Source organism: Kaistella carnis (assembly GCF_003860585.1).
Taxonomy (GTDB): domain Bacteria; phylum Bacteroidota; class Bacteroidia; order Flavobacteriales; family Weeksellaceae; genus Kaistella; species Kaistella carnis.
The window spans coordinates 57,672-173,014 of the sequence record NZ_CP034159.1 but is presented as its reverse complement, the minus strand read 5'-3'; the positions used below and the strand labels follow the sequence as shown (position 1 = coordinate 173,014).

The 115,343-nt window shown below is 35.8% G+C and carries 92 protein-coding genes, 3 tRNA genes and 3 pseudogenes (2 of these 98 cut by a window edge); 35 read left to right on the top strand and 63 right to left on the bottom strand.

Annotation, left to right across the window (positions count from 1 at the left end; all coding sequences use genetic code 11):
* Positions 1–1,225, top strand: partial view of a lipopolysaccharide biosynthesis protein gene (locus EIB73_RS00705; protein ID WP_125021671.1) — the 3' portion only. 254 nt of this gene lie to the left of the window's left edge; only the last 1,225 of its 1,479 coding nucleotides appear in the window; its start codon lies off the left edge, out of view; the stop codon is at positions 1,223–1,225.
* Positions 1,226–1,230: 5 nt separating this feature from the next.
* Here EIB73_RS00705 and EIB73_RS00700 read toward each other — a convergent pair whose 3' ends face one another.
* The 8 genes from EIB73_RS00700 to secD all read right to left on the bottom strand — a co-directional run bounded on the left by EIB73_RS00700 (position 1,231) and on the right by secD (position 13,360).
* Positions 1,231–2,274, bottom strand: coding sequence for a hypothetical protein (locus tag EIB73_RS00700; protein WP_125021669.1), 1,044 nt, complete (start codon positions 2,272–2,274; stop codon positions 1,231–1,233).
* Positions 2,275–2,292: 18 nt separating this feature from the next.
* Positions 2,293–3,915 (bottom strand): amidohydrolase, encoded by a 1,623-nt coding sequence (locus EIB73_RS00695; protein ID WP_125021667.1) that lies wholly within the window; start codon positions 3,913–3,915, stop codon positions 2,293–2,295.
* Between the two features lie 8 nt (positions 3,916–3,923).
* Positions 3,924–4,802, bottom strand: coding sequence for a glycosyltransferase family 2 protein (locus EIB73_RS00690; protein ID WP_125021665.1), 879 nt, complete (start codon positions 4,800–4,802; stop codon positions 3,924–3,926).
* A gap of 86 nt (positions 4,803–4,888) precedes the next feature.
* On the bottom strand, positions 4,889–7,720 hold the full coding sequence (gene polA / locus EIB73_RS00685) for a DNA polymerase I (protein WP_125021663.1): 2,832 nt from the start codon (positions 7,718–7,720) through the stop codon (positions 4,889–4,891).
* A gap of 94 nt (positions 7,721–7,814) precedes the next feature.
* On the bottom strand, positions 7,815–8,396 hold the full coding sequence (locus tag EIB73_RS00680; RefSeq protein ID WP_125021661.1) for a phosphatase PAP2 family protein: 582 nt from the start codon (positions 8,394–8,396) through the stop codon (positions 7,815–7,817).
* A gap of 1 nt (position 8,397) precedes the next feature.
* Positions 8,398–8,721 (bottom strand): Sec-independent protein translocase subunit TatA/TatB, encoded by a 324-nt coding sequence (locus EIB73_RS00675; protein WP_125021659.1) that lies wholly within the window; start codon positions 8,719–8,721, stop codon positions 8,398–8,400.
* Positions 8,722–8,860: 139 nt separating this feature from the next.
* A complete protein-coding gene (locus EIB73_RS00670) occupies positions 8,861–10,096 on the bottom strand; it encodes a TCR/Tet family MFS transporter (protein WP_125021657.1) in 1,236 nt (411 codons plus the stop codon).
* Between the two features lie 342 nt (positions 10,097–10,438).
* The gene (gene secD / locus EIB73_RS00665; RefSeq protein ID WP_125021655.1) at positions 10,439–13,360 is read right to left on the bottom strand and encodes a protein translocase subunit SecD; all 2,922 of its coding nucleotides are present in this window, start codon (positions 13,358–13,360) and stop codon (positions 10,439–10,441) included.
* A 603-nt stretch (positions 13,361–13,963) separates the two neighbouring features.
* On the opposite strand from secD, the gene EIB73_RS00660 reads away from it, so the two are divergent.
* A complete protein-coding gene (locus EIB73_RS00660) occupies positions 13,964–14,962 on the top strand; it encodes an SDR family oxidoreductase (RefSeq protein WP_125021653.1) in 999 nt (332 codons plus the stop codon).
* 153 nt (positions 14,963–15,115) lie between these two features.
* Here the strand turns inward: EIB73_RS00660 and EIB73_RS00655 are convergent, their stop codons facing one another.
* From EIB73_RS00655 to EIB73_RS00645, 3 genes are all read right to left on the bottom strand, one after another.
* The gene (locus EIB73_RS00655; protein WP_125021651.1) at positions 15,116–15,547 is read right to left on the bottom strand and encodes an META domain-containing protein; all 432 of its coding nucleotides are present in this window, start codon (positions 15,545–15,547) and stop codon (positions 15,116–15,118) included.
* 289 nt (positions 15,548–15,836) lie between these two features.
* Positions 15,837–16,283, bottom strand: coding sequence for a hypothetical protein (locus EIB73_RS00650; protein ID WP_125021649.1), 447 nt, complete (start codon positions 16,281–16,283; stop codon positions 15,837–15,839).
* 80 nt (positions 16,284–16,363) lie between these two features.
* Entirely contained in the window at positions 16,364–18,400 is a 2,037-nt protein-coding gene (locus EIB73_RS00645; protein WP_125021647.1) for a heavy metal translocating P-type ATPase, read from the bottom strand.
* 462 nt (positions 18,401–18,862) lie between these two features.
* Between EIB73_RS00645 and EIB73_RS00640 the strand changes: the two genes are divergently transcribed.
* Positions 18,863–19,306 carry a ferritin-like domain-containing protein gene (locus EIB73_RS00640; protein ID WP_125021645.1) on the top strand — a complete coding sequence of 148 codons (444 nt, stop codon included), beginning with the start codon at positions 18,863–18,865 and terminating at the stop codon, positions 19,304–19,306.
* A gap of 75 nt (positions 19,307–19,381) precedes the next feature.
* Here EIB73_RS00640 and EIB73_RS00635 read toward each other — a convergent pair whose 3' ends face one another.
* Positions 19,382–19,582: a hypothetical protein gene (locus EIB73_RS00635; RefSeq protein ID WP_125021643.1), complete on the bottom strand. Its 201-nt coding sequence runs from the start codon at positions 19,580–19,582 to the stop codon at positions 19,382–19,384.
* Between the two features lie 247 nt (positions 19,583–19,829).
* Between EIB73_RS00635 and EIB73_RS00630 the strand changes: the two genes are divergently transcribed.
* From EIB73_RS00630 to EIB73_RS00615, 4 genes are read left to right on the top strand one after another with little or no spacing between them, the layout of a single operon-like run.
* Positions 19,830–20,741: a metal ABC transporter solute-binding protein, Zn/Mn family gene (locus tag EIB73_RS00630; RefSeq protein ID WP_125021641.1), complete on the top strand. Its 912-nt coding sequence runs from the start codon at positions 19,830–19,832 to the stop codon at positions 20,739–20,741.
* Positions 20,741–21,475 (top strand): metal ABC transporter ATP-binding protein, encoded by a 735-nt coding sequence (locus EIB73_RS00625; protein WP_125021639.1) that lies wholly within the window; start codon positions 20,741–20,743, stop codon positions 21,473–21,475. The genes EIB73_RS00630 and EIB73_RS00625 overlap by 1 nt, the downstream gene beginning before the upstream one ends.
* Position 21,476: 1 nt before the next feature.
* Positions 21,477–22,601 (top strand): metal ABC transporter permease, encoded by a 1,125-nt coding sequence (locus tag EIB73_RS00620; RefSeq protein WP_125021637.1) that lies wholly within the window; start codon positions 21,477–21,479, stop codon positions 22,599–22,601.
* Positions 22,594–23,754 (top strand): metal ABC transporter permease, encoded by a 1,161-nt coding sequence (locus EIB73_RS00615; RefSeq protein WP_125021635.1) that lies wholly within the window; start codon positions 22,594–22,596, stop codon positions 23,752–23,754. Before EIB73_RS00620 ends, EIB73_RS00615 begins: the two co-directional genes overlap by 8 nt.
* A 50-nt stretch (positions 23,755–23,804) precedes the next feature.
* Here the strand turns inward: EIB73_RS00615 and EIB73_RS00610 are convergent, their stop codons facing one another.
* The gene (locus EIB73_RS00610; RefSeq protein ID WP_125021633.1) at positions 23,805–25,361 is read right to left on the bottom strand and encodes a bifunctional metallophosphatase/5'-nucleotidase; all 1,557 of its coding nucleotides are present in this window, start codon (positions 25,359–25,361) and stop codon (positions 23,805–23,807) included.
* 133 nt (positions 25,362–25,494) lie between these two features.
* Positions 25,495–26,244: a helix-turn-helix transcriptional regulator gene (locus EIB73_RS00605; protein WP_125021631.1), complete on the bottom strand. Its 750-nt coding sequence runs from the start codon at positions 26,242–26,244 to the stop codon at positions 25,495–25,497.
* Positions 26,245–26,429: 185 nt separating this feature from the next.
* Here EIB73_RS00605 and EIB73_RS00600 point away from each other — a divergent pair, with 185 nt between their 5' ends.
* From EIB73_RS00600 to EIB73_RS00580, 5 genes are all read left to right on the top strand, one after another.
* The gene (locus tag EIB73_RS00600; RefSeq protein ID WP_125021629.1) at positions 26,430–26,828 is read left to right on the top strand and encodes a type III secretion system chaperone family protein; all 399 of its coding nucleotides are present in this window, start codon (positions 26,430–26,432) and stop codon (positions 26,826–26,828) included.
* Between the two features lie 2 nt (positions 26,829–26,830).
* Positions 26,831–27,544, top strand: a complete 714-nt coding sequence (locus EIB73_RS00595) for a PspA/IM30 family protein (RefSeq protein WP_125021627.1) — start codon at positions 26,831–26,833, stop codon at positions 27,542–27,544.
* Positions 27,545–27,554: 10 nt separating this feature from the next.
* On the top strand, positions 27,555–28,217 hold the full coding sequence (locus EIB73_RS00590) for an OB-fold-containig protein (RefSeq protein ID WP_125021625.1): 663 nt from the start codon (positions 27,555–27,557) through the stop codon (positions 28,215–28,217).
* 104 nt (positions 28,218–28,321) lie between these two features.
* A complete protein-coding gene (locus EIB73_RS00585; RefSeq protein ID WP_228411255.1) occupies positions 28,322–30,355 on the top strand; it encodes a flotillin family protein in 2,034 nt (677 codons plus the stop codon).
* A 110-nt stretch (positions 30,356–30,465) separates the two neighbouring features.
* On the top strand, positions 30,466–34,188 hold the full coding sequence (locus EIB73_RS00580) for a DNA repair ATPase (protein WP_125021621.1): 3,723 nt from the start codon (positions 30,466–30,468) through the stop codon (positions 34,186–34,188).
* Here the strand turns inward: EIB73_RS00580 and EIB73_RS00575 are convergent.
* Positions 34,168–35,046 (bottom strand): IS982 family transposase, encoded by an 879-nt coding sequence (locus EIB73_RS00575; RefSeq protein WP_125021619.1) that lies wholly within the window; start codon positions 35,044–35,046, stop codon positions 34,168–34,170. The two genes, EIB73_RS00580 and EIB73_RS00575, sit on opposite strands and share 21 nt — an antisense overlap.
* A 94-nt stretch (positions 35,047–35,140) precedes the next feature.
* Between EIB73_RS00575 and EIB73_RS00570 the strand changes: the two are divergent.
* Positions 35,141–36,307, top strand: a pseudogene (locus tag EIB73_RS00570) (ATP-binding protein); the annotation flags it as partial.
* Here EIB73_RS00570 and EIB73_RS00565 read toward each other — a convergent pair.
* From EIB73_RS00565 to EIB73_RS00520, 11 genes and pseudogenes are all read right to left on the bottom strand, one after another.
* Positions 36,284–36,478 carry a hypothetical protein gene (locus EIB73_RS00565; RefSeq protein WP_125021615.1) on the bottom strand — a complete coding sequence of 65 codons (195 nt, stop codon included), beginning with the start codon at positions 36,476–36,478 and terminating at the stop codon, positions 36,284–36,286. The pseudogene EIB73_RS00570 and the gene EIB73_RS00565 overlap by 24 nt on opposite strands.
* A 90-nt stretch (positions 36,479–36,568) precedes the next feature.
* Positions 36,569–37,471: a histone deacetylase family protein gene (locus EIB73_RS00560; protein ID WP_125021613.1), complete on the bottom strand. Its 903-nt coding sequence runs from the start codon at positions 37,469–37,471 to the stop codon at positions 36,569–36,571.
* 285 nt (positions 37,472–37,756) lie between these two features.
* Positions 37,757–38,143, bottom strand: coding sequence for a hypothetical protein (locus tag EIB73_RS00555; protein ID WP_125021611.1), 387 nt, complete (start codon positions 38,141–38,143; stop codon positions 37,757–37,759).
* A 266-nt stretch (positions 38,144–38,409) separates the two neighbouring features.
* Positions 38,410–38,928: pseudogene (locus EIB73_RS00550) on the bottom strand (chromate transporter); the annotation flags it as partial.
* 60 nt (positions 38,929–38,988) lie between these two features.
* Positions 38,989–39,120 carry a hypothetical protein gene (locus tag EIB73_RS15260; RefSeq protein ID WP_262706706.1) on the bottom strand — a complete coding sequence of 44 codons (132 nt, stop codon included), beginning with the start codon at positions 39,118–39,120 and terminating at the stop codon, positions 38,989–38,991.
* A gap of 9 nt (positions 39,121–39,129) precedes the next feature.
* A complete protein-coding gene (locus tag EIB73_RS00545) occupies positions 39,130–39,627 on the bottom strand; it encodes a hypothetical protein (protein ID WP_125021606.1) in 498 nt (165 codons plus the stop codon).
* Between the two features lie 129 nt (positions 39,628–39,756).
* Positions 39,757–40,458 (bottom strand): annotated as a pseudogene (locus EIB73_RS00540) (VIT1/CCC1 transporter family protein).
* An 88-nt stretch (positions 40,459–40,546) separates the two neighbouring features.
* Positions 40,547–41,059: a GNAT family N-acetyltransferase gene (locus EIB73_RS00535; RefSeq protein WP_125021604.1), complete on the bottom strand. Its 513-nt coding sequence runs from the start codon at positions 41,057–41,059 to the stop codon at positions 40,547–40,549.
* Positions 41,060–41,223: 164 nt separating this feature from the next.
* On the bottom strand, positions 41,224–42,582 hold the full coding sequence (gene hemN / locus EIB73_RS00530; protein ID WP_125021602.1) for an oxygen-independent coproporphyrinogen III oxidase: 1,359 nt from the start codon (positions 42,580–42,582) through the stop codon (positions 41,224–41,226).
* Between the two features lie 157 nt (positions 42,583–42,739).
* Positions 42,740–43,768 carry a WD40/YVTN/BNR-like repeat-containing protein gene (locus EIB73_RS00525; RefSeq protein WP_125021600.1) on the bottom strand — a complete coding sequence of 343 codons (1,029 nt, stop codon included), beginning with the start codon at positions 43,766–43,768 and terminating at the stop codon, positions 42,740–42,742.
* A gap of 127 nt (positions 43,769–43,895) precedes the next feature.
* A complete protein-coding gene (locus tag EIB73_RS00520) occupies positions 43,896–45,581 on the bottom strand; it encodes an amino acid permease (protein WP_125021598.1) in 1,686 nt (561 codons plus the stop codon).
* A 232-nt stretch (positions 45,582–45,813) separates the two neighbouring features.
* On the opposite strand from EIB73_RS00520, the gene EIB73_RS00515 reads away from it, so the two are divergent.
* The 7 genes from EIB73_RS00515 to EIB73_RS00485 all read left to right on the top strand — a co-directional run bounded on the left by EIB73_RS00515 (position 45,814) and on the right by EIB73_RS00485 (position 53,500).
* Positions 45,814–46,422: a Crp/Fnr family transcriptional regulator gene (locus EIB73_RS00515; protein ID WP_125021596.1), complete on the top strand. Its 609-nt coding sequence runs from the start codon at positions 45,814–45,816 to the stop codon at positions 46,420–46,422.
* Positions 46,423–46,492: 70 nt separating this feature from the next.
* Positions 46,493–46,804, top strand: a complete 312-nt coding sequence (locus tag EIB73_RS00510) for a rhodanese-like domain-containing protein (RefSeq protein ID WP_125021594.1) — start codon at positions 46,493–46,495, stop codon at positions 46,802–46,804.
* A 281-nt stretch (positions 46,805–47,085) separates the two neighbouring features.
* A complete protein-coding gene (locus tag EIB73_RS00505; RefSeq protein ID WP_125021592.1) occupies positions 47,086–48,381 on the top strand; it encodes a TolC family protein in 1,296 nt (431 codons plus the stop codon).
* Positions 48,382–48,490: 109 nt separating this feature from the next.
* Positions 48,491–49,567: an efflux RND transporter periplasmic adaptor subunit gene (locus EIB73_RS00500; RefSeq protein ID WP_125021590.1), complete on the top strand. Its 1,077-nt coding sequence runs from the start codon at positions 48,491–48,493 to the stop codon at positions 49,565–49,567.
* A gap of 94 nt (positions 49,568–49,661) precedes the next feature.
* The gene (locus EIB73_RS00495) at positions 49,662–52,907 is read left to right on the top strand and encodes an efflux RND transporter permease subunit (RefSeq protein ID WP_125021588.1); all 3,246 of its coding nucleotides are present in this window, start codon (positions 49,662–49,664) and stop codon (positions 52,905–52,907) included.
* Between the two features lie 55 nt (positions 52,908–52,962).
* Positions 52,963–53,268, top strand: coding sequence for a hypothetical protein (locus EIB73_RS00490; RefSeq protein ID WP_125021586.1), 306 nt, complete (start codon positions 52,963–52,965; stop codon positions 53,266–53,268).
* 25 nt (positions 53,269–53,293) lie between these two features.
* Positions 53,294–53,500, top strand: a complete 207-nt coding sequence (locus EIB73_RS00485; RefSeq protein ID WP_125021584.1) for a YgaP family membrane protein — start codon at positions 53,294–53,296, stop codon at positions 53,498–53,500.
* Between the two features lie 210 nt (positions 53,501–53,710).
* On the opposite strand, the gene EIB73_RS00480 is transcribed toward EIB73_RS00485, so the two are convergent.
* Positions 53,711–54,034 carry a GIY-YIG nuclease family protein gene (locus EIB73_RS00480; protein ID WP_125021582.1) on the bottom strand — a complete coding sequence of 108 codons (324 nt, stop codon included), beginning with the start codon at positions 54,032–54,034 and terminating at the stop codon, positions 53,711–53,713.
* Positions 54,035–54,349: 315 nt separating this feature from the next.
* Positions 54,350–54,916, bottom strand: a complete 567-nt coding sequence (locus EIB73_RS00475; RefSeq protein ID WP_125021580.1) for a Tll0287-like domain-containing protein — start codon at positions 54,914–54,916, stop codon at positions 54,350–54,352.
* 98 nt (positions 54,917–55,014) lie between these two features.
* Between EIB73_RS00475 and pnuC the strand changes: the two genes are divergently transcribed.
* From pnuC to EIB73_RS00450, 5 genes are all read left to right on the top strand, one after another.
* Positions 55,015–55,695: a nicotinamide riboside transporter PnuC gene (gene pnuC / locus EIB73_RS00470; protein WP_125021578.1), complete on the top strand. Its 681-nt coding sequence runs from the start codon at positions 55,015–55,017 to the stop codon at positions 55,693–55,695.
* Positions 55,696–55,730: 35 nt separating this feature from the next.
* Positions 55,731–56,324: a hypothetical protein gene (locus EIB73_RS00465; RefSeq protein ID WP_125021576.1), complete on the top strand. Its 594-nt coding sequence runs from the start codon at positions 55,731–55,733 to the stop codon at positions 56,322–56,324.
* Positions 56,325–56,522: 198 nt separating this feature from the next.
* On the top strand, positions 56,523–57,299 hold the full coding sequence (dapF, locus tag EIB73_RS00460) for a diaminopimelate epimerase (RefSeq protein ID WP_125021574.1): 777 nt from the start codon (positions 56,523–56,525) through the stop codon (positions 57,297–57,299).
* A gap of 17 nt (positions 57,300–57,316) precedes the next feature.
* Positions 57,317–58,354 (top strand): endolytic transglycosylase MltG, encoded by a 1,038-nt coding sequence (gene mltG / locus EIB73_RS00455; protein WP_125021572.1) that lies wholly within the window; start codon positions 57,317–57,319, stop codon positions 58,352–58,354.
* 115 nt (positions 58,355–58,469) lie between these two features.
* The gene (locus EIB73_RS00450) at positions 58,470–60,992 is read left to right on the top strand and encodes a TonB-dependent receptor (protein WP_125021570.1); all 2,523 of its coding nucleotides are present in this window, start codon (positions 58,470–58,472) and stop codon (positions 60,990–60,992) included.
* Positions 60,993–61,081: 89 nt separating this feature from the next.
* Here the strand turns inward: EIB73_RS00450 and galE are convergent, their stop codons facing one another.
* Complete coding sequence (gene galE / locus EIB73_RS00445) at positions 61,082–62,098, bottom strand: UDP-glucose 4-epimerase GalE (protein WP_125021568.1); 1,017 nt, start codon at positions 62,096–62,098, stop codon at positions 61,082–61,084.
* Positions 62,099–62,467: 369 nt separating this feature from the next.
* Positions 62,468–63,628 (bottom strand): DegT/DnrJ/EryC1/StrS family aminotransferase, encoded by a 1,161-nt coding sequence (locus EIB73_RS00440; RefSeq protein WP_125021566.1) that lies wholly within the window; start codon positions 63,626–63,628, stop codon positions 62,468–62,470.
* Between the two features lie 270 nt (positions 63,629–63,898).
* Here EIB73_RS00440 and EIB73_RS00435 point away from each other — a divergent pair, with 270 nt between their 5' ends.
* The gene (locus EIB73_RS00435; RefSeq protein ID WP_125021564.1) at positions 63,899–65,506 is read left to right on the top strand and encodes a S8 family peptidase; all 1,608 of its coding nucleotides are present in this window, start codon (positions 63,899–63,901) and stop codon (positions 65,504–65,506) included.
* Positions 65,507–65,560: 54 nt separating this feature from the next.
* Here the strand turns inward: EIB73_RS00435 and EIB73_RS00430 are convergent, their stop codons facing one another.
* Positions 65,561–68,104 carry a phosphoenolpyruvate carboxylase gene (locus EIB73_RS00430; RefSeq protein WP_125021562.1) on the bottom strand — a complete coding sequence of 848 codons (2,544 nt, stop codon included), beginning with the start codon at positions 68,102–68,104 and terminating at the stop codon, positions 65,561–65,563.
* Between the two features lie 90 nt (positions 68,105–68,194).
* Between EIB73_RS00430 and EIB73_RS00425 the strand changes: the two genes are divergently transcribed.
* Positions 68,195–69,529, top strand: coding sequence for an aspartyl protease family protein (locus tag EIB73_RS00425; RefSeq protein WP_125021560.1), 1,335 nt, complete (start codon positions 68,195–68,197; stop codon positions 69,527–69,529).
* Positions 69,519–70,058: a hypothetical protein gene (locus EIB73_RS00420; protein WP_125021558.1), complete on the top strand. Its 540-nt coding sequence runs from the start codon at positions 69,519–69,521 to the stop codon at positions 70,056–70,058. Before EIB73_RS00425 ends, EIB73_RS00420 begins: the two co-directional genes overlap by 11 nt.
* Here EIB73_RS00420 and EIB73_RS00415 read toward each other — a convergent pair.
* Entirely contained in the window at positions 70,043–71,008 is a 966-nt protein-coding gene (locus tag EIB73_RS00415) for a L,D-transpeptidase (RefSeq protein ID WP_125021556.1), read from the bottom strand. The two genes, EIB73_RS00420 and EIB73_RS00415, sit on opposite strands and share 16 nt — an antisense overlap.
* Positions 71,009–71,203: 195 nt before the next feature.
* Here EIB73_RS00415 and EIB73_RS00410 point away from each other — a divergent pair, with 195 nt between their 5' ends.
* Positions 71,204–72,289, top strand: a complete 1,086-nt coding sequence (locus EIB73_RS00410; protein WP_125021554.1) for an endonuclease/exonuclease/phosphatase family protein — start codon at positions 71,204–71,206, stop codon at positions 72,287–72,289.
* 30 nt (positions 72,290–72,319) lie between these two features.
* Here the strand turns inward: EIB73_RS00410 and EIB73_RS00405 are convergent, their stop codons facing one another.
* From EIB73_RS00405 to glgB, 3 genes are all read right to left on the bottom strand, one after another.
* Positions 72,320–73,312, bottom strand: coding sequence for an EamA family transporter (locus tag EIB73_RS00405; RefSeq protein ID WP_125021553.1), 993 nt, complete (start codon positions 73,310–73,312; stop codon positions 72,320–72,322).
* Positions 73,313–73,396: 84 nt separating this feature from the next.
* The gene (locus EIB73_RS00400) at positions 73,397–74,803 is read right to left on the bottom strand and encodes a glycogen synthase (protein WP_125021551.1); all 1,407 of its coding nucleotides are present in this window, start codon (positions 74,801–74,803) and stop codon (positions 73,397–73,399) included.
* 108 nt (positions 74,804–74,911) lie between these two features.
* On the bottom strand, positions 74,912–76,909 hold the full coding sequence (gene glgB, locus EIB73_RS00395; RefSeq protein WP_125021549.1) for a 1,4-alpha-glucan branching protein GlgB: 1,998 nt from the start codon (positions 76,907–76,909) through the stop codon (positions 74,912–74,914).
* Between the two features lie 253 nt (positions 76,910–77,162).
* Between glgB and EIB73_RS00390 the strand changes: the two genes are divergently transcribed.
* Positions 77,163–78,299 carry an alpha/beta hydrolase gene (locus EIB73_RS00390; RefSeq protein WP_125021547.1) on the top strand — a complete coding sequence of 379 codons (1,137 nt, stop codon included), beginning with the start codon at positions 77,163–77,165 and terminating at the stop codon, positions 78,297–78,299.
* A gap of 7 nt (positions 78,300–78,306) precedes the next feature.
* On the opposite strand, the gene EIB73_RS00385 is transcribed toward EIB73_RS00390, so the two are convergent.
* Positions 78,307–78,726 (bottom strand): hypothetical protein, encoded by a 420-nt coding sequence (locus EIB73_RS00385; RefSeq protein WP_125021545.1) that lies wholly within the window; start codon positions 78,724–78,726, stop codon positions 78,307–78,309.
* Positions 78,727–78,945: 219 nt separating this feature from the next.
* On the opposite strand from EIB73_RS00385, the gene EIB73_RS00380 reads away from it, so the two are divergent.
* Positions 78,946–81,087, top strand: coding sequence for a S46 family peptidase (locus tag EIB73_RS00380; protein ID WP_125021543.1), 2,142 nt, complete (start codon positions 78,946–78,948; stop codon positions 81,085–81,087).
* 423 nt (positions 81,088–81,510) lie between these two features.
* On the opposite strand, the gene EIB73_RS00375 is transcribed toward EIB73_RS00380, so the two are convergent.
* The 3 genes from EIB73_RS00375 to EIB73_RS00365 all read right to left on the bottom strand — a co-directional run bounded on the left by EIB73_RS00375 (position 81,511) and on the right by EIB73_RS00365 (position 87,084).
* Positions 81,511–84,426, bottom strand: a complete 2,916-nt coding sequence (locus EIB73_RS00375) for a M16 family metallopeptidase (RefSeq protein WP_125021541.1) — start codon at positions 84,424–84,426, stop codon at positions 81,511–81,513.
* A gap of 132 nt (positions 84,427–84,558) precedes the next feature.
* The gene (gene aspA / locus EIB73_RS00370; protein ID WP_125021539.1) at positions 84,559–85,962 is read right to left on the bottom strand and encodes an aspartate ammonia-lyase; all 1,404 of its coding nucleotides are present in this window, start codon (positions 85,960–85,962) and stop codon (positions 84,559–84,561) included.
* Between the two features lie 105 nt (positions 85,963–86,067).
* Complete coding sequence (locus EIB73_RS00365) at positions 86,068–87,084, bottom strand: N-acetylmuramoyl-L-alanine amidase (protein WP_125021537.1); 1,017 nt, start codon at positions 87,082–87,084, stop codon at positions 86,068–86,070.
* A gap of 132 nt (positions 87,085–87,216) precedes the next feature.
* Here EIB73_RS00365 and EIB73_RS00360 point away from each other — a divergent pair.
* From EIB73_RS00360 to EIB73_RS00350, 3 genes are all read left to right on the top strand, one after another.
* Positions 87,217–87,303: transfer RNA gene (locus EIB73_RS00360), tRNA-Ser, on the top strand.
* A 22-nt stretch (positions 87,304–87,325) separates the two neighbouring features.
* Positions 87,326–87,400: transfer RNA gene (locus tag EIB73_RS00355), tRNA-Pro, on the top strand.
* Positions 87,401–87,484: 84 nt separating this feature from the next.
* Positions 87,485–87,558: transfer RNA gene (locus tag EIB73_RS00350), tRNA-Arg, on the top strand.
* 1,611 nt (positions 87,559–89,169) lie between these two features.
* Here the strand turns inward: EIB73_RS00350 and EIB73_RS00345 are convergent.
* A complete protein-coding gene (locus EIB73_RS00345) occupies positions 89,170–89,415 on the bottom strand; it encodes a hypothetical protein (protein ID WP_125021535.1) in 246 nt (81 codons plus the stop codon).
* Positions 89,416–89,684: 269 nt separating this feature from the next.
* On the opposite strand from EIB73_RS00345, the gene EIB73_RS00340 reads away from it, so the two are divergent.
* A complete protein-coding gene (locus EIB73_RS00340) occupies positions 89,685–90,887 on the top strand; it encodes an IS256 family transposase (RefSeq protein WP_125021533.1) in 1,203 nt (400 codons plus the stop codon).
* A 26-nt stretch (positions 90,888–90,913) separates the two neighbouring features.
* Here the strand turns inward: EIB73_RS00340 and EIB73_RS00335 are convergent, their stop codons facing one another.
* From EIB73_RS00335 to EIB73_RS00225, 23 genes are all read right to left on the bottom strand, one after another.
* On the bottom strand, positions 90,914–91,480 hold the full coding sequence (locus EIB73_RS00335) for a hypothetical protein (RefSeq protein ID WP_125021531.1): 567 nt from the start codon (positions 91,478–91,480) through the stop codon (positions 90,914–90,916).
* A 69-nt stretch (positions 91,481–91,549) separates the two neighbouring features.
* Positions 91,550–92,464 (bottom strand): XAC2610-related protein, encoded by a 915-nt coding sequence (locus tag EIB73_RS00330; RefSeq protein WP_125021529.1) that lies wholly within the window; start codon positions 92,462–92,464, stop codon positions 91,550–91,552.
* A 579-nt stretch (positions 92,465–93,043) separates the two neighbouring features.
* Positions 93,044–93,619 carry a hypothetical protein gene (locus EIB73_RS00325; protein ID WP_125021528.1) on the bottom strand — a complete coding sequence of 192 codons (576 nt, stop codon included), beginning with the start codon at positions 93,617–93,619 and terminating at the stop codon, positions 93,044–93,046.
* On the bottom strand, positions 93,616–96,306 hold the full coding sequence (locus tag EIB73_RS00320) for a M23 family metallopeptidase (RefSeq protein WP_125021527.1): 2,691 nt from the start codon (positions 96,304–96,306) through the stop codon (positions 93,616–93,618). The genes EIB73_RS00325 and EIB73_RS00320 overlap by 4 nt, the downstream gene beginning before the upstream one ends.
* 111 nt (positions 96,307–96,417) lie before the next feature.
* Complete coding sequence (locus EIB73_RS00315; RefSeq protein ID WP_125021526.1) at positions 96,418–97,806, bottom strand: DUF4280 domain-containing protein; 1,389 nt, start codon at positions 97,804–97,806, stop codon at positions 96,418–96,420.
* Positions 97,807–97,810: 4 nt separating this feature from the next.
* Complete coding sequence (locus EIB73_RS00310; protein WP_125021524.1) at positions 97,811–98,572, bottom strand: hypothetical protein; 762 nt, start codon at positions 98,570–98,572, stop codon at positions 97,811–97,813.
* Between the two features lie 213 nt (positions 98,573–98,785).
* On the bottom strand, positions 98,786–99,235 hold the full coding sequence (locus EIB73_RS00305) for a hypothetical protein (protein WP_125021522.1): 450 nt from the start codon (positions 99,233–99,235) through the stop codon (positions 98,786–98,788).
* Between the two features lie 69 nt (positions 99,236–99,304).
* Complete coding sequence (locus EIB73_RS00300) at positions 99,305–99,730, bottom strand: hypothetical protein (protein WP_125021520.1); 426 nt, start codon at positions 99,728–99,730, stop codon at positions 99,305–99,307.
* Positions 99,705–100,880: a hypothetical protein gene (locus EIB73_RS00295; RefSeq protein ID WP_125021518.1), complete on the bottom strand. Its 1,176-nt coding sequence runs from the start codon at positions 100,878–100,880 to the stop codon at positions 99,705–99,707. Before EIB73_RS00295 ends, EIB73_RS00300 begins: the two co-directional genes overlap by 26 nt.
* 26 nt (positions 100,881–100,906) lie before the next feature.
* The gene (locus EIB73_RS00290) at positions 100,907–101,503 is read right to left on the bottom strand and encodes a hypothetical protein (protein WP_125021516.1); all 597 of its coding nucleotides are present in this window, start codon (positions 101,501–101,503) and stop codon (positions 100,907–100,909) included.
* Between the two features lie 74 nt (positions 101,504–101,577).
* Positions 101,578–102,564, bottom strand: coding sequence for a hypothetical protein (locus tag EIB73_RS00285; protein WP_125021515.1), 987 nt, complete (start codon positions 102,562–102,564; stop codon positions 101,578–101,580).
* An 11-nt stretch (positions 102,565–102,575) separates the two neighbouring features.
* On the bottom strand, positions 102,576–103,289 hold the full coding sequence (locus tag EIB73_RS00280) for a phage baseplate assembly protein V (protein WP_185144624.1): 714 nt from the start codon (positions 103,287–103,289) through the stop codon (positions 102,576–102,578).
* Between the two features lie 334 nt (positions 103,290–103,623).
* On the bottom strand, positions 103,624–104,448 hold the full coding sequence (locus EIB73_RS00275) for a hypothetical protein (RefSeq protein ID WP_125021513.1): 825 nt from the start codon (positions 104,446–104,448) through the stop codon (positions 103,624–103,626).
* Complete coding sequence (locus EIB73_RS00270; RefSeq protein WP_125021511.1) at positions 104,449–105,033, bottom strand: hypothetical protein; 585 nt, start codon at positions 105,031–105,033, stop codon at positions 104,449–104,451. It abuts the gene before it with no gap.
* 10 nt (positions 105,034–105,043) lie between these two features.
* Positions 105,044–107,596 (bottom strand): hypothetical protein, encoded by a 2,553-nt coding sequence (locus EIB73_RS00265; protein ID WP_125021509.1) that lies wholly within the window; start codon positions 107,594–107,596, stop codon positions 105,044–105,046.
* 62 nt (positions 107,597–107,658) lie between these two features.
* Entirely contained in the window at positions 107,659–108,240 is a 582-nt protein-coding gene (locus tag EIB73_RS00260; protein ID WP_228411254.1) for a hypothetical protein, read from the bottom strand.
* A gap of 231 nt (positions 108,241–108,471) precedes the next feature.
* Positions 108,472–108,930, bottom strand: a complete 459-nt coding sequence (locus EIB73_RS00255; RefSeq protein ID WP_125021507.1) for a hypothetical protein — start codon at positions 108,928–108,930, stop codon at positions 108,472–108,474.
* A gap of 3 nt (positions 108,931–108,933) precedes the next feature.
* Positions 108,934–110,415 carry a zinc metalloprotease gene (locus tag EIB73_RS00250; protein WP_125021505.1) on the bottom strand — a complete coding sequence of 494 codons (1,482 nt, stop codon included), beginning with the start codon at positions 110,413–110,415 and terminating at the stop codon, positions 108,934–108,936.
* Positions 110,416–110,418: 3 nt separating this feature from the next.
* Positions 110,419–111,264: a phage baseplate assembly protein V gene (locus EIB73_RS00245; protein ID WP_228411253.1), complete on the bottom strand. Its 846-nt coding sequence runs from the start codon at positions 111,262–111,264 to the stop codon at positions 110,419–110,421.
* Between the two features lie 177 nt (positions 111,265–111,441).
* On the bottom strand, positions 111,442–111,975 hold the full coding sequence (locus tag EIB73_RS00240) for a hypothetical protein (RefSeq protein WP_125021503.1): 534 nt from the start codon (positions 111,973–111,975) through the stop codon (positions 111,442–111,444).
* A gap of 133 nt (positions 111,976–112,108) precedes the next feature.
* Positions 112,109–112,564, bottom strand: coding sequence for a hypothetical protein (locus EIB73_RS00235; protein WP_125021501.1), 456 nt, complete (start codon positions 112,562–112,564; stop codon positions 112,109–112,111).
* Between the two features lie 77 nt (positions 112,565–112,641).
* Positions 112,642–113,769, bottom strand: a complete 1,128-nt coding sequence (locus EIB73_RS00230; protein ID WP_125021499.1) for a C1 family peptidase — start codon at positions 113,767–113,769, stop codon at positions 112,642–112,644.
* 3 nt (positions 113,770–113,772) lie between these two features.
* On the bottom strand, positions 113,773–115,343 hold the 3' portion of the coding sequence (locus EIB73_RS00225) for a type VI secretion system Vgr family protein (RefSeq protein ID WP_125021497.1). The gene runs 391 nt beyond the window's last position; the window shows 1,571 of its 1,962 coding nt (coding positions 392–1,962); its start codon lies beyond the right edge, outside the window — the gene reads right to left on this strand; the stop codon is at positions 113,773–113,775.

The window sequence follows — 115,343 nt, the reverse complement described above, 5'->3', positions numbered from 1 at the left end:
AATCTTACTGAATTTTGTCATTTTTTCTATTTTATTTTTCGGTTTTTTCCTCTTATTTCCGCAATTCCAAAGTTTACAGTTGTGGAAAATGAAACTTTTAATTCTTCCTCTTATTCTGGTTATGGCGCTGGCTGCTGTATTCAATAAGTATATTACCAATTACAAGCGGATCGTTGTTCCTAATATTTTTGAAAATCTGTTCCCAAAAATCGCAAATTTAGGGGCTTTTACTTTATTTTTCTTTTTGGGAGTTTCTGAAAAAGGATCATACGGCTTTTTCTTAGGTATGTTTCTCCTGTCGCTGATCGGATATTTTTTCTATGCCAATAAACTGGAAAAAATTACACCCGATTTCAGTACCGATTATATAAAGAAAGATAATCTTTGGAAGGAGATTCTAAACTATAGCTTTTACGGCTTTCTAGGAAATATTGGGAATTATATCGCTTTCAGAGTTGATAATTTTATGATCGGAGAATTCCTGAATTTTGAGGATAATGGGGTTTACAGTATCATCTTGTCGATTCTTTCTTTTATTTTAATTCCGCAAATGGGATTATTTAATATTTCTGCACCAATCATTAATAAAACCATTGCTGAAGGTGACTTTGAGGAATTAGACCGTTTTCACAAGAAAACATCGCTTACTTTATTTTTCCTGGGTGCTGTTTTATTTTCGTGCGTTTTGGTTGGATTTCCTTATCTCACCAATTTTATTAAAAACGGAGATCAGCTTCGACAGGCGGAACCTGTTGTATGGATTTTAGGAATTGCGATGCTTTTTGATCTGGCTACTGGATTTAATGGACATATTATTTCGCTCTCTAAATATTACCGCTTCAACATTGTGGTCATGCTCTTTTTGGCGATAACCACAATTTCCCTCAATTACTTATTTTTAACAAAAACACAGTTTGGAATTATTGGTATCGCAATGGCGACGGCAATTTCTCTTACCTTATTTAACTTAATTAAAATTTATTTTAATTACTGGAAGTTTAAAGTATTCCCGCTCACCATAGAAATGATGTATGTCCTGATCATCTGTACGTTGGCGATTAATTTAGCCATTATGTTTCCGGCAGCAAAAAGTAGCTGGATTAATCTACTTTACAAACCTGCGTTTGTATTGATCGTTATTTTTGGAGCAAATCAAGTGATGAAAATATTTCCACTGGAAGATTATCTGAACAAAAAATTCTTTAAAAGTTTATTTAAATTTTAAAGAATTTAGAAAAGGGATTTCAAAGTTTTCTCAAGTTCCGCTGCAATTTTTTGTCGATTAAATTTCGCTGTAAAATCATAATCCACACCCTTGCAATTTTCTAGGATTTGCTGTTCAACATCATCAGCTTCTGGAATTAAAAAAGGATAATCTGAAGTAAAACCTTTCGGAAAGATGGCCTTTTTTCCATATTTAATGGCATCACCAATATTGCCGGACATCTTTGTTTTACCATAAATTTCCTTATTGCTGAAAAAAGAGGTTTCTCGCTGAATCGGACACCACAACAAATCGGCGGTATGCATGATTTCATCGAACTTTTTTTGCGGAACTTTTTGTGTAAAATAATGAAGTTTAAGATTTGATGGTTTTCTTTTCTCAAACTTTTTCAACCATTGAAGTTCTTTGCCCTCCGCTTTTCCTAGAAAATAAATAACAAATTTGTATGTGCTTTTAAATAATTTTAACTTTTTCAAAACCCCTTTATAATCCCGACGCTTTTGATCTACAGCTCCGGGAATTATAATATTTACCTGCGCTTTCTGTGAAGTTTCAAATTCTTCAAAATAAAAAAGAGGAAGATATTTTATGGGCTTTTTTGCTAAAGATTCATCAAGAATTAGAAGGTTTTTTGCCCTTTCAAAAACTTCAGGAGCAGAAAGTAAATCTTCTTTTAACCATAATTTCAATCGGTATTTAAAATCTTTTTTAAAGATATTTTTAAAGAGTTGAAACCTTGAAATCTTGGTAAAATTTAAATTATGAACAATGACAGATGTATTAAATTTCTCAGCAATTTCATTAAATAAATTAAAATACCGATGCACCGTTCCTATGATAATCAAATCATATTTCTTCTCATTTAATTGGTTTAACAGCTCCGTACTTTCACTTAAATGAATGTTAGGATGATGTTGGCCGATTTGCTTAATAATCCGTTCTGAAAAATAATAGTCGACCTCAAACGCTTTGGAACCGCGCATTAACTCCATGAAATTTCCTGCAATTTCTGCATGAGTATCAAGTTCTATGTAAGCGATTTTTTTCAAGGTGAGTTTAAGGTTTGGTTAGAAAACTTTCTTTCCGTTGCTATAGGTTTCTAAAACTTTGGTATTTAAAATTTTAACTTCAGGAACAGTCATTAAATCCTGATCAACGATAATGAAATCCGCCGATTTCCCCGGTTCTAAACTTCCGATTTCATTTTCCTGGAAAGCGGCTTTTGCTGCCCAAATCGTCATTCCACGGATTGCCTGTTCTCTCGTTAACGCGTTTTCTTTTTGAAAGCCGTTTTCCGGATAATGCTTAGAATCTTTTCTTGCAACCGCAGAATAAAATGTTTTTAAAGTACTAATTTCTTCCACCGGGAAATCAGTTCCCAAAGGAAGCCAACCATTTTGTTTCAATAAATCTTCGTAAGCATAAGAATATTTCAAACGGTCTTTTCCTAAACGATCTTCCGCCCAATACATATCGGACGTGGCGTGAGTTGGTTGTATTGAAGGAATAATTGAATATTTTCCGAACAAATCAAAATCATTTTTATCAACAATTTGCGCGTGTTCCATTCTCCATCTTCTGTCATTTTTAGTGCCCAAAACATCACCATAAATTTGAAGAATAGTTCTGTTTGCCGAATCTCCGATGGCGTGCGTACACATTTGCAAATCACTGTTTTTTAATTTCTTTGCCAAGTTTTCAAAATGCGTTCTTTCGCTCAATAAAAAACCTCTCCAGCCTTTCTTATCAGAATAATCATGTCTTAAACTGGCTCCTCTGGAACCTAAGGCTCCATCAGAATAGACTTTAAATCCGCCAACTGTAATATTTTTATTGGTATATCTTCCTTTTTCGATCCAGCGGTCATAATAGTCAGGATTGTCTTCCATCAAAGCGAAAATCTTCATTTGTAATTGACCTTCCGACTGCGCTTTTTCTAAACGGTCCAAAGTTTTTTCGGTAATTCCGCAATCATGAAGTGAGGTTAAACCATAAGAAAAACATTCTTTCTGCAATTCCGAAAAATACTGAATCGCCATTTTATCTTCAATTTCAGGAATATGCTTTTCGACTAAAGTCATTGCGTTATCGACTAAAATCCCGGTCAGTTTTCCATTCTTAACTTCGATTTCTCCACCCAGAATTTTTGAATCTTTTGTAACTCCTGCAATATCAAGGGCTTTTTGATTCGCAACCGCAGCATGTCCGTCAATTCTTTTTAAATAAACCGGACGGTTCGGAAACAACTGATCCAATTTTTCTTTGGTTGGAAATTCTTTAATTACCCAATCATTCTGATCCCAACTTCTTCCGTACAACCATTCTTTTGGAGCGGTCTTCGCATACTCTGAAATCCGGGCCACAACTTCATCCCAGGATTTTGTACCCCACAATTCACATTTCCATTTGTCGGTAGCATAACCAGTGAAATGACAATGTGCATCGATCAATCCTGGAAAAACAGTTTTTCCATGTAAATCCTGAACCTTTGAAGATTTATAATTTTTCAGAATATCGGCAGATTTTCCAACCGCAACAATTTTTCCGTTTGAAATCGCCATCGATTCTGCCGTATCAAAATTTTGATTGACGGTATATATTTTAGCATTTGTGATAATAAGATCTGCATTTTTCTGCGCAAGCAAAACGATTGAGGAGAAAACGCTTAAAATGGAAATTATTTTTTTCATGTTGCTTTTTATTTTCTGTTGAACATCTGTTGCCAGCGTAAATTTCTGATATATTTTATTTCTTCCTTTGACAATTCCTTTTTTCCTTTTTGTTTTAAAAAAGATTTCATGGTCGTAAAAAATTCCGAAACCGATTTATTTTTTACTGATGATTTCCCGGAAGAAATTATTGCTAAAGGTAGATTCAAACCGATATTATAAAAATATTCCCCAAGTTTTTCGGCTTTCTGATTTTTATATTGATAAGCTGTAGGGCGTAAATGCTTCACCCATAAATCTTTAATGGTAACAGTTTCCCACCCATTTTTCTTGGCCAACATTACATCGATATTATCCCAACCTAAAACCGAGCGCAATCCCTTCATATCCTGAAAACATTCTTTACGATAGGATTTTATAGGTCCCCGAATATGGTTTTTAGAAGATATATTTTCATAGATCCATTGGCGTTTTTCATCTTGAAAATCAAAGACCAAAGATTTTTCAAAAATGGATTTCTTTATTTTAACAATCCCGGAAACCATTCCGGCTTTTGGTTGCGTTTCATAAACCTGATTGACTTTCTTTAAATAATCTGAAGGAAAAATAATATCTGCATCGAATTTACAAATGATATCAAATTTGTTTAAATCTACAGACTCCAAACCTTTATTAAATGTACGAACTACTTTGGCGCCAGGTTCATGCTTTGATAATTCTAAATTCTTCAGTTTAAATTTTGAATTATCTTTAACAAAATCCTCAACAGTTTCTCTGGTTTTATCTGTAGAACCATCATTAACTATTACGCAGAAATAATCCTGAAAAGTCTGCTGTTGCAAAGATTTCAAAGTGAAAAGAATATTCTTCTCTTCGTTGTGCGTGGGAATGATGATGAGGAATTTCAACTTTTATATTTTTTCCTTATTGTCTCCACTGGTTTCACCACTGGTTATTAACATTGAACCCTTCGGGTTCGCAATTTTTAAAATTACTAATGCGCTTCCAACCAGTTATCTCCTACTCCAACTTCGACTAATAAAGGAACGGTGGTTTCATAAGCAGATTCCATTTCCTTTTTAATTAAAGCGGTTACGATTTCTAATTCTTCTTCCGGCGCTTCAAACACCAATTCATCATGAACCTGCAAAAGCATTTTCGTTTTTAAATTCTGTTTGGTGAGTTGCTCATCAATCTTGATCATCGCAAGTTTAATAACATCGGCTGCACTTCCCTGAATTGGTGCATTTACAGCATTTCTTTCGGCGTGTGCTTTAACGACAAAGTTGGCTGAATTGATATCTTTTAAATGTCTTTTTCTATTTAAAATCGTTTCAACATAACCCATTTCCTGCGCTTTCACGACCTGATTGGCCATGTACTTTTTCAAATTCGGATAGGTTTCGAAATAAGATTCGATCATTTCCTTGGCTTCTTTTCTGGAAAGTCCGGTTTGTTCGGCTAAAGCAAAAGCACCTTGACCATACAAAATTCCGAAATTTACTGTCTTTGCTTGTGAACGTTGGGTTTTCGTAACTTCTTCTAAAGGAATATTAAATAATTTCGAGGCCGTAGAAGCGTGAATATCTTCACCGTTTTGAAAGGCTTTGATCATATTCTCTTCTTCTGAAATTGCTGCAATTAAACGCAATTCAATTTGAGAATAATCCGCTGCAATTAATTTATTTCCCGGATTAGCGACAAAAGCGCCACGAATCTGTTGTCCACGTAAAGTCCGGATTGGGATATTCTGTAAATTCGGATTTACACTTGCTAAACGTCCGGTTGCTGCAGTCGTCTGTGAAAAATTGGTATGAACACGGTGATCGTTTTTATCAATCTGCAGAGGCAAAGCATCAACGTAAGTGGATTTTAGTTTCTGATAAGTTCGGTATTCTAAAATATGTTTAATGATTTCGTGCTTGGAAGATAATTTTTGTAAAATATCTTCGGAAGTTGCGTATTGGCCAGATTTTGTTTTCTTCGCTTTTGGATCCAACTGCATTTTTTCAAATAAAACTTCACCCAATTGTTTCGGAGAATTCATATTAAATTCTTCGCCCGAAAGTTCAAAAATCGTTTTCTCCAATTGGCGCAAATCGTTTTCTAAATCGATACTTTCCTGCTTCAACCATTTTTTATCAAGCGCAATTCCTTCCAATTCCATTTTGGCAAGAACTTTCATTAAAGGCATTTCAACTTTAAAAAATAAATCTTCCAGATTTTCCTTTTTTAATTGTGGTGCAAAAACCTGATAAAGACGGAAAGCCAAGTCAGCATCTTCGCTCGCATATTCTGTTTGCTCTGCTAAAGAAACTGAACGCAAATTCCCTTGATTTTTTCCTTTCTTACCAACCAAAGATTCCAGAGAAATTGGTTTGTAATTCAAATACATTTCAGAAAGATATTCCATCACGTGCCGACCATCCGGATTAAGTAAATAATGCGCAATCATCGTGTCGAAAAGCAATCCTTCAACGGTAATGCCGTATTGTTTTAAAACTTTGAAATCAAATTTTATATTGTGACCAATTTTTAAAACATCCTCTTTCTCAAAGAAGGGACGGAAAATTTCTAAGGTTTCTAAAACTTCCTCGCGCTTTTCTGATAACGGAATATAATAGGCTAAGCCATTTTTATAGGAGAAACTCAGTCCGATTAATTCGGCTTCCATTTCATCTAAAGACGTGGTTTCGGTATCGAAAGACACTGCCTTTTGAGTCATTAAATTCTGAACAAAAATATATTGCGCTTTGGGCGAATCGATGTACTGGTACAAATGATCATTATCAAAAGCAGTTTCTTTGGTCGTGGTGGCCTGATCTAATTCTTCAAAGTTGGCAAACAAATCGAGTTGCATGGATTGATTCCCACCTTTTGCAGGCTGAGGGTTTGAAAGTGATGGTTTTACATTAGAATTTACACTTTCATTTGCTGGAGCGAACGCACGATATAAGTTTTCGTATAAACGTCGGAATTCAATTTCATCGAAAACCTCTTTTACTTTCTCGAAATCAGGCGTATCTAGATCATATTGTTCCTGATGAAACTCAATCGGTGCATCGCAAATAATCGTCGCTAATTTTTTGGAAAGGATTCCACGTTCTGCAGAGTTTTCTACTTTTTCTTTCAACTTTCCTTTTAAATCTGCTGTGTTTGCCAAAAGATTTTCAATGCTCCCGTATTCCTTCAGAAACTTCTTGGCTGTTTTTTCTCCCACGCCTTCCAAGCCTGGAATATTATCAACGGCGTCGCCCATCATTGCAAGGAAATCAATAACCTGTTTTGGATCTTCAATTTCATATTTCGCTTTGACTTCTTCAACGCCTAAAATTTCAAATTCGGCCCCTTTCAAACCAGGTTTATAAATTTTTACACGATCGGTAACCAATTGCGCAAAATCTTTATCTGGTGTCACCATAAAAACTTCGTACCCTTCTTTTTCTGCTTTTACAGAAAGGGTTCCTATCAAGTCATCGGCTTCATAGCCTTCTAAGCCTAAAATAGGAACGTGCATGGCTTCTAAAATTCGATGAATATAAGGAATGGCTAATTTAATCGCTTCGGGAGTTTCGCTTCGGTTCGCTTTATAATCAGCGAAATCTTCGGTACGGACACTAGCCTGACCAACATCAAAAACGACAGCAAGATGCGTCGGTTTTTCACGACGGATTAATTCAATTAAAGAGTTGGTGAAACCAAAAATTGCGGAGGTATCAATTCCGGTGCTTGTAACACGCGGACTTCTAATTAAAGCATAATATCCACGGAAAATCATCGCATACGCATCGATGAGGAAAAGACGTTTATCGTTGTTTTCTGACATAGAAGCAAAGATATAAAAAAGATAGGAGGCATTTGATGGTCAATATAAGTTTTGACCAAAGTAAAGTTTGAAATTTTATGTAAGAAAAAGAAATTTATAAGCCAGCAGTGGGAGCAGAATTATTCTGCTTATAAATGACTTTTAAAGATAAAGAGCCAAATAAACCACCAAGAAAGAAGCCCATTGCAGCACCCATTAAAATGTCAAAAGGAAAATGAACTCCCAAATAAATACGGCTATAAGACACGATCATTGCCCACAAAAATAGAAAGTAAGGCAGCCATTTATATTTCTTATAAAGCAATAAGCTCATAAAATTGGCAATGAAAAAAGTATTGGACGCATGACTGGAATAAAACCCAAACTGGCCTCCACATTTTACAGCACGCATTAATCCGGTAAGACTTTCATCGTGACAGGGCCGAAAACGTGCAATACCCGTTTTAAAAATTCCCGCCAGCTGATCAGAAACGGTTACTCCTAAAGCGATAAAGATTAGAATAAATACCAGATTACGGACTTTGTAATTTTTAAAAAGCAGATAGAGAAAGATGATATAGAGCGGAACCCAGATCCAAGTTGAAGAAATCATAATCCAAAACTGATCAAAGGTCTGACTCCCCAAATTGTTGAGATAAAGAAATAACGATTTGTCTTCCTGAATGATTTCGTACATATTATCTGCTTACGGGACCCTCGTGAGCTTCGTTTTCTGAAAGGTCCATTCTTGGTTCTTCTCTTCGGGCAAGGGCTTCTTTTTCTAAATCTGCCATTGGATTAAAATCTTGCGCCGCCTTTTTAACCTTATCAATTTCTCTTTTAATTTCGGACACCGGATTATCAGTTTCCTTAAGGATTTCAGATTTTACATCTTCCATGGCTCCACGCATTTTGCGTACACCCTGCCCCAAATCACGCGCAATCTGCGGTAATTTATCAGGTCCGAACAAGACCACGATTGCCACTGCAATCAACAGCATTTCACCTAAGCTTAATTCCATGGTTCAAAATTACAAAAGTTTATGGTATGGATTTTCATTTTTTATCATATTATCATTAAAATAACACCAAATAAAAAAATGTCTTCGAGTTAACTTACTTGTTTACGGGAATTTCTGCAATAAAGTTTTGCATTTAAAATTAAGGTTTGTTTAGCTCCTTTTTTTTCCGGGGAAATAAACGGTAAACCAAAATCACGCTAATCGCCATCAAAACAAATCCGAGAAAAAAAGGCGCGCCGGCAAATTTAAATGGGGCGGAATCATGGGTAAAATAATAAAAGGTATTCGTCATTAAAGGCGGGCCAATAATGGCAGTAAAACTTATAAGACTGGCGAGCGCTCCCTGTAATTCGCCCTGCTCATTTTTAGGAACCTGGGCTGATATGACCGATTGTAAAGCAGGTCCGGCAATTCCGCCTAAGCCGTAAGGAACAAGAAAGGCAAACATCATCCAGCTCTCACTGGCAAAGGCGAAAAGAATCATCCCAACGGCGTATAATGAAAGTCCGTACACAATGGTTCGCTCATTGCCCAATCTTGGCTGTATCAAACGAATCAAATAACCCTGTACAAAAGCCGCCATCAAACCGACAACTCCGAGGGAAAGCCCTACTACTTTTTCGCTCCAGCCGAATTTGTACATTGTAAAGAAGGTCCAGTTTGTTTGCACGGCATGTCCGGCAATGTAGACGAGCACCAGTGTGGATATCAAACCTAAAATTTCCGGGTGTTTCCGCAACTGCAGTAATGATCCAACTGGATTTGCCCGACGCCAGTTGAAAGGGCGACGGTGTTCTTTATCCAGACTTTCGGGAAGAATAAAGTATCCGTAAAGAAAATTAATAAGGCATAAAATTGAGGCCGCGTAAAATGGAACTCTTGCGCCATACTGCCCAAGAAATCCGCCGATGACAGGACCAATAATAAAACCGACGCCAAAAGCTGCGCCGATCATTCCAAAGTTTTTTGCGCGGTCATCATCATTGGAAACATCGGCAATATAGGCGCTGGCTGTTGTAATACTGGCACCTGTTATGCCGGAGAAGATACGCCCGACAAAAAGCCAAAAGATCGTGGGCGCAATCGCCTGAATAAAAAAGTTAATAGAAAAGCCGAGTAAGGAAAAGAGAATAATGGGTCTTCTGCCGAAGCGGTCACTCAAGCCTCCTAAGACGGAAGCAAAGATAAACTGTGTGCCGGCATAGGCAAAACTAATCCAGCCGCCATATTGTGCAGCTACACTTAAATCAGAATTTCCGATGAGCTCCTCGATGAGCTTTGGAACGACAGGAATAACAATTCCCCAACCCGTAATATCGATAAGGAGCGTGATGAATATGAAACCGACTGCGGCTGATTTTTTCTTTTTTTCCATTGCGGGTGTAAAGATAGTTTTTTGTAAGGTTTTTTAATAATTAGATTTACTTTCTTAAAAAGTAAGCGACTTAAATTATGTATTTTTTACCACAAAGGCTGGGAAACTTCGGTTGGAAAAATTTACAAGTTGAAAAACGATTAGATTTTAATTCTTAGCTAAAGTTTCGGGTACAATCGGGTTTGCAGCCCGACTTGAGCGGAGCTCTTTTTTACGCAACGCAGTGGAGTAAAAAAAGCGGGAGCGGAAGGCGGAAAAAGCTGCCCAAAAAATATTCGATAAACATTTAAACAAAAAAATGTCCCTCTTTCGAAGGACATTAAAAAATTTTATGTTGAAAATTTATTTTTTGGTTCTTTTGTCAACGACTTCTACGTCAACTGAAGTTCTACCATGTAGTTTTTCTTCTTTTCCTTTTCCTTTCAAGAAATCGTAAGCGATCGCCGAAGAAACAAAGATGGAGGAATACGTACCAAAGGCAATCCCTATTAATAAGGCAAACATAAATCCTCTTAGGTTTTCCCCACCGAAGATAAAGATTGCCAAGATAACCAAGATTGTGGTAAATGAGGTATTGAAGGTTCTACCCAACGTACTGGAAATTGAATCATCAAATAAACCAGCCAATGTTAGAGATTTTTTCTCTCGTAAATATTCACGTATACGGTCAAATACAATCACGGTATCATTAATGGAATACCCCAACACCGTAAGGATCGCCGCAATGAAATCCTGATTGATCTCCATATTAAACGGCATATACTTGTGCAATAAGGAATAAACTCCGAGGATGATAATGGCATCATGCGCCAAACCAACGATCGCTCCTAAAGAGAACTGCCATTTCGTAAACCTCAACAAGATGTATAGGAAAATCCCGGCTAATGCAGCGACTACCGCTAACATTCCACCTCGTTGAATATCATCTGCCACGGTTGGTCCTACTTTCGTAGAAGAAACTATTCCGGCATGAGAATTATCTGCGGCTTTAAATTGCTGCAAAGTTAGTCCGGCAGGAAGATCTGCCTTTAATCCTTCATATAATTTTTGCTCGATGGTTTGATCGGCTTTCAAAGATTCGTCATCAATTAAATAATCGGTAGAGATCTTTAACTGGTTCCCGCTTCCGAAAGTTTTTGCTTCTACGGCAGACAGTTTTCCATCTTTAGTAGCAAATAGTTTGATTAAAGCTTCTTCTGTCTTAGTAGCATCTACGGGTTTATCGAATTTCACGACATAGTTACGACCACCTGTAAAGTCGATCCCATATTTAAAGCCATTGACGTAAATTGAAATTAAACTACCAATGGTAAGGAAAGCAGAAATCATGTAGGCATATTTTCTTTTTCCAATAAAGTCGATCCAAACATTTCTAAATAAGTTTTTAGTCATAGGCGTCCACACAGATAGGCCTTTTCCTTTATTCAATCTTGCAAAAATCATTACTCTTGATAACAATACCGAAGTAAAGAAGGTCATCAGAATACCGATGATCAATGTTACTGCAAATCCTTTAATTGGACCTGTTCCGAAGATATACAAAACGATTGCGGTTAGAATCGTAGTTGAGTGACCATCGATAATCGCAGAAAGTGCATGTTTGAAACCGTCTTTGTACGCTTCCAGAATATTTTTACCAGCAAAGAGTTCTTCTTTGGTTCTTTCATAAATAATTACGTTGGTATCCACCGCCATCGCCATGGAGAGCACGATACCCGCGATACCAGGCAAAGTTAAGGTCGCATCTACAGAATCCATGATTCCGAAGATGTAGAATAAGTTGATCACCATTGCGATTACTGCATAAACTCCAGCTCCACCGTAGTAGAAAATGATATAAGCGATAATCACTAAAAAGGCGATAATAAATGAAAGCATCCCTGCATCAATAGATTGCTGTCCTAATGACGGTCCAACAACATCTGCCTGAACGATTTTGGCACTTGCAGGAAGTTTACCTGCACCAAGAACATTTACTAAATCCTGCGCTTCTTCCTGAGAAAAGTTTCCGGAGATCTGTGTTCTACCGTTTGGAATTTCGTTAACCACGTTTGGCGCAGTATAAACTACATTGTCCAATGTAACGGCTACGGATTTGTTCACGTTTTTAGCGGTCATTGCTTTCCACTCTTTAGAACCTTTAGAGTCCATTTGCATGTCTACTACAACTCTACCAAGTTCGTCATAGTTTACTCTCGCAGATTCAACTGCACCGTCAACCGGCGCTTTTTGGTTGATGTTTCCACGAATTGCATAAAGAACTAAATTATTTGGATCGGTAGATTCCGGCTTGTAACCCCACATGAACTGGGTATATTTAATGTTCGCAGGGCGAAGGTCTTTCGCAATTTTTGAATTTAAAATTTTATTTACAGCAGCCGTATCTGAAAGTTTAATGTTTCCTACGCCACTTGATCTCAAAGAGTTCAACTGAAGCATATTCATTAAATTAGCATTTTTAGAAACACCAATAGAATCAGCTTTTAAAGGAACAATAGTCGATAATTGTTCTAAGTAAGGAATCACTTCCTGAACGGTCTGCACTTCCCAAAACTGTAATTTTGCAGAAGTCGCCAACATTTTCTTTACACGGTCGATATCTTTACTACCCGGCATTTCAACAGAGATTCTTCCGGTTCCCGGAACACGCTGTACATTTGGCTGGGTTACGCCCATTTTATCAATACGCGTTCTGATTACTTCATAAGCAGATCCTTCGGAAGCACTTATTTTTCTTCTGATAATATTTCGAACCTCATCATCAGACGAGTTGTATTTAATTTCTGTAAGATTGGTATTTCCGAAGATTTCCGGATCCGCAAGTTTAAGGTTGGTTCCTTTCTCTTTATTCACCGCGTCGAATTCGGTAAAGAAATTCTCGATGTAGTTTTTCGTCGAATTTTTCTGTGCTTTATCGGTTCTGTCGAGTGCCTCCAGCAAAATAGGATTTGTAGAATATTGGGTTAGATCGTTCACCAAATCTCTTTGGTTGATTTCTAAAAGAACGTTAATCCCTCCTTTTAAATCCAGACCCAACTTCATTTCTTTCTCCTTTGCTTTGGAATAATACAATTTTGTAAATCCGAGATTCAGAGTGTCTTTCGAAAGCCTCGCCATTTCCTCCTGATATTTGACCGGGTTGGTTCCCGCAACAGCAGTAGCTTGCTTTTCGATTTTACCAGCATACCATGTTGGTAACAATTCATTAAGACAAATAAGTCCCAGAATAACCGCAACCAGCGTAATAAGTCCTTTTCCTTGCATTGTTAATAGTTTACAACATTAAAATTATAGTCGGCAAATATAATGTTTTTCAATATAATTAAGAATTATTTAACAACTCATTTTTAAATTTTCCGAAGTCAGGTTGCTGAAAGCGTTTCCGTATTAATAAAAACTTAAACAGAGTAATGAATAATCGCTAATATTCTTCCCTAAAAAAAATGGGAAAGCAACTTTACTGCGGATGGAATTTGTATTAAAGGTTTGTACAAAAATATTTTATTAAGGTTCCCATTTTTTGAGATAGCCTTAATAAACACCTTGCATAAAATGCCGTAGAAGAAGTTTATCTGCTTTCAGTAGATCATTCACTAATTATGCGAAAGCATTGATTTCATTTTAATGACCATTTGTTGAAAGATTTATGGAAGAAAAAAACGGACTCAGAACTAAAGAAGTATGATCACAATTTTTATTTCCAGGATCAAAATAATTTAGACCTCATTTATTCCGCTTTAAATAATTGGAAGGAGAAATTTACAGTTTAACATGTTTTTATAAATGATCAATAGTGTTACTTGCAAATGAATTGCATAATAATTGATACCAATATAAGCACACAACATTATTTAACAATTTATTATTATGGAAAACAAGGACATACAATATCGGGAGTTGAAGGGTAAAACCGTAGTCATCACAGGAGGAACGAGTGGCGTTGGACGCGCTGCCGCCGAAGCATTTGCGCTGGAAGGCTGTAATGTGGTTATCGCTGCAAGAGGTCAGGAAGGGTTGGATGCAACCGTTTCCCTTTGCCGTGATTTAGGCGTTGTTGCCTTGGGTGTACCCACCGATGTATCGAATGCTGACGACGTTAAAAATCTGGCGCAACAGGCTTTGCAATTTAATGGAAGAATCGATATTTGGGTAAACAATGCGGGCGTTATGGCGAGCGGAAAATTTGAAGATATTCCTGTAGAAACCATGGATCAGGTAGTGAAAACAAACCTTCTCGGATTTCTACACGGTGCTCACACCGTTTTACCGATCTTTAAAAGACAAAAAGAAGGAATACTGATCAACAATGTATCAATTGGTGGTTGGATGCCGGCTCCCTATTCCACCGCTTATTCGAGTACTAAGTTTGGAATTCGGGGAATGGTTGAAGGCTTACAGGGCGAAGTTTCAAACGAACCCAATATTCATATTGTCGGTCTTTACCCGGGAATTCAGCGGTCTACAGGAAATATGCATTCCGCGAAATATTCAGGACTTGATTTTAAGATCCCTCCTTTTTCAGTAGATCCACGTGAGTTGGCAGCACAAATGGTAAGCGCTGCAAAAAATCCGAAGAAAAGCATCATCACGGATGGTTATGCAAGAATGATGAAAGTTTTGTACGGTTTGTTTCCCGAAACGATTATTAATACCGCCTCTGCAGCTTTACGTTTGGCCATGAAACCTCATGCCGACACCAATACAGATGGAAATGTGAATACCGCTTCAGACGATCCACATCGAATTTACGGTGAACTGGCAATTCCGGTTCCCTCTAAAAGAACGAAAACCGTCATGATGATGGCGACAGGTCTTGCAATTGGATTTTTGTATGTGAAGTCAAATAAGAAAAATAAAAAGAAGTAATACTAAAAATATGAAGATTTAAGATGGATTTAAAAGATCTAAATTCTTCATATTTAAATCTATGCAAAGGAAAATTCAAAATTATTCCTTCAAAATTTTCACAAAAAAAAGCAAGAATTAATTTCTTGCTTTTCTATTTTAAATATATAAATTTTATCTGCTAAAGGATTTTTTAAATCTCATCATGACAATATCATTCATTAAAAGTTCTAGTTTACCGTCTGTGGTCATACGATAGTTTGTAATCTCTTTCATCGTCTTCAAGAAAATAATTTCACCATCACCACAATATCTCATGGTTGTAATCGCGGGATCTTGAAATGAGATCATTTTACCGTTCATTTTATAAGCAGCATTGTAACCATTACAACCTGTAGTTCCTGTTGCTGTATTCATGGACTTATTGAAAGTAATTACCGGTTTTTCCTCAGGAAACAAACCTTGAAATGCAATTCTCGGTCCCGTAACATATTCCAGTTCCCAATCATTGTCGTAGATTTTTGATTGATCTCCCATCCTATTCATGGTACATGATACCATAAATACAGAAATTAAAGCGATTAAAAACAGCGTGTGTCTTTTCATATTTTTTTATTTTATTTAATGATTAAAGTTAAAAAAAGCATCAGTGAAGAAATACGGCTTTTTTTGCTAATTCCATAACTTGCAATATGTGTGCTAATGAGTAGGGAATTTCTTTAATAAGATAAAAAGGAGATATCCTACCTGACACTCAAGTTCGATTTATAGTTAAACTTTATAAACGACTGACATTAAAAGAAATCATGCAAAGAAAGTTGATAATTTACTTTGCTGAATTTAAAATTTTAATAACAGGATTTTTAAAGGAACTAATTATATAAAAGAAAATTCTCTAACCTTTCCAATGAATAGGAATTCTGACGACTTCAATCACTTTTACTCCTTCCCTATTTTTTGCAGGTTCCCATTTTACATTTTCTGTAATTTTCCGGGTGGCTTCTTTGACCACTTTATTAAAAACCTCATCTTCGCCGAAAGTTGATATATTTAAAACATTTCCGCCTGCATCTATTTTTAAAATGATCTCTGTTTTACGAATTTTAGACGATGGACTTTTTGCTTCCGTGCTCAAATTTAGTTTTACCAAATCGACAAACTTTTTATTGCCACCCGGAAATTGTGCAGGAAATACCATTATCGGCGGCGGCGGAACTGAGGGATCTTGTGGACTTCTGGATTCAAATTTATCTGCAACGGTTTTTGTAGAAACTTTTTCTGTCTTCTGGGCAAAACCTAAACTAAAATTTAGAGATAATAAAAGAACTAATACTATTTTCATGTTTGACCTTATAAGTGAATTAATAAAAAAATCCTTTAAATTAAAATTAAAGCTACATGAATAATATCAAATTACCGGTGTTATGATCTGGAAAAATTCATCCTTTGAATCCTTACTGCATTTAATATTGCTAAAAGCGCCACTCCGACATCTGCAAAAACAGCTTCCCACATGGTCGCGATTCCGCCCGCCCCCAGAATCAACACAATAACTTTTACTCCAAAAGCCAACATAATATTTTGCCAGACAATTTTTTTGGTCTGTTTCCCGATATTAATCGCCATCGGAATTTTGCTGGGTTGATCATCCTGAATGACAACATCGGCAGTCTCTATGGTGGCATCACTCCCCAACCCGCCCATGGCAATTCCAACATCACTCAGGGCAACAACAGGTGCATCATTTACGCCATCGCCTACAAAGGCAACGGTTTCCTGGCGAGCTTTGATTTCTTTAATTTTATTCACTTTATCTTCGGGAAGCAAATCTCCAAACGAATTTTTAATTCCCAACTGGTGTGCAACGTCCTTAACTACCGTGTTTTTGTCGCCACTCAACATGGTCACTTTAATCTTCAATTTATTTAAAAGTTCGACCGTTTTCTTTGCATCGCTTTTTATAGAATCCGCAATGGTCAGGTAGCCTACAAAATTGGAATCGTAAGCTACTGCAATAACGGTGTGAATGATCTTTTGAGTATCGACCGAATGAACGATTTTAAACTGATCCATCAGTTTAAAGTTTCCGACCAACAATTCTTTTCCTTCAATAATTCCTTTTAAACCGTGTCCGGGTATTTCTTCAATATTTTCAATTTTAATGGTTGAATTTACAGGACCAACAAAATTTTGAACTGCAGTTGCTACAGGATGCGTGCTGTGACTTTCTAAAGCATTCACCATTTCTAAAATTTCATTCTGATTAAAGTCGGGTTTGAAAACAACTTCCTGCACTTTGAAAACACCCTCCGTAAGTGTTCCAGTTTTATCCATCACCACATTTTGAATGGTAGACAAAACATCTAAAAAATTACTTCCTTTAAACAAAATACCATTTTTACTGGCCGCACCAATTCCCCCAAAATATCCTAATGGAATACTGATCAACAAAGCACATGGACAGGAAATAACCAGAAAAACGAGTGCGCGATAAAGCCAATTTTCAAACTGGTAATCTGACACAAAAAAGTAAGGTAAAAGACAAATTCCCAGGGCCAGAAACACCACAATTGGGGTATATATTTTTGCAAATTTGCGGATAAAAAGTTCCGTTGGCGCTTTTTGGGAAGTGGCATTCTGAACCATTTCTAAGATGCGGCTCAACTTACTGTCTAAGAACGCTGTGGTCACTTCTACTTGAGCAACCGTGTTTAAATTGATCATACCCGCTAAAACAGCGTCTCCTTTTATTTTAGAATCCGGGATGCTCTCGCCTGTCAGCGCGGAAGTATTGAAAGAAGCTTTCTCAGAAATCAACGTTCCATCTAAACCCAATTTTTCTCCGGGTTTCAACTGGATAATATCACCAATGTTTACTTTCTCAGCTTTTAATATTTCAGTTTTATTATCTTTTATAATGGTGACTTCTTCGGGTCTTTGATCGAGCAATGATTTTATATTGGTTTTCGCTCGCTTTACCGCCATTGTTTGTAGAACTTCGCCGACTGAATAAAACAGCATAACGGCAACCCCTTCCGGATATTCACCGATTGAAAAAGCACCGATGGTGGCAATTCCCATTAGAAAAAATTCTGAAAAGATGCCACCACTTTTAATGCTGATAAAAGCATCTTTTAAAACGGGTAAACCTACAGGAAGATAAGCCGCGATATACCATCCCAATCTCACATACTCAGAAAACCAAGCCGGTTTCAAAAAATGGTCTAGATATAAGGCAACCATTAATAATACAAAAGAAATGATGCCGGGAATAAACATTTGTGCTAAGCTTCCCTCACTATGACTGTGATCGTGACCGTGACCATCATCGTCACTATGCACGTGTGCATGCTCTTTTTCTACAATTAATTCTTCAGCCTGAGCATCCTTGTAATTTTTTTCAGTCTCTGTACAGCAGATTTGCTTTCCGTTTTTATCGTAAATATGTTGATGTGCCATTTATTATTGTTGAAGGTGATACTCTTTTCTGAATAGTAGAAATATACTATATTTTATTTTAAAATTACAGACCTTATAATCTATCTTATTTAAAATTTTTAATCCTTTTTTTTTGCGGTAACAATAATGCCAAAGTGTATCATGCAAAAGAAATGATGAGAATTCGGTATCATAATCAATATTATAGGACCTTTTTTATGATTTTGGCAGCAGTTCCGGCCAAATAATTCGTCTTATCAGCAACAGCTTACCAGATTAAATACTATAGCACGAGGTCAATTGTTCCTCAAATCTTTTAGATGAGTCATAAAATATTTTAAATGGACATCCCATTCGATGATGCCAGGTCCTTCATTTTTTTTTGCTAACACATAGATGTTAAACTGTGTTAATTCTTACCAATTTCCAGATAATGGAATGTTTTCTGTATAAACATAAGAAATTACACTAAAAAAATATACAATGGAAAACTACAAAGTAGTAAGCTTACTAAACGATTTATTGACAAAGAATTACGACGCTGAAAAAGGATATAAAGAAGCCGCTGAAAAAATTGAGCACACTTCATTAAGATCATATTTTGAGAGCCAAGCCAAAAATAGATACGATTTTGGACACCAAATCAAAGCATTAATTGCTAAATATGGTGGCGAACCAGACAAAGGAACGAGTATCGCAGGAGATCTACACCGCGTTTGGATCTCTATCAGAGATGCTTTCACAAATGGCGACAAAGCAATTTATGATGAATGTATCAGAGGAGAAGAAGCTTTTTCCGCAGAATATGGAGAAATGTTAACCGATGAAATTCTACCACAAGATGTAAAAGATCTAGTTAGAACGCAAAAAGATTCTGTTGACAAAGCCTTGGCTTCACTTAGAACAATGGAAGGTTTTGCTGCTTAATTACTAGCAAGTACAAATAGAAAAGGTTTTCCTCAAAGGGAAACCTTTTTTTGTGACCACTATATCATGAGGTAATTATAAAGTTGGAGATTCTTTTTCCTTCTTAAAAATTATCGCGGTTCCCAAAATAAGAAAAGCAATAAAAGTTGGATACAGCGTAAAGAAAATAGAATGTGCAGAGATAATTTCAAATAATAGAGCAAAAATAATATGCATTATGGCAGTGAGAATAATTCCAAATGTTCCGATGATAAAGAAAGGGTGAAAGGTTTTCATGGTCTGGTGTTTATTAAAGTTGTTCAAACTAAATTAATAAAAATAATTTAAATCAAATTCTCCTAAAAACCCACAATTAAGCTTTCCGGAAAGTCCCTTTTTCATTTCAAATGGTAAACTTTTATCAATAAACAATTTCTTCTTAGATATATAAGATGTTGATTTATATTTATTTATGATAAAGTAATAAAATGCAAGTCGGTGTAAATCAACTTTTTTTTATAACTTCGCTACAAATGTTAGATTCATGAAACAAATTATATTTATTACTCTTTTTAGCTTTTTTATTTTAGGCTGTAAAGAAAAAAAACCTAAAAGCGACAAATTCCACATCGTAACCACGACTTCCATGATCACTGATCTGGTACAGAACATAGGCGGTGACAAAGTGGTTGTACAAGGTTTAATGGGTGCAGGCGTAGATCCGCACCTTTATAAAGCCAGTGAAGGCGATGTCTCCAAACTATTCAATGCCGATATGATTCTTTACGGCGGACTTCACCTGGAAGGAAAATTAGTAGAAGTTTTTGAGAAAATGCAAAAACAAAATATTAAGACCGTGGCAGTTTCAGACGCTTTAGATAAAAAAGATCTGATTGGTTCTACTCTTTTCGCTTCCAACTATGATCCTCACATCTGGTTTGATATTACGAATTGGGAAAAAATCACCGTTTTCGTCGCAGATCAATTGTCGGCAGCACGACCGGAATATAAAACTGTTTTTCAGGCTAATGCTCAAGAATATTTGAAAAAACTTAAAACTTTGAGGGAAGAAGTAGAAGCTGAAATCGCGACTCTTCCCTTGGACAAAAGGCGTTTGGTCACTGCACACGATGCGTTTTCTTATTTTGGCAGAGCATACCAATTTGAGGTCGTTGGTCTACAGGGTTTATCGACCGCGACTGAAGCTGGCGTTCAGGATGTTCAGAAAACGGCATCTTACATTATTGATCACAAAGTGAAGGCCGTTTTTATAGAAAGCTCTGTTCCGAAACGCACCGTAGAAGCTTTGCAGGCGGCGGTAAATTCTAAGAATCATAAGGTAATGATCGGTGGAACTTTGTTTTCCGACGCGCTTGGTAATCCTGGAACAGCGGAAGGAACGTATATCGGCATGTTTAAATTTAATGTTCACACCATTGTAAACGCCCTAAAATAATGGATAAAATAGCAGTTAAAATAGATGATCTCACGGTAGCCTACAACTACAAACCTGTTCTTTGGGATATCGATCTGCAAATTCCGGAAGGAGTTTTAATGGCGATTGTTGGACCGAATGGAGCCGGAAAATCGACTTTAATAAAAGCCATCCTGGGAATTCTGAAACCGCTCGCAGGCAGCGTAAAAATTTTTGATCAACCTTATGATTCACAGCGGAAGAAAGTCGCCTACGTTCCACAAAAAGGAAGTGTGGACTGGGATTTTCCCACAACCGCTCTAGATGTCGTGATGATGGGAACTTACGGTAATTTAGACTGGATCAAGCGCCCGAGAGAAAAGGAAAAAAAAGAAGCTTTGGAAGCTTTGGAAAAAGTAGGAATGCTCTCTTTTAAAGAGCGGCAAATCAGCCAACTGTCAGGTGGACAACAACAGCGTATTTTTTTAGCCCGAGCTTTGGTGCAGAATGCTGAAATTTATTTTATGGATGAACCCTTCCAAGGTGTTGATGCAACCACGGAAGTGGCCATTATCAATATTCTTAAAGAACTTCGGAAAGCCAACAAAACCGTTGTCGTGGTACATCACGACCTGCAAACCGTTCCCGAATACTTCGACTGGGTAACATTTCTTAACGTAAAAAAAATTGCGACCGGTCCTGTAAAAGACATTTTTAATGATGAAAATCTCACCAAAACTTACGGAATTAACTACAAAGTAAGTATTCAGAAATAAAATGGATATCCTAGAATACATCAAACTCGTTTTCAGTGATTATACGCTGCGCACCATTACTTTGGGAACTGCCATTTTAGGCGGAGTCACAGGAATGCTGGGCAGTTTCGCGGTTTTACGGAAACAGAGCTTATTAGGCGACGCCATTTCTCATGCCGCCTTGCCGGGAATCGCTTTGTCCTTTTTAATTACGGGTTCCAAAGACACGCATATTCTCTTAATTGGCGCATTAATCAGCGGGCTTCTGGGAACTTTTTGGATTCGGGGAATTACCACCAAAACTCACTTAAAATCAGATACCGCATTAGGATTGATACTTTCCGTCTTTTTCGGATTTGGAATGCTGCTCCTAACTTTTATTCAAAAACAACCCAATGCCAATCAAGCAGGATTAGATAAATACCTTTTCGGACAAGCTGCCACTTTAGTAGAAAGCGATGTCTGGTTAATGAGTATTGTCACAGGCTTATGCTTAATTGTATTGCTTCTTTTCTGGAAAGAATTTAAAATCTTGCTTTTCGATAAAGATTATGCGCATACCCTAGGCTTTAATACGAAGTTGATCGATGTTTTAATCACAAGTTTTATTGTGCTTGCCATTGTTTTAGGATTACAGACCGTGGGTGTTGTTTTAATGAGTGCCATGCTCTTAGCGCCCGCCGCAGCTGCCCGACAGTGGACAAACAGTTTAGGCTTGATGGTATTTTTAGCCGCGATTTTGGGTGCAAGTGCCGGAGTTTTCGGAACCGCAATTAGCTCAACGCAAAATAATTTATCTACAGGACCGGTGATTGTTTTGGTAGCATCTGTTTTCGTTCTGTTTTCTTTTATTTTTTCTCCAAAACGCGGACTCTTGTTTAAGCAGATCCGGTTAATAAAGAACCGCGACGATTTAGAACTGCAAAAGACTTTAGCTTTTATGTATCATATTGTGGAAGATCATGAAGACATTTCCCATCCACACGCCATCAAAATTCTAAATAATCTTCGGGGCTACAGCCGAAAAGCTTTGCGAAAACTGATTAATAAAAAGTATGTAGAAGTACACGGTGAAATGTGGAGCATGACTCCAAAAGGTGTAGAAGCTGCGACCAATATGTACAATCAAAATCTGAAAGATGAGTAGCGCACAATTAGAAATACAGCTTATCGCAAGCCTGGTTGCCATCGCCTGCGCCATACCCGGGACTTTCTTGGTTCTCCGGAAAATGGCGATGATCAGCGACGCCATCAGCCATTCTATATTACCGGGAATTGTAGTGGGATTTTTTATCACCCAAGATCTTAATTCGCCCTGGCTTATTTTATTGGCAGCTTTAACAGGAGTTCTCACGGTAGTTTTGGTAGAGAAAATTCAGCAGACAAAACTCGTGAAGGAAGACACCGCTATTGGGTTAGTTTTTCCTGCATTATTCAGTATTGGCGTTATCATGATCGCAAAATATGCCAATGATGTTCATCTGGATATTGACGCTGTGTTATTGGGGGAATTGGCATTTTCGCCTTTTGACCGACTTTATTATGATGGAATAGATCTCGGCCCCAAATCAATGTGGGTGATTGGAATAATATTACTTGTGACGCTCACACTCCTCTTTACTTTTTATAAAGAATTAAAAATCAGCACTTTTGATGCCGGACTTGCTACTTCACTGGGATTTTCTCCGGCGATTATTCACTATGGTCTTATGAGTGTCGCGTCAGTTACCACCGTCGGTGCATTTGATGCAGTGGGAGCTATTTTGGTGGTCGCTTTGATGATTGCGCCGGCCGCTTCTGCTTATTTACTTACATCAAACTTAACAAAAATGATTCTGTTGGCCTGCTTCTTCGGTGTGTTCAGTGCAATTTCCGGTTACTGGGCGGCAAACTATTTAGATGCCTCGATTGCGGGAAGTATTGCTACCATGTTGGGCATCGTGTTTTTAGCAGTTTATTTATTTGCTCCAAGTAAAGGATTAATTGCTGTACTATATCGTGAAAAACAACAAAGGATCGAAGTCTCTATAATTACTTTTATTCTACATCTTAAAAATCACAAAGAAAAAGAAGAACGTCACTTCAATCACCTCACCGACCATATTAACTGGCAAAAGGTTCGAAGTAAAACCGTGTTAAACTTAGGCCTCAAAAATAATTTATTCACTATTGATGACCACATCGTTTCATTAACTGAAAAAGGAAATGAGTTCACCACCAAAGCCATTGATTACATCATCACCAATGAAGATGCACAGATCGAGGACATGAAAGATGATTTCTTTTTATTTCGGGGATAAAAGGGTTCATAAAAGTAAGGGTTTACTTTTATGGAACATTAATTCGCCATTTACTTGCCCAGTTCAGCCATATATTTAATGATCGCCAGACGTGAATCGGACCGCGGATCTGAGACTGCGGTAATGGTCGGATAAATTTTAATGATATCAGGGTTATCCTTATTTAAAAAGGCCATATTTGCTTCACCTCCTGTCATTAAAAAATCTGCAAGCGCAACGTGATAAGATTTTGCAGGATCAATAGACCTCTCTTTCAACGTCCAGGTTTTTCTTGTTGTATCATAATTAACATCTGCTGAATATTGTAGAAAACCGCCGGACCCTACATTGTTACGACCCGCTTCCAAAACTTTAATTAAAAGGCTTCCCCGCATATCAACTTCCAAAATGGAGCCACCGTACGGTAATGTTCGAATGATATCATACTCAGTGATCGGCATTTGAAGAATATCATCCACGCGGATAGAACCGGAATTCAGAAGTACGACATCTGCAGTTGGTACCGCTTTTTCCATGGCCGATACTGCAATGCGGGTTAAATTGGTTTTACCGCTGCGAATCATTTCCTCCCGCCCATCCAAAGGTTCACCTCTATCTCGAATGATCCGTTTCGCATTAAAGCCGAGCGCTTCATAATTTTGCTCTCCAATGTCCATCCATTTTTTAACGACCAGTGCTGTAGCGGGATCTTCCGGAATCGCAGTATCAATCATTCGCAATTCAGGAATGACAGAAGTGGTTTTATTTTTCACATCGATCGTGAGGTGATTTACATACGCCGACTTCGCATTGGCGTGCGCTTTTGTAATGTATATTTTTCCTATTTTTTTGAACTGCATATCATGTTCATGTCCGCCCATGATCAGCGCTAAACCAGGAACTCGACGTGCTAAAATACTATCTTGCTCTACAGCCAAATGCGTAATCGCAACTACCGCATCGCAGGATTCTTTCAGTTCACTGTATAATTTTTCAGCGGCATTCAATTCATCTGTGTATGCAACGTAATCTGTTTTATTAAAGGGCAGCGTTAAGCCCATAAATCCAATTTTTGCTTGGGTTCCATCCTCATCCTGAACATTCATAATATAAGTTTCCGGAATAGATTCCTTCCCCGAAGAAGTGACTTTTTCAAAGGGAGCGACACCCGATTTCGTTTTGTGAAAAGTATTGGAGGCGATCCATTTAAAAGTGGATTCATTCATTCGGTCCTGCAATTCACTTTCTTTAATATCAAACTCATGATTTCCGAAGACCGCCCAATCTAAACCGGCAGAATTAAGGGATTCAACCATTTGTTTTCCGCGGATACTCTTTCCTTCATATTTCAAACTGTTATAAACAGATGGACTTAAGAAATCCCCTGCCATCACCAGGAAAGTATTCGGATTTTTAGCAAGTTCCTGCTTTTTCAAAGTTGCGACCCGTGCTACTCCACCCACCTTGCCGCCTTGCAAGGGAGCAATCTCATAAACATCATTGATTTGGACAAAAGTGACCGTAATTTTTCCGTCATCAACAACAGGAGGAGCAGAAGTTGTCAGGGTTTTACAGGATGATAAAAGGAGTAAAGAAATTAGGGTATAAAAAGAAAATTGCACTTTCATAATCAGTAGTTTGAGACACAAGTTATTACTAATTAAATGATTACCCAAATTAACCTTACATGAAATCTGGTATCAGTTTAAAATTATTCTGAAACTTATTTCTATTTTACTTAAAATAAAACGATCTTCAAATTTATTTTTGGATCTTTAAAGAAGCGATCGTTTCTTCAATGACCGCCAGACGATTTTCTAAAAGAATTTCTTTGGAACGAAGACTGTAATTAAAAACGTGTTCAATTTTCCAGATGCAAATTAAATCCTCAGGCAAGAGTTTTACATCTTCCACACCGTGATGATCAGCTTTTAAAATAAAATGCTGGTGATCTTTACTAAACCTCCGCAACAGCAATTCATCTTTAGTTAAGGCTACAACTAAATTATTTTCCTCAATATCCTCAACAATAATTTTTAACCCTACAACAATATCTTTCGGAAAAAATTCAACAAGTCCCCTGGTCATCGCTAAATCATCTACAGCAAAGGCAAGACGATTTTCAACTTCTACATAAGGCAGTTTAAGCTCTGACAGCTGAGCCAGATCAAATCCTACAGAATAATTTTTAATAAATTCCGACTTATTTTTTGGCAGAACACAGGGAATTCCTTCAAATTCAAAATCTTTAAAAAAATCACTTTCCACTGCCAAACGCTCATTAAACTTTAACAATTTATTGACCGTTAATTCAGAAATGAGTAAATCCTCCACTCCAATACTAAAATGATTAGCAATCCTGATTACTGTTTCCAGCTTGGGATTACTTCTGTTTTCTTCGTAAGCACCTAATGTACCGCGCTTTAAATCAAATATATCTGCAAATTGCTGCTGACTTAAACCATGAACACTTCGAATCTTTTTCAAATTTTTCCCAAATAGTAATAACATCTTGCTAATTATATTTGCATTATTAAAATTATTTTGTACATTTGTCTAGTGCACTTAGCAAATGTACTAAATTTTACTAAGCGTTTTAGTTTACAACCATATATTTTTAAGGGCTTTTAAAATTTTCTTTTTATGTATATTGGTATTCAAAATAAAACGATTTTTAACTCATAATAAATTAGAATATGAAAGACTACTATTCATTAATTAAAGGTTTCCTCCAAAATCTACAACTGGAAATAAAACAGGAGAATCAAAAGGAAGGAATATTTATCGTGAGCAACGAATCGGAAGGAATCATGAATCTCATCATTTGCGTGGCGCCACCCATTGTAATTTTTGAACAGTTTATCTTCGAAATTAAAGAGCCGGGAAATCACGTTTACAAATCACTTCTACAGAAAAATCGGGATATCATTCATGGCGCATTTGTATTGGATGATTCCGGTCGAAAGGTTATTTTTCGGGATTCTTTACAGGTGGAGAATCTGAATCAGAATGAATTTGAAGCCACCATTAATTCTCTAAGTGTTTTACTCAGCGAATATTCAGAACAAATTATTAATTTTTCAAAAAACAATTAATTATGCAATTTTTAAAGCGATTATTAAAAATAGGAACCGCGGAAGTACATTCTGCAATCGACGGAATTGAAGATCCAATCACCATGACCGAGCAAGGAATCCGTGATATGAGACAGGATCTGGACAAAAGCCTGGAAGCTTTAGCACAGGTAAAAGCCATGAGTATCCGGGCCAAAAATGAAGTACAGGAATACGCGGCAAAAGGCGAAGATTATAACGAAAAAGCCATGCTGATTTTGAAAAAAGCCCAGTCCGGTGATCTAGATTCTTCAGAAGCAGACCGTTTGGCGACAGAAGCTTTAATTAAAAAAGAAGAAGCCGCAGCGGGTCAGAAAAGAGCATTGGCAGATAAAGAGAAATTTGATTTAAATGTATCTCAAATGGAAAGCAACGTGCAGAACATCAAGCAAAATATTTCCAAATGGGAAAATGAGCTTAAGATTTTGAAATCCAGAGTAAAGGTTGCTGATGCCACAAAAACTTTAAATAAACAAATGGCCCAGATCGACAGCAACGGAACAGTAGCACTCCTGGAAAGAATGAAGGAAAAAGTTGCACAGGAAGAGGCATTATCTGAAGCATACGGAGATATTGCACACAATGCAAAATCAATAGATGAAGAGATCGATAAAGCCATTGATGTTTCTAAAACAAAAGCCAAAAGCGAGCTCGAGAAATTAAAAGAAGAATTGGGAATTACCCATTCCAAAGAATAAACTAAGACCTATGAAAGAACTTTTAGAACTTTCCTTTTCTCCTGTGAATGCATTTTTCAGCATCATGTCAATCATCATGGTTTTGTATTGGATAATGGTGATTATTGCAGGTCTGGATCCCGATTTATTCAGCATCGATTTTGATTCCGCAGATATGGAAACCAATTTCGATCATCATGGCAAAGACTTGCCCGACCGAGCAGAAACTTCTGAAGCCAGTGGTTTTATGAAAGTCCTTCAGTTCTTTAATTTTGATGAATTACCGCTGATGTTTGTTCTGACAATCATGTTTGTAAGCATGTGGTTTGTTAGCATCAACGTTACGTACTATCTTGGAATTGAAAGCACTTTGGTGGGTTTTCTTCTATTAATTCCTAACTTTATTTTGAGTCTTTTCATTGTTAAAATTTTCAGCAAACCCCTCGCCTATCTTTACCGTCAGGTCAATCACAAAGGCGAGCCCGAAATTGATTTTCTGGGAAGAAGGTGTGTTGTTTTCTCTACGCTTAATGATTTGAAAACGGGCCAGGTTCAACTCAACGTCAATGGCGACCCCATCCGACTCTCCGCCCGAAGCAACACGAGTGAAGAATTACTCGCAGGTCAACCGGCTGTGATTGTTGCCGAAAGCAAAGACAAAAAATATTATCTTGTAGAAAAATTTGACTACTGATTTTTAACCAGTCAAATTTTACTATTTTCACAAAATCTTTATCCATTTAAAAAACACCTTAATTAATACAAAATCATATGTTAGGAAACTCTTTACTTATTACTATGATCGCAACTATAGTGGTCATTATCGGACTTCTTGTTTGGATCGTCTCGATGTACAAAAAAATCATTCAGGGAAAAGTGATCGTGAGAACCGGAGCCGGCGGCACCAAAGTTTTCTACAACGCGGGTCTCGTAGTACCGGTTTTACACAAAATGGAAATCATGGATATTTCCGTGAAGAAACTGGATGTAGAACGCACAGGTGCCAACGGCTTGATTTGTAAAGACAACATCAGAGCGGATATTAAGGTTACTTTTTTTATTAAAATAAATAAATCCACAGCAGATATTATTAATGTAGCACAAACCATTGGTTGCGAAAGAGCTTCAGACATGGAAGTGCTGCGTACCTTATTCGATGCTAAATTTTCTGAAGCCCTTAAAACCGTTGGTAAAAAGTTTGACTTCATCGAACTCTACGAAGCAAGAAGTGAATTCCGTACAGAGATTATTTCCATCATCGGTACTGATCTGAACGGGTATATTCTGGATGATTGTGCGATTGATGATTTGGAACAGACACCGTTATCATACTTAAAAGCAGATAATATACTTGATTCTGAAGGGATTAAAAAAATCACAGAATTAACGGCAGCTCAAAATATTAAAGCAAATTTAATTAGACGGGACGAGGAAAAAACAATTCGCAAACAGGATGTGGAAGCCAAAGAAGCAATTTTAGCCCTGGACAAACAATTGGCAGAGAAAGATGAGCAACAGAAAAGAGAAATTGCAAACATCAAATCCAGAGAACTGGCGGAAACCTTAAAAGTTGCAGAAGAGGAAAGATTAAAATCTGAAACTGCGCGAATTAATACCTCAGAAAAAGTTGCGGTCGCAGAGGAAAACAAAGATCGTTTGGTAATCGTTGCCTTAAAAAACAAAGAAAGAACCGAAGCCGTAGAAACAGAAAGAGTGGAAAAAGACCGCGCTTTGGAACAAACCGAACGCGAAAGAATTGTGACCCTGGCACAAATTGAGAAAGACAAAGCCGTAGAGATTGAACGTAAAAACATTCAGGATGTCATTCGTGAAAGAGTGATGCTGGAAAAAGGTGTGGTTCAGGAGCAGGAAAACATGAAAGATATTGAAGCTTTCAAAACAGCCGACAGAGAGAAAAAAGTTGCCATTACTTTAGCAGAGAAGTCCAGTGAAGAATTATTTATCAAACGCATAAGAGCGGCAGAAGCTGAAAAAGAAGCAGCGGTACAAAAAGCAGCAGAAATCAACATCGATGCAGAAGCGCATATGGTGGCGAGTGAAAAAGAAGCGCAGGCCCGTAAGATTTTAGCAGAAGCAAAAGCAAAAGAAGATGCAACCTTTGGACTTTCTGAGGCACAGGTCATGCATGCAAAAGCCGATGCCAACGAACGTCAGGGAATCGTAGATGCGATAGTGGTTGAAAAAATGGCTATGGCTGAAGCGGCCGGAATGACGGCGAAAGCAACTTCCGCAAGAGATCTTGGATTTGCAGAAGCAGAGGTCATCCGCGAGAAAGCAATGGCAGAAGCAAAAGGCATCGAAGAGAAAGCAAATGCAATGAAAAAACTGGATGGCGTTGGAAAAGAACACGAAGAATTCAAATTGCGTCTTAATAAAGAACTCCAAGTGGATCTGGCACAAATTAATATCCAAAAAGATATCGCAGACGCTCAGGCGAACGTTATTGGGGAAGCGTTGAAAGCTGCGAAAATTGATATCGTTGGTGGTGAGACTATGTTCTTCGATCAGATCGTCGGACAAATTACGAAAGCTAAAGGCTTTGACCGTTTGGTAAACCATTCTGAACATATTACAGAAATTAAGGAATCCATTCTCGGAGACGGAAATATGGATGGTGGAAATCTTTTAGAAAAAATAAAAGGTTTCGCAGACAAATATGGAATTTCTTCAGAAGATATTAAAAACCTAACCGTTGCCGGTCTGCTTATCGAATTGCAAAAAAGAAGCAAAGATGAAAGCGAGCAAGGCTTATTCTCCAACTTAATGTCGATGGCTAAAAATCTTGGTCTGACTGACAAAAAATTAGGCTAAAAACTTCATTTAAATTCCTGCAGAATAAACAAAAATTCTGCAGGATTTTTTCGATTTGATCATTAAACATCAGGTTTTCTCACATTAACCACTACCTATACTTTTATAGAATGAATTCATTGGAAGGCGGCACTTACGAAATTATACAGAGTCGATTAGAGGCTCAAAAAAAGGATTTGATCGAACGGTTAAATTCACTCAACAGTGCACGTAAAGAAGTTTTCGGAAGTATCGAGACTAAGTTGATCGCTAACAAACGAATTGTCACTGAGAACAGCTGTACGCCGAGTGATATTGTAACGATTGGAAATCTGTCTATTTTTGGATACAACGTCTATTTTGGTTTGAGAACCGATATTAAAATCGAAGATGTTTTCAGTATTTACAAATATGAAAATGAAGAATTTAAGACTCAAAACCTTGACTTACTAGACGATGAAACGTTTCTTTTTGATTTTTTAAATTTATACAAATACTACCGCGATACCGAATTTAGAAAGTTCTTTATCTCCGGGAATTATCTGCACATGGTCTTTCAACTGAGTGATCGCACCTCAGATATTAAAACCTTTAAATGGCTGATTCGGGAAGATCACTTGGAATATATTGACAACCGAAGCGACCACGAATATAAATTCCCAAAACAGCATGATTTCCTTTGGCAGGAAGCGACCAGAGACATGCAGAAATATGGAAAATATCCGCATATTTCAATTCTTGATAAAGTTTTTGTAGAAACCATCGGTGGAACTTTAACCATTAAAATTGAAGATAATACGGAATCCGGAAAAGGTATTCTGGATGAAGATGTTGATTTTCCTGATCAAACTTTAGATGACGGCGATTATAAATTTGCGGACCTCGGAAACCTGATCGCTTTACAAATCAAACCTTTTCAGGAAGAACCGCGCTTCTTTGTTTATAACCATAAATTACAGGAAGTTCAGAAGATCGACAGCATTAAAGATGCCGCAATTCTCCTTCCCGACAATCATGGTTTAATTTTTTCCAACGGATATTATCTCCAAACGGGAGAATATAAAATATTTGAAAATACGCTGGAAGGCTTGAAATTTCAGGAGCGTATTGCTTCGCCAAATGGGGAAGATTTTATGTATGTTTTCTATGAGGAAACATCTGGTCAATATGTGCTGATTTCTTATAATCTGATCTCCCATGAAGTTAAAACTCCGATCATCTGCAATGGATTTACAATTCTAAATGAGGGTGAATTATGCTATTTTAAATCAGAAAATGAGCAGACTAAAAATCATGTCGTTCAGATCTGGCAAACTCCTTTTGTTAAAGGAGATCTGATTCCATCCGTTCACAAAGACAGTTTCATTTATAAAATTGGCAATAAAGACATTGTAAAAGCGATGGCTGACTCCAATTCGATCATCACACTTCTTAATAAAAATGACAATTACGATGGACTTTACAATGATTTAGCTAAACTGTCCCAGAATATTTTAGATGGCTATTACTGGATCGATTCCAAAGATACTTTCGAATTGAATCAGCCTCTTTTAGAAATTAAAAACACGGCAAATGCTGCGATTGACGAATTTGAAAAAGTAGTTCAACTTCGCTTACATGCGCAGGAAATTATTACTAAAACTCAGGAAAAAGCCAATAAACTTTTCAGTACCATAAAATCCTCGCCGCTCGATAATATTGATGTTTTCGTTAGCAATCTTGCACAGCTGCGTTCTTTACGTGGAGAAGTGATCAGCTTGAAAGAGGTTCGTTATGTTGACGAATCTTTCATTGAAAATCTGGAAAAAGAGATTGTTGAACAAACAGAACGCATCTCTCAATATTGCGTCACCTTTTTATTAGACGAAAAAGCGCTGGAACCTTATCACCTCAGAGTTCAGGAAAAACAGGCGGAAATTGAAGCGATCTCCAAAGTTGCAGAAGGTAAAAAACTGGAAGAGGAAGTCAATCAAATCACGACCGACCTGGAAATGCTGATCGACATCGTTTCCAATTTAAAGATCGACGACACTTCGCACGCAACCCAGATCATCAACAATATTTCTTTAATTTTTGCAACTTTAAATAAGGTAAAAGCAGAGATTAAAAATAAGATCGGTACTTTGGGCGGTGAGGAAGCCAAGGCAGATTTTGCCGCACAGATGAAACTGATCGACCAAAGTATCGTAAATGCCATCGACCGAGCAAATACGCCGGATAAAATTGCAGAATCTCTGAATAAAATGTCGGTTCAGTTAGAAGATCTGGAAGCACGGTTTGCCGATTACGAGGAATTCTCCGAATTGATCATTGAAAAGCGCGAAGAAATTTACACCGCTTTTGAAACCAAGAAAAACAGTTTGGTAGAAGCGAGAAATAAAAAAGCCATCTCCGTAGAAAATTCGTCTAAAAGAATCTTAAAAAGTGTCGCGAGTAAAGCCATGACCTTTAATTCTACAGAAGAAATCAATGGTTATTTTGCCTCAGATTTAATGATTTCTAAACTTCGTGAGCTTATAAAACAGTTAACTGATCTTGACGATGTTGGAAAAGCAGAATCCATCGAAACGGAATTAAAATCTGCGAAAGAAGATGCTCTCCGAAAGCTGAAAGATAAGCAGGAATTATACGAAGACGGCGAAAACATCATCAAACTCGGGAAGCATAAATTTGCGGTTAACAAACAGAATTTAGACTTGACAATTGTTTTTAAAGACGGCCAATTAAATTATCATTTGACGGGCACCGATTTTTATCAGCCTTTAAAAAGTGATATTCTAAATTCAGGTAAAAAATACTGGAATCAGGATCTTGTTTCAGAAAACAGTCAAATTTACAGAGCTTCGTTTTTAGCTTATAAAATATTTAAAAATTATCCTGTCGAAGAACTGACTTCGATGACCCCGGAAAAACTTCAGGCAGTCGTAGCCGATGAAACCTCCAAAAATTATTCGGAAGGTTATATAAAAGGCGTTCATGATGCGGATACTTTATTAATTTTAAAAACACTTTTAGAAAAACACAATGCATTAGGAATGCTTCGTTTTGATTCGAAAACGCGTGCCTTTGCACAATTCTTCTGGCAAAATTTAGAAACTGAAAAGCGGGAAACTTTAAATCAAAAAATGAAATCTGCAGGCGAAGTTTTAGAAACATTTCCAAAAAGCAGTCAGTTTGATTATATTTTAGATGATTTGGAAAAAGAATTTAAAATTTTTTCTGAAAATGTTGAAGTGGTAAAAAATGCGCAGATCGAGCCGGAATTGGTTGCCACTTATCTGTTTCAAGAGTTAATGAAAGATAATTCATTTGTGATCAGTCTCAAAGCAAAACAACTCGTTGAAGATTTTCAAAAAGTGCTTGCCGCGAAAAATACAGACCTCAAATTTAAACAGGGAATAGAAAAAGCCACCGATTTTGAGGCGAAAATTCAACTCGCATTTCAATGGGTTTCCTCTTACATTAAAGACTCAAAAACGGAAAACGATCTTGAATATGTATATGAGGTAATTGCGCTCTTACTGTTTCCACACGAAAGCAGTGAGAAAATAATTTCGGTAGATGCCGACGCGGATATTACTGGATTAGCGGGTTCACATTCAACCATTTTGGACGGAACTTTCCATTTCAATTACCACCGTTTTGTCAATTTGCTGAAAGAGTATTTCGAAATTGATGTGCCGGAATTTGAGCAGTTCAGAAATGAAAGACATCAACTTACGCTTCAGTTAAAAGAAAATTTGAGGCTGCATGAATTTGAGCCAAAAGTCCTGACTTCCTTTGTTCGAAACAAATTAATTGATCAGGTTTATTTACCCTTACCTGTTGTGCATTTAGCACAAATTAACTTTTAGTTTATTCAAACTTCTTTTGAAGACGAAAAAATTGAGGTATTGAATCATCGTAAAAGAAGTTATTTTCGACACTATCCTTGTCGCCAAACCTTGAAAGGTTTTTGCAAAGTTCACGTTTATTGTAAACTGGCCGCATAGTTGCGATATATTGGTTTCAATCCGTTTCCTTATGTTTGATTTTGTCCTTGAAAACTCTACAAAACCATGCTGGTTTTTCCTCATCGGGACCGAAAGATTTATCTTGGAATAGTTGAATAAATCTACTTGAAATTTTTTACTGATATATCCTCTGTCCCCGATCAATAAACAGTTTTTAAAGTTTTCCTTAATATCCTTGAGGTAATTTACATCATGAACATTTGCAGGGGTGAAATCAAAAGAGTGAAAGATTCCATTCTTGTCACAAACCGCATGAAGTTTATAGCCAAAATACCTTGACTTCTGCGCGGCACAATATCCAAACGAAGGTTTGATATCATCTGTGGAACAAATTGCCGAACGGTTTGCACGACTGAATTTACATATTTCAATCGGTGTTGAATCAACAATGAAGACATCGCTGAAATCAGAAAATTTACCGCTTAAGGTCTCCCTTATTTTTTCAATATATGGAAAAAGCCTCCTCCTTCTTTTATTGTAGACGCTCCTCTCGATCTTCCCATCCAAATCGGTTCCCGAAATACATCTAAACAACTGTAATTCAGAGTTAATGGACATGTATTCAGCGGTAATATTAAGTGCCACAAGTTCCAAGTCAGACATTTTCGGGAGTCTGATCTGCTTATTTGACTTAATATGTTTACAGGTTGCTGTCAATTCTTTTAAAATAATTTCGTAGTTTTGAATGAGATTGTTCATGTATTTAAATGACTTGGTAATCAATTAAATATACGATTTTTTAATCAAATGGACAATCTTTTTTCCTTTCAATTTCTAAATGCACAACAGGTTACCCTTATTTGGAGATAATCTCGCAAAACAATTGGGCAGCGCCGGAGATGACCGACGAACCGACCGTTCCGGAATGTTACTTTTGGTTTCGCCTCCGGGTTATGGGAAAACGACTTTGATGGAATATCTGGCCAACCGATTAGGTTTGGTTTTCGTGAAAATAAACGGACCCGCAATCGGTCATGATATCACTTCTGTAGATCCGGAATCTGCCACAAATTCTGCCGCCAGAGAAGAATTAAAAAAGCTGAATTTAGCGCTGGAGATGGGAAATAACGTCATGCTTTATATCGACGATATTCAGCATTGCAATCCGGAATTTTTACAAAAATTTATTTCCCTGGCAGATGGCACCCGAAAAATGGAAGGCGTTTACAATGGGAAACCGAAAACATACGACATGAAATCGAAGAAGTTTTGTGTGGTTATGGCCGGAAATCCCTACACGGAAACCGGCGAAAAATTCCGAATCCCGGACATGCTTGCCAACCGGGCAGACATTTATAATCTGGGTGATGTGATTGGCAACACGACCGATCTTTTTAAGCTCAGTTTGATTGAAAACTCCCTGACTTCACATCCGCTTTTGACGCAGTTGGCTTCTAAAAATCCGGAAGATCTGTATCCTTTAATTCAGATGGCAAAAACCGGAAAGAAAGAGGGTTTTGAATTAAAAGGCAATCATTCCAAACAGGATATTGAGGCTTATATTGCTGTTTTGGATAAAGTGATTAAAGTCAGAAATGTTCTATTAAAGGCGAATGCCGCTTACATTGCCTCCGCTGCGATGGAAGATTCTTACCGCGTTGAACCACCGTTTAGGCTGCAAGGTTCATATCGGGACATGAATAAACTTGTTTCGAAAATCGTTCCCATGATGAACGATGAAGAAATCAACACTATCCTGCTCTCCCATTATCAAAACGAAACGCAAACCCTGACGAATGCTGCGGAAGCAAATCTTTTGAAGTTTAAGAAAATGACCAATATGATGACTTCAGAGGAGTCTGATCGTTGGGACGAAATTAAAGCAACTTTTCTCAAAAATAATAAATTGAAAGCTTTCGGCGATGCGAATAATATGGCACAGGTTTTATCTCAAATCACCGAATTCACCGATCATATTGAAGGAATTAAAGAAATATTAAAACAGGGATTCGGAAAGTAAATTTCTGTTGGAGAAGCTGATCGCGCTATCTGTTTCAATCCCTTGTTGCAGCTCTTTTTTTCTGAAAACACAAAAAGGAGCTTCCGTTGGTCGCTCTTTTGGCGTTAGAAAAAATAGACCTGCTGCCTGCGGGATTTCCACTCCTATCACGGCTAGAAGATGGGTTTGCATTTTAAAGATGGGGTACAAATAGAAATTATAACCCTAAAAGCGAATCACAAAAAATCTTCCCAAGTTTAGAAAAAAAGCAAGGCTTTAAATTTAATTATATATGTCAGCAGCAACACGATACGTATTCGTATGCGCTTCAATGATTGTTTTTATTTCAGGAGAATAACCTCCGCCCATACTGACTTGTACTGGAATTTGCAATTTCTTACAGTTCGATAAAACAATTTCATCTCTCCTCTTACAGCCTTCCACAGAAACACTCAAATTTCCCAGTTTATCAGATTCCAGAATATCAACGCCGCTTAAATAAAATATAAAATCAGGCTTTTCCTGATCGATCAATTTCGGAACATACTCATTGATCAATTTCAAATATTCATCGTCAGCAGTTCTATTAGGAAGTCCAATATCTAAATCAGAAACTTCTTTACTGAACGGATAATTGGTTTGACCATGCACCGAAAATGTAAATACATTAGAGTTATGCTGAAAAATTTCTGCCGTTCCATTTCCCTGATGCACATCTAAATCGATGATCAAGATCTTACTTGCCAATTTTTCCTCTAATAAATAATTCGCTGCTATTGCCTGATCGTTCAACATACAAAACCCTTCTCCCCGATTCGTAAACGCGTGATGAGTGCCGCCCGCGATATTGAAGGCAACTCCAGTTTCAAATGCTTTCTCACAGCCTATAATTGTTCCTTGTGCAATTCTTAACTCCCTTTCAATTAATGCTGCAGATAAGGGAAAACCAATTTTTCGCTGCGCTCTGGCATCAAGTGTTAAATCTAAAAGAGAATCCACATAATCTTTATCGTGAACGGCGTAGATATATCGCAAATCAGCACGGTCAGGCGCGAAGAAATCACTTTCTTCCGCAATACCTTCCAACAATAATTGTTGAGGCAATAATTCATACTTCAACATGGGGAATTTGTGACCTTCCGGCAAAGGATGTTTATAGATGGGATGAAAAGCGATGGGCAGCATTTGAGCGTTGAATATTATTTTTTATTGTAAAAAACTTTGAATGACATAACCGGCAGTTTATCTTTGCTTTATATCTATATAAATAATCGCAGAAAAATAGTGCTGGCAAAAGCTCAAAGTAACCAATTCTACGGCGAACATCTTGCTTCAAATTGTAGTGTATTTGCTTATTTAGCCAGTATTTCATTGATAAGCTTAATCATTTCTTTATTTCCGCTAAACTAAGTATTGCTACATTTTCTTAAGGGAAAAGTGAACCCTTTCGAACTAAAATCTGCTATTTCTTTATTCCGGTAAATTCATAATTCTGCTTTTGAAATTTTCTAATTTTATCACATAGTACTGAATAGACATTAAAAGCCAGAGAATAAAAACAAAATAGAAAGGAATGAAATTTATAGAAGAAATAAGTGATTGCAGATAGAAAAAAACAAACGATGAAATGATGCTCATAATGAAGTTATAAATGATTGCATTTTTTAAACTCATCACTAATAAACCGGTCAAAAAGTTCCAACCCACTAATTTATCAGAAATTTTTATTTTAGTAGTTTCGGATAAATCAATCATCACTTTTTGTGAAAAATCCAGTTTCACTTCTATGACCTGATTTTTTACAGAATAACGATAATCAAACTTTTCAAGAAAATTTATGATTTTTTCTCGTTCCATATTTTTTTCATTTTAAAATTTTGTTCAGCGATTGCACAATTCCGTTTGTAGATTTCGATTACAACAAGCTTTTGTAAATATAACAAATTGAATTATTACCATAAAATTTTGATGAAGAGAACTTCGACTTTACTTGTATAAAAAATGTCAAAGTGAATTGTCTTACAATTAAAGTACCCAATACTAATTAACAATTTATCAGAATGATTCGTTTTGAAATACTTCTATTTAAAACCATTAACCTTCTTTTGATAACTTTCTCTTTGTCATAATAGCATCAACAAATATCCTAGGATTGAACCGCCCAAAACAATAAATGCACTGTTTACTTTTCGATAGCGAAACGTCAACGCAATACTTAAAATTGCAATTAAAATCGTTCGCCAATCATTAACCGAATCTTTACACATCGCAAAACACACGGAAATAATGATGGCAACCGAGGCTATATTTACGGCATCTAAAAAGGCTGAAAACAAAACAGAACTTCGCATTTTTTTTACCAAAGGATTCAGGAAAGCCACAAAAACAAATGACGGCAGAAAAATAGCAATCGTCGAAATTACTGCACCCGACAGACCGTTGATTTGATAACCAATAAATGTTACGGAGGAGAAAACGGGTCCGGGCGTAAACTGTACTGCCGCAATCGCATCGATTAATTGTTGTCGCGTGGTCATTCCGGTTGAAACGCTTTCGGTATCGATGAACGCAAGCAGCACATAACCGCTGCCGTAAAGTATGGCACCGATTTCCAGAAGGATCCAGAAGAGTTTTGAATAGGTAGCGAACAGGAAACAGTATTTACGATTTCTATCAAAGTAAATCGAGGAAATAATGTTCGTTCAACTACTACTTTCATCTTGCATCATGGCAATATGTGCAGCCGGACCGCCGAAACCGATAATTCTTAATTTTAGAAAAAGTTTTGCAATTCCTTTTAAGTTTTCATCAACCTTCACCAAAAAATAATTCAATTCTCAGCCCTATTTTTTTTCAAGTTGATTTCTAAAATCCTGATTGCTTAAGGGAGGTTGATCGGGAATTTTCACCACATTAAATTCAAACTCAGTTTTACGATGACAGGTATTACAGGTATTGGTGAGTGAAATAAAACTGTTTTTAAAAAGTTTTGGATCTTGTTTTTCGATTGCGATGTCCAAATTATCTAAGGCTGGATTAAGCATATCAATCATTTCGCTTTCCTTTCTATCCTTCTGATATTTTTTAATATTAACAATGGCTTCCATGATTTCATGAATTTCAAAGTCAGCCAGTTTCCAGTTTTCATTTTGCCCTGCAAACCAAAGTTTATTGTGATGAACCTGAATTCCGCTCATAAATTCACCGAAACCAGGTTTATAACTCTCTGCCACTTTTTTTTCCAAACTATCAACTCGCTTTTGTAAAGCCTGAATTTGATCGCTCTGTTTATTACAGGAAATCAGAGCGACTACAAATAAAATTGGAATAATCTTTTTCACGATTTTATTTTTTAATGATGAAATATGGATCGTAAATTTCTACTGATTTTTAAATCGAAAAGTTTTATTTATAATTTATTAAAAGGCTTTCAAAAGAATAATTTTCAATTGTAAACCTTTTTGCAACGGTTAAACATTAACACCGAACAGATAACCTACGAATGCAGATAATCCCATGGCAATCTGTCCCCAAATTGTCACTCTTAAAATAGCTTTCCCAATATTTGAACCACCCGTTTTTGCTGCCAAAGTGCCCAATAAAATCAGGGAAATAATCGTGAAACCATAGAGCCAATACTCCATGCCTTTCAGTGGCGCAAACAGGACTACCAAAAGCGGTAAAACTCCACCCGCTACAAAAGAACTTCCGGACGCCAAAGCGCCCTGAATAGGATGAGCCTGACTGATTTCGTTAATGCCTAATTCATCCCGGACATGCGCACCTAAAGCATCAACTTTCGTTAATTCTAAGGCAACTTGCATGGAAGTTTCTTTTTTCAAACCTCGTTGCTCGTAAATTTTCGCCAACATATGCAGCTCCGCTTCCGGCATTTCTAATAATTCCTGCTTCTCTCTTTCAATATCTGCCGTTTCAATATCGGTTTGAGAACTTACAGAAACATATTCTCCCGCCGCCATCGAAAGTGCTCACGCAACCAAAGCAGCGACCGTTGCTAAAACAATGGGTTCCGTGGTGGAACTTGCAGCGGCCACACCAATGGCTAAACTGGAAACAGAAATTATTCCGTCATTGGCGCCGAGAACTGCGGCTCTTAACCAATTACTGCGGTGAATGTAATGCGAATCTAGGTAGGTATCGAGGTTTGCCATTTTATTTTTAATTTATTAAAAAGATTAATGTTTATTAATAAAAAAGTTATTCAAAGAGAAGTCTAAAAAACGCATTGTGGTCGAATTACTATTTTAATTCGATTTCAAAAAAGCAGACATCTGCATTATGATAATGGGCTTGCAATCCCGATGAATCTTTTAATTTTTTCATTCCTAAAAATTCAAATCCACAATTTTTATAATGATTAATCAGGCGATCGTTTTGTCCGCAGGTATCCATTCTAATGAATTTTTTATTTTCTTTTTTAGCAAAATCTTTAGACCAATCGGCAATCATCTGAACAAAATTATTTCCTCTAAACTCTGGATTTGTAGCGATGCGGTGAATGTAAATTGCATCATTATTTTCCTTCTCTTCCCAAATATCCGCATCATTATAAGTGATTGCCCAGATACAGGCAATTTTATTGTCGATGACTATTTTGAACTGTCTGTTCTCAATCACTTCAGTTGCGATAAAATCCCGGTCAAATTCCGGCCACAGGTTTTCAGGAAATTGTATTTTTTGAAAATCTCTGGCGAGTTGATAGAGTCTGAAAATTTCCGTAATATCATCCAAATTACTGTTCGTTATTGTCATAGCTTGATGTAAAATTTAACTTCTTATCGTAAAGATAATTAAAACCTGTACAAGAGTTCAATTTCTTCGACTCAGTAAACATTCAGACCTGGAAAATAGATTTCACGTCAACAAAAAAAGCGACTCTTTCAAGTCGCTTTTACATTTTTATTCTTTACATGAAATTATATGGTCATCGAAAAAATACGGGTTTCCGGTTTATTTCGCATCATTCTTAAATCAAAAGTCATGGCAACATTTCTAGTGAAGGCCCGACCTTTTTCAGTGATTTTTATAGTATTATTTGATATTTCCACCAAACCATCAGCTTCCATTTCTTTCAATGCTTCTAAAGCATTTTCTATTTCCGGGAAACTGGTTTGTAGATCCCAAGAGGTTTCTAAACGACACATTAAATTTAAAATATGCTGTCTGATCACCAAGTCTTCTTCATTCAAAATATGACCTTTGACCACCGGAATAATTCCTTCTTCTACAATCTTCTGATACTCTTCTACAGTTTTATTGCTTTGGGCAAATGCATACCAAGAATCTGAAATTGCCGACATTCCCAAACCAACCATTAATTTGGTTTTACTGGAAGAATAACCCATAAAATTACGGTGAATATCTCCTGAAATCATCGACTGGTAAAGATCGTCGTGTGGCAAAGCAAAGTGATCCATTCCTACTTCGATATACCCTAATTCTTCTAACAATTTTTTTCCGTTTTCATACAACTTACGTTTTTCTTCACCACTTGGCAAATCATTTTCGTCGAAACCTCTTTGTCCAACGCCTTTAATCCAAGGAACGTGTGCATAAGAATAAAAAGCCAAACGGTCTGGTTTCAATTCTAAAGTTTTACGGATCGTAAATTCCATTTTCTCCCAAGTATGAAAAGGTAAGCCGAAAACTAAATCGTGAGAAACGCCTTCATAACCTATTTCACGCGCCATTTCTGTCACGTTCTTTACGTTTTCAAAAGGCTGAATTCTGTTGATGGCTTTCTGAACTTTCGGATCGTAATCCTGAACGCCAAAACTGGCACGTCGGAAACCTAAATCATATAAAGTCTGCAAATGGTCTCTCGTAGTATTATTCGGATGTCCCTCAAAAGAAAACTGTGGATTTTCAGCTATTTCTGCTTTTGCAAAAATACCTTCCAATAATATTCTCAAATTTTCAGGAGAGAAAAAGGTCGGAGTTCCGCCTCCTAAATGAAGTTCCTTAATTTTTGGAGTTCTGCCGAAAAGTTTCACATACAGATCCCATTCTTTTAAAACACTTTCTAAATATGGAGTTTCTACAGAATGCTGTTTGGTAATTCTTTTGTGACAGGCGCAAAACGTACAAAGTTGCTCACAAAATGGCAAGTGGATATAAATTGAAATCCCTTCGGAATCATTAGTTTCATTAAAAGTTCTGAGGACAGATTGTTGCCAAAGATCGCTCGTGAAACTGGCGTCATCCCAAAAAGGAACGGTTGGATAAGACGTATATCGAGGTCCGGGAATATTATATTTATCGATTAAAGAATTCATTTCTTACTTTTTTTTACAAAGATTTCTGAAATTCATTTTGAAATTTCGTTTTGCAAAAATACAAAATAAGTTAGGAGTGGTCGAATTATGAGATAGAACTTGTACATATTGAAGATGAGTTTTGAGAGTTTCTAATGCAAATATTTTTACACAATTTTTAAAAATTATTATTAACCTTCATTTTAATAATTCTGTTTTTTCCGGCAAATACTAAAGTATTTTGATCAATCCATTCACAAACATACAATCCTTTTTCTTCGGAAATGGTTGTCCACGTTTTGCCATAATCATTGGAGAATTCTATATTTTGGTCACCCACTGCGATGATGTCTTTTCCTTTGGATTTCGGACGAAACTTTACATAAGTTTTATAACCCCCATTTTTTCCGGAAGCTTGAATTTGCCATGTTTTTCCACCATCATTGGTGGTGGCGATATTATTAATATTTTCTGCCTGTTTGGTGTAATCTCCGCCGACTGCAATTCCGAATTGGTCGTCGTAGAAATCAATAGAATAAATTCCTCGTGAGGAAGTTCCTTGTATGAAAGGAGTTTCGAAAACTTCCCACGTGCGGGATTTTATATTTTGTCTGAAAATTCTGGAATATAACCCGCCAGTTGCGAACCACATGTGTTTTTTAGATGACGCAATATTGGTATTACTTGCCGCAAATGCCGCTTCACCGATTTTAAATTCCGGCAAACAATTTCCCTTACATTTTTGCCAAAACTTGCTCCCAATTTTAAGCGATGAAGTTGCCGATTCTTTTCCGTTAGGATCACTTAAAGCAAAACCAAATCCATCTTTACTAAAGTGTAGCGCATCATAAAAAGCTGTTTTCGCAGTGTCTGTAAAGACAATTTCATATTTTAAAGACTTTTTGTCAATCTTAAAAAAGTAAGCGGGACTTTCGATATTGACGGCATAAAAATCAGTCTTGTTCTGCGCCAAAGTTCGAAACTGCAAATTCTTTTCGGACAATCTCATTTGCTTTTTATCTGTAGAATCCTTTAAACTCACAAATCCGAATTTTGAATCAGTTCCGGAATACCAAACCTTTCCATCATAAATCTGCAAAGCGCGAATAGAGATTTTATCTTTTAATAACGTTTGAAAATCAACCTTTTGCGCGAAGGAAAAACTTAGACAAAATAGAAATAAAAGAAGACTGAAGGATTTTTTCATTGGAATTAATATTACTCAAAAATAAAGAATTTAAGATTGGAATAGGGAAAAAACAGAGCGTTTTATCGTACTAATATAAAAAAAATTCCCGCCATAACGACGAGAATTAAGTTTAATTGAAGGTTTATTACTTTCTGTATTTAATGTAGTAATATCCGTATAAAATAGCGTGAATAACGATCATTGCTACGGAGAACATGATTAATCCGCTGTCATCAACCTCTGCATCCTGATGGTGAAGGTAGGCCAATACTGCTAAAAGAATGGTCATGCCAATACCAGAAATTGCAGTTACCGTATAATTCTTCGGATCTCCTGTGGTGTTATTTTGTTTACCCAGATAAGAATTTCTAATTCCTCGGTACAAATAGACATCTAAACCGATCATCATCCAACAAACCAAACGGATCCAGGTGTCAAATGGTAAGAAAACCATCATTCCTAAACATACTAAAACTCCTAATACCGGAATTAGCGGAACCAATGGTGTTCTAAAAGCACGCGGCGCATTTGGCTGTGTCTTTCTCATTACCAAAACTCCAATACACACCAAAATAAAGGCAAATAAAGTTCCAATACTTGTCATTTCTCCTACGACTCTTCCCGGGACAAAGGCCGCAAATAAACTTACAAAAACCAAGAAGAAAAGATTGGATTTATAAGGTGTTCTGAATTTTTTGTGAACTTCGCTAAATACTTTTGGCAACAAACCATCTTTACTCATTGAATAGAATACACGGCTTTGACCCATTAACATTACTAAAATTACGGATGAATAACCAAGTAAAATTGCTAAAATAATAGAAGTATTTAACCACGGATATGCTGGAACCATTGTTCCGTTTACTACGCTTCCCATGGCTTCAATTGCAATCGCAACCGGCGCTAAGTGATCTCCACCACCACCGGCAGTAAATGCTTTGTAATTAACAACACCCACCATAACGTAAGCAAAGATGATGTATAAAACAGTACAGATAATCAGAGATCCCATGATACCGATTGGCATCGATTTTTTAGGATCTTTTGTTTCCTGAGCAGCGGTTGAAACGGCATCAAAACCAATATAGGCAAAGAAGACTACCGCGGCGGCCCTTATGACTCCGGACCATCCATACTCCCCAAATTTACCGGTATTCGCCGGAATTAGAGGCGTTAAGTTTTCTGCTTTTACATATTTCCAACCAACCACGATAAAGATAATAACAATGGCAACTTTTAAAATTACAATTAAAGTATTTACAAAAGCTGATTCGCTGGTTCCTTTGATTAAGACCATTGACATGATACTTACAATGAAAACCGCAGGAAGATTAATCAAACCGGTGTGCGTTACGCCATCAACAATATAATTATCAAAAGGCGTCATCATTAAATTATGAGGCAGTGAAACTCCAAAACTTTCCAGGAATTTACCGAGATAGCCTGACCAACTCGATGCAACGGTTGCGGCTCCTACGGCATATTCGAGGACTAAATCCCACCCAATAATCCAAGCGATAAATTCGCCCATGGTGGCATAAGAATACGTATAAGCGCTTCCTGCGACAGGAATCATCGAGGCAAATTCCGCATAACACAAGCCGGCAAAAGCACAACCAATGGCTGCGATGACAAAGGAAATCATGATACCAGGTCCCGCATAATTTGCTGCTGCAAGTCCCGTGATTGAAAAGAGTCCGGCTCCAATAATTGCACCGATTCCTAAGGCTACCAAAGATGCAGACGACAATGTTTTTTTCAAACCGTCTGAGGTCTCGTCAGATTCTGACAAAAGTTGACTCAGGGGTTTGGTTCTCCAAAGATTTGACATTTTTTATTTGTTTAAGATTCCCAAAAATATAAAAATTTAGCAATGATTAACTATTTTTCGGCAATTTCTTTTCGAAAAAGTCTTTCCAAATCAGTAAAAAACTGAGTTTCATAATGAAAACGTAAAAACTTTAATAATGAAAAATGAAATGGAAGAGATGAATATTCTACTGAAACGCCAGCAAGACATAGAAGATGGCTTTCACTTCATGAGTTTTTATTAACTTTAAGCCATGATTTTAAAAGATATTTTCCAGTCCGATTTAGTGAAAGAAATTGAAGATTCCGGTAACCTGAAACATTTTGAAGCGGGTGAAACGATCGTGAACATGGATTCTTACATCAAACATATTCCGGTTGTTATTTCCGGAAGTATTAAAGTCATTAGAACGGAAGAAGACGGTCGCGAAATCCTACTCTATTATTTAACGCCGGGCGAAAGTTGCATTGTTTCGATTCTTTCCGGAATGAAAAATGAAACTTCGAAAATCAAAGCAATCGTAGAAGAAGGTGCAGATATCATGCTGATTCCAGCGGATAAAGCCAAAGAATGGGTGAAGAAATATCCGGACTGGACGGAATTTATTTTTGATCTCTATCAAAAACGTTTTGAGGAACTACTCGATGTTGTGAATTCGGTGGCTTTTCAAAAAATTGATACGCGACTTTTACACCTCATCAAACAGAAAACTCAACTGTATAATTCTAAAGAAATTTCGGTGACGCATCAGCAATTAGCGGATGAACTTGGAATTACACGGGAAGCAACAAGCCGAGTTCTGAAACAAATGGAAAAAGACCATCTTTTAATTCTTTCCCGAAATAAAATTGAACTTCTGTGATATAGATTACTGTAGTCCCAATTTAGCTGACCTAAATTTGCAGTATTAAATCAATCAAATACTCAAAATTATGTTAGATACTATTAATCAATTTTTCGGCTTCACAAAAACAGATTACAAAGACCTTGTAAATAAAGGTGCAATCATCCTTGATGTTCGCAGCAAAGGTGAATTTGCGGGTGGACATATTAAAGGTTCCATCAATATTCCGGTGGATCAACTTCAAAACAATCTTTCAAAATTAAAAGACAAAAACAAAACGATTATTACATGTTGCGCATCTGGAATGAGAAGTGGTTCTGCGAAAACAATTCTTTTGAATAATGGCTATACCGACGTTCACAACGGCGGCGGTTGGGGAAGTTTAAATGGTAAAATTTAAACACATCACTATATTCTGCAGATAAAAACCTCGATTAATTTCGGGGTTTTTCATTTTACACCACATCTTAACTATTTTTAAGCGCACAGATCACACGGATTTCCACAGATTTTTTTATGACATCGACTAATCATTTCAAAGTAACACATTCATCCGTGTAAGTCTGTGAAATCCGCGCGAAAACAAGAACCGCTAATTCCCAATATTAAAAGATTCTATGTAACATTTGTCACTGTGCACGATTTTTTACTGCAATACTTTTGTCATCAAATAAATTACACATGAAAAAAGTATTATTTCTACTATTTATATCAACACAATTTTTTGCTCAGGATACCATTCAGATTTCTAAAAAAGATTTAGAAACCAGAATTGAAGGTCAGAACCTTTCCGTGAAATTGGCGAATGATGAAGTGAATTCTGCAGAAGCAGGTTTATTGCAAACTCGCGCAATGTATTTACCCAACGTAACTGCGTCCTACACAGGCACTGTGACCAACAGTCCTTTAATGGCATTCGGAACAAAACTCAACCAATCCAGAATTACGATGATGGATTTTGATCCAACTCAATTAAATAAACCTGATAACATTTTCAATTTCGCAACGAAATTAGAAGTGCAGCAACCCATTTTTAATAAAGATGCGGTTTATCAGAAAAAAGCGGGAGAAGTAAAAGTGGATGTTTTGAAAATTAAAGCAGAACGTACGAAAGAATATCTGCAGTTTGATTTGAATAAAGCCTATCTGCAATTACAAATGGCATATAAGGTTGTGAAAGTTTTGGAAGAAGCAAAAAATACCACCCTTGCCAACAAAAAAGTGATCGACAATTATTACAAAAACGGCATGATTCAGAAATCTGAAGTTTTATATATGAATGTGAGAGTTTCTGAGATTGAAAGTCAAATTCAATATGCGAAATCGCATGTGAGAAATGCATCAGATTATCTTTATTTTTTATTGAATGAAGATTCTGAAAATAAAGTCTTCAAACCCATGGATGAATTTTCTTATCAGGAAAATATTTTGGAGCAAAATCCAAAACTCAACGGAAACAGAAAAGATTTGCAAGCCTATGAGAAATCTTTGGAAGCGTATGATTACATGATGAAATATGCGGATGCGAAGTTTTTACCAAAACTAAATGCCTTTGGAAGTTTTGAATTGAACGACAAAAAAGTGTACAAATTCAATGGTAATGGTTATTTACTCGGACTTCAACTTTCCTGGAATGTGTTCGATGGTTACAAAGCCAAAAGCGAAAAGGAAGTTTACAAAGCCGATTTATCAAAAGCACAAACTGAAATTCAGCAATATCAAAAGCAAAATCAGTTAGAATTCAACAAATCGTATCGCCAAGTTTTAGATGCAGACAACAAAGTTTCATTGACCAAATTATCTTGGGATCAAAGTGCAGAAGCCTATAGAATCCGTAAAAACAGATACGAGCAAGGTTTAGAAAAATCCTCTGATTTGCTTTCCGCCGAAACTCAAATGTCGCAAAAAGAACTGGAATACCAACAAGCGATTTTCGAATATAATTCGGCCCTGGAATACTTTAAATTTCTGAAGTAGACGTGAGATTAAGAGACACGAGATTTGAGACCTATTCTATTCTCACATCTCTTTGTCTAAAGTCTATCAGTCTATTATCTATCAGTCTATTATCTTAAAAAATAAAATTATGAAAATATTAGTTTACTCCGTCCTTCTTTTAGGATTAACCATGAGTTGTTCGGCAGACGAAAAGGATGCAACACTGAAGCAGACGCCAATTCAAATAACCGTAAATCAATCCGGAAATAATTCTGAAGGTGCTTATGCAAGTGCAAGTGGAAAATTAGTGGCGAAAAATACCGTCAATGTAAGTACCAGAATGATGGGCTACATCACGGGAATGAAAGCCGAAGTTGGACAAAACGTAAGTGCCGGACAATTATTGGTAAGCATCAATTCCACAGATATTCAGGCAAAAGGTGGACAAGCCAATGCGCAAATTTCTCAAGCACAGGCAAGTTATAATATTGCTAAAAAAGATTACGAGCGTTTCTCGAATTTATATAAAAATCAAAGTGCGTCCCAAAAAGAACTTGATGATATGAGAGCACGTTACGAAATGGCTCAAGCAGGTTTGCAAGCCGCACAAGCCATGAAAAGCGAAGTCAATTCTCAATATCGCTACACTAATATTACCGCACCAATTTCCGGAGTAATTACGGCGAAATATGCAGAACAAGGCGATATGGCAAGTCCGGGAATGCCTTTGTTGACCATCGAATCACCGTCGGCATTACAAGCGCAAGTTTTGGTTTCAGAGCAAAACATTACCAAAATCACCCAAGGAATGCCGGTGAAAATTACTTTGAAATCAACAAACCAAGAAGTTGGCGGAACGGTTGCAGAAATCAGTAAATCTTCCACAAATACGGGTGGACAATATATGGTGAAAGTAAATGTTTCGGGAAGTCAAAATTTATTACCGGGAATGTTTGTCAATACTCAATTTCCTTTTAAAAATTCTGGAAAAGTGAATCAGGATTTTCAGGAAGGCGTGATGATTCCCAAATCTGCTTTGGTAGAAAAAGGCCAATTGACGGGAGTTTATACCATCAGTTCAAATAATACCGCAGTACTTCGTTGGGTGAAAATAGGAAAAGATTTTGGCGATCAGGTCGAAGTTTTATCTGGACTTACAGCCAAAGAACCTTACATCGTTTCGGCGCAAGGAAAACTCTATAACGGAGCCAAAGTAACTAAATAATGTAACAATAAAATAATGTAACAGTCTACCAATCAATTCAAATAAAATTTGTTACACTGGTAAATTGATTCATTGTTAAATTAAACTAATAATTATGCAACAAGGAATAGCAGGACGTATTGCCGAAGTCTTCATCAATTCAAAACTATCAATCCTGTTGATGGTCGCATTGATGGCGATTGGGATGTACAGTTCGACATTAATACCGAGAGAAGAGGAACCACAAATTATTGTACCGATGGCCGACGTGATGGTTGGTTATCCCGGCGCAAATCCTACGGAAGTAGAAAATCGCGTGGTGAAACCTTTGGAAAAAATAATCTCCAACATCAAAGGTGTAGAGCACGTTCACAGTATGGCGATGAACGGAAAAGCGATGATTATCGTGCAGTTTTACGTGGGTGAAGACACGGAACGTTCGTATGTGAAACTTTACGACGAGATGATGAAAAATAAAAACATCTTTCCGAAAGGAGTTTACGAACCTTTAATTAAAACCCGTTCCATCGACGATGTGCCGATGTTGGGATTGACGCTTTGGAGTGAAAAATACAACGACTTTCAATTAAGACAAATGACCGAAGAACTTGCTTCTGAAGTCAAAAAAATTAAAGACGTTTCCCTAACCAACGTGATTGGCGGAAGAAGCCGACAGTTGCAAGTAATTGTGGACAAAGATAAAATGGCAGAATCCAATGTTGATGCATTGGGCATTATGCAAATGATCCAGGCCAATAACGGAAGTTCTCAATCTGGAAGTTTTGCCAGCAACGATCAGGAATATTTGGTGACAACTGGTGAATTTTTAAATTCTGCTGAAGATGTTGGAAACCTGGTAATTGGAACTTCTCAAAATATGCCCGTTTATTTAAAACAAGTTGCGAAAATTGAAGATGGACCTTCCTCCACGAAGAATTACGTGAATTTTGGTTATGGAAATGCCACTGCAAAAGGCAAGAGTTTTTTATCGGAATATCCAGCTGTGACGCTTTCTGTTTCTAAAGTAAAAGGCGCAGATGCAATGAAAATTTCGGAGGAAATTCTGGATCAAGTAGAAACTTTAAAGAAAACTTTAATTCCAGATGATGTGCATGTTGAAGTTACCCGAAATTACGGTGAAACGGCTTCTCACAAAGTATCTGAATTAATGAGCCACCTCGGAATTGCGATTGTCGCGGTAACTCTTTTGGTAATGTTGGCGATGGGATGGAGAGGCGGTTTAGTCGTTTTCTTTTCAGTTCCATTAACCTTTGCCTTGACGCTTTTCGCCTATTATATGTTGGGTTATACTTTGAACAGAATTACGCTTTTTGCCCTGGTTTTTGTCGTGGGAATCGTCGTCGATGACAGTATTATTATTGCGGAGAATATGCACCGGCATTTCCACATGAAAAAATTACCGTTTAAGCAAGCCGCAGTTTTCGCTATTAATGAAGTTGGAAATCCGACGATTTTAGCAACATTCACGGTAATTGCAGCAATTTTGCCGATGGCATTTGTATCTGGAATGATGGGACCTTATATGTCGCCAATGCCGATTGGCGCTTCGATTGCGATGTTACTTTCCCTATTTGTGGCTTTAACGATTACGCCTTATTTAGGTTTCCATTTATTAAAAGTAAAAGAGAGTGAGGAACATAAAGAAGAGCAAGGTTTAGAAACCGGTTTCATCTATAAAATATACAAAAAGATTGAGCAACCTTTGCTTGATAATAAAAAGAAAAGATGGACGATGCTCGGAATTACGGGTGTACTATTGATGATTTCCATGTTTGCTTTTGCGGCAAAATGGGTCGCAGTAAAAATGCTTCCATTTGATAATAAAAATGAAGTGCAAGTGGTGATCGATTTACCAGAAGGAACGACTTTAGAACGAACTGCTGCAGTAACGCAAGACATTGCACAATATCTGAAAACCGTTCCCGAAGTGGTGAATTATCAATCATATATTGGGTCGGCTTCTCCGATTACCTTTAATGGTTTGGTTCGTCATTACGATATGCGTGGAAGCAGCAATACTGCGGATATTCAGGTGAATCTTTTGCATAAAGAAGATCGTGATTTACAAAGTCATGATGTTGCAAAGGTGATTCGTCCGGAAATTCACAAGATTGCAAAAAAATATGGAGCGAATGTAAAAATCGTGGAAGTTCCGCCTGGACCACCCGTTTTATCAACGATTGTGGCTGAAGTTTACGGACCAGATTATGACGAGCAAGTTCGAATTGCAGATGAAGTTCAGAAAATCCTCATCAGTACCGATGATGTTGTTGATGTTGACTGGATGGTTGAATCGCCCCAAACTGAATTTAAAATCGTTGCCGATAAAGAAAAAGCAATGCTGAACGGCGTTGCACCTCAACAAATTGTTGGAAATCTAACTTATTTGATTGGCGAACATTCGGTTGGAAATTTATTTGATCCAAAATCAAATGACGGCATTGATATCGTGATGAAACTCAATGATGGCGACAAAACCAGCATTTCCGACATTACCGATTTAAAAGTGAAAGGTCAGGCAGGAATGGTTCCCGTGAGTGATATTGTAAAGGTTCAACGGGAAACTTTAGAAAAAACAATTTACAGAAAAGACCAAAAACGCGTGGTTTATATTCTGGCAGATATGGCGGGAGGCTTAGAAAGTCCGGCGTATGCGATTCTGGGAATGGATGAAAAATTGAAAAACATCAAACTTCCCGCGGGATATTCCTTGAACGAATTGTACATGAATGCGCCGAAAGACGAATCTGATTATACCGTGAAATGGGATGGTGAATGGCAAATAACTTTGGAAGTTTTCCGGGATTTGGGTGTCGCCTTCTTAGTGGTGATCCTCATTATATATATGTTGATTGTGGGTTGGTTCCAGAACTTCAAAACCCCAATTATGATGATGATCCCTATTCCACTTTCATTGGTTGGAATTGTTCTCGGACATTGGTTGTTAGGCGCTTTCTTTACGGCAACATCCTTTATTGGAATGATTGCTTTAGCCGGAATTATGGTGCGGAACTCTATTCTTTTGATTGACTTTGTTGAAATCCGTTTGAAAGAAGGAGCACCCATAAAACGTGCAATCATCGAAGCCGGAGCAGTGAGAACAACACCGATTCTATTAACAACCGGAGCGGTTGTAATTGGCGCCGTCGTGATTTTGTTCGACCCGATTTTCCAGGGATTGGCAATCTCGTTGGTGTTTGGAGCAATCGTTTCTACACTATTGACGTTGATAGTCATACCATTGATTTATTATATATCTGAAAAGAAAAAATGGCTTCACAACGAACCTTCAACTATAGAAGCAAAACCATTGGTTATTGAAAAAGATCTTCAGGATTAATTAACCTATTTCTCTGCCGTAAACTATTTCGGCAGAGAATTTTAAAACAACACTTATGAAACTATTACTCATCACCGCAATCAAGGAATGTGAAAGCGAAATCAAAAATATATTGGTAAAATCAGGAGTAAAATCTTTTACTTACAGTACTGTAAAAGGTTTCAAAAATGACGCTCAAATCAACGTCGTCGATAATTGGTTTGCTTCCTCTTATGCAGAAATAGGCTCTCTATTATTCACCGTTTTTCTACCGGAAGAAAACACGCCTTTAATTCTTAAAAAAATTGAGGAATTCAATTTTGGACAAGAAATATTATCCAAAGTTCACATTGCTTTGATCAATTTGGAACAGCAATTTTAAAAAAATAAATATCAAAATAAATAAAATGAAAACTAGAATAATACACGCTTTCGCCGGAACCATGATTTTGGCAAGTATCCTTTTATCCATTTATGTCAACCAAAATTGGTTGTGGCTAACTGGATTTGTGGGAATTAATTTACTACAATCATCGATGACGAATTGGTGTTTGCTCGATAAGATTTTAGGAAAATTAGGAGTTAGCAATGAAGGTGATTCTTGTGGAGTTTAGCAAGAAATTTTAAAATGATAAATCCCTACAGTTAATTTTGTGGGGATTTGTCATTCTAAAAGAATTTTTAAGTATGAGACGCTTCCAGCGTGACAAACTTTGTGTAAACTACTTACTATATCCCAGTTTTGTCATTCCGGAGGAATCTAAACGCACAGATGCTTCCAGCGGGACAAACTTTCTGTAAACTAATACTATATCCCGCTTTTGTCATTCCGTAGGAATCTCAAAATGCGAATTCAAGAAATGAAAGTCAGGATTAAAACTTTTAATCAGATCTAACTTTAATTCTCTTCTTAAATCTTTGATTACTTTTTCCCTTGCTATAGCAAGTTGAATCCAGCCAAAATGTTCATAGTAAATTAAAAACTCAACATTATATCGCGCAGTAAAACTTTTTGGATTCTTTTTTTCTCGATGTTCTTTCAACCTGCGTCTTATATTGTTGGTAACGCCAGTATATAGAACGGTCTTATTTTTATTGGTTAAAATGTACACGTAAAAATCATAAATACCTTCTGTAAATTCAATCATGGCAATGTGTTTTTACTAATTTAATAAATTACAGATTAAGGACTAGTTTTTTATCACCTATCTTTTCTTTAGTTTTCTCTATATTATTTGTCAAATCCTTCTGTCACGTGCTTTTGTCATTCCGTAGGAATATCTATGCGGAGACGCTTCCAGCGTGACAAAAATGGTGGCTTTTTGCCGATCATTTGTCATTCTGAAAGAAATTCTACGTCGGTCGTGTGTGTGTGTGAGACGCTTCCAGCGTGACAAACTTTGGATAATAAAAAATAAACCGCCACAAAAATGCAACGGTCAATCCTAACACTTAAAAATAAACTACTTCGTTTTAATACTGATCAGTCCGCGGACTTCGTTTTCTTTATAACCCAATGCTAAATCGTTTGGATATAACTCGGTAATTTTCGCCACTACTTTTGGCTGAATATTTTTCCCAGGTTCGCCATGACATTGCAAACACATTCCATTCGTAACCAAAGGTTCGTAGTAATGAGTTTCGGTGCGAACGGGTTTTAAAAGTTCACCTGCTAACAATTGTTTTTTGTATTGTTCAATCAGTTTCAACTCTTGTGGGTTGGCAACATTTTTCGGATTACGCCTTTTATCAGAAACTCTGGAAATCACGAAACCATGTTTGTCCGACATCGATTTTGTTAAAGGCATTGCTTCGATATTGCAGAACCCCAAAGCGGATTCCGGTCCGCCTTTCTGCATTTGTTCTGCTACATTTTTCATCAAAAGTTTCTTGGTTTCGGTCGCATAACTGTGAAGTGAATCAGAGCTGATTGTTGCGACTTCTTTAGTTGAAGTTTCCTCATGAACGATTTTATTTCCGCACTGTAGAAATAGAAGAGCGAAACCACTTAATACCAAAACTTTTTTCATGATTTTTAATTTGATTCAAAGATAAGATGACTTTTCAACAAGATCTGTGACTAAAGTTACACTCGTTTTTATTTTCAGAAAAACTTATCTTTGAACTCATGAATTTCTACGAACTCTTTCTGCAACCTTACGAAACCTACGATAATTTTCAAATTGCACTCGAAGCGATTGCCACTGTTTTTGGAGTCCTGAGCGTTTACTTTTCCATTAAAAAAAATATCTGGGTTTATCCAACCGGAATAATTTCTACAGCACTTTACGTATATATTCTCTTCAATTTTGGCTTGCTTGGCGACATGATGATTAATTTTTATTACACCGTGATGAGCGTTTACGGCTGGGTTTTATGGGCGAAAAGTTCCGAAGATCACATTCACGTTGGAGTTTCCTGGGCATCGAAAAAAGAATGGATCTTCGCCGGAGTTTTATTTCTTATCAGTTTAATTTTGGTCACCCTCGTCTATTATTACAAACCATTTATCGATAATCATTTCTCCATGGAAAATGTGCAACTAGGTTTGTATCATTTGGATTGGGCGAACTGGTTAGATGTTTTCACTACGGCAATTTTTCTGGTTGGAATGTGGTTAATGGCAAAACGTAAAATTGAAAACTGGATCTTCTGGATCGTAGGTGACTTGATTTGTATTCCGATGATGATCTATAAAGGTTTGGGAATAACCTCGATTCAATATTTTGTATTTACGGCAATGGCAGTTATTGGTTATTTAGAATGGAAAAAAGGACATCAACTCCAACACGCTGATAATGTTGTTTAAACCAACTTTCTGCTAAAAATGAAAAACTTCAAGATATGAAACGTTATCTTTTAATATTGGCAGTTGTTTTTTCTACCACAGGTTGTCAAGAAAAATCTTTAAAAAACCAATATTCCTTTAAGGAAACCAATATTGTAAAAGATACTCTTGCGGTAATTAAAGAGAAAAATATTGATGATCCGATTAATAATAAGTTTCCGGATCTCCCCAACAAAAGTTTTCCGCTGATAGATTCCACCAATTTTGATAACTATCACAACCTAGGAATTAAAAATGATTTATTTTTTAAGAAAATTCAATTTAAAAAAGATCAGCCTGAAATACAAAATAGCCGTTTAAAATACCAACTCCATTTTTCAGAAAAGTTTCAATCGGTGGTGATTTCTTATTATCAAGGAGAGCATGAACTCTTTACGACGCTCGTGAATATTAGCGAAAATGATCAAATTATCGATCAGTTAGATATCGCTTACGATGAAATCGCTGAATCTGCATTTAGAAAAACGAGTTCTATCAATCAAAATAAAATAGTAGTTGAAGATTGGAATTACAGGAATGACGAACCAATCAAGACCATAACAACTTACCAAATTTCGCAAGAAGGAAAATTCAAATTAATTCCTCAGTAAATCATTTACTGATAAAGATCTAATCTCAAAAATAGTTCTCGGTTGATGAGACTTCAAAATCAAAATTTATTTTGAATGGAAAAAACTCCATCAACTCCATCAACGTAAATGATACAAACTATTAGTGCATTTAAAGTATCATAAAGATTTAAGTATCTTTGCAGTCCCAAAATTACAAGGGATAAAAACCTTTTCTTTATGCAAAATACCATTGAATTTTTTAAGTATCAGGGAACTGGAAATGATTTTGTCATAATAGATAATCGCGATCTGCAGTTTCCAAAAGAGAAAGGAATCATTGAAACATTATGCGACCGACGCTTCGGCATCGGCGGCGATGGATTGATTTTACTGGAAAACGATCCAGCGGCTGATTTCAAAATGGTTTATTATAACTCCGACGGAAACGAAAGTACCATGTGCGGAAACGGCGGAAGATGTCTCGTAGCCTTCGCTCATTTCCTGGACATGTTCGAAGATCAGACAACCTTTACCGCAATCGATGGTTTGCACGAAGCGGAAATCAATAACGGCATTATCAAATTGAAAATGATCGACGTGGATTCCATTAAAACCATTGATGGAAATTTCGAGTTGAATACCGGTTCACCTCATTATGTGACTTTCGTACAAATGTTAAAGGATTATAAAGTTTTCGAAAACGGTAACAAAATCAGAAATTCTGCGTCTTATTGTCAGGAAGGAATCAATGTAAATTTTGTGGAAGAAATCTCAGCAGACGAAATCTTTATCAGAACATATGAACGGGGCGTTGAAGATGAAACTTTCAGTTGTGGAACTGGAGCAACAGCCTCGGCATTGGTTTTCCTGAAAGATAAAAATCAACCTTCGGTAAAGGTAAAAGTTCTGGGTGGCAATCTAAAAGTTTACGCAGAACAGGATGGTGATTCTTTCAAAAACATTTGGTTAGAAGGTCCTGCAAAACAGGTATTCAAAGGAAAAATCAGTTTATAAAAAGTTATCGTTTAGATATGAAAAAAGGCTTCGGAATTGTTTTGGTAATCGTGCTTCTGATTTTTGCAGTCGGAAGTTTTTTTGGATATCAATATTACAAGAAATTTTATGGAAATAATGTTGCTAAAGAAGGTTACATTTTAATTCCGCACTCTGCCAATTTCAATTCTATTTTGGATTCCATTTCACCTTATGTTAAAAATAAAGACCAGTTTGCTCAGGTAGCGAAGAGTAAAAATATGGACCGCTTTTTCCAAGCTGGTAGATATCGAATTAAATCCGGAACCAATAACACCGATCTTGTTAATATGATTAAAGCCGGTAACCAAACTGAAAACACATTTCGAATTGGAGATTTCTTTACGGTTTATCAAATGGTTGGGAAAGTCGCAAAAAAAACAGAACTCGATTCTTTACGGTTTGCTACAGATTTAAATAAAATCGCCACGCAGAAAGGACTTACCAATGCTGAAGAGTTAAAAAAATATTTTTTCATCGATACCTATAATTTCTTTTGGACGGTAACGCCGGAGGAATTCTTTAAAAAATTTGAAGATCAATATAATGCTTTCTGGACTGCCGAACGAAAAGGAAAAGAGCAAAGTTTAGGACTCAGCAGAGACCAAATTTATGCCTTGGCATCTCTAGTTTACAAAGAAACCGGCGGCAAACCCGATGAAATGAAAACCGTAGCAGGGTTATATTTGAACCGTCACCGAAAAGGCATGAAACTGCAGAGTGACCCTACCGTAATTTATGCGGTGAGTAAAGCAAACAACTTTCAGGGTGATCCGATAAGACGGGTCTTATTTAAACATTTACGTGAAGCATCTCCCTACAACACGTATTTCTCAGCGGGAATTCCGCCAGGACCAATCTGTATGGTTGATAAAAATTCGGTTGACGCTGTTTTAAATGCACAAAAGAACGATTTTATCTATATGTGTGCAGATCCAGCGCGATTTGGATTCCATAAATTTACAGCAAGTGCAGCAGAACATGCTGTGAATGCGAAGGAATATCAGGATTGGCTGAATTCTAAAAATATAAAATAAGAGATTATTTTGCTAATTTTTTGACCGCGGAGTCGAGGATTTTTTAAAAAATATAAACAGACATTTAATTTAACTTTTGTAATAAAAAGCAATCAGTATAGTTTAAACTAAAATTATGACGAACAAAATTGAGATTTCATCAATTATTAAAAAACGAACTTTAGCTCTTACTTTCGTTTTGGGTGCTGCAAGTTTTGCATTTGCCCAGCAGAAAGTTAACATCAGCGGAACCATTGTCGATAAGCAGAATAACGCTGTTCCTTACGCTTCTGTAACCTTTAGTAACAAGGCAAATAAACTTTATAGTGATGCTGCATTAAGTGACGAAAAAGGACAATATAAACTTGATCTTGTTCCCGGAAACTACGATATCATCATTGAAGCTATTGACTATAAGAAATCAACTTTGAACAAGCAGATTTCCGGCGCAGCTAATTTGGGTAATTTCACTGTAGAATCTGAAGGTTCTTTAACTGACGGAAAAACGCAGGATATACAAGGCGTAACGATTACTGCTCAGGCAGTGAAACCGTACCGTGTAGAACTTGACAAGAAAGTTTACGATCCTTCTACTGACATTCTTAGTAAAGGTGGTAATTTGCAAGATGTTTTATCTAATGTTCCTTCTGTAGATGTAGATACCGATGGTACGGTCTCTATGAGAGGAAACTCAAACGTAAAATTCCTGATTAACGGAAAACCCTCTGCTCTGCTTGGAATCGATAGTGGTCCAGGTGGCTTACAATCCATCCCGGCAGATCAAATTGAACGAATTGAGGTTATTACCAACCCTTCTTCAAAATTTGAAGCCAGCGGAACTGCGGGTATTTTAAATATTATTTTAAAGAAAACCAAAGGAATGGGCTTCAACGGTAGCGTTACCGGAAGTTTAGGATATTTACCAAGCACGAGTTTAAATACGAATTTAAGTTGGAAAAAAGGAAGCTGGACGTGGTTTCTGAATGGTGGTGGTGGTTACCGTAAAGGAGAAGGAAAAAGCGATAGCGATACGCGATTCTTTGATACCACTACACTTGCAACTACCAGATACTTTGAGCAAAATTCTAATAATAAAAGTGAAAGCAATAATTACAATGCGACCGCAGGTTTCGCCGTTGATTTGACAGAGAAAACATCGTTCAACCTTTCCGGGATGGTTAGAAGCTTCTCTAATACGAGCAATAATACGGTAGATAACTTTAATTATAATGCTTCCAGAATCTTAAACAGTTATTCACAAACAACGGCCTTAGGAAACAGTTCTAACCTTTCTTTACAAGGAGATATTGGTTTAGATCATAAGTTTAATGATAAGGGACACAATATTTATCTTTCCTTAAGTTTACAGAAAAGTGATAACGAATCCGTAGAAGATTCGAAAGAATATGACCAGTCCGTTTTTCAGTACGGAAGTTTAGGAGACAATCATACCATTAATAAATCTTTGATTGGTAAGATTGATTATGAATTGCCGATTGGAGAAATCTCAAAATTTGAAGCAGGCTACAGAATTGATAACAACGTAAATGATTACGATTTCCTAAATCGTGAAACTGATGCCAACTTAAACTACGGAATCGTAAATGCATACAGTGGAAATACCGTTTATGATGAAACCATCAACGCAGGTTATGTTCAATTCAAAAGTAAATTTAATAAGTTAGGGTACCAATTAGGATTAAGAGCAGAAAATTCTCAAATTAATATTGAGTACGAAAGTTTAAGTGGAAATACTTCAAATAAAAAGAAAGATTATACAGGATTTTTCCCGAGTGTTTTCCTTAGTTATGATTTAGGAAGTAACAATAATCAATTACTATTAAATTATTCCCGAAGAATTAACAGACCACGTTCTTGGTTCTTGATTCCTTACCCGACTTCACTGGCCAACCGTCAGAATTTGTTCCGTGGTAATGAAGATCTAAATCCGTCATACATTGATTCATTTGAATTAGGATATGCCATTCAGAAGAAAAAATTCACCATTAATCCAACTTTGTATTACAGAAAAACAAAAGATGATGTAAAATTTGTATTGTTAAGTCAATCCATTGGTTCAGATGTTTTAGTTACAAGTCCTTATAATGTAGGAAATGAAACAAGCTATGGTTTAGATTTAAATGTGACTGCCGATCTTTTGCCTTGGTATAAAATTATGGCAAGTGCAGATCTTTTTGGTTACAAATCGGAAGGTTCTTATTTTGACCCGAACAGAATGCAAACGCCGCTTTCTTTTGATGGTTCAGGTTTTTCTACAAGAATTAGATTAACCAACAGTTTCAAGATCGATAAAACCTTGAACATGCAGTTGCAAGGATTCTATCGTGGAGGACAAAAAACCGCTTCCAGTGAAAGTAAAGACATGTATGTTTTAAATTTCGGAGCTAATAAAACCATTTGGAATAACAATGGAACAATCGCATTTAATATTCAGGATATCTTAGGAACAAGAGGTAGAAACACAACGAGTTTCGGTCCCGGTTATGAAAGAGATTCTTATATGCGTTGGAGTCCAAGAAGTTTTAATGTTTCTCTAACTTACCGATTTAAACAAGGTGAAAAAGTAGATGCACCGAAACGTAAAAAAGACATCAATGCCAATGATGCTGGAGGAGACGATCAAGGTCCACCAATGTAAAAAATGCTTGATGTTTAATATTGAATATCAAAAACTAAAAAATCCTGAAATTTATTTTTTCAGGATTTTTTTATATTAGTTACCACTTGTTATTTTCTACTTTCCAAATATTTCTGCCATTCCCAGGTCGTACGTAAAGCTTCTTCCAAAGAAGTTTCAGCTTTCCAGCCCAGTTCTCTTTCTGCTTTATCGGCATTGGCGTAAGCGATGGTAATATCACCCGCTCTTCTTTCGCAGATCTGATAAGGAACTTTCACCTCATTTGCTGATTCAAAAGCTTGTACCACTTCTAAAACAGATGAACCCTTTCCAGTTCCCAAGTTATACGTATCGATCACAGTTTCTGCAGGATCGGCCATTAATTTTTGCAAAGCTTTTACGTGCGCTTTCGCTAAATCGACCACATAAATATAATCACGGATTGCAGTTCCATCTTCCGTTGGATAATCGTTTCCGAATATCGACAGTTTTTCACGAATTCCCGCAGCAGTTTGAGTGACATAAGGAACCAAATTATTGGGAATACCAAGCGGCAATTCTCCCAAAAGTGCCGTTGGATGAGAACCGATCGGATTAAAATATCGAAGCAAAGAAACTTTCTTTTGATACGCCGTCGCAAAATCTTTCAGAATCTCCTCGCCCATTTGCTTGGTTTTTCCGTACGATGATTCCGGCATTTTCAATGGTGTATTTTCGTCAATCGGCTGTTGATCTGCTTGACCGTAAACGGTACAGGAGGAACTGAAAATGAAATTACTAATATTTCTCGCTTTAAATTCCTGAAGAATATTAATCAGAGAAAACAAATTATTTTCATAATAATCCAAAGGTTTTTCCTGACTCTCTCCCACTGCTTTATAGGCCGCGAAATTGATACAGCCATCGATTTCATATGCATCGAAAACCTGGGAAAGCAATTCTTTTCTCTTTAAATCGAAAGGAAAAAAAACAGGTCTCTTTCCAGCGACTTTCTCAATGTTATCGAGAATAAATTTTTCAGAATTTGACATATCATCAACAATGATGACTTGAAAATTATTTTGTAAAAGTTCTACAACCGTGTGAGAACCAATGTAACCGAGACCGCCGGTAACGAGTATTGTCATTTTTTTAAAATTGCTTATTGATAAGATATGAGGCGAATTTTCTGCAGCTTATTTATTGTAAATAAAAAAATATCACTACTGCTGAGAAAATAAAAACGCCCAACATAATGATATTGATTTTCGCTAAATCCGCTTTCTTTTTGGAGTACAAAATAAAAGTTTCAATTAATATAAAAAGGAACCAAATGATCGCCAATCCAAAACCTAAGATCAAGCTCATTAAGACTCACCATCCATTTCCCGTGTAAGCTGACCTAATGATCATTAATAAAAGCGTAATCACTAAAAGTCCAGCTCTTAAAACTATATGTTTTGTCTTATTTGATTTTCGTTTAGAATTTAAGTAATCATTTTGGGGCTCATTCATATTTAGGTTTGTTGATCTGAAACTTCGGGGCTCTTCGATTTTGCCATGAATTCAAGAACCGCATCCGAGATGTATTTCAACTGCTCATCATCTAATTCTGTATGCATTGGCAATGAAATAACTTCTCCTAAAAGTTTGTCCGTATTTACAAAATCAGCATCGTTACTATCTTGGAAATAGGCTTTTTGTTTTCTCAAAGCCACGGGATAATAAATCATGGCAGGAATTTCCTTTTCCGTTAAGAATTGCTGTAATTCATTTCTCTGACCGTTCGTTATTCTTAAGGTATATTGATGAAAAACATGCGTGGAATATTCGGCTCTTTTCGGCGTTAAAATTTCTGCACACCCCGCAAATGCTTCATCGTAGTAATCAGCTGCTTTTCGTCTTGCTTCATTATACGTATCAAGGAGTGGCAATTTTTTTCTCAAAACGGTGGCCTGAATACTGTCTAACCGGGAATTTACACCTACCTCATCGTGGTAATATCTCTCATACATTCCGTGGTTTACAATTCCTCTTATTTTGTGTGCAAGGTTATCATCTTGGGTAAAAATGGCTCCACCATCTCCATAACAACCCAAATTTTTAGAAGGGAAAAATGAAGTCGTTCCAATAATTCCCATTGTCCCGGATTTTTTTACGCTTCCATCAGAAAAAGTAAATTCAGAACCAATTGCCTGTGCGTTATCTTCGATGACATATAGGTTATGCTCTTTTGCTATATTTAGAATTTCTTCCATATTTGCACATTGGCCAAACAGATGAACCGGAATGATGGCTTTTGTTTTTGGCGTAATCGCAGCTTTCAGTTTTTCAGTATCCATGGTGAAGGTATCATAATCAACATCTACTAAAACCGATTTTAATTTTAATAAATGAATAACTTCAACCGTTGCTGCAAAAGTAAAATCGGCGGTAATAACCTCATCACCTTCCTTTAGCCCCAAAGCCATCAATGCGATCTGAAGCGCATCAGTACCGTTTGCACAGGGAATCACATGTTTTACATCTAAATAAGTTTCTAATTCGGACTGGAATGATTTTACTTCCGGACCATTAATGAATGCTGCTTGGTTTAACACATTAAGGATCCCATTGTCAACATCAGCTTTTATTTTATAATATTGACTTTGCAGGTCAACCATTTGAATCTTTTTCATAAAAAATATTTGTTCAAATTTACTAAAATTAAGTTTTTTAAAAAATTAAAACAGCATGAATGTTTTTATTTTACTCATCAAAATCTAATCTCTATCAACTTGGTCAAAAAGCAAACTTGGTATCAAAAACCATTAGTTCAAAGCGATCAGCATAAAAAATTACTTTCTTAAAATATAAACTGCAGCACAATAAATATCGTAAATATTTATTATATTAAGATTATAAAACATAACATTTTAGTATTTTTGTTACACTTTAATAATTTCGAAATGAAAAAGATTTTATCCCTTTTTATATTGGTATTTTTTCTCTTTGCAAATGCGCAGACAGAATTTGTTTTTGTTTATTTTAAAGACAAACCGAATAAAGCTGCTTTCTATGCCAATCCTTTGAGTGAGCTTTCTCAAAAATCACTGGACCGCAGAACCCGTTTGGGAATTGCGCTTAATGATCAGGATGCTCCTATTGAGCCAAGTTATATCCAAAACATCAGAAACCTCGGATTTACGGTTAATGATTATTCAAAATGGATGAATGGCGTAGCCGTAAACGCGACCCCTGAGCAGATTTCCGATTTAGAATCTAAGCCTTACGTGCAATCGGTGGAGCGTTTTATTAAACATCCGAATGGCGGAAAATCTGCACTTAGAAAAATAAATAAATTTGAAGAATTCAATAATTCTGTTGGTAAAACCGATTTCAATTATGGTGATGCTTTAGCCCAGATCAATCAGGTAAATTTGCGGCCTTTGCATGTTGCCGGATACACTGGTGCAGGAATAACCATTGCCGTGATTGACACAGGATTTCCACGAGTGAATACAGGTTCTGTATACGCCAGAATACGTAATAACGGTCAAATTAAAGGAGGCTATAATTTCATTAATAAAAGTACAGACATCTATAATACTTCTCTTAATAATCATGGTTCCTACTGTTTAGGGGTAATTGCAGCATATGTTGAAAACAGTTTTGTAGGGACGGCACCCGATGCAGATTTTTATCTTTATGCTACTGAAGACGCCGACAATGAAATTCCGGAAGAGCAACTTTACTGGACCGAAGCAGCGGAAGAAGCAGATCGAAAAGGCGCCGATATCATCAGCACTTCTTTAGGATATTATGAATTTGATGATCCGCGCTATGATTTGGTTTATGCAGATATGAACGGAACCACTTCATTTATTTCCCGCACTTCTCAAATAGCGGCAGAAAAAGGAATTTTCGTCTTGGCAGCAGCCGGAAATGAAGCCCAAAAACCCTGGCACTATATCATCGCTCCGGCAGATAATGAAAAAGTATTCACCATAGGAGGCGTAACCGTAACCGGTTCCAGTTCTTCTTTTTCTTCTTACGGTCCGAATGCGGTGGGGCTGGTAAAACCCGATGCGAGCGCACGTGCAACAAACACCTATATGGGCTACAATAATGCCGTGACCTCCGGAAGCGGAACCTCTTTTGCAACTCCTTTAGCGGCAGGCGGCGTTGCATGTTTACTGCAGGCAATTCCTACCAAAACATTGTCGCAAGTGCGCGATTTACTTCGGCAGAATTCGTCTTTATTTCCGAACCATACCGATCAAATGGGGTATGGAATTCTGAACTTTGAAAAAACGCTGAATAACGCAGCTTTGTCTACGGCGGAAAATGGACCAAAATCTAAACTTCAAATCTATCCAAATCCTGTGATTAGAGAATTCACCATTAAAACCGATGAAAAAACTGAATCTTTGGAACTGTATGATTCGCTAGGAAGAATGATTAAGTCTTTAAAAAATGAAAAGACAAATACGATGGAAGGTTTTCCAAAAGGGATCTACTTTTTAAAGGTTAAAACAGATCAAAATCATTACGTTGAAAAAATCATAAAACAATAAAAATTCTTTTCACTAAAATTAAAAAGACCTTCATTTTCTGAAGGTCTTTTTTATTTAAGCTGAATTACGACTTGCATTAATGTTTCCAAAGAGCGAACGCATGACGAGCTTTTCGTAAGCCGCACGGTTGCCTTCTTCTTTTTGAATTTTGATTAAGGCATATTGCTGAATACTCAAAAGTGGCAACACGATTCTCTCCCGAATTTTTACCGACATGCGGGAAAGGGGCTCTTCTTCCATTAATTCTTTAAAGCCGGTTAACTCAAGCATCAATTGTTTGGAGAGATTATATTCGTCGGAAAGAATAGTCCAGAACTCACCAAACTTTTCATTCTTTTTCATGTAAGAAGTCAGCGGAAAATAGGATTTATTCATACTCATCATCGAATTTAAAACCAATGTTTTAAAGAAATCGGAACCTTTGTATAAATTCTTCACCTCCTCAAAGCGGCTTTGATTTTTTAATTCCTGCAAAGCATGTCCGAAACCGAAAAAACCAGGTACATTCTGCTTCAGCTGACTCCAGGAACCGACGAAAGGAATAGCACGCAAATCTTCAAATTTTAATTCGTTTCCCGCGCCACGTTTCGTAGGTCGACTTCCGATATTGGTTTTTCCGTAGTATTCCAGCGTACTCATTTCCTGTAAATAAGGCACAAAACGCGGGTGCGCTTTTAGATCGGAATATTTTTTATAACTGAGTTCTGCCAATTCTTCGATAAGATTCCTTTCATTTTCCGTTAAGTCTTTTTTTGCATTTTTAAAAACATCGTTTTCAATTCCGGCTGTTAATAACTGTTCAAAATTATATTTCGCCTGATCTTTATTCCCAAAAACACTCGTGATTGTTTGTCCCTGCACGGTCAATTCAATTTGATGATTGGCAATGGTCTTTCCTTGAGATGCATAAAAATCGTGGGTTTTACCACCACCTCTCGCAGGCGGTCCGCCTCTGCCATCAAAGAAAACCACTTTTATATGGTGATCATCGGAGACCTTGGTCAACTGTTCTTTGGTTTCATAAATTTCCCAATTGGCTTTTAAATAGCCACCGTCTTTGGTTCCATCAGAAAAACCAAGCATAATTGTTTGGATGTCTTTGCGATGTGCCAAATGTTTTTTATAAACCGGCATTTCATAAAGTTCCTTCATCACGTTCTGAGCACGGTCCAAACCTTCCATGGTTTCAAAAAGAGGCACGATATCCATATTAATTTCTTCTTCGCGATACCCGCAAAGTCGGAAAAGAGCAAAGACATTTAAAACATCTTTTATCGATTCGGAATTTGAAATAATATATCGGTTCAATCCGCGCTCCCCATTCTTTTGCTGCATGCTTTTTACATTGTAAACATTTTGCAGCGTATCTTTTGTGATACCTTCAAAATCATTTGGGTCAAGAATCAAATCAGTTTTTAAAAGCCAGTTCAGTTTTTCCTCAATGGTTATTGTTTCACTGTTCATACCGGATTTTTTAGCGACAATTTCATCAATGACTTCCTGATGAACGCGGCTATCCTGGCGAATATCTAAGGTCGCAAAATGAGTCCCGAAAATTTTAACCCGATCACTGAAATCTTCCAGAAGATTTTTAAATAATCCATTGTGCTGTTCCGTTAATATCGTTTGCGCTTCTTTAATTTTATTTAAAATATCCTCTGTAGAAATTACTTTTTCCTGTTTAAAAATAGCGTCATACAAGTCATCACTTAAATGTTCTAAAACTTCTGAAACTCCCCGAAAACTCAATCTTCTACGGAGCTTTTTAAGATGGGCGTAGTAGGATTTCAAAATAGAAATGTGAAGTTCATGCGCTACCTGCTGCGTAATTTCTGCGGTGACAAAAGGATTCCCATCGCGGTCACCACCCGGCCAAAATCCCATTTGAATTAAATCCGGTGCAGGCGTGAAATTTTGTGTCCCGAAAGTATTTTTAATTTTCTTATACAACTCACCAATGGTGTCATAATACACATACCGAAGATAAAAAATAATGCTCATGGCTTCATCTAGAGGCGTTGGTTTTTCTTTATTTACAAAAGGGGTTTTTCCCAGCTGTTGTAAAAGCATATCTATTTCGGTAACAGAATCGTTCAGAATGGCGGTGCGCAGATCATGTAAAATACGCTGTACTGAATTCGGATAAAACTGTGTGGGGTGCGCCGTGAAAACCACTTTTATAGCAAAGTCCTTCAATTTTTTCCGCGTTGCTTCAAGCTGATGTTCCTGCAAAGCACGCTCATGCAACTGCAATACGGTTCCGGCATCACTTTCTGAGTGTAATTGGGGGAAAGCAGCATCTTCAATACTGTCATATAAAACAACCTGACGCTCGATGTACTGAATAATTTTGAACAGCAGCTCTGTTTTTTGCTCCTCCGTTTTCAGTTCAGTATGCTTATTAAAAAATTCGTCTACGATTTCTTCCGGACTTTTACCGGCTTCATAACCGAGCCTGCTTTCTTCATAAAGGAAAGGGAGTAACATGCCAATATTCGACATTTTATCGTACGGCAAACTCATAAATAATGAGTTGTAAATTTGAAACTTATTTTCGACCAGCTGGCGGAACTTTTCTTTTTTTTCTTCGTGTAGCATGTAACAAATTTAGGATAAATAAATTCTCTAATTGGATTCATTTCATTAAAATTTTAATGAAATTCACACAGAAATTTGTATCTTCATTAGATGAAATTTCTAAACTTTTTACTGCTTTTTATTTTCGCAACTTCTTTTGCACAGAAAGGTTTTGAAATTACAGATTCTAAAAAAGCCCTTATTCCCTTCCAGCTTATTAATAATTTGATTCTAATTCCAGTAAACATTAATGGAGTCAACCTTTCTTTTTTACTGGATTCCGGGGTGAAAGAAACCATTCTTTTCAGCTTGGATGACAAGGAAATTAATTTTAAAGAAACAGAAAAAGTGAAATTTTCTGGATTGGGAGAAAGCTTTGAAATTGAAGGTTTAAGTTCTGAAAACAACATTGTGAAGATCGGAAAGAATTATGAAGATCTGAAACACATGATTTACATAATTCTTGATGAAAGCATTAATTTTTCTTCGCATGTTGGAGTTCCTGTAAATGGGATTATTGGTTATAATTTCTTTATGAATCACGCCATTGAAATTAATTACCAATCGAAATATATCACGGTTTTTAACACTGAAAAAGATGCAGAAAAGCGATCGCGCAGATCGCGGGAATTCCCTATCACTATAGAAAAAAATAAACCTTACATCATCGCAGATGTAGAAATGACTTCCCAAAAAGTTCCTTCAAAAATGCTGATTGACTTAGGAAACAGTGATGCTTTGTGGCTTTTTCCCAAACTGATTGAAAATTTTGAATACAACCGACCGAATATTGATGATTATTTAGGAAGAGGTTTTAATGGAGATGTCTTTGGAAAAAGAAGCAGAATTCACCGTTTATATCTTGATGAATTTGTATTTGAAAAACCGCTCACCGCTATGCCGGATGAATACTCTATTCAAAATTTAAAATTGGTACCCAACCGAAAAGGGTCTATAGGTAATGAAATACTCAGAAGATTTACCGTGATTTTTGATTATCCGAATAACCGACTGTTCCTGAAAAAGAACCGATCTTTTAATGACCCTTTTTTATTCAACAGCAGTGGACTCGATGTTCAGCATGATGGAATGGAGTGGGAAAAAGATGTGGTCACCATTGAAACCAAAAGAACAAATACCGATATTGAGGGAACTCCGGTTTACAATGCAGTCTCAGCTTTTCACTACAATTTTATTTTAAAGCCTAAATTTTCTGTGGCCGGTTGCCGTAAAGATTCTCCCTGCTATATTGCGGGAATTCGAAAAAATGACAAATTCATTAGCATCAACAGAAAAAAAGTCGGCGACCTCACGCTTCAAAAAATCAACAACCTCTTTAAAAGTGAAGATGGAACAAAAATTTCCATTCAAATAGAACGGAACAATGAGATTAAGAATTTTGTTATTACCTTAGTAGATCCCATACCTTACCAAGATGAAAATTGAAGAAACTGTTCTTGACCAAATTCGATCCCGACCAAGATTTAAAATTTTTACTGATCTTTCCCGTGAAGAATATACGGCCGATCTTAGACTTTTTTTGAAAGAAAACGCTGCAGAATATAATGGAAATATAAATGTTGAAGGTGGACTTATCATTGTAAAAACTGAGCACAACAACTATTGGAAACCCTGTTTAGCCTTGCGTGCAGAACATGATGCCGAAGAAAATAAAACATTGATACGGGGGATTTTTGGACCTACTTCTTCAGTCTGGACTTTCTTTATGTTTCTCAATTTTATTTTTGGAATCATGTGGATGGTTGCGATCACACTTTGGTATGTAGAAAAACAAATCAAAAGCAATGATTTCTGGTGGGCACTTCCATTTTCATTTGTGGTGCTGCTTTGCCTTGCTTTAACATTTTTAGCCGCACGAATTGGAAAATATAAAGCTAAAGCGGAAATGCAGCAGTTGCGAAAATTTGCAGAAGAATCTATTCTTCACTTCGAAAATGATCAGGTTGCGGGTTGAGTACTATCTTTTTCAGCAACCACTTTATCGCGATTTTCCTGTTCCTCTAAAATTTTAGCAAGAAACGGCTGAATGATAGAATCCATTTCCTTTACGGATATGTCAGTTAATTTTGGATCACTTTCTAAATATTTCCACGGTTTTTTTCCACCCCAATTGTAATCACCAAAAACAATAACCGGTGTTCCGTTGGCTTTTACAGTCGCTCCTCCTTTATTTAAAACCCACTGATCCGCCCAGCTGTAAAGATACTTTGCATCATCATGAAGCAGTCGCAAACAGGAGTGAGATGCGGGATGTCCAGGCAGATCATACTCATGCCAACCAATGCCCAACGTGTTGTGAATATTCACATTATAAGGCAATTTCCAATCGCTGTCGACCGTAGATATCGCCAATTCTTTTTTCCAGTTGGCGAACATAAGACCCCGTTTGGTTTGTGCGTCTTTTTTACCCAAACTGGTGGGACCCCATTTTATAAGTTTGCCATTTTCATACAATGCGTAGGCTTGGATCGGGTAAGAAAACATCGCAATTTTCTTCACTTTTTCCAATGTTGATAATTGCAGCGGAAAAGGACTGTAAGACATTAAAGTCGTATCAAATTTATCTGGAATTGAAAGCGTATCTGCACGCCATTTATTCTTCGTATCCAACCGGTTCAGTGCTAAAATAATATGCTGTTCGTCGTTCGAAAATTCTTTATTAAAAGCTGCCATTGTAGAATCCTTTTTGTTTTTTGGAAAAATAAGGGTACGGTAGGTTACTCTATTTTTTTCAATGGAATCCTGTATTAAAGAGTCTTCTTTCACTTTAGCTAAAGAATCATTTTTTATTAAATCAACTGAACTTCCCGGAACAGATTGGTCTTTTTTACATTGAACTGCTGCAGACAGCATAAAGAGCGCAAGACTTATATTAAAGAATTTTCTGGTAGAACTTTCAAACATTGTTTATTTTTTTTCTTTGCATTTGCAATTATAGTACCATCAATACATGTTTTAAGAAGATTTAAAACAAATTTTATCACGAAGTTATCTTCTTCAAATTAAAAGCGAAAAAAATGAGACGGTCGAATGATATATCCACAATAAAAATTTGTGGTCCGTGATAAATAGTATATTTTTATAAATCATTAAAAATTTATGTGGGAAATTTATATCAGTCTGGCTTCATTAGGAATCATTTTAACAATACTTCCAAAAATACCAAGCTCACACTGGACTTTTCGAGTCGCAGATTTTGGGAAAATTCAGATCAATTACTTTATCATTTTCACCTTTATTTTCGGTTTCGGACTTTACAATCATGAATTTTGGTGGTACGTGCAAGCGTTGTTATTACTGCTCATCGCATATCACAGTATTACCTTAATCAAATATACCCGCTTTTTCCCTATTAAGAGTATTAAAACTTCCGGCAAGAATTCTTCAAATCTAATTAAAATTATTTCTGCCAATATTTATCAATTTAATAAGGATTATAATCGATTTATCAATTTGGTTCACAAACACCAACCCGATCTTTTTCTTACCATGGAAAGTAATGGAGACTGGGAAAATGCATTGAAGGTTTTAGAAAATGAATACCCATTTCATCACAAGGTGACCTTGGAAAACACGTATGGAATGCACTTTTATTCCAAAATAAAAATTGAAAAATCAACCACACACTTCTTTATTGCAGATGATATTCCGAGTATTGAAGCTCATGTTCAAACTGAGGATGGTTTTGAATTTGTATTTTTTGGAATTCACCCGCCACCGCCGAGTCCAACCGAAGAGAAAACATCTAAAGAAAGAGATGGTGACTTATTAAGCGTTGCGAAACGAGTAAAAGATATTGAAAAACCAGTGCTTGTGATCGGAGATTTCAACAATGTTGCCTGGTCAAAATCCTCAAGCCTTTTCCGTAAATTAAGTCATTTAATCGACCCGAGAGTGGGAAGAGCTTTTGTTTCCACTTTTCACGCAAATTATAGCTTCTTACGATTTCCCATTGATCTAATGTTTCACAGCGCCGATATTTTCATAAAAGAATTGAAAACTTTGGAAAAATTCGGGTCCGATCACTTGCCCGTATTTTGTGAATTTTTTATTGATCTGGAAAATAGAGAACAAAAAGACCGCATTGAAAAAGCCGATTCCGCCGAAAAATCAGAAGCCAAACAGATGATCCGAGAAGGAATTAAAGAAGAAGGTGAAAGAGAAAGAGTCGTAACTGAAGATTAAAATTGGATCAGTTGATCGATCACCAACTAACTATTTATGCGTCTCCGGATCATTTGGGATCAGGCTCTTATTTTTGGATGGTAAATTCATCAACACAATGGCGAGAAGAATTAAAACAATCCCCATCCACTGAATAAAAATAACCTGTTCGCCCAAAAGGAAAAAAGCCGTACTCACAGAAACCGGAAGTTCCAGCGAAGAGATGATACTCCCTAAACCTAAGCCGGTTTTCGGAAATCCAAGGTTAAATAAAGTAGGCGGAATAATGGTTCCGAACAATGCCAGAATAAAACCATACGTATAAAATATTGAAAAATCAAAGGGTTTGATGTGCGCGGTATTGTCCGTAAAATTCAAATAAAATGATTTTAAAACATCAAAATGCAAAGGCCCGATCTGCGCAAAAAAGAGAAATATAAAAACGATCACGGCTCCTCCAGAAAGCATGATCATACTTTTTCGGAGCGCAGGAACATGAGTTGCTAAAGTATTTGAAGTAAACATGGTCATGGTAAAAGAAGCCGCCGCCATTACTCCCCAAAAGATTCCGCGCCAATCAAGTTTTACATCTAAATTAATCAGATTTGTTGCCAAAAGCGTTCCGAGCAACACAATAATTGTCGCAATTACCTTTCTGGTATTGGGGAATTTTTTCGCTATAGTACTTTCTACCACGACGCTAAACCACACCGACTGCATCAGAAGAACGATCGCAATGGAAACATTGATATATTGAACGCAAATATAATAGAACAGACTTGTACAACCTAAAGAAGTTCCGGCAAGCATCAACAGCTTTACTTCTCTGGAAGTGGGTTTTGCAAGTGTTTTTTTCGAGGTTTTGGTCTGAATGATATTTAAAATTAATAAGCCCATCAAACCTAAGACAAATTGCGCAGTGGTCACTTCCGAAGTCGTGTAACCGTCTTGATAAGACAATTTTACAAAACTCGCCAACATTCCAAAAATACTGGCTCCGGCAGCAACAAATAATACGCCCTTTAAAATGTTTTTCTTCTCCATATTTTTTTTCAGCCTGCAAACTTACGGTTTTATATATTTCTAAGCTTAAAAAAAACTGAATAAAAATGGTCTATTCAAAGACTTCTATTTGCGGTACAGGTCTAAATAAAGCTGGGCAGATTTCTCCCAGGAAAAATCAAAACTCATGTTAGACTGCACCAATTTGGGCATCAATCCCTCTACATGGTAAATCTGTAAACCACGATGCATGGCTTCTACCGCGGCAGTTGCGCTGGCTTCTCCAAAATTAATCCCGCTGCCGCCGGTTGATATATCTTGAACAGTATCACGTAACCCCCCGGTATAACGCACGATAGGAATGGTACCGTAGCGCATTGCATACATTTGGTTCAATCCACAAGGTTCCACCCGTGAAGGCATTAATAAAAAGTCCGACGAAGCATATATTTTGTGGGAAAGAAATTCTTTATAACCCACATCTAAGGCGAAGTTGGAATAGAGGTAAGACAATTCTGAAAGTTCATTTTCAATGTTTTTATCTCCTGAACCTAAAACGATTATGTTTAAAGAGCCTTGTGTTTGTTGGATGCTTTTTGAGACAATTTCAGGTAAAAAATCAGCACCTTTTTCTCCTGCGAAGCGACCTATGAAACTGAACAATGGTAAATCAGGATTTAAGTTATATTCTTCACAGAGTTGTTTTTTGTTTTTCCACTTTCCGGTAGAGGCGTCCTCTTTTCCATAATTAAAATCAAGGAAATCATCCGTTTCAGAATCCCAAACTTCCGTATCGATTCCATTGATAATTCCGTAAGCCTTCGCATATTCCTGCTGAACAAGACTTTCCAAACCTCGGAAAGATTGAAAAAGCTCGTCCATATACCCACCGGAAACGGCGTTGAAAGCGTGGCAGCATTTGATCATGGTTGCCAAAGGATTGATGTAGCCATTCCAGTCGAGCAAACCCCATTTTCCCCCGTCAAACCAGGGAAAATATTTTGCCATGTCCCACCTCATCTGACCCTGATATTCTCCGTTATGAATGGTACCAATTGTTTTCACGCCTTTCAGAAAACTGAATTCCGGACAATGCTCCACCATAAAAGGAACCAAACCGGTATGATAATCGTGGCAGTGTAAAATATCAGGACGTATCTGCATCGCGGTGAGCCAATGTAAAACACCATGCTGAAAAGCTAAAAACTGCTGACTTTCATCCCAGTATCCATAGGGATTATCCCTATCTAAAAGTCCCGGAATTTTAACAAGATATAAATCGAAACCTAAACTTTTGGAACGCTCTTTCATCACCTGAACCTGAAATGTCTGATGATGCTGATGAATCCACCCATCAAAAACGATCTCGAACTGATGATCATGAACGAAAGGTTTGTTGTACCAAGGCATGACCACACTGGCTTCAATGCCTTCAATCTTGTTCAGATATTTAGGCAAAGCACCAACAACATCGGCCAAACCACCCACTTTGGCGACAGGATAACACTCCATTGAAAGGTTAAAAATTCTCATATATCATTCAAAATTTGTATTGTTCGCTATCTATTTTTAAGGTTTGAACTTTGTTTACCTCTTTTCAACACTGGATCTCACCGAAGTCTTTTTCGTGGTGACAAATGATTAAACAGGTTTTGTTTTATCAGCGGATTTTGAAGCAGTTTTCGGTCTTGCAGACTTTTCTTTCGCAACTGTTTTCCTGATCACTTTGTTTGGTGCCCTTTTCTGTTTTAAAACAACTGCAGCCAAAGGAGGTAATTTTAACACAATCGCATTAGGTCGGTACATCCATTCATCATCTTCTTCATCAACAATTTCTGCTTCTACCCCACTTCCTGCATACTTTTCTTCATCAGAATTAAGAATTACATCCCAATTCGTTCCTTCATTTACCCCAATTTTATAGTCAAAAACCCGGGGCGTTAAATTTAAAACCACCATTAAAACGTCATCGGCCTGCTTTCCTTTCCTTAAATATATGAAAACTGAATTGTTGTCGTCATTGGCTTCAACCCATTCAAAACCATCAGGTGAAAAATTATTTTCATAAAGGCCTGTTTCCTTTCGATACAAATGATTGAGGTCCTTTACAAATTTCTTCATTCCGGCATGAACGGGATATTCAAGCAAATGCCAATCGAGACTTTTGGTAAAATCCCACTCGTGCGTTTGGGCAAATTCATTTCCCATAAATAAAAGTTTCGCACCAGGATGCGTGTACATATAGGCATATAAAGCCCGGAGATTCGCAAACTTCTGCCATTCGTCGCCCGGCATTTTATAGATCAAACTCGCTTTGCCATGAACGACCTCATCATGGGACAGCGGCATCATATAGTTTTCATTAAAAACATACATAGACCCAAAAGTCAATTTGTTATGTTCCAACTTTCTGGCCTGTGGATCTGTTTTAAAATATTTCAAAGTATCGTGCATCCAGCCCATCATCCATTTCATACCGAAGCCAATTCCGCCGTCGTAAACAGGTTTCGTTAGGAGAGGAAAATCTGAACTTTCTTCAGCAATGGTTATGATATCAGGAAATTCTTTATACACTGCAACATTAAAATCCTGAAGAAACTTTTTGGCTTCCAGATTTACATTTCCACCATAAATATTCGGTTCCCATTCGCCTTCATTACGGGAATAATCCAAATGCAGCATAGATGTTACTGCATCTACGCGAAGTCCGTCTGCATGATAGCGATCGAGCCAAAACATGGCATTACTGATCAAGAAAGATTTCACTTCGGGTCTGCCATAGTTAAAGATATAGGATTTCCAGTCGGGATGAAAACCTTTTCGGGGATCTTCATGTTCATAAAGAAAAGTACCATCGAAAAAATGCAAACCGTTGGCGTCTCCGGGAAAGTGAGAAGGAACCCAATCGAGGAGAACTCCGATATCGTTTCGGTGTAATTCATTGATTAAAAACATCAAATCCTGGGGTGAGCCAAATCGTGATGTAGCCGCAAAAAAACCGGTAATTTGATACCCCCAACTTGGATCATAAGGATATTCCATCACGGGCATGAACTCTACATGAGTAAAACCCATTTCTTTAATATAAGGAACCAATCGCTCCGCGATTTCGCGGTAAGAGAAAAACTTCGTTGGATCATCTGTACCGCGCATCCAGGATGCAAGGTGCATTTCGTATACCGCCATTGGAGCTTGCAGAGAATTCTTTTTTGCTCTTCCGGACATCCAGTCGCCGTCATTCCACTCAAACCAAGTAGTTGAAACTAAGGAGCCTGCCTGTAAATTCTGCTCCCAGCTTAAGGCAAAGGGATCTCCTTTTTCCAATAACACATCTTTATTCGTACGTATTCCATACTTGTAAACATCTCCCCATTTTAGTCCGGAAATAAATCCTTCCCAAATTCCAGACTCATCCCAGCGGGGAAATAGAACATGGGTTTCAGAATGCCATTGATTAAAATCACCGATCACAGAAACTTGCTTAGCATGTGGTGCCCAAACGGAAAAATAAACGCCCTCTACCCCATTTACGGTAACAGAATGAGCTCCAAATTTCTCGTATAATTTGTAGTGACTGCCTTCCCGAAAAAGATAAATATCATGTTCGGTAAATAAGGAATAAGGAAGGACATTATCCATAGTAGCGTATTTATCTAAGCGACAATTTTAAGGATGGAAATTATAAAATCGGCCAGCCTATTTCTCCTTCAAATATATTTAAAATAATGAGAAAACATTGCAGATCCAGGCGTAAAAATAAAATAAACATTAAATATTGAAGGCTTATAATCATCACGCAGATCAAAAATAGGATCACCGATTCCTGTTGGTGAAATTTTACTTTCAATAATTTTATTACTTTTAACTTTTTAAAAATCACAGTTATATCCCCATGAGGTTTACTTTAAAATCAAGCGAAGAAGATGCCCGGCCGGTTTACATCACGGGGAATTTTAATAAATGGAATCCCAGAGATCTAAATTTTGAGTTGAAAGAAATTTCTCCAAATACCTATTTTATTGAAATTAATAATGAGCAACTACCGGACTTGATTGAATACAAATTTACGCGCGGCGGTTGGGAAAATGTCGAAATAGATCGTTTTGGAAATATTACACCCAACAGAAAAGTCAATAAAAAGAAACTAGAAACCAAAGATATTGTGAAGAAATGGCGTCTGAACTGGGCTCCATTTAAGGAAGAATTTTATCCTGTTGTTGAAATTATATCTGAAAAATTCTTTATTCCCCAACTCAATAAAACGCGTAAAATTTGGGCACTTCTGCCGCACAATTACCATCAAAGTTCTGATTCTTATCCTGTTTTATACTTGCATGATGCCCAAAATCTTTTTAATGAAGGTTCCGCTTTTGGAAACTGGGAAATCGATAAGAAAATGTCGATCTTAGCAGAATACGGACGGGGTGATATCATAATTATTGCGATAGAAAACGGTAGCGAAGACCGGAATAAAGAATATGTTTTGGATTATAATTCAATTGTTCAAAATGCGGAGGGCAAAAAATATATCCGCTTTTTGGCCGATACCCTAAAACCTTACGTTGATTCCGTTTACCGCACGAAATCTGAACGGGAATATACGGGAATTGGCGGCAGTTCTTTAGGTGGTTTGATCAGTATTTACAGTGGTTTTCTGTATCCGGAAGTGTATTCTAAACTGATGATTTTTTCCCCTTCACTTTGGCTAAATCCGGATTATAATTTTCCGCAGATGAACTTTAAAAATCCGTACGATATTAAAGTTTATCTGTACGGCGGTGAGCAGGAAGGTTCGGAAATGACGGAAAGAATTCACCTTTTCGAACAGCAGTTGGAAGCCTTTGAAAACACACATTCTATTCAGTTTGAAATAAGAAGAAGCATAAATCCGGACGGTCAGCATCAGGAGTTTTACTGGTCTCAGGAATTTCCGCGAGCGATAGAGTGGCTTTATTATGACACTGAAGATGATCCAAAAGAACTTTCACAACGTGCTGAAATCAATAAAAATGAAACGAGCGAAACTTAGAGCTGATTTATTTATCTTTCGCTTTGGCTTCAATTTCCTCTTTTACTTCATGCCATTCGTTGTCCTTTAATTTGGCTTCAATTTTCTCGGCTTTCAGATTTTGGCGTAACAAACCGAAAATAGTCATGTAAAAATTGGCTATAAAAACAAGGGCAAAAAACGAAATTAGATATCCACGCCAATCCTCAAAAAAAATTCTGTATTTGGTAATAATAAGAAAAACTGCGGTTACATAATGGCTGAAACAATATTCACAGGTAAAAAGATAGTAGAATTTGCGCACCAGTAAACTTTGCGATTTTTCAGATTTGGTGGCGCAATAGGTTCGGGGTTCTTTGAAGACTTCTTCATGCGTAACCGTCCACGCTACACAGGCGATCGGGATTGCTAAGACAAAGAGATAGAGCATTTGCACCTGAAGTTCCATACTTTTTATTTTAAGTTAAAAGTAATTAAAAATTCGGTTCTTTTAATTTTTAAAGAGAATTTTTTCATTCTAGAAGAGGTATTTTGATGATTAATTAAGTGTTTTTGTGTTAAGATTTATAACCCCCATTTTCTCTTATTTTTCTGAACAGCAAGAACTTCCAAAAACGGCGTGAGCTCTTCTCGCTAAATTTTCTTATTTTTAGGCAAATTTTTAAAAATGAATAGAAAAAACATATTGCTGTCGGCAATACTTTTTCCGGCGGTCATGGCTTTCGGCCAACAGTATGGCGGCATGTGGATTCCCACGGAACTTAATGAAAAGGAAATGAAAGATTTGGGAATGAAAATCTCTGCGAAAGATATTTTTGACCCTTCAAAACCGAGTATTAAAGATGCAGTGGTCCAGTTTAATGGCGGTTGTACTGCAGAAATTATCTCACCCCAAGGTTTGCTGTTAACAAATCACCACTGTGGTTACGGAATCATTCAAGGACATTCTTCTGTTAAAAATGATTATTTAAGCGATGGTTTCTGGGCTAAAGATATGAATGGTGAATTGGCGAATCCCGGCGTAACGGTTGATTTTATCGCTGATATTAAGGAAGTAACAGGTCAGGTTCTGGCAGGCACTCAAAACCTAGATGACAAAGCAAGCCAAGCTGCAATTAATGCCAATATTGAAAAAGTGAAAGCTGGTTTCAAATTGGAAGACTGGCAAAAAGTGGTCATCAAACCGGTATATTACGGAAATAAATATTACGCGTATATTATCGAAACGTATAAAGACATCCGTTTGGTTGGCGCACCACCAAGTTCAATCGGTAAATTTGGTTCCGATACAGACAATTGGGTTTGGCCTCGTCATACCGGTGATTTCTCTATGTTTAGAATCTACGCTGATAAAAATAACAAGCCAGCAGAATATTCGAAAGATAACATTCCTTACAAACCGAAATATTTTCTACCCGTTTCCATTAAAGATAAACAAGAGAATGATTTCACTTTTGTATTTGGATTTCCAGGCAGAACAACGGAATATCTCCCGGCCATCGCAGTGGAAAAAATCATGACGGAAATTGATCCTGCAATGATCGGTGTTCGTGAAGTGGCTTTGAAAACTTTGAATGAAAAAATGCGGACCGATAATGAAACCAGAATTAAATATGCTTCTAAATACGCCTCTGTTGCTAATTATTGGAAAAAATGGATCGGTGAAGTTGAAGGTTTGAAAAAATCAGATGCTGTTGGAAAAAAGAAAGTCTATGAGCAAACTTTAATTGCAAAAAATCCAAACATTAAACCGACGATCGATCAGCTTAATCAATTGTATACCGAACAAGCTCCGTATGCGCTGAACCGCTCTTATTATTCAGAGGTGATGAGAAACGCTGAAACATTATCATTGGCAAATCAGTATCTGAATTTCATGCAAAGTTATGAGGAAGGTAAAATTAATGATCAAAATTTAAGTGCATTCAAAAACAGATTAACTTCTACTTACAAAGATTACAGTGGCGAACTTGATGCGAAAGTAACTGCGCAATTGCTCGCTCTTTATGCCAATAAAACACCGGAGCAATTTCTTCCTGCAAATTTCAGTCAGTTAAAAGATGCGGATAAAAATCTGGATACTGTAGAAAACTGGTCAAAAAAATCAGTCGTTACCGGAAGAGGAATGATGAATGGCGCAACTGCGATTTCTGATATTGATAAAGTTTTTGCAAATCCGGCAGAGCTCATCAAGAATCTGAAAAACGATCCAATTATTCAATGGACCGCTGCAATTAAAAACACGTATCTGACCAAAACAGAGGGTAAATATGCAGAACTTCAGTCCCAGATCGATGTGTTGCAAAAGAAATTTATGGCGCAGCAAATGGAGACCGACAAAGACCGCAAATTCTTCCCAGATGCGAATTCTACTTTGCGTGTAACTTACGGACAGGTGAAAGGATCTAATCCGAAGGATGCTGTTTATTACGGTTACCAAACCCATTTGGCGGGAGTGATGGAAAAATATATTCCGGGCGATTATGAATTTGATGTTCCGAAAAAACTGGTTAATATTTACAATACCAAAGATTACGGAATTTACAAAGACAAAACCGGTGATGTTCCTGTAAACTTTACGGCAACTAATCACACGACAGGTGGAAACTCCGGGAGTCCAGCGTTGGATGCGAATGGAAATCTGATCGGTCTAAATTTCGACCGCCAGTGGGAAGGAACAATGAGCGACATTAATTTCGATCCTCGTTTTAGCAGAAATATAATGGTAGATACCAAATATATTTTATTCATTGTTGATAAATATGCCGATGCAAAATGGCTGTTGAAAGAAATGAAAATAGTCAAATAAACAGTGTAATATATTATTTGAAAAACGCGCCTTCGGGTGCGTTTTTTTTATATCGTTAAGTAATTTTAATCTGCATTATTAATATCCTATAAATCAGCAACAAATTAAGAATTGAGCAAAAGACCCATATAACGGGGCAGAAAGAAAAATTTAAATGAGGGATTTACGAAAGCTTATAGAAATTTAATAAAAAATTCCGGAACAAGTTCCGGAATAGAGGTTTTCACCGTTATTAGTTTTTTGCAAATATAAAATAGTTGTTTACTCTTATGTATTGCATTGCAAATGTGCGATATTTTAATTGATTAAAATTAGTAGAATACACCCTATTTTCTATTGCAATCACCCCTTTATCAATTAGTGTTATAAAAAACCACACCCAAAAAGGTGTGGTTACTTGTAAAATGAAGTGAGATGAAATAATTAATATCCGAAAATTTCCTCTAAAGAAACTTCCTGAAATTCTCCCATTTTATTGAGTGCAGCCATATCCAAATTCTCCTTTTTGCCGATGATCGCTGTATTATATTTCATCGGTTTCATTTCAGAATTGTAGAAATCCGTCAGATCTGCCAAAGTCAATTTTTGTATTTCTTCATAAATATCTTTTCGCAAATCATAGTCTATTCCCAGTTTTCTTAAATTTAAAAGATTAAAATAGATGTTGGTTCTGTTGACTCTTCCAGCGGAAATCTGCTTTAAAGCCGCATTTTTAGCATTGTCAAACTGTGCTGGAATTTGAGGCAGCTCTGCCATTAATTCATCCATTGCATTTACAGCTTGCGGTAATTTATTTGCCTGCGTTCCAATGTACGTGGTCACATAATCCGGATGATTCAACTCGCCGTTTGCAGCATAAGAAACATACGCCGAATACGCCAAACTCTTACTCTCCCGAATTTCCTGGAAAACGATTGATGATAATCCCCGACCAAAATATTCATTAAACACATTAATTTTCCCGAAATTTTTCAGATTTACATTCGGGCCTTTTGCAATTCTACTCATTTCAGTCTGTACCATATCATAATTGGTAAAGTACACTTTTCCTTCCGTTGCCGGTTCCGGATAAATTTTCTTTGAAGGTACTTTCAAGGTTTCCTTTTCTACAAATGGTTTTGCATATTGCGTAAATGCCTTAAAGTCTTGTCCGTAAAAAAAGATTTCATACGGCATTTTCAGTAGGTTTTTAATTTTATCCGTCATCTCTACCGAATTTATGGACTCTAACTCTTTCTTTGAAAGCACATCTGTAAATCTGGAATCTTTACCATATTTTGCGTAGTTGCTCAGAGCAGCCATGATACGGCCTTTGTCTTTTTTCGCCACTTCCCGACTTTCCAAAATGGTATTTACGTTCTTTACATAAATCGCCTGATCGGGTTTTGCATTTTGCATCCAGTTTTTAAGTAACGCAATTGCTTTTGGCATATTCTCTTCCAGTCCGCTCAGCGAAATACGCAACTGGTCCTGAGATGTTCGGAAGTTATTTGAAATCCCCAGTTTGTAGAATTCCTTTTTCAGCTCCTCATCACTCATCGTATCGGTTCCCAAATATTGAAGAACTTCTGTTGCTAAGCCAAGATGTTTATCATGATCACTTCCGAAAGGGAAAATAAAATAAACTTCTGCAATGTCATTGTATTTATTTTTTACAAAACTCGCCTTCTTATCGCCAATTTTATCGGTTTTAATGGCTTTTGAAAAATCTACAAATTCCGGTTTAATATCCGAAGATTTCTCTGCTAAAATACTTTTCAAAAAAGGAGATTGCTCTTCTCTGTTCAATTTGATCGGTGTAATTCCCGGATTTTCAACGCGTACTAATTTATCGTTAACGCCTTTTTCTTTTTTAATGACAACATAATTATCTTTAAAGAAATCATTCGCAAACTTCACCACATCTGCTTTGGTAATTTTTTCGTATTCATTAATTTCATTCAGTTCCTGCTCCCAGGTTCTGCCGTTAATGTACGTTCCATAAAGCGAAGTTGCCAGTCCATCTGCCGTTTCGAGGGTTTTCATGCGCTGGATTTTCATATCATTAATGATCGCCGGAATAAGCCATTCCTGAAACTCTCCTTTCTTCACCAAATCAATTTGTTCGAGTAATAATTTCTTAGCATCATCCAAAGTCTGGTCATTTTTCGGAACAATGATCATCGAAAAACTTCCGTAATTTTTGAAAGCTGATTCGTATGCCACTGCACGTAAAGCTTTCTGAGTTTGGTTAATTTTAGTATCCATCAAACCGGAATCTCCGGAGTTTGTTAAAATATTACCCACAATTTCAGCAAGTCTCGCATTTTCGGTGCCGTAAGAATCGGTTCTCCACGCCAGTTGTAAACGCTCTGTAGAAGGACTTTTCACTGTTCTTTCGACAATTTCAGTCATCGGTTCTTCCGTAATAACTTCTTTCTTAGGCAATTCTTTGTATTTAAAATCGCCAAAATACTGATCAATCAATTTGATGGTTTTGTCGAAATCAAGATCTCCAACTAAAACCATTGCATAATTATTCGGCACGTAATATTCGTCGAAATATTTGTGAATCGCGACCATGGAGGGATTTTTTAAATGTTCCGATTTTCCGATCGTTGTTTGCTGCCCATTTGGATGTTTTGGAAAAAGAGCATCCATCAACTCATAGTTTACTAAACGACTGTCATTATCCTGAGCACGGTTAAATTCTTCGTAAACGGCTTCTAATTCGGTGTGAAATAATCTTAAAGTTAATTCAGAAAATCGTTCTTTTTCAACTTTTAACCATTTCTCAAGTTCATTATTGGGAATATTATTTTTGTAAACAGTTTCATCTAACCACGTGTGGGCGTTGGTTCCCGAAGCTCCAAGGGAAGAAATCGCTTTGTCATATTCATTGGCAATCGCGTATTTACTTGCGTCCTGGGAAATTTCATCAATTTTTTTGTAAAGTGCTTTCTTTTTCTCCGGATCCTGTTCCGCTTTATGCTGTTCGTACAAGCTGGAAATCTCTTCCAAAAGTGGTTTTTCTTTCGCCCAGTTGGCAGTGCCTATTTTTGATGTTCCTTTAAACATCATGTGTTCCAGGTAATGGGCAAGACCCGTGTTGTCTGCAGGATCATTGTTACTTCCTGTTCTTACGGGAATGTAGGTTTGAATTTTTGGAGCGTCATCGTTTTTTGCAAGAAAAACTTTTAGGCCATTTTTCAAGGTATAAACTCTAACTCCGGTTTTATCATTGGTGACGGTTTCGTATTGGTAACCTGATTTATCGGTTATTTTCGTCGTTTCAAATTGCTGTGCGTTGCTCATGGTAAGTGCGCCGATGAAGGTTAAGGTTGTTATTATTTTCTTCATTAATAAAATGGAGTTATTCGATGGTAATTTGTTTTTTTTCTGGTTTAAAAGCACCAAACAGACGCGTCCGTTTTTATTTCTGAAAATATTTTCAAAACAAAAGGGACGCGCCAGATTAGTTTTAATAAACCTTTAAAGAGGTTGATGCGGTTTCAGCATGTTTTCGGGATCCAGAATTTCGTTTAAACGTTCTTCTGAAAGAATACCGCGCTCCAATACCAGATCATATACACTTCTTCCGGTTTCTAAAGCTTCTTTAGCAATCTCCGTAGAGTTTTTGTACCCGATGTACGGATTAAGGGCTGTAACAATTCCGATGCTGTTTCTTACCATATTCAGGCAGATGTCCTTATTTGCAGTAATTCCAACGATGCATTTTTCTCTTAAAGTATCCAAAGCATTACCGAGGAAATTAATATTTTCCATAATGGCATGCGAAAGAACAGGTTCCATTACATTTAACTGTAATTGCCCGGCTTCAGCTGCGAAAGTTACCGTTAGATCATTTCCAAAAACTTTGTAACATACCTGATTCACCACTTCTGGAATCACAGGATTTACTTTTCCCGGCATAATTGAAGATCCCGGTTGCATTGGCGGAAGATTAATTTCAAAGAAACCTGCTCTTGGTCCGGAGGAAAGCAAACGAAGATCATTACAAATTTTAGATAATTTTACGGCTAATCTTTTCAGCGCAGAAGAATAGATCACGTATGATCCTGTATCCGGCGTTGCCTCTACTAAATTGGGAGAAGATAAAATAGAGAAACCTGTAAGTTGAGCCAAGTTTTTAGCACAAAGGTTCGCATATCCAACCGGTGCATTTAAACCAGTTCCGATAGCTGTTGCGCCCATATTTATTTCCACAAAAAGATTGGCATTGGCATTAAGCTTAGAAATATCTTCTTCCAAAGTCGCTGCAAAGGCTTCAAACTCCTGACCTAAACTCATCGGTACGGCATCCTGTAACTGCGTTCTTCCCATTTTTATCACCGAAGAAAATTCTTTTCCTTTATCACGGAAAGCTTCTACAATTTTTTTAAGTTTTTCAACCAACTCCTCGTTCATTGACAGTAAAGCCATTTTTAAGGAAGTCGGATACGCATCATTTGTTGATTGGGAAAGATTAACATGATCGTTTGGTGAACAATATTGATAATCTCCTTTTTCTTTTCCTAATTTCTCTAAAACCCTGTTGGCAATAACTTCGTTGGCATTCATGTTAACAGAAGTTCCGGCTCCGCCCTGAATCATATCAATCGGAAACTCCTCATGAAATTGACCGGCAAGTATTTCGTCGCAGACTTCTGCAATTTTTTGATACAATGGTTCCTCTAAAAGTCCCAGTTCATAATTCGTTTTTGCCGCCGCTTTTTTTACAATTGCTAAAGCTCTGATTAAATGTGGATACGAAGAAAGTTTTTGTCCTGAAATTTTGAAATTATCAATGGCACGCTGGGTTTGAACGCCATAATATGCATTTACCGGCACTGGTAAAGTACCTAACAAATCGCTTTCATTTCTGAAATTTTCCATAAAAATAATTTGTTGAGAAGTTAAGATTATTTACTTATTTTATTAAATTGATATCTAAAAAAATAGGCGATCATTAATCGCCGACGTTTTGATTTGTAAAGATATTTATTTATTTGGATACTTTAGGTTTAAAGCCTGTAATATTGCCCAAGTTTCTGCATCCATCATTCCGGAATAATTTTGAGGTCGGAAGTGATACTGAAAAGTCTCAATTGTTTTCTTGGTGGCATCATCATAAACACCGGTTGGGTTAAGATCGTACCCAAAATCTTTTAAAGCCGTCTGAATCTTAAATACAAAAGAAGGTACGGTCATTTGCATGGTGTAATCTTCTAAAACTGCAGTATTGTAAAAGTTCATCTTTGTAGCTTCATCATACCACATTCCTATCTGATATTCATCATATAACTTTTTCCAGGGGAATTTTGGTCCCGGATCCTGTTTTCTGGTCGGCGCAATATCGGAGTGACCTAAAATATTGGTGGGTGCAATCATATATCTTCTAGACAAATCTTTTACCAGAGCTGCAACTTTCTCTACCTGCTCTTCCGGAAAGTCAGGAAAAATTTTATTGCCGTCTGCATTGGTCGTATAACCTGCATTAACGATCTCTATTCCTATGGAAGTATCATTCAGCATCTTATCTTTTCTCCAGGCACTAATACCTGCATGATAGGCTCTTTTATTCTCATCAACAAGTTGATAAATTTCGTTATCAGCTAAATTATTAACCAGATAATGAGCACTCACCGACTGTTGTGTAAGAACATTCACAGATTTGTCGTCATCTAAAGCCGTGTAATGCAGAATAATATATTTCTGACGAAAGTTTTGTCCAACCGATGGAAAATAAGTTTTCACCACTTTATAACCTGCCGGATTTGCACTTACAATAGATCCGTAGCTGATGGTATTATCATTTTTTGAAGCATCGGCAATATTTTCACGATAAAAATCGACTCCATGCTCCCGATCAATTTTAGGTTTTGCTACCGGAATTACCGGTTTTGCAGGTGCAATTTTTGGAGCTGTAGGTTTTGCTGCAACTTTTTGAACATTTTTTTGCGTTCCACAAGAAATAATTATAAAACTTAAGGATATGATAGCTAAGGATTTACGCATATATTTAAAAATAATTTGATTTAAGATTCAAAAATACGAATATTTTTTAGGAATTTTTTTTGGATTATAAGAAAAACTCTTCTATATTTGCACTCGCAATTACAGAACAGACGCTCTTATAAATATTGCACTGGAGAGTTGCCTGAGTGGCCGAAAGGACTTGTTTGCTAAACAAGCGTATGGGAAACTGTACCAAGGGTTCGAATCCCTTACTCTCCGCAACTTCTACCAAAAAATTATTCGGGGCGTAGCGTAGTCCGGTCATCGCGCCTGGTTTGGGACCAGGAGGTCGCAGGTTCGAATCCTGCCGCCCCGACTTTATAGAAAACTCTTTCGAGAGTTTTCTCTTTTTTTAAAGAACTTTCTCTTCCCAACGAGAAGTTTAAAAAATCCCAATTTTGGGTGCGTAGCTCAGCTGGATAGAGCATCTGCCTTCTAAGCAGACGGTCACAGGTTCGAATCCTGTCGCGCTCACTTAAAAGACTGAGAATATTTCTCGGTCTTTTTTTGTTTTAAGTTATTTGGTACGAAGATGATTCTGTCCGATTTTTATCCTTGATTTCTTGTTCGCTCGCAATTCCCCTTCTCTAATTATTTAAAAATCAGAATTTCACAGTTAATTCTCAGGAATATTTTATTCATCAGTTTAATGGAAATTCAGCTGATTTATTTCAATCTCAGAAAGTTTATTTAAAGGACTTCCCCAATAACTTCGTAGTTCGTGAAGATTTGCCACGTTTTCAACGTCGGAAGGGAATCAATTTCAGAATACAATTTTTTCTAATGAAGTATTATCATTTTAAAAATATTCCCATATCTATTTTTTTGCAAATATCCTTCATTTTAAGCGGATAAAGTTTTTTGGATTGTCTATTTTAGATATATCAACAGGTACTAAAATTTCTCATTTCTTATTAAAAATTGCGGTTTTAGTGTCTATAATTCTTTCATCGGAAAATTTACTTCTAATGGAATTGTAATCATCAAGTTCAAATTCATCTTTTCACGTCCAATACGTGTCCGATTCCGTAAGAAAATTAATTTCTACTTTTTATTTTCAGATTTTCCTCATTAATGAAATATTTCTCAGTTTTAATAATTTTCCTTGAATCAAATCCTTTCCCCGTGCTATACTCTAATTTTATATCAAGATTCTTATCTATAAAAAGGCAATGTATTTATCGACTCTATCGTCATTAGTTTCTAATGTCTCGCTTTTACCAACCAATTTTTTATCAACTAATATATTATCCTTAATCGTCACAACGTACCATCTTTCATTGTCTCCATCAAACCAGGTTAAAAAAACATTAGTTGCTAGTTCGTAAACACTAGTAGCGGCTGAACCATTAATAACAACTTTCTTGTCAATAATTGGAAATTTGGCATTAGCATTTGAAAAATCGGATTTAGAAAGAGTCTTTTCAGATAAAATAGGAGTTTCTTTCTTTTTGTTGTTAATTCTCCATTCTGAAAGTTTTATAATATTACCTTCAATTGGCTCAAAAATTTTAATATTATTACAATTTCCTTTTTCTACATAAAATATGTAATAAGTTTCATATCTTATTTCTGAATTATAACCCGCCTTAATTTCGTAATAATTAACTTTATCAATTTATAAGCTATCTGACATTAATGAAATACCTTTTTTATGATTTGATATAGAGTCAATCAATTTATTCTTACTTACGACTTCCTCTAATTGGAAAATTTTGTTTTCAGCATTTTCTAAACCGCAATTTACTTTGATTGACGACTTACTTATTTCAATTTGCTTATTGAAATCGTTTTCTTTACATCCGAGCAGAATGTATAATGCTATTAAAAATACTTTGCTATTATAGTTCATAACTATTGTAATTATCTACCAATGCAATGTCTTATTTTTCAGAAATCGGCTATTATCGAACTAACATTTTTATATCATTAGTGCTTCAAGTAGTCTCGTAGTTATCAGGGTGGACCAAATTTGTCGAAATCGGAAACATAGGAAATCATTTCTTTTAGATGTGGCAAATTATAATAATTTTCTTTTTTTGAATGCTTTTGAAAAATTAATCAAAATGTCTTCGGATAAACTAACTAGCAATAGCTTAATATATTCCCCCACATACCATTATGCCATTTTTCTGGCGAATCTTTCCAATATTTTTTATATAGTGAATCGGTTGTATTTGAAGCATAAGCAACAATTTTTACTAATTCTTCCTCACTCCATTGACGTTTATTGTATCCATAATATTGATCAATTTGATGAATTGCATACTTTTCGACCGAAAGAACATATGTATTATTTTTTGAAGTTGTATATTTTGAAATATAAGCCAAAACACCTGTGTCAATATTTAATTTACCTTTTATATCTCTCGTGAAAATTAGTTTACTGGTATTTATTGAGGAGTTTTTAGGTTTGCTTTCATTTTATCTGAAAGAGATAAATCTGAGGAGAATTTTAGATCAATTGCGTTCGCAAAATTAAAATGGTAGTGTTTCACTAACTGTGTAAGTTGAAAAATTATTCTGAAAAATTTTGAGCCTTCAAAAGCTCAAAACTTTTTCGGAAATAACTTTTTACTATTTTTAAACTTTATACAGTTATGATCGACAAAGAAGAATTATTAAACAACAAGGATTTCTACAAATCCTTCAAGAGTGGAGAAGATTTAACCTCTTTCTTCAAAACAATGCACAAACGAGCCGTAGAACATATGCTCGAAGCCGAATTAGATGACCATCTGGATACCGAGAAACATCAAAAAACAAAAGACGGAAATTATCGCAATGGCCATCAAACCAAGAAGATAAAAACCTCTTTTGGCGAAGATGAAATTAAAGTTCCGCGGGATAGGGAAAGTACTTTTGAGCCAGCCTTAGTTCCCAAAAGGCATAATATTATTGAAGGTTTGGAAAATGTTATCATCTCATTTTATGCCAAAGGAATGAGTGTAAGTGATATTGAAGATCAGATCAAGGAAATGTATGATTTTGATGTTTCAACATCCACAATATCCAGGATTACCAATGCGGTTTCCAGTGAGATTGTCGCTTGGCAAAATCGGCCACTAGAGGATTTATACCTCATTGTTTGGATGGATGGAATTGTTTTTAAAGTCCGTGAGAACTCAAAAGTTATCAACAAAACCATTTATCTTGCCGTTGGTTTAAGACGGGATGGAAGAAAAGAAGTTCTGGGAATGTGGCTTGGAAAAAACGAAAGTTCCAGTTTTTGGATGAGCGTTTTAACTGACATAAAAGCACGTGGCGTAGAAGATATACTGATCACTGCAACGGATAATCTCAATGGATTTACCCAAACTATTCGCAGTGTTTTCCCACAATCTCAAACTCAGATCTGCGTGGTGCATCAGATTAGAAATGCTTGTAAATACGTAGTTTGGAAGGACAGAAAAGCCTTTACTTCCGACATGAAACACATTTACAACGCTCCCACCAAGCAAGCCGCAGAAGCCGCCTTAAATGATTTTGCAGAAAAATGGGAATCTAAATATTCGTATGCCATCAAATCCTGGAGAGATAATTGGGATGAATTAACGGTATTTTTCGAATTTCCGGTGGAAATCCGTAAAATCATTTACACCACCAATTTAATAGAAAATCTCAACGGAAAAATAAGAAAATATACTAAAAATAAAATGTCTTTTCCTACTGATGATGCGGTTTTAAAGTCAGTTTTCCTTGCCTTAAGAGAAGCAACAAAAAAATGGACAATGCCGATTCGAGATTGGGGAATCGTATTAAATCAATTTATGCTTATATTTGAAGAAAGGCTCAAGTTATAAAAAACTCAAGTCTTAAACTTTTCAACTTACACACTTTGCGGGACAGTGTCGTTAAAATGCAAATTTTTAATATTTTTTCCAAGCGAGACAATAACCCCGTCTTCTATTTGCTCAACAGAAAAAGTCTTTTCATTCTCTTCATCTTCATCAAGTATAATTTCTTTTTGACCCAAAAATTTTAATTCATTTTCATGATATCTGTAAGCGTATATATTAGCACCATTTTCTAAGAAAAAATCAAGTATTATGATTTTATCATTTTTATTAACGAAGAGAAAACTTTCATAACCTAACTCTTTTGGAAATTGAATATTTTGATGTACAAATTCTGTGGAATCAATTGAGAAATTAACAAATTTTTTATCAAATGTTATAGATAAGTTTTTTTCTTCATTTACACGTTTTGAAGCCGAAAATTCCTCACCAACACATTCAAGTTTTATCTTCTTGTATTCGGCCATCTTTAATGCATTTAGCGAATCAGTAATTCCGTTATCAACTTTTGTTAATTCTTTTTCGTAATTAACATTTTCTTTACAAGAAATTATTGAAACGAACAAAAGTATCAAGACCGTAACCAATATTTTATTCATACCTATTATTTATTTGCCTGTGACTTATCTTGAATTTTTCTATCTTCTGCAGAAAGTTGAGTTTCATTTTTATTTGACTTCTTTCCATATATTGTCCTGTAAATTAAATTTTTGAGAGTCAAAGGTTAATGTTCTATTTTTAAAATCTACTTTTTCGGGCAACGGTCCATTTTGAAATTTAAAATTTGGATCTAGATTAAACTTTTTATCTTTTCCTTGAAAGTAATACGAAAATATCGGTCTTGGGCCTCCAACATCAGTCATAATTGCAAAATCATCCAAGCCATCAAAGTTATAATCGGCACTTGAAATTATATCACATTGTAAACTTGTAAAATAAATCCATGACTCAGGAACAAAAGAAATATTTTGTAAAACTAAATCACTATTTTTTTTCAAAATTATTATTCTAGCTATCCAGGGATTTTGATCACTCCTGTTTTCAAGTTTATTATATTTTCCAGTCAGTGTTAAATCAAATTCTTTTGATAAATCTTTCATTTTACATTCTTCGACTGCAGCATTTTCTTTTGGACAATCGTAACAGTCATCGTCGCATGGAAGTTCTTTAACAATTCGAAGAGATTTAGCATAAAGACTATCTACAAATATGTGATTATTAATTTTGAAAAACTTTTGGTTTTCATCTAATTTTTGAAATATTAACAGACTATCGTCCGTTTCTGCAACTTCCCCATTATTTCTATTTTTTGTTTTAAATTGACTCTTGTTTTCTGAATTTTCAGTAGAAATTATATTTAAGTAAAATTTCTCCTGTCCTAATTGATGCAGGATACTATCTTTGTAAATTATATATTTTTCTATTTGTGCGCCACAAGGTTTGAAAAGTATTTTTCCATTTTGGGATTCTTGAACTTTAAAAAAGACATGACCAGTAATTTCCAGTTTTTTTTCTGTAGTTTTATTTTGGCAGGAGAATAATATCAATATACAAAATGATTGAATAATCAATAAATGCTTCATCGTAATTTATTTAATGTTTTTTTGACGTCTGAAATTTAGATTTTTTCACTATTAACCATTTTGCGTTGAATAATTATTTATGATTAAATGAGTTATTATTAATGTCATTGTTTAACTTCAAAAATATTAGTTTTATCATCTCTGTAAACTTAAAAATATGTTTATTATGAATTTCTGTGCAAAGTTTATAAGTAAACAAAAAGATTACACATGATGTAACTTAAGTTAAAAAAAAAATACTATAACTATTGGGACCTTACTTTTGAAGAGAATTTACTATTTTCATAGTTTTTTTTACCTGCAAAATAATAAACTACCCTAAACAAGAGTGCTCGTAGATTAGCGACATTTATTGTGAATTAATAAATTTCAGCTCTGAAAAGGATATCAACTGTAAGTGTTAAAAAGATTTTTTTTAACATCTTATACTACTAGCCATCTTTAGAAAAATTTCATACATTTTATTAGGTGAATTTATTCATTGTAAGGTCAATATCGCCAAAGAAACATATTCTATAAAATTTAATCAAAACAAAGCAACATCATCCCAAAACTAAACTTTAATTCACAAGAATGATATTAACCTTCAAAATTCTGGCAATCATGTATGAAAAAACTAGGTAAATCCACTTCAGATGTATAAAATTGACTAATAATTAGAGGGGTATTTAATTTTCCCTCGACAGTTAATGTATAATATAAAGAATTTTCATCCTTTTTAAATGTTAAAGTAGCATCCTCGGTAAAAATTTGCGCTTTGAATGGTTTTTCATTTTTTACAACTTTTATTATTTTAAAAGTAGTAACTTCTTTCGAATCACAATAATTTTCTATGTAAATTTTATCTTTACTTATTTTTAATGTGCCTAAATTACATGCGTAGCATGCATTGGAAATATCTAATCCAAATCTTTTAGAATCAGAGGTAGCAGTTGAATCAATAATAATTAAACCAATTAATTTATCGTCTGGAAATTCTTTTTGCAATTTTAGTAGAGAATTATCCTTTAAATTCCCATTTGTTTTGTCTGCACTTTTGTAAGAGCTTTTTTCGTGTTTATAACTGTATTTTTCAAGGATACTATTATTTGCTGATTGATTTTTCTGACATGCAACCGCCAAGAAAATTAAAAATACATAAATTAAGTTTTTCATTTTAGTAGACCTTCATTTTTAGAATTTCGTATCATTTCCTCAAGTAATTGTAAAGGATCGAACAAATCCTTTCTTCTCTTAAATGATCTATCTTTTGAATAGTTGATTGATTCTGCATATAACATATCACTATATTTGGTTTTGCTGCCTGTTGCACCTGAAGCTTCTCCTGTGTACAATTCAAAATGTAACATGCCTCTTTTATCTGGATAGGGCTGTACAACAAATGGATCTAATAATCCAACTTTTGCAATCGGATCGCCTCTTTTAACAATATCACCTTCCTTCACTAAGATACCACTTTTATTTACTTCACCGTACAATGCAAATAATTTAAATCCTTTCTTATATTCGTAGTCATGCTCAATTTCAATTGCGTAAGTATCATTGTAGTATTTATAGACTAATTTTACAGTTCCGCCATATATGGCATAAATGGGTTCATCTACGTCATAATATAAATCTCTGGCGGCATGTATTCTATCTTTGCCTCTTCTGTATCCAAATGTAGCAGCGTTGGCTTCTTTATTTGTGTAATCATATGCTGCGTAAGTTTCATTTTTTAAATTTTGAGGATGATTTAACGGCATACTTTGAAAAGGAAACAAAAGTTTATTATCATTTACAATAGAGTTTTCCACATGTACATTATCTGCACAGCATTCAGAGCCAAAATCTTTAAGAAACCCTTTCTTAAGATGCAAATTGCTTATTCCCTTTAGTTCCTCTTCATAAAATTTGTTGTAATGTTCTAAACAAATTTTCATTGGTGTTGCTGGTTGCCGTTTCCCTTTAAAAAGATGTCTGCTAAAATCTCCTTTGTGTGGTAAACTTGCCCATTCAGCACTTCCTTGATTTCGTATCGCTTTCTCAATTTCATCATTTATTACTAAATCTAAAAGACCTTTTTGTTTATCTTTCATTATAACCACACATAATCTATCTTGTGATTCAGGCTGATAATCATTGATCTTATAGATTTTACGATAATCATGATCTTTTTCGTATATATCTAAAATTTTAAAATATTTTCCTGTCCATTCTAATTTACTTCCTCCTAACCAAGCATAGGTATATTGCATAATTTGATAGGCACCTGCTGCTGATGAACCATCGTAAACTTTCATTGGATGAGTACTTAAATCTGTAATTTTATTTCCTCCAAAAGCTGTACTGTAACCTTTTTGGAAATCATGACTGATATAAACTACTTCCTTTTCTTTAGTTACCTTATTTATTTTTGATGATTTTATTAATTCTCCTGTTCCTTCCCCTACTCTAAGCATTCTTATAAAAGCTCTCACTCTTGCCTCACACTCACAAACACCATTTTCATTATTCTGCAAATGTACAACTTCACTTCCAGCAGTGACAGCTCCCACATAACTCACTTCTTTTTTTAGAATACTCTGTGGGATTAATGGAACAGTACATAATGTATTAGATTCACTACCATCTAAAAGCAAATTATCATTCGCATCAAAAATTTCAGGATAATAAGTTTTAGTTTTTTTATTCTGTTTTGCATCTTTTAATTTGCCCCAATCAACTTCAGTAACCAAAGTTCCGTCCTCTGCTACAATTCCTTCACTTTTTAATTCTGTTGCTTCTGGATCTTTTGTTAACTTTCCTTTTTTCTCAAAAATTTTAACTGTAAGTTTAGCGCCTTTGGCAAAGGTTGTGTTAGCGTAAACAAAACTTTTCATATCGTAATCTACAGGATTATGACTGGCTCTTCCATCTTTATCACCTATAATAGCACGATAAACTTCTTTTTTACTATTAACAGTTAAGTGTTTATGTGTACCTTCTACTGCTTTAACATCTGTAAAACTAGCGTTTTCAAAACCCACCAATTTTGTTTTAACATAAAGCTTTACCTCGTCTGATGCGATATGAGTTGTTCGATCCTTAATGGAATTCCCTAATTCTATTCTATGTGTTGAATATTTATCATTATTACTACCTAATATTATTCTGGAAATTTCTTTGTTTGAATAGGCAAAATCATCATCATCAAAAGGTTTGGAATCATCATCATAGATGTGCAATTCTATCTCTTCTCCTTCCACATTCTCTCCTCTTATGCAAAAATCTACTTGTTGCCCCCAACTTGCTTGGCTTATTTCGCTTCCGCCGAAATCATTCCAGAAGCCTTTGGTTATTTTTGCAACTAAAACATCTATATATTTAGAAACTCCTGTTTCAGAATTAATTTTGCAGGTAACATTAAATTTCCCAGCAACTTTAGGGGTCATTTTTACAGATTTTCCAGTACCTTTTAAGAATTGTGCTGACCAATGGATAATTTCATTTGGTAGCAAATCTGAAAATACCATTTTATCTACTGTCGCTATAATGGGTTTGCCTACTTTGGGATTTCCGCTTAATGAGAAACTTAGTACATCATTATTTTTTACCTCAAAATGCCAATCGTCTTCTTCATTTTTTGCTCCTTTTCCCGTAGCATTTGCGCTTTTACTGTATGCTTCTACTACATATTTTTTGGTTGCCATCAGTTTGTTTCCCGGAATCGTGATGATGTTTCCTGTTCCTATTAGAACGCCATCCAGATTCCATTTGATTTCGGAACTTTCTTCTGAAGTAATATTATAATCAGGATCATCTGGTAAAAAACCAAACCTCATTTTGCTGACCTGAAATGTCATTGTGGTTCCTGGCCTCACTACTTCGTTTTCGGGATTTACTATTTTCGCAATTCTCTTAATTCCCAAAACTACATTCCCTTCACTTTCACCAGAAAGCTGTTTTTCTATTACTTCTCCAGATTCTGTGGTCTATTTTGCTTTAACCGTATATGTTGCATTAGAGTTTTTTGGCGTGAATGTAATACTTGAAGTTCCCGTTTTAGCATTTGAAATATTATTTCCTGCGCCATCTTCTACGTGCATTGTCAACCTACCTTTTTCATCCTCTGTTAATTTTTGAATGAAAAACTCTGCCCGTATTCTTGTTGGTACACCTTTACGAAATTTTAATTTTTTTAACGGATCTATTCTGGAAGAATATTCGTATGAAGTTATACCTAAATCTTGTAGTTTATTTTCTACTACCTCAATATCGATAGAACAGGAAGCATCGCACTTATCGTATTTTCCATTTTCAAAATCTGGTTTTTTTGGTTTTCCATATCCTTCGATACGATATTTGCCGAATTCTCCAAAACTTTGCGAAAACTCTGTGCCTATCTGTTCTCTTACTAATAATCGATTTTCTTTGTCTCCTTTATGATCTGTATAAACCATCCAAGAAGTCAATTGCTTATTTCCGCTTTTTAAATTGGCTCGGAAGCTTGCCTCTTCATCTTTCCGAAGGAATATCACTTCTTTAATTTTGGAATCTTTCTCTTGAAATTTCTCTCTATCTTCAACTTCTGTGATTGCAATGGAAGTTACTATAGGATATTCCACCTTTTTCTTCGGCATTTCTATCGAAGGATTTACTGCTGCTAACTCCAAAGGATCTGTATTATCTGCATGCGCATTGCTTACACTATCTGTTTGACCGTGTTTGTTAATGGTTATGTTACCACCAATCATACATTTTAGTTCGGATATTTCTGTCAAAGTCTTTTTACCAAGAACTTGGGTGCTCTCGTAAGTTTTATCCCATTTAGGTGTTGGAACAAAAGAACACGGCAAATATCCTCCCGTCGTAGGCTGTAACTTACATTGTCCAAAAGTGGCGGCAGGTGGTAGGAATGTCTTATCGTCTTCGGTTGCTAAATATTTCTTGGATTGATCATTTAAAACAATGCTCTTGTGAGAAGTTACCTGTAAATCAGCGGTTTGCCTCGGATTTACGGCTTTATCGCATACACATTTTGCACCGTGAACGACGAAATACTTTCCGTCATGCTCGCCTTTGGACAGTTCTTCCTGTTTTTTTTCCTCTTCTTCTTTCTTTTTTTCTTCTTCTTGTTTTTGCGTGGCTTTTTTTTGCTCTTCTACAGGATCCAATGGTGGTTCTTCGCCATTCATTTCATATACTTCTTCTTGAGAGGGAGTCATCAAAGTAGAACCTGCAAATGGCATTTCTGATGTTTTCTGGTCAGAAACAGAATCATGGTATTCCTTTAATTGATGCCAGTCTTTCAACCCCAATTTTTTGGCGATATCCATCATGTTTTCTCCGCTCTTTACCTTGTATGGAATAGGTTCTGCCATAATATTATTTATTTGAAAGCGTTATTTTCTGTTCATAGAAAAATTTATTTTCTACTTCTATGCATATTTCTGTGTCTGCCTTTTTCATTCTGCCAGTTTCTCCTGTATAATCAATATTTAATTTAAAATCTGCAAACAATCCTATATTTTCTTCTTCAAAATCCACCTGGTATTCATTTTTGTGTACGTTACGAATAATTTCATCCATCATTTCTTGCGCATTGTTTATTTTCGGCTCAAAATTTAAAGTATTATTGTTTTTAGAATAAATCATTGCGCCTTTCCATTCAGAATTACCGATAGCTAGAATATTCCATTTTATAAAATAATCTTGTTTTTTTTCAAATTTTTGCATCCCAAAATTCAGGATTTTCATAAAAGGCAATTGTTTCACAAACTCTGATAATTTTTCAACAGTATCAGTAGCTTTTTTAAACTGATTCTGTATATTTATTAATCCATCTCCACCATATTTAGCTTCTAACTGATCATCCTTTTTCTTAATTCTTCTCTGAATTTCAGTAAGATTTACAATTTTCAATCTAAAGTTTTCCACTACACAATGCAAAGGAAAAAGTGCTTCCATATAATGGTTAGCGATGCTTAGAAACTTGGTATCAATTTTTTTTTCGTTCACCTTAAAATTTGTTCTCTCAATGCTTACTTCAAAATCTTCTTTCTCTTGCTCATTTTCTACAAATAAATTGTAAGAAATATTTGTTTCATATTCTTGGTCACCAATTTTCAGTATAGATTTCTCTTCCAAATGGTAGGTATTTGTCGGGAAATATTTTAATAAGTCTTTCATTTAATTTTTACTTAAATTGTATAGTAAATTCTTCGTACTTAAAAATTAATAAACAAAAAACAAATTTTAAAATTTTAGTAAAATTATGCAGATATTGCAATATTCCCATCAATAACGCTTTTCAAAATAACCGTACTAAGTAAAATATCATCTTGCAGATAATTGTTTCTTTTATTTTTTTATTTTAAACCCTAAGTTTAATTTAAGAATATCGTCATCGCCTATTTCAGTGTACTCGTTATTCACTTTTACATCTATATCTCCGCCTTGATTTATAGGTCTGGTTTTAAAATCATTAATTTTGTAATAAATTGTATCATTAATTTTTAATTCATATTTATTACCGGTTGATAGCCGATTCTGCTCTGATTTAAATTTTATAATTAAATATTTATTTTTGTTTAGTGTATCATATATAGTTCTTACATGATCTGCTTTGTATACTCTAGATTTGTTTTTATTGTAACTTAATAATGAAATACTCTTGGGCAGTGGTTTATTATTCCAATCCCAAATCCAGATCTCACTTTTGATGTTTTTTCTAGAATTATTATTACACGAAAAAATAAAAAATATTAATGTAGAAATAAAATACTTTTTAATGAACTTCAATATATCCATAATAGTTTGATTTGAATGATTTCACTTTTGGTAACTATTGAATATTTTTTGCTTTATTGTAGTAATCCATCATAACTTTATATTACCTTCTCTATCAATAAATGCAGTCCCGTTAATTTTGTAACTAATGATATAAGGGTTTCCAGAAGATCTTACTTCTAATTTCTGAAAATCACTGACTGTAAATTGCTTTCCCTTCATTTGAAATAATATTTTATCCTCAACTTGTAATGAATCTCTTCTATCAAGTCCTATTTTAAGATCTATTTTATTATCGCTTTTTGAATAAACTTTAAAATGTCCTTTATCGATAGTATCATTATCTCTTAATAAATAGATATTACTTTCTTTTATATCCGATTCATCGCCATTAATAATAACTATAGGCGGAAAATCGTTTAGTAATACATATTTACTTTCCTTTCCGGGTGCACAGTTTAATAAGAGTATTGCGCTTAAAAGCAATACTTTATTTTTTAAATTTAATAAATCCATAAAAATTTGAGTTAAAAACTTTTGATCTGAATGATACACTCTTAAATAGTTGATGATAGCTATAATATGAAAATTGGTATTTTTTATTTTTTTCATCAAAGATTAGGTCACCTTCATAACTAATCCAATGATAATTTGTGACACAACCTAAATAGCTCACAGAATCATCGAGCATATCTGAATCGATCATTAATAATATATGCCAGCCTTCCTGATAAAGTTTTTGAATTTCAATAAGCGTACTCGAATAATTTCTTCCAGTGATTATGCTTGTTTTATCTTCAACCGAACTTGCGCCATATAGATTCTTGATTGCCAGTACCATATAATCACACCAGTTTATAGCATCCCAATTCTCATTTTTAGTACCTTCATAATTATGATTGTCAGAGCTTCTTGTTCCAGCTAATATTATCCAATCTGAAATATGCATCAGTTTATGAGGTATAATTGGTTTTCCATTAGAGTATTTGTCGTAATGCGGATATTGAAGATTAGCTAAAGTCGGTTGCATCTCATATAAACTTTTATTGGGCGCCAATTTGAAACTATTTATTTTTTGTTCCCCTGTTCTAAAGAACTCTTTATAGGCACTAAAAAACTTTTCCTTAAAGTCTTGTGCAAAAAAATATATAAGTGCGGCAGTTCCACATAAAGAGGTGTAATGCTGATCAATTTTGGAAGGATCATCTTTTCTCGCAGCCAAACCATCTAGAAATATCTTACTATCAAACCACCTGAATCTATTATGATTCCATATTTTTAAATATCCTTCATTTTCAGAATCATTTATATAGGCCATAACATGGAGTGTCCTTCCGCAAATATCTTTTTCATTTAAATGTAAACTGTAAGTGTCTCCAGTTTTAGAAGAGCTCTTTTCTATCCATTTATTTTTTGAGAGACTATGATATTTATACTTCCATTTAATTTTTTTCAGATCGTTAGGATTTCCATTAGTGTACGCACTCACTTTGAAAGAGTAAGTTTTACCATAAAGCATTCCGGGCTGTACACCTTTACCAGTTCCATCGTTTTTAGAACCATTGTCTAAAGCCGTCAAAAGCTTTATGCTTTTCACCTGCGTAGGTTCAATCCCTTTTCTATCAGTCGGTTTTTTAGTATCAAATTCTACTCCTGGTGTTGCCATTTCTTATAGTGTTTCGTATTGATTAACTATGAATTTGCTGGTGGAAATTTTAAGCTTATATATTTTCCCATTTTTTCATATTCTATATTAAACAGCAATTTTCCGCTATCATTCTTAATCTGGTATTGGAAGTTTTCACTCCTTTTTTGAAAACCTAACTGCTCAACTTTTTTTAAAATTAACTTTAAGTCTGACAGCGAAATTTTATTTAATTTACTTACCAAGGATAAAGATTCGTTACTATTATTTCTTTCTTTAAAAACGATATCTCTTTCAAGCTCATTATTGGGAATATTTATATTTTTAATGCCAAATGTATTTTCATCTAACACATATTCTATTAAAACATCTTTTTGATCGGGCTGACCTTCTAAATCGTCCAACGCTTTATAAAAGATAACGTTTGTTGCCATTGTAGGAAGACTTTGATTTAATACATAATCTTGCGCTTCTTCTTTAGACATTTTGGAAATGACTGTATTTATAGAATCACTAACATTTTTTGAAGACTTAATATTTTCAACAGCAAAATCATTAATCTTTTTTATTCCGGAAATATTATCTTCAAAATTGAAAATGTAAGTACCGTAAACATCATTGATAGAAGTATATCTTATTTCCATAGATTGTGATTTCGTAGTTTTTATACAGCTGAAATTAATTAATAATATTATAAAAGCTATTAGTGGTTTTATTTTCATAAGGCGATATCTATTAATATTGTAAAAGGTTGATATTTAGACTTATCAGTAACATTTTTGAAATGCTGTAGACAAAACATTGCCACCAAACCAGGTATCCATTGTTTAATAACACCTCCCGATCCACCGTCTTCCCATCCAGCTCCAAAGGTGTCCAGAAATGTCACCTTATCTATTTCTATCTCTATTTCTTTACTAATTTCATATTGATATAATTTGTAGCTTGCGCTGCACCCTTGAATTCCTCCAACAAAAGTCGCAACTTCATTTACCCAAGGATTCATTCCCTCGAGTGGAGAATAGTACGGCAAATTAGTAGAAAATTGATAAATTTTTGCGGCACTTTCATTGATATACTTTTTTTCCAAGTATCTATTTTTTAGCTCAGATTTTAGACCCTCAAGAAAAGTTTCTTTAAATCTTGAAGAATCTTTGATTTCATTTGATGGATTTGAACCCTCAATAAATGCGAATGGACTTCCATTACCTACGAAAAAATGATTGGCTAACTTTCTCCCATTTTCTCCAAAACCATCTTCAATATCTGAAAAACTAAGTAATGTAGTCTTTAATTCAGCTTTAAGATAAGTTTCTGTGTAAGATTTCGTAAGATTTACATTTACGATATCATAACTGGACATCCCATTTTGTCTCATTGTTTGCTCTGAAGGGCTATCTGCAGAAACCCAGTCATATCCCCTATTTCCATTCCTATTGATAATGATTGTTTTCCCATTCTCTTTTATCCAATAACCTTTTTTAACAACTCCCTTATCTATCAGAATTTTTTTATCAGCAGCTTCTTTCTCACTGTCCTTACCAAAACCCTGCAATATGGCACGTTTTTGACTTGAAAGTTCCAATTTATTTTTAGTCGCCTCTATTATAACTTCTCCAGATTCTTCATTAGAAACCTTGGAAATCGAAGTGTAATTATTCGCTACCTGAATATTGATGTTTTTCGCTTTTTTAATGATTGCCATGGTAAAAACGTTTAATGAGAGTTTCCTTCTTCTCCACTTTGAGATTTTACTGTTTTTTCACTTTGTAAAATCATATTTTCTTTCGTACTTACTACGGTTACTTTTTCTGCGTAAGAATCACTTTTCTTTGCTTGAATATTTCTTTCATTTTCAGAAATTTCATTTCGCATATCTGAAGATTCGTGAATATTACCAGTAGCGCTCTGCATTAAATCTCTTCCTGCTGTATCAATCATGTTCACTCCTGCATTGGAAACAATATTCACGTTTGCAGTTGAAAAAATATTACTTCCTGCAACTGAAGTAATATCTACTCCGGCACTCATTTTTATATTCTTTCCCGCTGTAAAAGTCATATCATTCGGCGCAGTCACCGTAATATTCCCCGCACCATCCATAAAATAAGTATTCCCACTAGGATCCAGAATCGTCACACTTTTTTCTTCGTCATTCATTAAAACTTTAATACCACTTTTGGTTTGGATGGATCGCATGTGATTATTCACACCGCCGCCTAATCCAACTCCTCCATGAAACATTCCGCCCATCACGAACGGTCTATCTGGATGATTGTGCACAAAACCAACCATTACTTGGTCGCCAACTTCCGGGATCGCGACGTAACCGCGGTTCTGAGAAACCTCATCGGTTCCTCCAGCATCTGGACTCATCATACTTATCAAATCTGTGGTGTCATGCAGTTGCCAGTCGAATTTTACTGTCACTCTTCCCTGTCTTTGTGGGATCGGTATTCGAGATTACCGTAGCTATTTGGGGTTGCGAGATTGGAGTCGTAAAATTTGGTCTTGGTATGTACAGTGTATCTGCTGCAACCGCTTCAAAAGTTCTGGTATAATGTACAAGCGTGTCTATTTAGTGGATTACTTCCTTCATCATGACTGTGGTAAAATAACTTGTTTGGTTGGAATCCATTTTTCGTATCTAGAGATTTGCCACACAAACCGTATAGAGAAAAGGTTGTACCGCTAAAATAAAGAATTCCTAAGGCTTTAATTGCTCAAGCTTCTAACAGTGTGCGTTTACTTTTAATTTAAAACTTTAATAGTATTCAAACTTTCTTTCAACAATTGAGTCAATTAATTCATTTACAAAATCTGTTTTTTTGATCCAGTTGCCATTTTTATCCAATTCAAATCGTGAAGATATTTCATATTCAATATCTCTATTTGGATAATAATGTGTTTCTTTAATTGCATTACCTCCACCATCATATTGAAATTTCACATTCGCCATTTCTATCCCATTGCGATCCAATCTAATTTTCTTTATTAAGTTTCCTGTTTTATCAAATTCACTATTGATTTTTTCTTCTATCTCACCACTGGCATTATAATAGATTTCTTCAACATTTTTCTCATTATTTTCACTGATTTGAATAAGGGTCTGCGATGAAAGTTTATTTTTAGTAAATATTTTAGTTTCAATGAGTTGTTTGCTTTTGTCATATCGGTTAAAAACAGTAAACTGGTGTTTACCAAAATTATCGGTGACGGTTTTAATGATCTTTTCTCTACTGATGTACTGATAATCGGTTTTTATCTTGATACGTTTAGATCCAAATGTAGCCAACGTTTCAATAAGCTGCTCATTTTTGTCGTAAACATTAGAAATAGTAGGATTATATTGCTCGTAAGTGCCTTTATTATTAACACTTGTGATAAAACCAAAACTATTGTAGTTGGTTTCACTGGCGCCCAAAATTTGGTCTGTATCCATTTTGTACGCAATTTCTTTTACTGTTTTTACTTCTCCAAAAAGTTTGTTAGTTTTTAAATCATTAATTTGAGAAAGATCTTTTATCGCCTGACCATTGCAGGCTATTATGAAAAAAAATAGAGTAAATAATTGATATATTAGTTTCATTTACTTTTTGTTTTTTGCTTCTTCCAATTGCTTTTTTATGTCTTCTGGAAACCAAGGTAATATTGGATCATTTTTGAATTGTTCATAAACTTCGTCGGGATTTAACATTTCTTCAGGAAGGTTAAGTTTTTTTAATTCTGCCTTGAAATCGGATTCTTTATCGAATAAGGAGAGTTTTTTTCCATTTGTGCTAATAATGAACCATTTCTCTGGCATTAAAAAATCAGAGTTGTTTTCATCTATAAGCTTAGATTTATACCCATAAATCATTGAATCATTTACATTAAAATTAAATAAAGGTGAAATACCACCACCTAATTCATTGTATAAATTTCCTAAATCAGTATCTAAAAACCATGCAGCAGAAGAATTATCTCTAAACAAAGTATAGGGTTTTAGCAAGGGAATAGTGGCAGTTGCATTTCCGACTTCATGAGTTAAATAATAAAACTGATCAATCCCTGCGTTTTTATAGGTGTAATTTGGTCCCTGCATGTTATTTTTTATTTTGTTTTTTACTTTATTACAATTTTGTAAGTTTATTGCAATAAAAATTATGCTTAATAAATATATATATATTTTCATATATTGGTGTTTAACGTGTTTCTCGAATCCACTTTAAGCGTTCTTGTTGCATTTTTTCTCCTACTTTTTTCATGGCTTCTTCAATTTTTTTTGTCCCATTAGCTTTCCAATCTATCTGCTCTTTTGAATAAGAATTATTCCATTTACCTTTTATTTTCATAAGATCATTTGCTCCAGCGATATCATGATAAAGAAACCCTAATATTATACTCGCAACATCATATTCTATACTTCTTTCTCCATTGGAAGAGGGTCTTAAATCAAACTGATCTTCAAACTTATGGGTGATAACAGCGCTTCCATTCTGATTTACTGTAATGTTTGAAGTTACGCCAATACTTCTCAAAAGCCAAGTTAATTCATTTGCAGCAACTTTCCAGGTATCTTTATATTTTGAACTAAATGGTGTTTTAAACTGCTCCCACATCGATCCTTGAGATCTTTTTCCTCCTAGTTGAATCCCTTTACGATCCGTTAAATTAAATTTTTCTTTTCCATATTTTGAATTAATTATGATTTTAGAAGCTATTTCTTTCTCATATTCTAAAAAAACAGGATCTTCATTTATCAGTTTAATTAATCGTTTGCTTTGGCTGATATCTACTTCACCATGCTGAAGCATAGAATAGAGACCTGCTTCGAAAAGATTATCAATTTTACCATCATCAAAACCTATTGCTTTTGCAAAACTTTGTCTTGCCCCATTTCCCCATCCAGAACCGGAATAATCTTTTTCACCTTTCCACCAATCTTCAATTTTTGTGTACCAATGTGGTTCGACTTTTAGTTCCTCTTTAGCTTTATCGACCCACTTTTTTACACCTGCAGTATTTGCAACGTTAGTTTTGATCATTTTGCTTTTACCATCACCTTCTACATAACTTTTATCCTCCTTTTGTTTTTGTGTTGGTGAGGCTCCAGAAGAGTAATTGACTTTGTAAAACAAACCTTTACCGGTTTCCTGTATTCTATCCCAGATGCTATCTTCTTTATGCTCATCCCAATCTGAGAGAGTACCCTTTATAAACATTAATCCAACAGGCGCAAAATGCGCTTGAAGTTCCATTTCGTGCACTTTTACAAAGGCAAGTAACGCATTTAATTTTCTTCTATAAAGTTCACTTTTCAAGTAAACTTTTTGTTTCACACCTTCAGCCTTTGCAATCGACTGCATCATAATATCTTTAAACCAAGATGGCAGAATGTTACTTATTTGCGGAATTGGTAAAGTCGCAGGAATATATTTCTTGGAAGGATTTGCTTTTATATAGTCGCGATAGTTTTTGTAATGATGATAGGCTTCCCAATAGGTTTTAACGGTCTGTCTGTAAGTTGCACCTTTGGCATTAAGACTACCGTCCGAATTATATGCCTTATCCAGAATTCTTTTTGGAAATGAGTAACCATTTTTATCTTTAATAAAACCTTGTGGTGCTTCACTTGAATCAAATCCCCAACTTTCTATATACAAATTATCTTTTTCGTTACAGGCATTTTTAACATATGGAATATCACCCATTCTGGTAACAAATAATGCGCGGTCATTTGGAAACGTAAATTGAACCGCGCGATTTAGTAAACCTCCCCAAGAAGTGTTACCTAAAATCTCATTCATTTTTTCATAAATTCCCTGATTTTGATATAATTTTTCCTTGGAAAAAATATCTCCTAACCATTCTATTACCCAATCATTAATAAAATCTTCAAAATAATATTTTTGAAATTGTTCATAATCTTTACCATATAATCCTTGAGGTTGATGTGTTGCCAAAAATAAAATATTAATAGGGATTTCTTCCCAACCCATTTCATAAGCGTAGTAAGTTACACCTAAAGCAACACCAGCAGCAATTGCTGCACCTTGACTGTGACCAACTATGGTTACTGGTTTGTATTGCGGAGTATAACTTAATGCTCCCGGATTTTTTTCTTTAATTTTATCTATTTCTTTCTTCTCTTTTATATTCCATTTTTGTTTTGCCCATGCGTATCCCTGTGCAATACCATGTTCAACACGATGCGCACCAGAAGATTGTAAACCGTGAGAACCATTAATGAAATGTGCATTTCCTAGTGCGTGGAAATATTCTTTAAAAACCTGCGAATAGCGCTTTTTTGAAACATTATCATAACCCTCCCAGTAACCTTCAAACTGTTCTTTTGCAGAAAACATCCATCTGAAATATTCTGTTTCTTTATAATTTTTGTCACTATAAGTTGTTCCACCTCCTTGTCGATCTATAAATTCAAGTTCGTCATTAGTCATAATATCACTTCCATCAGAAATCTTTTTCTCGCTCATGTTAGCTGAGCGATATGGTTTTTGATTGATATCATCTGGTACTTTGTCCATTATAACATTAAGGAACGATCCAGGATTTTTCTTCGGACTACTTAGATAGCCATTACAGAATATAATATCACCTTTTAAGGTGGGCTCAGGCATATCCATCACTGGAGGTTTTGGCGGATCAGATGGATCACCTAGTTTCTCCCCTTGCTCATATCCATCTTCATTAATTGTTTTTAATGCATAGGTATTAATGTTTTCTTTAGAAAACATATTATGTCCCTTTGCTGAAATTTTAGTGTACGTTCCTTTTACAATTCTTGTTCTAGACATAATTAATGTGCTTTAGATTTTTCACCACTATTATTCTGTATTTCCTTTTGTGCATGTTTATTTACGTGCTCTTGAGATTGTATATTTATATCTTTATCACTCACCTCATTTCTCTCCATTTTCGTCTCACTATGCACATCACCCTCAATTATCTCCATCAATTTGCCCGTAATAAACATACTCGTATCTCCCAAGACAGATGTCATCTTCATTGCACCAATACTTTGAGTTGCATTCATTCCTACTGTTTGAGTATTATTCATTCCGATAATTTCGCTGGCATTCATACCCACATTCGTGGTCATATTCTCTCCAACATTAATATTCATATTCTTACAGTTCAACGTCATCGTCTCCGGCGCCGTAATATTAATATTACTTCCCGTTGTATCCAGATGAATCTCGTTTCCGGATTTATCGGTGATGATAATGCTTTCGTCTTCCGTAAAAACGATTCGGTGTCCACTTCTAGTTTGAATGGATTTTACACGGTTATCCGCTCCACCGCCCAAGCCAACCTGGCCATGAAACATTCCGCCCATCACAAAAGGCCGATCCGGATGGTTGTGCACAAAACCAACCATCACCTGATCGCCAAACTAAGAATATAAATTTACATTGTACGAATATAAAATATATGATAGAATATATAAATAAAGATAAAAAATATAACTTTGGGTGGCTGAATTATAAATACGATAATTACACTATTAATTTCAAACGTTTTAGGTTGCTTTAGGTATAATTGTTCTCTCACAAAAAGCAGCAACCCCATTTCGTAGAAGATGCAAATTATACTTCAACGATACTTAATGTTACTTTTCAAGAGTATTTAGTAGATCATAAAGGCTTTTTGCATATTCTGGAATTTCGTCTGCAGATGTAAAAACAAAATTTTCAGCATCACCACGTGAATAATAAAGAGTAAAACTCCAGCCGCCAGAATCATTCTGTAGTCCGTCGCTAAAAAAAGGGCTTAATTCATTTCTGTCATTAAAGTCTTTAAAAATTTTAGAATTATCTTTTTTTATAATTTGAATTGTATCAGTATTTAAAAGGTCGCCTTTGGGGCTCCTTAATTCATTAATCGCATATATTTGATTTTCTTTAACAGAATAGTATTTACTAGAAATATTTTTCGTCATGTCAATCATACCAGCAGTTGTCGACAAATGAATGTCAATTATTTCACTTTTAGACTTGGCACTTTCTTTACTTTTATTATTACAGAATAACAATAAATTCATAGAAAGTACTAGATGTAAGTATTTCATTATTTAATAGTTATGGGTTAAACTTCGATCTCCTCGCATAATATCCCATTGCCATTTGAAAAATGAATACATTTTACCTTTATGCGCATTGGCCCCCGAGCTAAATAAAGTTCCATTTCTGAAAACGCCTGCCTGCCAAGTGTAATCCATGTAATTGTCAGTGTAGCCGTGATAAAAAGTATGTTTTGCTCTGGCACCCTCTTGGAAAACATGAGGCAAAGATAAAGAATGACCACATTCATGCATAATTGTATGGCCGTCTTTTAAGCCTGCATTGTAAACAATATAAAAATTTCCCCAATTTCTATTGGAATCAATAGAACATGATCCTAAAACATTACCTGCCGTAAGAGAAGTTAAGAATAAATATGTTTTTTTGTTTTGATTGCCGTTTATTCCTCCTACAGCTTTAAATTTTCCGTATCTATCATAAAGAACCCCAAGTGTGTTTTTAATAAATTCCGAGTCGTTTCCGCTCATTTTTTGTTTAAAATTAATGACATCCGCATCTTCCAGCGGCAGTAAATTAATGTCAAATTTAGTATCAATAGAAATTTCAGCTCTTATTAAAGCTTGGTTGAAGGACTGATTTTTAAAAAGGTATTGAAAGTCATCTTTTAATTGCGCACTGTTTCCGGGAGTTATTACATTAACAACTACAATTTCTGCTTTAGGAATAACATTATTTTTATAAACCATCAGTTTTCCTACTTCCTGTTTCTCCTCTATTCCAGTATTATTATCTTTTAGTTTAGCAAATACTTTTATTTCTTCGTCTTGATTTAAAGCACCTCCTTCACATTTTATTGTAACCTTTTTATTCAATTTATAAAAATTAATATTCTTCCCATTTATATTTCTTGAAGTTTTCTTTGTCGCCAAAACTTCTGAAATAGGAATTTTTCCTGGGCTTATTTTTAAATGTTTATTTTTACTTTCCAATATTATTTCTGTTCCATCAGATACTATTGAATCAATCTCATCAAATTGTAAATCTAAACTTATACCCGACGTATGCATGCGTGAACCGTGTGCAAATTCCTTCGTTGTGGTGTGCGCGAAAATTGATAACCATGCAGGATAGTATTTTATTCCATAAGGTACAATAGAGTTTTTAACTCCTGTCAAATATTCTTGTTTTAGCTTATTTACATTTTTGCATAAAGGTGTTGCCGCATTTATTGGAGTTCCATTATTATCATTTGTCACCATTTTGATAGGAAAAATATATTCTTCCCGTAACCAATCAAAACCATACTTTCCGTCATAATCCGACGGTCTTCTAAAATGTACGATAAATCTTTTCAATTTAATATTTGGATTTATCAGTGGAGGACTTTCATTAACATTATGAGAAATTACTCGTCCTGCATTTTGTACAAACTGATTTAATGACGATGAATTATAAATTTCATTGGCGTAATTCTTTACATCACCACCTGTTGTTTCAATATAATCACCTCCTATGTAAGATTCTTTCCCCATGATTTAGTGACTTTTAGATTTTTCACCAGAATTATTTTGAATATCTTTTTTTGCGTGTTGTTCAAACATTCCATCACTTTGATTCATCATTTTTCCATTCGCCACTCTCGTTCTGTCTTTTTCAGTGTGGCTTTCCTTATTCCCCTGTATAAACTCTGTCATTTTCCCTACAACATTGGTGATAAAATCTGTTCCCACCGAAAGCATATGAAGCATTCCTATACTCGTTGTTTTATTCATACCTGCTGATTCGGAAATGTTCATTCCCACAGTACTATTTTGGTTCATACCCACACTCGTGGTCATATTTTCCCCCACGTTAATATTCATATTCTTACAATTCAGCGTCATCGTTTCCGGCGCAGTAATATTAATATTGCTTCCCGTCGTGTCCAAATGAATCTCATTTCCTGATTTATCAGTAATAATAATACTTTCATCTTCGGTAAAAACAATGCGGTGCCCGCTTCTGGTCTGAATGGATTTTACACGGTTATCCGCTCCACCGCCCAAGCCAACCTGGCCATGAAACATTCCGCCCATCACGAATGGTCTATCTGGATGATTGTGTACAAAACCCACCATCACCTGATCACCAACTTCGGGGATCGCAACATAACCACGGTTTTGGCTCACTTGGTCTGTTCCTCCTGCATCTGGACTCATCATTCTTATGAAATCTGTGGTGTCGTGCAGCTGCCAGTCGAATTTTACGGTAACTCTGCCTTGGCCTTGCGGATCGGTGTTGCTGATGACGGCTGCCATTTGTGGTTGTGCAATGGGTAGCGTAAATTCTGAGGTGGGTAGAAAACCGGTATCACTTGCAATGGCTTTCCTAAACGCAATCAAATAGGCATTTTTCCGTCTTTCTACTTTTAATAATATTGCTCAAAACGATATGTGATTTTTGAAGTTTCTACATTGTATAAGTAATATTTACAATCATTGATGATAAAGATTGAGATAAGCACTAAATGGAATATTAATAAGCTAAAGTAAAAATTTTTTTATTTAATAAATCTAAGTCTAGTTCAATACAGCATTTTTTAAAATAACTATTTTCTTTTTCCTTTTTAAAGTGCTAACTGTAATTAAATCTGCATTAAACCGATATGATTTCCCCACTTCTAACTCAAGAAATTTATAAGAGCGAAAATATAATAGTTTGTTATTTTGATTGAGAAAATAGGTGATCTTGAGATCATTTAATCTCTGCGATTCATTACCTATTGCAGCTCCAAATCCATTGTAATCTTCAATATCCACCACCAAAGGTCTTGGTTTACCCAGATGTATTTTCCCTCTACTTAAATTGGGAGAAGCAATGAATGTAATTTTTTCCATTGTGACATTTTCAACTTTCCCCCGTAATAATAAACTTTCATCATCACATTTAATTTGATTTAAAGTGGTTTTAAAACACTGCTGTTCCTCAGCTTCTATATAATGAACAGGTCTAACTGAATGCATAGGGTTGCTTTCCAAAACTTCAGCGCTACCTGTTTTTTGGGTACAATAAATTATTGAAAGCAATAGAAATAGTGACAAAAAATTTTTCATTATTCTTTAATAGATGTTCTTATAGATGTTACAGTGTAAGTTAAACCTCGACCGTATGAAGAATGCGTTATGAGTTTTACCTTTATGCATCTCATTTCTGCAATTAACTACATATATCTATTGCACAAAGAATTTACTCGTGAACTTCTCTAATAATCACAATGTCTCTTTTTCCTTGTGTGGTTGTAATTTCATAGCAAACCGCATTAAAAAGGTATTCAGTATTCGGTTTCAGATCAAGATATTTAAATGATCTTACCAGGATTTTTTTTCGCCCTTGAATTAACTTATAAGAAGATTTTATAGAATTTATTCTGGTTATTACTTTCTCTCCTAATTGCTTACTTAAATTCTCGTAATCCGTAATTATGTAATCTATAGGAGTAGGTTTTACAATATAATTTTTATTGTTAAGTGTATGTGCAAATGCATAAAAAGAAATTTCATTTTTTTCAATGTTTGTAATTTGTCCCGCGATAGGTGTTCCATCAAGTTCACAAATTTCTATATCTTGAATCGTTTTCAAACATTCCTTATTCTTATTTTGTCTTGTGCTATTTACGTAACTTTTACTTTCTGGAATGTTCATTTTTTGATTAATCGTTTGCGTATTATCGCTCGTACAACTAATATTTATGAAAAGGAGGATAGTAATTACTTTTCTCATTATATTTTTATTGATGTTCTTATAGAGGTAATTGTGTATACTGACCCTTTCAGATATCCTGATTCTGGATCTGCGTGACCTTCTAATTTATTTTCTTTACATACACAATATAATTTATTTTGGGAAGAAGTTCCTACATCCCGATCCGCATTATCATAAAAATTAAAATAATTCCCCTTTTCATCCGTTCCCATTCCAACAATTACCACAAAATGATCGGTCGTTAAATCTGGATTTCCAGGAGTTATTTGTTGGTGGTTGTCAATACCTACAGTTACTGGAATTTCTTGTTTTAAAGCTTGTTTTATATAATTTCCTCCTTTTATAAATTCCTCCTTATTATATTCCAATTTAATGAAATTTTTATTTTTATCACGGATAGCTTTGGATATTTGGTATCTAGGAAAACCTTCTTTGTAACCCATCGATTTTAATTGTGCATGTGTGGCAACATGACAGTCTGTTTGATATCCTTCGTATTTGTATTGTGGGACTACACTGGCGATTATTTCCCATTCGCCACAAACTTGACAATCTGATTTATAGATTTCGAAAATTCCACAAAGAACATTTTCAAATCCCCCATTAAAAAAATCATCATTGTCATCAGCGAAGAATTGGATTTGAAAAATATCTTTTGTTTTATCCCAACTGAAATCAAAATGACCGCCGTAATTTAAATCTTTAAAAACTTGTGTTTCAATTTTATTTCCTTTGCTATTGTAAACTTTTGCTGTTATATGTCCACCATCTTTATCATTGGCGAGATTATTTCCCTTTACAATATTGAAACGAACTGGGATAATTGGATCGGGCGTTTTAAATTTTAGCTGTTTTACTATAGGCTTTCTGAAATTCTCTTCCAATAATACGCTTAGGTTCCAATAATGATTGTCTTTATTTTTTATATCATATAATATATCACTTCCTTCATTAATCAAAACTGCTGGAATGTAGGCGTTATCTATGAATTTAGGTGCCTTATCAGGTATTCCAAACATCGTTTCTCTTTCTGCAGTAAAATGACTGACAGTACCTGCATACGCTTCAAATTCATCTGTAAATACAGTCCAACCTCCTTCAATCTCTGTTCTGTACTCTCCTTCCGTTATTCTTATTATAGACATTTCCTAATGTATTTTAGAGTTTTCACCACTATTATTATTGAACGTTTTTTTGGAGTGGATGTCGTTGTTTTCCTGTGATATAATCTGTCGCATCTTTGATTGCTCTTTTACTTCTTTCGCTTTAGATTCCCTATTTCCTTTCACAAATTCCATTAAATTACCTACAACATTGGTCATAAAACTAGCACCAACTGAAAGATTTTTCATCATTCCCACGCTTTCTGTTTGATTCATACCTACAGAATTAGTTTGATTTTGACCAACTGTTGTACTCTGATTATTTCCTACGAAAGCCGTCATATTTTCTCCCACATTAATATTCATATTCTTGCAATTTAGCGTCATCGTTTCGGGCGCCGTAATATTAATATTGCTTCCTGTCGTATCTAAATGAATTTCATTTCCAGATTTATCGGTGATAATAATGCTTTCATCTTCTGTAAAAACTATTCGATGTCCGCTTCTGGTTTGAATGGATTTTACACGGTTATCCGCTCCACCGCCCAAGCCAACCTGTCCATGAAACATTCCACCCATCACAAAAGGTCGATCCGGATGATTGTGTACAAAACCTATCATCACCTGATCACCAACTTCAGGGATGGCAACATAACCACGATTCTGAGAAACTTGATCGGTTCCACCTGCATCGGGCGACATCATTCTAATAAAATTCGTTGTGTCATGCATTTGCCAGTCGAAGCGAACGGTTACGCGTCCTTGTCCTGAGGGATCAGCGTTGGAGATGACGGTTGCTACTTGTGGTTGTGCGATTGGAGTCGTAAAATTTGGTCTCGGCATGTAACCCGTATCTGCAGCAATGGCTTCAAAAGTTCCGGTGTAATGACCGAGCGTGTCGATTTCGTGCGTCACTTCGGTCATCATGACTCTTGTGAAGTAACTGGTTTGGTTAGAATCGGTCTTACGCATTTTTAAATCTGCGACACAACCCGGATAAAGAAAAGGAACCGTTGTTCCACCGGAAACAGTGAAGACTTCTACGGCTTTACTTCCCGCTGCACTCGTTTGAGAATTCACCACGTCCATATCGGTGTTTGCTTTGATGGGAGCTACCTGTAGAGAAGGGGTTTTAAAGATTCCCTTGTTTTTTTCATAGGATGTTTTCGCAAGATCACTTTTATGTTTAATGAGCGTTTCTCCGGAAGTTAATTTCGCATGAGAACTGCTGTTGTATCCATAGAAACTCGGTTTTATATGAACGGCTTTTAATTCCACATTAATATCTGAGACATTGCTGCCGTAAATCAATTCAATGGCTTTGTTCTGCGGTGGCATATTTCCAAAATGTAAAACTTCACCATCATAGAAAAACTGTTCGCCATAAGCTTCTGCCATTCGTGCCAGATAATTATAATGCGTTTCTTCATATTGAGCGCTATATAATATTTGAGAAGAAGCTTTGCCATCTACTCGCACATCATATCCACTTCCAATGCCCTGTTTGATGACCCGATCTGCAATAATTCCCATATTTACGGGAGCATCGCCACCAAAACTTTGGGTATGAGGTGCAGCATCGAGTAAAATGGTCGGACTGAAGCCTTTTAAAACAA

What these genes read in the sequence shown, in the direction of transcription:
- EIB73_RS00680 (WP_125021661.1), bottom strand. Translation starts at nt 8,396, where the DNA reads ATGTACGAAATCATTCAGGAAGACAAATCGTTATTTCTTTATCTCAAC.
- hemN (WP_125021602.1), bottom strand. Translation starts at nt 42,582, where the DNA reads ATGAATTCTTTAATCGATAAATATAATATTCCCGGACCTCGATATACG.
- EIB73_RS00335 (WP_125021531.1), bottom strand. Translation starts at nt 91,480, where the DNA reads ATGAATAAAATATTGGTTACGGTCTTGATACTTTTGTTCGTTTCAATA.
- EIB73_RS00465 (WP_125021576.1), top strand. Translation starts at nt 55,731, where the DNA reads ATGAAACGTTATCTTTTAATATTGGCAGTTGTTTTTTCTACCACAGGT.
- EIB73_RS00490 (WP_125021586.1), top strand. Translation starts at nt 52,963, where the DNA reads ATGAAACTATTACTCATCACCGCAATCAAGGAATGTGAAAGCGAAATC.
- EIB73_RS00520 (WP_125021598.1), bottom strand. Translation starts at nt 45,581, where the DNA reads ATGTCAAATCTTTGGAGAACCAAACCCCTGAGTCAACTTTTGTCAGAA.
- EIB73_RS00675 (WP_125021659.1), bottom strand. Translation starts at nt 8,721, where the DNA reads ATGGAATTAAGCTTAGGTGAAATGCTGTTGATTGCAGTGGCAATCGTG.
- EIB73_RS00670 (WP_125021657.1), bottom strand. Translation starts at nt 10,096, where the DNA reads ATGGAAAAAAAGAAAAAATCAGCCGCAGTCGGTTTCATATTCATCACG.
- EIB73_RS00330 (WP_125021529.1), bottom strand. Translation starts at nt 92,464, where the DNA reads ATGAAGCATTTATTGATTATTCAATCATTTTGTATATTGATATTATTC.
- EIB73_RS00410 (WP_125021554.1), top strand. Translation starts at nt 71,204, where the DNA reads ATGTGGGAAATTTATATCAGTCTGGCTTCATTAGGAATCATTTTAACA.
- EIB73_RS00285 (WP_125021515.1), bottom strand. Translation starts at nt 102,564, where the DNA reads ATGGCAATCATTAAAAAAGCGAAAAACATCAATATTCAGGTAGCGAAT.
- EIB73_RS00695 (WP_125021667.1), bottom strand. Translation starts at nt 3,915, where the DNA reads ATGAAAAAAATAATTTCCATTTTAAGCGTTTTCTCCTCAATCGTTTTG.
- polA (WP_125021663.1), bottom strand. Translation starts at nt 7,720, where the DNA reads ATGTCAGAAAACAACGATAAACGTCTTTTCCTCATCGATGCGTATGCG.
- EIB73_RS00635 (WP_125021643.1), bottom strand. Translation starts at nt 19,582, where the DNA reads ATGAAAACCTTTCACCCTTTCTTTATCATCGGAACATTTGGAATTATT.
- EIB73_RS00630 (WP_125021641.1), top strand. Translation starts at nt 19,830, where the DNA reads ATGAAACAAATTATATTTATTACTCTTTTTAGCTTTTTTATTTTAGGC.
- EIB73_RS00575 (WP_125021619.1), bottom strand. Translation starts at nt 35,046, where the DNA reads ATGAACAATCTCATTCAAAACTACGAAATTATTTTAAAAGAATTGACA.
- EIB73_RS00380 (WP_125021543.1), top strand. Translation starts at nt 78,946, where the DNA reads ATGAATAGAAAAAACATATTGCTGTCGGCAATACTTTTTCCGGCGGTC.
- EIB73_RS00430 (WP_125021562.1), bottom strand. Translation starts at nt 68,104, where the DNA reads ATGCTACACGAAGAAAAAAAAGAAAAGTTCCGCCAGCTGGTCGAAAAT.
- EIB73_RS00555 (WP_125021611.1), bottom strand. Translation starts at nt 38,143, where the DNA reads ATGGAACGAGAAAAAATCATAAATTTTCTTGAAAAGTTTGATTATCGT.
- EIB73_RS00275 (WP_125021513.1), bottom strand. Translation starts at nt 104,448, where the DNA reads ATGAAACTAATATATCAATTATTTACTCTATTTTTTTTCATAATAGCC.
- EIB73_RS00400 (WP_125021551.1), bottom strand. Translation starts at nt 74,803, where the DNA reads ATGAGAATTTTTAACCTTTCAATGGAGTGTTATCCTGTCGCCAAAGTG.
- EIB73_RS00525 (WP_125021600.1), bottom strand. Translation starts at nt 43,768, where the DNA reads ATGAAAAAATCCTTCAGTCTTCTTTTATTTCTATTTTGTCTAAGTTTT.
- EIB73_RS00600 (WP_125021629.1), top strand. Translation starts at nt 26,430, where the DNA reads ATGAAAGACTACTATTCATTAATTAAAGGTTTCCTCCAAAATCTACAA.
- EIB73_RS00650 (WP_125021649.1), bottom strand. Translation starts at nt 16,283, where the DNA reads ATGAAAATAGTATTAGTTCTTTTATTATCTCTAAATTTTAGTTTAGGT.
- dapF (WP_125021574.1), top strand. Translation starts at nt 56,523, where the DNA reads ATGCAAAATACCATTGAATTTTTTAAGTATCAGGGAACTGGAAATGAT.
- EIB73_RS00485 (WP_125021584.1), top strand. Translation starts at nt 53,294, where the DNA reads ATGAAAACTAGAATAATACACGCTTTCGCCGGAACCATGATTTTGGCA.
- EIB73_RS00510 (WP_125021594.1), top strand. Translation starts at nt 46,493, where the DNA reads ATGTTAGATACTATTAATCAATTTTTCGGCTTCACAAAAACAGATTAC.
- EIB73_RS00645 (WP_125021647.1), bottom strand. Translation starts at nt 18,400, where the DNA reads ATGGCACATCAACATATTTACGATAAAAACGGAAAGCAAATCTGCTGT.
- EIB73_RS00365 (WP_125021537.1), bottom strand. Translation starts at nt 87,084, where the DNA reads ATGCGTAAATCCTTAGCTATCATATCCTTAAGTTTTATAATTATTTCT.
- EIB73_RS00625 (WP_125021639.1), top strand. Translation starts at nt 20,741, where the DNA reads ATGGATAAAATAGCAGTTAAAATAGATGATCTCACGGTAGCCTACAAC.
- EIB73_RS00295 (WP_125021518.1), bottom strand. Translation starts at nt 100,880, where the DNA reads ATGGCAACACCAGGAGTAGAATTTGATACTAAAAAACCGACTGATAGA.
- EIB73_RS00495 (WP_125021588.1), top strand. Translation starts at nt 49,662, where the DNA reads ATGCAACAAGGAATAGCAGGACGTATTGCCGAAGTCTTCATCAATTCA.
- EIB73_RS00440 (WP_125021566.1), bottom strand. Translation starts at nt 63,628, where the DNA reads ATGAAAAAGATTCAAATGGTTGACCTGCAAAGTCAATATTATAAAATA.
- EIB73_RS00595 (WP_125021627.1), top strand. Translation starts at nt 26,831, where the DNA reads ATGCAATTTTTAAAGCGATTATTAAAAATAGGAACCGCGGAAGTACAT.
- EIB73_RS00375 (WP_125021541.1), bottom strand. Translation starts at nt 84,426, where the DNA reads ATGAAGAAAATAATAACAACCTTAACCTTCATCGGCGCACTTACCATG.
- glgB (WP_125021549.1), bottom strand. Translation starts at nt 76,909, where the DNA reads ATGGATAATGTCCTTCCTTATTCCTTATTTACCGAACATGATATTTAT.
- EIB73_RS00580 (WP_125021621.1), top strand. Translation starts at nt 30,466, where the DNA reads ATGAATTCATTGGAAGGCGGCACTTACGAAATTATACAGAGTCGATTA.
- EIB73_RS00315 (WP_125021526.1), bottom strand. Translation starts at nt 97,806, where the DNA reads ATGGCAGAACCTATTCCATACAAGGTAAAGAGCGGAGAAAACATGATG.
- EIB73_RS00640 (WP_125021645.1), top strand. Translation starts at nt 18,863, where the DNA reads ATGGAAAACTACAAAGTAGTAAGCTTACTAAACGATTTATTGACAAAG.
- EIB73_RS00240 (WP_125021503.1), bottom strand. Translation starts at nt 111,975, where the DNA reads ATGAAAAATTTTTTGTCACTATTTCTATTGCTTTCAATAATTTATTGT.
- EIB73_RS00610 (WP_125021633.1), bottom strand. Translation starts at nt 25,361, where the DNA reads ATGAAAGTGCAATTTTCTTTTTATACCCTAATTTCTTTACTCCTTTTA.
- EIB73_RS00565 (WP_125021615.1), bottom strand. Translation starts at nt 36,478, where the DNA reads ATGCAAACCCATCTTCTAGCCGTGATAGGAGTGGAAATCCCGCAGGCA.
- EIB73_RS00535 (WP_125021604.1), bottom strand. Translation starts at nt 41,059, where the DNA reads ATGACAATAACGAACAGTAATTTGGATGATATTACGGAAATTTTCAGA.
- EIB73_RS00620 (WP_125021637.1), top strand. Translation starts at nt 21,477, where the DNA reads ATGGATATCCTAGAATACATCAAACTCGTTTTCAGTGATTATACGCTG.
- EIB73_RS00230 (WP_125021499.1), bottom strand. Translation starts at nt 113,769, where the DNA reads ATGTCTATAATAAGAATAACGGAAGGAGAGTACAGAACAGAGATTGAA.
- EIB73_RS00265 (WP_125021509.1), bottom strand. Translation starts at nt 107,596, where the DNA reads ATGTTTTCTAAAGAAAACATTAATACCTATGCATTAAAAACAATTAAT.
- EIB73_RS00585 (WP_228411255.1), top strand. Translation starts at nt 28,322, where the DNA reads ATGATCGCAACTATAGTGGTCATTATCGGACTTCTTGTTTGGATCGTC.
- mltG (WP_125021572.1), top strand. Translation starts at nt 57,317, where the DNA reads ATGAAAAAAGGCTTCGGAATTGTTTTGGTAATCGTGCTTCTGATTTTT.
- aspA (WP_125021539.1), bottom strand. Translation starts at nt 85,962, where the DNA reads ATGGAAAATTTCAGAAATGAAAGCGATTTGTTAGGTACTTTACCAGTG.
- EIB73_RS00270 (WP_125021511.1), bottom strand. Translation starts at nt 105,033, where the DNA reads ATGAAAATATATATATATTTATTAAGCATAATTTTTATTGCAATAAAC.
- secD (WP_125021655.1), bottom strand. Translation starts at nt 13,360, where the DNA reads ATGCAAGGAAAAGGACTTATTACGCTGGTTGCGGTTATTCTGGGACTT.
- EIB73_RS00260 (WP_228411254.1), bottom strand. Translation starts at nt 108,240, where the DNA reads ATGGTTGGTTTTGTGCACAACCATCCGGATCGGCCTTTTGTGATGGGC.
- EIB73_RS00415 (WP_125021556.1), bottom strand. Translation starts at nt 71,008, where the DNA reads ATGTTTGAAAGTTCTACCAGAAAATTCTTTAATATAAGTCTTGCGCTC.
- galE (WP_125021568.1), bottom strand. Translation starts at nt 62,098, where the DNA reads ATGACAATACTCGTTACCGGCGGTCTCGGTTACATTGGTTCTCACACG.
- EIB73_RS00255 (WP_125021507.1), bottom strand. Translation starts at nt 108,930, where the DNA reads ATGAAATACTTACATCTAGTACTTTCTATGAATTTATTGTTATTCTGT.
- pnuC (WP_125021578.1), top strand. Translation starts at nt 55,015, where the DNA reads ATGAATTTCTACGAACTCTTTCTGCAACCTTACGAAACCTACGATAAT.
- EIB73_RS00300 (WP_125021520.1), bottom strand. Translation starts at nt 99,730, where the DNA reads ATGGATTTATTAAATTTAAAAAATAAAGTATTGCTTTTAAGCGCAATA.
- EIB73_RS00590 (WP_125021625.1), top strand. Translation starts at nt 27,555, where the DNA reads ATGAAAGAACTTTTAGAACTTTCCTTTTCTCCTGTGAATGCATTTTTC.
- EIB73_RS00615 (WP_125021635.1), top strand. Translation starts at nt 22,594, where the DNA reads ATGAGTAGCGCACAATTAGAAATACAGCTTATCGCAAGCCTGGTTGCC.
- EIB73_RS00660 (WP_125021653.1), top strand. Translation starts at nt 13,964, where the DNA reads ATGGAAAACAAGGACATACAATATCGGGAGTTGAAGGGTAAAACCGTA.
- EIB73_RS00435 (WP_125021564.1), top strand. Translation starts at nt 63,899, where the DNA reads ATGAAAAAGATTTTATCCCTTTTTATATTGGTATTTTTTCTCTTTGCA.
- EIB73_RS00425 (WP_125021560.1), top strand. Translation starts at nt 68,195, where the DNA reads ATGAAATTTCTAAACTTTTTACTGCTTTTTATTTTCGCAACTTCTTTT.
- EIB73_RS00560 (WP_125021613.1), bottom strand. Translation starts at nt 37,471, where the DNA reads ATGCTGCCCATCGCTTTTCATCCCATCTATAAACATCCTTTGCCGGAA.
- EIB73_RS00250 (WP_125021505.1), bottom strand. Translation starts at nt 110,415, where the DNA reads ATGGGGAAAGAATCTTACATAGGAGGTGATTATATTGAAACAACAGGT.
- EIB73_RS00605 (WP_125021631.1), bottom strand. Translation starts at nt 26,244, where the DNA reads ATGTTATTACTATTTGGGAAAAATTTGAAAAAGATTCGAAGTGTTCAT.
- EIB73_RS00325 (WP_125021528.1), bottom strand. Translation starts at nt 93,619, where the DNA reads ATGAAAAACTTAATTTATGTATTTTTAATTTTCTTGGCGGTTGCATGT.
- EIB73_RS00505 (WP_125021592.1), top strand. Translation starts at nt 47,086, where the DNA reads ATGAAAAAAGTATTATTTCTACTATTTATATCAACACAATTTTTTGCT.
- EIB73_RS00480 (WP_125021582.1), bottom strand. Translation starts at nt 54,034, where the DNA reads ATGATTGAATTTACAGAAGGTATTTATGATTTTTACGTGTACATTTTA.
- EIB73_RS00340 (WP_125021533.1), top strand. Translation starts at nt 89,685, where the DNA reads ATGATCGACAAAGAAGAATTATTAAACAACAAGGATTTCTACAAATCC.
- EIB73_RS00385 (WP_125021545.1), bottom strand. Translation starts at nt 78,726, where the DNA reads ATGGAACTTCAGGTGCAAATGCTCTATCTCTTTGTCTTAGCAATCCCG.
- EIB73_RS00305 (WP_125021522.1), bottom strand. Translation starts at nt 99,235, where the DNA reads ATGGATATATTGAAGTTCATTAAAAAGTATTTTATTTCTACATTAATA.
- EIB73_RS00390 (WP_125021547.1), top strand. Translation starts at nt 77,163, where the DNA reads ATGAGGTTTACTTTAAAATCAAGCGAAGAAGATGCCCGGCCGGTTTAC.
- EIB73_RS00420 (WP_125021558.1), top strand. Translation starts at nt 69,519, where the DNA reads ATGAAAATTGAAGAAACTGTTCTTGACCAAATTCGATCCCGACCAAGA.
- EIB73_RS00290 (WP_125021516.1), bottom strand. Translation starts at nt 101,503, where the DNA reads ATGGAAATAAGATATACTTCTATCAATGATGTTTACGGTACTTACATT.
- EIB73_RS00450 (WP_125021570.1), top strand. Translation starts at nt 58,470, where the DNA reads ATGACGAACAAAATTGAGATTTCATCAATTATTAAAAAACGAACTTTA.
- EIB73_RS00475 (WP_125021580.1), bottom strand. Translation starts at nt 54,916, where the DNA reads ATGAAAAAAGTTTTGGTATTAAGTGGTTTCGCTCTTCTATTTCTACAG.
- EIB73_RS00235 (WP_125021501.1), bottom strand. Translation starts at nt 112,564, where the DNA reads ATGAACATTCCAGAAAGTAAAAGTTACGTAAATAGCACAAGACAAAAT.
- EIB73_RS00500 (WP_125021590.1), top strand. Translation starts at nt 48,491, where the DNA reads ATGAAAATATTAGTTTACTCCGTCCTTCTTTTAGGATTAACCATGAGT.
- EIB73_RS00405 (WP_125021553.1), bottom strand. Translation starts at nt 73,312, where the DNA reads ATGGAGAAGAAAAACATTTTAAAGGGCGTATTATTTGTTGCTGCCGGA.
- EIB73_RS00655 (WP_125021651.1), bottom strand. Translation starts at nt 15,547, where the DNA reads ATGAAAAGACACACGCTGTTTTTAATCGCTTTAATTTCTGTATTTATG.
- EIB73_RS00515 (WP_125021596.1), top strand. Translation starts at nt 45,814, where the DNA reads ATGATTTTAAAAGATATTTTCCAGTCCGATTTAGTGAAAGAAATTGAA.